Genomic DNA, 111,336 nt, shown 5'->3' with positions numbered 1-111,336 from the left:
TCCGATCAGAGAGGTGACCAATGTCGTTCAGCGTCTTCCCGGATGCGTCACTCGGTCCCCTGAGCCTCGGCCCCCAGCAGATCAGCGCGCCGCTGGACTTCCCGGAACTGGCGGGCGGAACCCCGCCGACGGTCTACCTGCGGATCGTGATGCTGGGCCCAGGCTGCCGGCCACCCGATGCGGGACAAGGACCCACCTTCCAGCTGCGGGCCGGCACGGGAGACCCCGTCGAGCCGGCCTTGGACGGCGACGCGCTCTTCGTCTACGACAACCCCCAGGGGAACCCTCCACCAGTCGCCCAGGCGCAGCTCTTCCTCCAGCCCGAGAACGTCTACGCGATCAACATCACCGTCTACACTCCCGGCAGCAGTTGGCAGCTGCGCATCGGGAACAAGGACGACACCGAACGAACGTTCACCTGGGTCGTCGCCGACAATGAGGCGGACTCGGCCAGGCCGTGGCTGAACCTCCCGCAGGTGCTCAACTTCGACGGCGACGTTGGAACCGTGGTGACCCGGTCGCTGGACGTGCCCAATCTGGGCACCGGAAAACTGACGATATCTCTGGGCGGGCTCGACGACCCCAGGTTCAGTATCCAGTTCCCACCGGCCGATATCGTCCCCAACCACTGCGGGAAAATGACCATCGCGTTCCACTCACCGGATTCGGAGGGCCGCACCGCGGGACTCTACACGGCGAACAGCAATGACGCGCAGGCGACGGAATCCGCCCATCACAACAACCTCATCCACCTGCAGGCGAAAACGACACGACCGGATCAGCCTTTGCCCGACGTCAGTCCGTGCCGGGTGTGCCACCCGAATCGCTGCCCGGACTTCGTAGGCCATTCGGGCGGGGACCTGCACGCGAAATGCGAGAGAAGCGTGTGCCAGCACATCTGGGCCTCCCACCTGCAATACTGACACTTCAGTGGAGGCCGGGCGCCGCCGAAGCGACCCGCCCTGGCTTCACTCTTCGCGATATGGCCTATCTCGGTCGAACTGGAGGCTGAGCCGAACTGGGACGTCCAGCGCGTCCCATATCTCGTCCTCCCGATAAATGCGGCCGGCCTCCAGGTAGCTGGGCGCCGGCGCCAGGGGGACGAAGAGGTCCCTGCCGGCGTCGGGCGAGGCGAGCCACAAGATGACCGCGCAGAGCGCCGGAATCCTCAGCATGTGGAGTTCGTAGTCATCCGCCTGGATCTCGGCGTTCTCGGAGAGGTCCGCGAGGGTCCGCGTCGTTGACTGCACGAATGGTCCCATGTTGACCTGCTGCAGCCCGGCGGGCCGCCCGTCGGCGTCGGCGGAGACCTCACTGCTCGCCAGCACACGTGAACCCCGCCCCGCCAGGTATCGCCAGCCGGTGACCGCCGAGTCGCCGAGCGGTCGGCGCGCGGCGAGGTCGTCCAGCCGGACGTGGTGCACCGTGTGCGGCATCAGAAGTTCCAGCTCATCCGCCCGCAGTGCCATCAGGTCCGCGGCCTCCAGATCCCGGGCGGACCTCGCCAGGTGCTGGAGGCCCGTCAACGCTATCTGCTCTGAATTCTCTGGCGGCGACGCGTAGTTAATGGCCATTGACTTGCCTACTCCGATGATGGGCAACGTGAATGGGAGGGGTGTGTGGTGGTCATCTTCGACAGGTCGGCCAGCGGGCATCCCCGCGCTGGATTCGTCACGTCGTATAGTATGTGCGAGTCCATTGTCCTGAACCTTGGTATGACACGTGAAAGGTGTCGTAGGGGATGAAGGACTGGCCGTAGAACGGGTCTTCGATGTAGAGGTATCTTTCCAGGACGTACGGGTCCACGCTGATGACGATATCGGCGTAGCCGCTTATCAGGGGACTGTGCCCGCCGCCGCCACTCCAAGCGATGGCTGTGACTATCGGCCGCCTTGCGGCGATTTCGTTTTCCAGTAGGGACGCCGAACCGCTGTCCTCGATCTGACCGCTGTGACCCACCCGTTTTAGGGCAAGATACTCAGATCCGGGCTGGTTGCAGGCGGGGGTGGGGCCGAGATCGTCCCGGCAGCAGCTGTCGTCTGAGGAGTAGCCGAATTCGTCGTCTATGACAAGGCACTGCAGCCATACGCTTGCCGGCTCATAGTAATGCGACACGCTCACCGCCGTCGCCACCCAGCACCAATTGGTTTGCTGTTGGTGCTCCATGGAGAACGGAAAACTATCCCCTGCCATAAGCCCTGCCCACCTTCGGCTGACGGTGCAAGTGTTCTGCGGCGTGCTCATCAGGCCGCCGAGCGCCGTTCGTCGGTCGGCTGCTGAGCGGTCACCCCGCCATCGCTCGCAACCCACCGGAAGGCGACATGATGTTCGGGCGGATTTCGCGAAAGAACCGGAACGGGGTCGCCATGCCGCCCGCTTTGAATCGCTCGCGGCCTTCAGATGCAATGTGCGGCGGGTGTCGAAGCGGGACCGATACGACCGTCTGATATGGCCGGTGCCGGGGTGCCCTTGGGGCCCATATACCCCAGAAATTTGGGCTGCACACTGGTGCGGGAGATCCTGCCCGGGCGCGCTGGAAGGGGGCTCGTGGCCGTCGGGTCCGTGCGGCGTCACATTCGGGACTTCAGGACGGCGATCTCGGGCCACGGGTCGAAGCCGTGCTCGCGCAGCCAGCGGACCACCGTCAGACTTCGGAACGACCACCACCCGTGGATCACGTCGAGGTCGACGTCGCCGCCGTAGCCGGCGAGGACGTCGGCAAGGCGTTCTTCGTGACCGAGCGTCAGGATGGCGAGGTCGAACAGGGCGTCGTCCTGACCCGCCTCGGACCAGTCGATGACGCCGGTGACCTCGTCGCCCTCGACGAACACGTGGGTGACCTGGAAGTCGCCGTGCGCGAAGACCGGCGTCCACGGCCGGAGCGCGGCCTCGGCGACCCGGCGGTTGCGCGTGACCACGTCAGCGGAGAGGACGCCGTTCGCGACGATCCACTCGCACTCGCGGTCGAGACGCGATGCGAGCTCGTCCAGGCTCCGCCCAGGCCAAGGCGGCAGCGGCGCGTCGTGCAGCCTCCGTGCGGCGGCGCCCGCCGCGGCCCACGCGGCGGACGACGCGGTCGACGGCTCACCGAGACGGCCGAGTGCCGTCCCGGGGAGGGCGGCGAGCGCGAGCACGGGCGGCTTGCGCCACAGGACGTCCGGAGTCGGGATCGGCGCCATGGCCATCGCCTCGACCTCGACGTCGGTGCGCGTCTGATCTCCGTCGACCTTCAGGAACACGTCCCCGACACGAAGCGTCGCGCGCTCGTTGTGGGCGACGACGACCTTGACCTCGTCCATGCCGACCATCTTGAGTGACGAGCACCGGCACCGCGACGGGATTATCGCGTGCGACGACGTGGCCGCCACCCGCGATGCCCGGCGGCCTCGTGTGCTCTCTCTCCTAAGCTGGACCGTCCAGTCCAATGAGTGAGGTGCCGTGGAGAAGAAGCTGACGGCGAAGGGCATGGCCACCCGGAACCGGATCATCGCCGGTGCGGCCGAGGTGGTGCGGGAGACCGGTGTCTCGTTGGTCACCCTGGACGACGTCATGGCGCACACCAGGGCGAGCAAGAGCCAGCTGTTCCACTACTTCCCCAAGGGGAAGGACGAGCTGCTCCTCGCGATCGCCCAGCACGAGGCCGACCAGGTCCTGGAGGACCAGAAGCCCTATCTCGGCCAACTCGACTCGTGGGACGCGTGGCGGAAGTGGCGTGACCTCGTGATCGAACGCTACGAGAAACAGGGGGACCGCTGCCCGCTCGGCTCACTGTTCCTGCACGTCGGACGCGCTACCCCGGGCGCGCGCGCCATCGTCGTGGAGATGCTGCGGCAGTGGCAGGAGAGCCTCGCCGTCGGCATCCGGTCCATGCAGGCCGCGGGCCTTCTGCCCGAAGACGTCGACGTCGAGCGCAGGTCGGCCGCGCTGCTGACCTCCATCCAGGGCGGCGTGGCGATCCTCCAGGCGACCGGCCAGTCGGCCCACCTCCGCGCCGCACTCGACCAGAGCATCGAGGACCTTCGCCGCAGCGCCGTCGCCCAGCCCTAAGTTTGGACTTGCTAGTCCATTTTTCCCTTCGCATAGTGGCATCCGCCCGCACCGATTCCGGTCCGGGCGGCATCGAAGGAGACTCAGATGAGTGGACGGCTTGAGGGCAAGCGCGCGCTGGTCACCGGCTCGACCAGCAACATCGGACGCGCCGTCGCGGAGGAGTTCGCCGCCGAGGGCGCACACGTGATCGTCTCCGGCCGCAACGCCGAACGTGGCGCCGAGGTGGTGGACGGCATCCGCGCCCGCGGCGGACGCGCCGACTTCGTCCAGGCAGACCTGGACGGAACCGCTGACGCCTCGAACGCCCTCGCACGCGAGGCGGCGTCCATCCTGGGTGGCGGCATCGACATCCTGGTCAACAACGCGGGCATCTATCCCGCCGACAGCACGGCGGCCACCGACGAGAAGACCTTCGACCGGGTCTACGCCGTCAACGTGAAGGCCCCGTTCTTCCTGACCGCCGCCGTGGCCCCGGCCATGGCCGAGGCGGGCAGCGGAGCGATCATCAACCTGGGCTCGTGGATCTCTCGCCTGGGCCTGCCCGTCGGCGCGGTCTACAGCTCCAGCAAGGGCGCGATGGAGACCCTCACCCGGGCCTGGGCCGCCGAGTTCGGCCCCCAGGGCGTCCGCGTGAACGCGATCTCTCCAGGCGTGGTCATGGACGCGACCGCGGACGCCGCGGACAGGGCGGCACCCATGATGAAGGGCACCCCGGCGGGACGAATGGGCGAACCGGTGGCCATCGCCCACGCCGCCGTCTATCTGGCGAGCGATGAGTCCGCGTTCGTCCACGGCATCGTCCTGGACGTGGACGGCGGCCGAACCACGGCCGCCGTCATCGCCGCCTGACCAAGTCCCCAAGCCCCGGAACCGGCCTCGTGTCTGCGGGGCCGCCGGGATCATCCGATGCCGGGTTCTGTCCACTGGGCGTGATCGAGATGTCGGTTGATCTCGGTAGGTTTCTGGCATGAGTCTTGTGGAACTGAGCGAGGCCGAGGCCGCCGAGCTGGCCGCCGAGTTGAGCGGGATCATCGTCGACTACCCCTCGGGGGACCCGCGCTTGACGCTCCAGCAGTGCGCCGACCGGCTCGCGGCGGACCCGGGCGGTCCCGAGCGCGATGGGCTCGTCCTCATTTTGTACGCCACGTCCTGGTACGCGATATCGGGACGGATCGGCGCGTCCTCACTCCTCCGGGACATGGCATCGTCGCTGCGTGCCGCGCTGGCGACGCTCGACACCGATGCCTGCGACGGCGACCATCCGCACGCCGAGCGCGACAGCTGGGAACTGGAGGCGATCGCGACCCTCGGGGCCCAGCTGCTCACGGAGCAAGGCCGCCGCTTCTCCGAGTCCGACGAGTCCGATGAGGACGACGAGGATGACGAGGATGACGAGTACGACGAGGATGAGCTTCCCGTGGAGGCGTGGCGCTGTCCGAAGGTCCTCGCAGCGCTCGCGGCGGAGGCCGTCGAGAACCTGTCGGAGGCTCTGCGGAAGATGGGCGGCGAAGGGATCCTCGACGGTCTCGACGAGCGGTACGTCGGCCCGGACGGACGCGTCGACGTTCTCCTCCTCGTCCGCACGGCGCACGACAGGCTGCGGAGCCATGACGCGTCGGCCGCAGCCGGGCTGTGGGCCGCCCGCCGGATCGTCTCGGACGGGGCGGACGCCCAGCAGGACCGCCTCGGCACCCTGCTCGCCCTCGGCCTCTGCGTCTCGGTCTGGTACGAGGGTCTCGTCGACCCCTACCTGCCCGCGATGGAGGCCGCGATCGCCACCATCGACCTCGCGTCCGGCGAGGCGCCCTGCCCGCACGGCGACACACCCCACCCGTGGTCGGCCATCCAGCAGCGTGACCGCCTGGCCGCCATCACCGCCCTCTTCGACCCCGAGGCCACGTCCGCCGAGACGCTCGCGCTCTGGGACTGCCCCCGCAACCTCGCCGACCTGGCGCGCGAATGCCTCGCGGACTTCAAGGACTGGCGCACCATGCGCCAGTACGACTGACGCGTCGGCTCCTGGATGAGCTCATCTGGCGGCCCGTCCACCTTCTGGACGCCACGCCGCACGACCCCGGCCACGCCCGAGGACGGTCGAGTTCGCGGGCGTCGACCTTTGATGTGGTCTGCTAGCGTCACGCATTTTGGACACTGACAGATGGGCCATCGTGGTGATCACCAATCCGGAAGTCGTGAACGCGCTCCGGCAGCTCGACCGACCGATGCGCATGATCGTGACGGGCGGCGGGACCGGCGGGCACACCTACCCCGCGCTGACCGCCGTCCGCACGCTTCAGGCCGAACTGCGGTCCGTGGGAGCCCCGCCCGCCGAGGTGCTGTGGGTCGGCAAGGCCGACAGCCTGGAGGAGCGCGTCGCGCGCGGCGACGGCATCGGGTTCACGGCGGTGGCGACGGGGAAGATCCGCCGGAGCGCCAACCCGCTGCGCATGCTGTCGGCGCAGAACATCAAGGACATGTTCCGCGTGCCGCTGGGCGTGTTCCAGGCGTGGTCGGCCGTGGGGCGCTTCCGTCCGGACGTCGTGCTCGCCACCGGCGGCTACGTGGCCGTCCCGGTCGGGCTGGCGACGTCGCTGCGGCGGCGTCCGATGGTCGTGCACGAGCAGACCGTCCGGCTGGGGCTGACCAACCGGACGCTCGCCCGCCGCGCGACGCGGATGGCGGTGTCGTCGGAGTCGACGCTGCCGCTGCTGCCCGAGTCCGTCCGCGAGAGCGCGGTCGTGACCGGCAACCCCGTCCGGCCGGAGGTCCTGGCGGGGCAGGCGGAGAAGGCCGCGGCGTCGCTCGGCGTGGACACCCGGTTCCCCACCGTCTACGTGACGGGCGGCGCGCAGGGCTCGCAGCAGATCAACAACCTCGTCGTGGACGTCCTGCCCTGGCTCCTGGAGCGCGCCACCGTGCTGCACCAGTGTGGCCCGGACAACGAGGGCGCGATCCGGCAGGCCACCGCGAACCTGCCGCCCGCGCTCGCCGGCCGGTACCGCCTGGCCGGGTACGTCGGGCCGGAGCTCCCGGACGTGCTCGCGCTCGCCGACGTCGTGATCGCGCGGAGCGGCGCGGGCACCATCGCCGAGCTCACCGCCCTCGGGAAGCCGTCGGTGCTGGTCCCGCTGGCCAGCTCGGCGGGCGGGGAGCAGGCGCACAACGCGCGGTACCTGGAGCAGTCCGGCGCGGCGGTCGCGCTCATCGACGAGGTCACGCCCCGGCGCCTCGCCGACGCCGTCGGCCCCCTGCTGGCCGACCCGGCCCGGCGCACCGACATGGCGCACCGGGCCCGCGCGCTCGGCCGTCCCGACGCCGCCGCCCGCCTGGTCGACGTCGTCCTGGCAACGGCGCTGACCTGACCGGCCCGGCCGGCGCCCGCTCGCGCGGCGAGCTGAGATCAGGCCGCGGCGGTTTCGCTCTCCTTGAGTAGTTCGTCGAGGACGTTGAGGGCGCGCCAGGCCTTGGTCATGCCGAAGAGGGCGGAGAAACGCACCACGGCTCGCACGTCTTCCGGGGTGGCGCCGGCTCCGAGGGCGCGGCCCACATGGGTGTGGAAGCTCTCGCTCAAGGTCTGGAAGAGGACGTCGACGGTCATGGTCGCGAATGCGCGTTCGCGCACGCTGAGCATCTGCATGCCGGCGCGCATTCGTGACTGGAGGGTCATGTAGTCGGCGAAGCCCTCGTCCAGGCGGCGGACGGTCTGGAGCAGCGCTTCGGGGAGCGGGCTTCCCGTGCCGTCGGCGTTGACCGCGTGGCCCGCGCCCGTCGGGACCACGCCGAGGTCCCCCTCGATCGCGACGAGCCGTTCGAGCGCCACCGCAGCGGCCGGGTAGCCGCTGTCGTAGGAGATGAAGCGGAGGAGTTCCCGCAGGTCGTCGGGGGAGAGGCCGTGCTTGTAGGCCATCCTCACGTGCTGCTCGAACGGCGTCCCGAGGGTCTGCTGGCAGACGTCCGCGACGAGGCACAGCAGGGTCTTCTCGCGTGCGGACAGCTCGGGGAGCCCGTCCCAGAGCGCGCGGTCGGTGGCGTCGTGCATCTCGGCGAACACGGAGTCCCGGGTCTGGAGGTCCATCGGTCGTCCTTCCTAAGTGAACACCTGTAGTGCTACGACTGTAGGGCAACGGGCGTGCCCCTACAATGTCCGACCATGGACACGACCTCCGCGCCCCGGGGCCGCAACCCGCGCGGCCAGGGCGCGCGGCTGAAAGAGGACATCGTCGCGGCGACCCTCCGCCTGCTGGACGAGCTGGGCGACGACCAGGCACTGTCCCTCCGCGCGGTCGCACGCGAGCTCCGCATCGCGGCGACCTCGGTCTACATCCACTTCGCCGACCGCGACGAACTCGTCCTCGCAACACTCGAACGCGCCCACCACGACCTCATGCAAGCCGTCGACGAGGCGGAGGCGGAGCAGACCGACCCGGCGGGGAAGTTGCGCGCCCGCGCCCTGTTCCTCGGCCGGTGGGTATGGGAGCACCCCGGCCTCTACAAGGTGATGCATGAGAGCACGCTCAACCAGCGCGAATCGATGGAGTTCAAGCAGGTCCTGGCCGAGCGCACCACCGCGGCCGTCCAGCGCTGCATGGACGCCGGGCTGGCGCCGTCCGACGACGCCGCGGCGGTCTCGCTGGACCTGAGGACGGCCGTTCACGGCGCCGTATCCATGCGCATCAACCAGCCGGACGCCCCTTGGCCCCCGTTCGAGACCCAGGTCAACCGCTTCCTCGCCAAACTGGTCGGCGTCACCCTGCGTTAGAGGAGAACCCCGGCGCCACGCGCCACCTGCCGTTTCGCCGGCGAGGCATGAAGCACCGGCCTGGCCGCCCGGGAGCGTGGAATACCGTCGCCCGCCCGGCGCGGCCGGGTGGGCACCGTGAGGGGTCACTCCACGTCGTCTTCGCCGTCCCCGTGGGCGGCCGGTGACGCGATGGCGTGCCGGGCGTTGCTGCTTGAGGCGAAGCTCCTCCTCGGGACCTTGGCGCAGGTGGCCCGCTCGTGCTTCAGCCAGTCGGGGTTCTCGGCCTTCAAGGCCTCGACCTCGGTAGTGGTGAGGGGGCCGTGACGCCGCCTCAAACCAGGCCGGACGCGGTTGGGGGCTGATGGAGGGTCATGCGGCCGTAGGCCCCGGTGAACGGTCACCGGGGCCTGATCTGATCGTGGGTCAGGTGAGGGTGAAGGCGAGCGGACCGGCCAGCGGGTCGTAGCCGTCGTTGTAGAAGAGCCAGGCGGCGTAGTCGCCCGGCCCGGGCAGCCTGCCGGTGTCCAGCGAGGTGCTGCCGTTGATGTAAGGCGTGTACGCCCAGACGAAGGAATCCTGCGGCGGACGCGTCGCGGCGGCGGGGTAGAGGCCGATCCAGTTCTTGTCGCTGAGCTTGCTCGACGGGACGGAGTAGCGCAGCGTCAGGGCCGTGCCCCGGGCCACGGTGGACCAGTCGGTGGTCAGGGTGCCCCTCACCACCGGCACGGGGGGCGTCCTCGGGGCCGGAACGTTGAGACCGGGCGTGTGGTAGTAGGGAGGGAGGGCGGTGAGCCCGGCCGCCACTTGGGCATAGGTGCCGACGATCCTGGCGCCGCTGCCCCAGTTGTAGACCATCGCGGTTTCATTCTTGATGAACAGGGTCTCTTCATTCGACTGGTCCGGTGATTTGAACATCACGGCCTGGTCGAAGTCGCTGTTCATTGTCGAGGGCACATTAACCCAGTTCCATCGGGGAAAGCCGGCCAGGGGGCCCTTGTAGGAACAGCCGCCCGTGGAGCCCCACTTGATGACCGCGCACTGGTTCCCCTTGAACAGCATGGTGCTGCCGTCCGGCAGTCCCATGACGGCGTTGAGGTCGCTGCGGAACCCGTCCGGGATGTGGCGCCCGAAGTCCGGCATCTCGGTGATCAGCCCCTGGTAGCGGGGCATGCCGCCCCACTGCCAGTCCAGGCACTGATCCATGTGGAGGAGGACCGTCCGCCGGGTGCCCGGGGTGATCCGGACGTCGAACGCCGCGTCGGTGTGGCTGGCGAACGGCTCGGGTATCCCGGTGAGCTGCTTGTCGTAGGCGTCCACCAGTCGCCCATCCGAGATCAGCTTCTCCGTGTTGATCCTCGCGACCTTGTCGGCCTGTAGGAACATCGCCTCCCATGGATCGACCTGCCCCGGAATGATCGCGGTGTAATCTGTGGTGCCCGCCCGTACGAACGCCATTCCTGCTCCTCCCAGTCGGGCCCTGGTAGGCCCATACGCCGCTGACGTTAAGAGCTAACGATCGGCGCTCACAATGAGCAAAAAATGTTTGGTTGGGCCGAAACAAACCGGGTGGACGGCTCTTTTCCATTGCGGACGCCCCTTAGGTCTCGGGTCCACACTCGGCCACGATCGTCACGATCCGCTCCGCCCCCTCTCCCTCGCCGCGAAGCCGCAGGTCCGGGTCGAAGCGCCCAAACCTCGAGTCGGCCGTGGGGGAGATCGCGTTCGCTTCTGTCACCCTCATCCCCCCAGTCCCGCAAGAAGGCCATCGCAAACATCGTCGTCGCGCGACCTCATGCGGCCATCACCAGCGCGGCGGCGGCGAACATGAAGCCGCACGTGGCAGCCGGAAAGTCGCGTTCGCCGTACCTCCCGCGATGAGTTGCGGCGTGCCGCCCTCTATGTCAGGGCCATACGCCACGAGTCAGCGCCAGCGGGGCGAGGGAGAAGAGGTGTGATGCGGATATGTAAGGCCCGAAGCTGGCTTATGATCATGACGTCGCCGGTGGGTGGCTACTGCTTCGGGAGGGCGGCATGACTGCGGACATCGTCAGGACGTGGGTCGCGGGCTGGGCGGTGTCACGGCGCACGCCCCCGCCGGTCGTGAAGCCCTGGGGTTACTACATCGAGGTCGGCGACAATCCCGCAGAGGTCGGGCGACACGTCCTCCCGGTGGCGGACGAGGCGCTGGTGCGCAGCGCGGCCGTCTCGGTGGCGACGCCCCGGACCTGGATGAAGATGCCCGCCGAGCCCGAGGAAGTAGAGCCCTGGATGACGCCGGGGTGGGTCGTGGCATGGGAGGAGACCGGCCACCTGATGGCCATCGACCTCACGGCCACGCACCCGGCCGCTCCCGATGGCTACACGGCGGCCACCGAGACCATCGGCGATGTCGTCCATGTTCGTGTCCTGGACGCGGCGGGCGAACAGGCGGCCAAGGGCCAGATGGCGCTCCTCGGGGAAGCCGTCGTGGTGGACCGGGTCCTGACCGAGGAGGCGCATCGGCGCCGCGGGCTGGGCGCGTTCGTGATGCGCACGCTCGCCGACCAGGCCGTTGAGCTGGGCGCGACCCTGGGCGTCCTCGGCGCGACAGACCCCGGACGCGCGCTGTACGAGACCCTGGGCTGGAAGAAGCACTCCACACTGGCGGAGTGCATCTACCAGCCCTGACGCAAGGCAGGCGGGCCATGGCCCCGCCCCGTCCACGGATGTGAGCGCCGGGGGAAAACACAGAGCGGGCCGGGCACGTGGGCGTGCCCAGCGACCTGATCTCCAGTGGCCGGGTCGCGGGTGGCGTGCAGGGACCAGGCGGCCTTCCGCAGGTATTTCAGGACGCAGATCGGGTCGATGACGATGCGGGTGTCCACGGTGCAGCATGCGGCTTCGGTACGGGGGAGTCGAGCCGGTCGCGGGCTCCACCGATGAGTACGAGTCTCGGCTGTGGTCGGTGTTCACTGAAGAACTCGGGTGGAGATGAGTAGGCGTACTCATGTCCGGTTCTTTCTGGGGACCTAGGGTTCGAGCACGTGAGCCCTACCTGAGCCGCAGGAGCGCTGATGCGCGACATCGAACACCAGACTCGGCCAGCTTCGTCCAGTGGGTCTGTCGCCGCCGAGAACGGACTGGTGGGTGTGATCGTTCATGCCGTCTTCCTGGTGGTCCTCTGTGCCCCCTTCCTCCTGTTCGTCGGCAACTTCAGTGATGAGCCACTGTCCCCTGAGGCGCTGCACGCGGCACACTGGTGCGACGTTGCTGCTCTGGGCTGTGTTGTGGTGGCGGCACTGCTGGCGGGGATCGCGGTCATGGTCGGCTTGCGGCTTCGTCTGGGGTACTGGGCCGCGTTGATCATCGAAATCGTCCTCGGATCGGTCGGCATCGCAGCAACGCTGCTCTACAGCGCCACCGTCGTCGTGGCCCCACTGTCGACGGTGATCTCCTGCGCTGTCTGCGTCTGCTTCTATTTCCCGCTCACCCACTCCAGGCGCCACCGCTGACGGGATTCTCGCTGGTGCGGTGTCCACGACCGTGCCGACGCCATCTCAGACGAGGTGACGTTGGCGGACACCGCACAAGTGGGCCGGTGATGGAAGGGCCACCTGGAAGCAGGCTGTGGAGGGCAGTGCTGCAGCAGGCATCAGTCTTGGCCGCTCCAGCGCAAGTAGGTGCTGGGCTTCTCACCCTTCAGGTGCGTTCGGGAACTTTCGGCGCAGGAGGTTGAGCTGGGTGTGGAGGTCGTCCCAGGGGAAGGCGCCCTCGCCTGGTTCGGTGGTGTCGGAGTCGGGCGCGGGGAGCCGGACGGGGTCGAGGACGACGGTGACGCCCCAGGCGCGGAGTTCGGCGATGCTGCGTTCGAAGGCGGGATGGCGGGCCAGGGCGACGTTGGTCCAGGGGACGGCGACGATCGGACGGCCCAGGCCGACGGCCTCGTTGAGCAGGCCCAGGGCGAGGGTGTCGCTGATGCCCTGCGCCCATTTGTTGATCGTGTTGAAGGTGGCCGGGACGACGGCGAACGCGTCGGCGGGCGGGAGGACGTCGGGTTCCTCGGGACGCTTGTAGTCGGAGCGGACCGGGTAGCCGGTGAGGTCGCGCAGCTCGTCGCTCGCGATGAACTTCGTCCCGGACGGGGTGGCGATCACGCAGACCCTCCAGCCGTCCGCTCGAAGCCGGGGGACGAGGCCCGCGATGTCGGCGGCGGGACGTCCGCCACATGTGATCAGGTACAGCACCGGTCCGTCGGGCACGAGTTCTCCGTTTTTCAGCTGCGAGTGTTACGCCCAGCCTGCCACGTGCGCGAACGAGGCGATCAGGCGGATTCGGCTATCGCGCGGGTGGGAGCACCTCGCCTTCGTCGCAGAAGAGCTCGGCCTCGACCTTGCGTGGTTGCGGGTCCTTGCCGGTGAGTTCCGCGTAGACGTGGACGGGGAAGGCGTACTTGTCCCCTCCATTGGGATCCGGCCACACTCCCTTCTTCCCGTAGGTGACGAAGGTGAGGCGGAGCTTTCGCTGATCGTGTCCGTAGGACAGGCAGGCGAACCAGTTGGGGTCAGCGTTCTCGTCCTGGCGAATCTCGGCCTGGACAGGCCCTTGGAGCGGCGCGGAGAAATGGTCGATGAGCCATCTCGCGCCCGCTTCGCCGTCGGCCAGCCGGCGATGAGTCGTCAGATCCACGTCGAACTCGGCGAGCTGGGCCGCGTCACGCTGACGCAGCCGGACGATGACGTCGGAAACCCTTTCCCGCAGCCTGGAGTCGCCGCTGCCGGTGAAGGTCACTCCCGCGGCCAGGCGGTGGGGTGCGTGTCGCTCTTTCGGCCACCACGCGACCGCGGCTGCTGTGACCGCGAGTAGAAGGGCTCCGGCCAACACGAGAATCGAGCGCATCGGTGTCACCCTTGGATGTCAGCGAATCCGGCTGGCGGGCAGTCGATCGCAGTGGGCGAGGGGGTTTGTCGGCCTTTGGCCAGGTTCGACGGCGCCAGTACATCACTGCCCGACTTCCAGTGAGAAGAAGCTCGGCTTCCATGAGGACGCGTTTCCACTTGAGGACGACTGTGCTCATAGTCGTGTCGGCGCCTGGCCGGAGGTGGGGCCAAGGGTGGTGAAGAGGGCGTTCAGGGCGGCTGGGTAGGCGTGTTCTGAGGGGGCGGCGAAGCCGACGAGGAGTCCTTGGGGGCGGCCGTCGGGATTGTGGTGGAGCTCGGAGAGGCCGCGGATTCCCACTCCGGATGCCTTGCAGCGGTCCAGGATCTCGGCTTCGGACAGGCCGTCGTCCGGGAGGGTGAGCAGGCTGTGCAGGCCGGCGGGGACTCCGCGGACGGCGAGGCCGGGGACCGCGGTGACACGGTCGAGCAGGACGGCGCGGCGACGGCGGTAGCGCAGGCGGGCGGCGCGGATGTGGCGGTCGTAGGCGTGGCCGGCGATGAGGTCGGCCAGGACCAGCTGGCTGAGGGTCTCGGTGTACAGGTCGGCGTCCTGCTTGGCCCGGACGACCTCCGGCACGAGGTGGGGAGGCAGGACCATCCACGCCAGGCGGAGCGCCGGGCCGAGTGTTTTGGAAGCCGTTCCGCAGTAGACGACGTGGTCGGGGGCGATGCCTTGCAGGGCTCCGACGGGTTGGCGTTCGTAGCGGAACTCGCCGTCGTAGTCGTCCTCGACGATCACGCCGCCCGTGGACCGCGCCCATGCGCACACGGCCTGGCGGCGGACGGGGTGGAGCGGCACACCGGTCGGGTACTGGTGCGAGGGTGTGAGGAACACGGCCCCGGCGCCGGGTGGTAGCAGGTCCACGCGAGCGCCCTGTTCGTCGACCGATAGCGGCGTGGTCGAGATCCCACCGCGCTGGACGGCCCGCCGGAAGATGTTGTGACCGGGGTCCTCCACGGCGGCGGACGTCGCTCCAGCGGCGGCCAGCACGCCGCTGAGCAGGCGAACTCCCTGGTAATAGCCGGACGTGATCACTATCCGGCCGGGTGTGGCGACGACGCCGCGGGTGCGGCCGAGGTAGTCGGCGAGGGCCTGGCGAAGCTCGATCCGCCCTTGGGGGTCACCGGCCGCGAAGACCTCTGGACGGGCGCCGGTCAGCACCCGCCGTGTCGCCGCGAGCCAGGCGCTGGTGGGGAAGGCGGTGAGGTCGGGGCGTCCGGGCCGCAGGTCGTGGCGGGGACGCGTCGGGCCCGGCGCGGACGGCTCGGCCTCCGGCGTCCGCGATGCCGACCCGGCCACGGTGGTGCCCGATCCCGGCCGGGTGGTCAGGAACCCTTCCTCGGTCAGCTGGTCATAGGCAGCCGTGACGGTGCCCCGGGAGAGGCCGAGGTCCTGCGCCAGCCCTCGCGTGGACGGCAGGAGCGTCCCGGCGGGCAGGCGTCCGTCCTGGATCGCCGCGCGCAGGGCGGCCTCCAGACCCGCCCGCCGCCGCCGCCCCGTGACCCCAAGGTCGAGATGCAGGTCGAGCCCGGAACCGGACCAAGAACGTGTCATGCGACTGGATCTTAATTATGGTCCAGTCGCCTTCTAATGTCAGGATCCGGACATACCGCCGAACGAAGGAACCACCGCGTTGATCGTGATCGCCCATGTCAGCGACGTCCATCTCGACACTGGTGAACGCGCCACCGAGCGCACCCGGGCCGTCATGACCTACCTCGAGGATCTTCCCCACGACCTGGACGCCGTCCTGGTCACCGGGGACATCGCCGACCACGGCCGTCCGGGGGAGTACGAACTGGCCCGCGAGCTGCTCGCATCGAGGCATCCCGTCATGGTCTGCCCCGGCAACCACGACGACCGCGCCGCCTTCCGGGAGTTCCTGCTGCGGGAGCCGGCCTCGAAGGCGCCGGTCAACCAGGTTCGCCACGTCGGCGGTGCCGTGATCGCGCTCTGCGACTCCTCGATCCCGGGCATGGACGAGGGGCTGCTGGAGGAGGAGACCCTCGCCTGGCTGACCCGGGTGCTGGCGGAGACCCCGGACACGACGCCCGTCCTCGTCGGGTTCCACCACCCGCCGAGCCTGCTGCACGAGCCCTTCATCGACGGCCTCCGCCAGTTCCACACCGAACGGCTCGAGGCCCTCGCCGACCGCCACCCCAACCTGGTGGCCTTCCTGAGCGGGCACGCGCACACCGCGACGGCCACCACCTTCGCCGGACGACCGTTGCTGGCCGCGCCCGGAGTCGTCTCCACGCTCCGCCTCCCTTGGGAACACCGCTCCCACCCCGGGGACTACGTCTTCCTCGACCAGCCACCCGCGCTCGCGTTCCACATCCTGGACGACACGGGACGGCTCACCACCCACTACCGGTCCGTCCTCGGCTGAACGATCCGGAGCCCCGCATGTCCCGCAAACTGGTGATCTTCGACAACGACGGAGTGCTCGTCGACAGCGAGCGCATCTCGCAGGGCGTCCTGTCCGCCTACCTGACCGAACTGGGCTACCCGACGACGCTCGAGGAGTCCGTCCAGCGCTTCCTCGGCAACGCCGCGCGCAACGTCCACGAGGTGGTCGCGGACCGCTACGGCGGCAGCCTGCCTGACGACTTCACCGAGCGCTGGCACGAGCGCGTCTTCGCCGCCTTCCGGCAGGACCTCACCACCACCCCGGGCGCCGTGGACCTCCTCGTCGAACTAGGCCGGCGCGGTATCCCGTACTGCCTGGCCTCATCCTCCGACCACGCCTGGATCGACCTCACCCTCGACAAGACCGGCCTGCGCGCCCACCTTCGTCCCGAGGTCGTCTTCAGCGCCCAGGACGTGGGCGGCGTGGGCAAACCCGCACCCGACCTCTTCCTGCACGCCGCGGCCTCGTTCGGCGTCCACCCCCGGGACTGCCTGGTCGTCGAGGACAGTCCCAACGGAGTCCTGGCCGCTCGCGCCGCGGGCATGGACGTCCTCGGCTACACCGCCCTGACGCCCGCCGAAAGCCTCCGCGCCGCTGGTGCGACGCACCTGATCAGCGACCTGTCCGAGGTCATGGACCACCAGTGATCCCCCTCCGCTGTGCTCGCGGGAAAACCCTTCGGCGGGCGGACGTTGCGGCGCCTAGCCTGCTCGCCATGGAATCCAGCGGTGCGAGCGAGTTGGTCCGGACGGGCTACAACGCCCTGTCACACCACTACCGCGCCGACGACGATCCGGCGGAGGAGTACGACGGCTGGCTCGATGGCCTGCATGAACGCCTTCCCGAGCACGCCGACGTCCTGGACCTCGGTTGCGGATGCGGTCTTCCGGCCGCCCGCCGCCTCACCGCCGCCGGGCATCGCGTGACCGGCGTGGACATCAGCGACGTCCAGATCGAACGAGCCCGCCGCCTGGTCCCGGGCGCCACCTTCACCCGGGCGGACGCCACCCGGCTGAGCCTGCCGCCGAACTCGCTCGACGCCGTCGTCTGCCTGTACGCCCTCATCCACATGCCACTCGACCGGCAACCAGCGCTACTGCAGAACATCGCCCGATGGCTGCGTCCGGGAGGCTGGCTCCTCGCCACCACCGGCCAGAACGCCTGGACGGGCACCGCCGACAACTGGCTCGGCGGCCCCGCGCCGATGTGGTGGAGCCAGGCCGACGCCGCCACCTACCGAGCCTGGCTCCAACAAAGCGGCCTGGAAATCATCACCCAGGAGTTCGTGCCCGAGGACGACACCGGCCACGCCCTCTTCTGGGCCCGCCGCCCCGACACCACCGAACGCCCGGTCAGCCCGCAGCGGCGTTGAGGAGGATCTCCGACAGTTCTCGCGGCTGGGAGAACATCGGCCAGTGGCCGGTGTCCATCTCAACGAGCCGCCACCGATCGCTGGTCAGAAGATCGACGACGTCGGGGGACGGCTCGGGGTCCTCCAAGGTGCACTTGACGTAGGTCGCCGGGAGATCGCCGAGGGGCTGTTCCAGCACGGCGGGTTCGATCAGCGAGTCTCCTGGATGCGCCGTCGAATCACGGATGATCCGTGCGATCTGCTCCTCGGTGAGCCCCTGGCCCTCGAAGTGCGTCGCCGGCGCCGGCGGCCAGAACCCTCCGTTCTCGGCAATGGACGCCTTCACCATCGTCCCGCCGTCCGGCCATAGCGCGACGAACGGCTCCCCATCAGCCGGGACGCTCGAGTCCACGAAGACCACACGCGTCAAACGGTCGCCGATCCGCTCGGCGGCTTGCCCGACCGGGATGCCCGAATAGCTGTGCCCGACCAGGACGACGTTCCGCAGATCCCGGCGTTCGACCTCGTCGACGATGTCCTGGACGTGAGTCTGCTGCCCGGCCTGTACGCCCTGCTTCTCGGCAAGGCCGGACAACGTCAGCGGGTGGACGGCGTGACCGGCCGCACGCAGATACGGCACCACCTCGTCCCAGGCCCACGCCCCGAGCCGCGCACCAGCAACCAGTACAAAGTTCGCCATGCCCGCACCGTAGCGAAGCGGTGCTGCTGCAGTGCCGAGCCGCTATGCCCGGTGCGCGTGTCACTTCGCAATCAGGCCAGTCGCAGCTGCGATCCCGCTCAGGGTCTGGCGCAGGGCCGTCGCCTGCTCGGCGCGCCTGGCGCTCCCTTGGCCTGCTCCTCACATTGAACGGCGCGGTTCAGATCGGCGACGCGGCATGCCGAGGTGCTCGTACCGGCACGGCGACGACACTCGATCCTTATGGACGCTGATCGAGAATTTCCTTGATCACGGTGTTGAAGCCCTGCGGGGGACGGCCGAGGAGGTCGGCGACGTCGTTCGTCGCTCGGTCGTAGCGGTTCTCGCCATGGAGCCTGGCCATGGTGGCGATGTGCTCGAACACGTGGTCCGGTAGGCCTTGGTCCTTGAGGTCGTGCTCCGACCACTCGTCGTAGGGCACATCGACGTACGTCACCTCGCGTCCCAGGGCGGCGGAGAACTCGGCCGCGATGGCCGTCATGTCGCGGGATCGGGCTCCGGTCAGTTCGTGGACGCGCCGGACATCGGGGACCGGGGCGAGGAGGAGTGTCGCGATGACCTCGGCCACGTCGGCGGCGGCGATCGGTGAGGTCCGGGCCGAGCCGAAGGGGAGGCGGATCGTGTCGTCCCGCCGGATCGAGGCGGCCGCGACCTTCGTGAAGAGCGGATTCTCCATGAACACCGTGGGCCGGACGTGGACGACCGGCGCCCCCGACCAGTCGAGGACGCGTTCGGCCAGGTAGTGAAGCCGCTGCTGCCGGGACTCGGTGTCGCTGATGAGATCCATCTGGGAGACGGTCATCTGCGAGATGCTCACCAGCGACTCCAGGCCGGCGCTTTCCCGGGCGGCGGCCGCCACGGTGGTGGCGGCCTCCAGGTACGCGGGCGACACGCTCATGCCGAAGTAGGCCCGAGGGCAGCCGTCCAGTGCCTTGACCACGTCCGCGCCACGGGTGAGGTCGCCGACCAGTACCTCCACGCCGCCCATCGTCCGCAGGCCCGAGGCGCGTTCATCGTCGTGGTGCACGAGAGCCCTGACAGGCACACCCTGTGCCCGCAACCGCTCCAGGACCCGCCGTCCGACCCCGCCGACGCCGCCGCCCGCGCCGGTGACAAGGACAGGGTCAACGGGCACAGCGATCACCTCCTTCAACACGGCTCCTTCCCCCCGGCTCACATCGAAACCGTCCTTGGGGGCCTCGCGGGGGAATGCTCAGCGTGATGTCCGGAATCCGCCAGAAATGTGCACTGGCCCAGGTCAGCCTGGCGGCCCGGTGACCCAGTGATCGATTTCCTGCGGTTCGCGACCCGGCGACACCACGAACGCGCCGAACGCCTCGCGCAGGGGTGGGGGTTGGCCTGGGGGACGAAACGGGCGGGTGAGCGTGGTCGGGGTGGACGAGTTCAGAAGCGGGCCGGCTGGCTACGGTAGGGCGGATGATGAGGGTCGATGTGCTCGGGAAGCGGCTGCGGGAGCGGCTGCCGGGGTTGGCGGAGGAGAACGGGGTGCCGGGGGTGGCCGTGGCCATCGGCGCCGGCGGGGAGCTGGTCGAGGAGGCGGCCGGGGTCCTGAGCGCCACGACCGGCGTGGAGGCGACGGTCGACTCGGTGTTCCAGATCGGGTCGATCACGAAGGTGCTGACGGCGACCCTCGTGATGCAGCTGGTCGGGGAGGGTGCGATCGATCCCGACGCCCGGGTGGGGACCTATCTTCCTGGGTTCCGGGCGGGGTTCCCGGACATCACCGTCCGGCAGTTGATGTGCCACACGTCGGGGTTCGAGGGGGACGTCTTCACCGACACCGGCAAGGGGGATGACTGCCTGGCCCTGTACGTGGACCTGCTGGCCGACGTTCCGCAGCTCTTCGAGCCGGGCGAGATGTTCTCCTACAACAACGCGGGTTACTGCGTGCTGGGACGGATCGTCGAGGTCGTGCGGGGCAAGCCGTTCGACGCGTGCATGAGGGATCACCTGTTCGGGCCGTTCGGCATGACGCACGCGGCGAACGATCCGTACGAGGCGATCCTGCATCGTGCGGCGGTGGGGCATCTCGGGGGGAAGCCGAGCCCGGTGTGGGCGATGGCGCGGTCGAACGCGCCGGCGGGGTCGATGCTCGCCATGACGCCGAGGGATCTGGTCGCCTTCGCCAGGGCGCACCTCGCCGACGCGAACCTGCGAGCCATGCGGGAACCGCAGGTCACGCTGCCGGACATCGGGTGGGGGACGGCGTGGGGGCTGGGCTGGGAGCTCTATGACCTGCCGGGCGGGCCGGTGTTCGGGCATGACGGGAACACGATCGGGCAGTCGGCGATCCTGCGGGTGGATCCCGGCCGCGACGTGGTCCTGGCGATCCTCACCAACGGGGGGAACCCGAAGCCGTTGATGAAGGAGATCAGCGGCTGGGTGCTGGAACCGCCGGACGAGCCGGCTCCCGATCCGGCGGCTCGCGTGGACGTGCGGCGCCATGCCGGCACCTACGTGTCGGACACGAGCGAGACCACGGTCAGCGAGGACGACGCGGGGCGGCTGTGGCTCGACCGGGTTCCGCTGGGGATCGCGGCGGAGGTCGGAGACGAGCCGTTCCGGACGGAGCTCGTCGGATGGCGGGGCGACTCGCTCCTGCCCGTCGCGCCTGGACACGGGCCCGTGGCGTTTCTGGGGGATGACGGAGAAGGAAGGGCCCTCTACCTGCACACGGGGCGGGCGGACGTTCGTGCAGGCGGACGAATCCAGGGCTGAACATTCGCCGGACCGGACGAACACCGGCAGTGGTGGGCCCCCCACTATCGTCCAATGGATTCGCAGAAGAATCTGATCGTCCGCGGCCTGTCCGTGGAGATCAGGCGTGGTGACAGGCTTGTCCGCCCTGTCGCGGACGTCACCCTTGAACTGGGTCGCGGGGAGACCCTCGGGATCGTGGGGGAGACCGGGTCCGGCAAGTCCATGACCGGCCTGGCGATCATGGGGATGCTGCCGGCCGGCGGCCGGGTGACCGGCGGTTCGATCGAGCTCGGCGGCCGGGACCTGCTCGCGATGGACCCTCGGCGGTACCGGGGCGGCGAGATCGCGATGATCTTCCAGGACTCGCTGACCTCGCTGAATCCGACCAAGAAGATCGTCGAACAGGTGGCGGAGCCCGTCCGGCTGCACCGGGGGGAGTCCCGGCGGGCCGCGCGGGAACGGGCCCGGGAGATGCTGGCGCGGGTCGGCGTCCAGCGGGACGACTACCCGCACCAGCTCTCCGGCGGGCAGCGCCAGCGGGTGATGATCGCGATGGCGCTGGTCTGCGAGCCCGAGGTCGTCATCGCCGACGAGCCCACCACGGCCCTCGACGTCACGGTCCAGGCCGAGATCCTGGACCTCCTCGACGAGCTGAGGGCGCAGCGCGGCATGTCGATGATCCTCATCACGCATGACATGGGGGTGATCGCGCAGCGGGCGGACCGTGTCGGGGTGATGTACGCCGGACGGGTGGCCGAGTCCGCGCCCACGGCGGAGATCTTCGAGCGGACGCGGCACCGGTACACGCGGGCCCTGCTGTCGTCGATCCCGACGCTCGGGCAGGACAAGGACAAGGAGCTGTTCAGCATCCCGGGCGCCCCGCCCGATCTGGCGCGACCCGAGCCGGGCTGCCCGTTCGCGCCCCGCTGCGACGCCGCGTCCGACAAGTGCCGCGAGGAGTTGCCGCCGTTCAACGGGACCCACGCCTGCTGGCACCCGGTCGACGGCCCGGTCACGTCCGCGGGACGCGGGAGGTTCACGCTGAGCGAGCCGGGAGGGACGCTTCTGCGCGTCGTCGACCTGGTCCGCGAGCACCCGGCCGGACGACGGACCGTCAAGGCGGTTTCCGGCATCAGCTTCGAGGTGGCGGCGGGGGAGACGTTCGGCCTGGTCGGCGAGTCGGGGTGCGGCAAGTCGAGCCTGGGCCGCCTGCTCGTCGGCCTCGACCGGCCGGACAGCGGCGAGGTCGTCATCGGCGGTGAGAAGGTCACCCGCCCGCGCCCGGCCGTCCAGATGATGTTCCAGGACTGCAGCGCCGCCCTCGACCCGAGGATGCGGATCGAGCGGATCCTCCGCGAACCCCTGGCGATCCACGGCATCGGCGACCGGCAGGAGCGGGTGCGCAGGCTCCTCGACGACGTCGGCCTTCCCGAGAGCGTCCTCGACCGGTACCCGTACGAACTGTCCGGCGGCCAGCGCCAGCGCGTCGGCCTGGCCCGCGCGCTCGCCCTGGACCCGCAGGTGCTGGTCGCCGACGAACCGGTCAGCGCCCTGGACGTCTCCATCCGCTCCCAGGTCCTCAACCTGATGCGCCGGGTCCAGGCCGAACGCGGGCTCAGCGGCGTCGTCATCTCGCACGATCTCGCGGTCGTGCGGTACCTCGCCGACCGGGTCGGCGTCATGTACCTCGGCAAGCTCGTCGAGACCGGCACGACCGACGAGGTGTTCGGAGCCGCGGCCCACCCCTACACCGCGGGCCTGCTGGCCGCCGTCCCGGAAGGGGAGAGGACGGGGACGCCGGTGCGCGGCGAACCGCCCAGCCCCGTCGACCCGCCCAGCGGCTGCCGCTTCCGCACCCGATGCGCCCTGGCCACCGAGGAGTGCGCCAGGACCGAGCCCCCGATGACGCCGATCGACGGCACTCACCGGGTGGCCTGCCACTACCCGTTGCGAGAGGGCCGGAATGGCTAAGTATGTTCTCCACCGCCTGGCGGTCTCGGCTCTCGTCATGCTCGGGATCTCCGCGGTCGTGTACTTCATGCTGCACCTGGTCTCGGAGAGTCCCGGCCGGATCGTCCTCGGCCAGCGGGTGTCGCCCGAGGCGGTCGCGGCCTTCAACCACCAGCACGGGTTCGACCGGCCGGTGGTCGTGCAGTACCTCGACTACCTGAAGCAGCTGCTCCACGGGGATCTCGGCCGGTCCTACAAGCTGAACGAGAACGTCTCCACGCTGATCGCGCAGAACGCCGGCCGGAGCGCGATGCTGTCGCTGGCCGGGCTCGTCCTCGCGCTGGCCATCGCGGTCCCGCTCGGCATCCTCCAGGCCGTCCGGCGCAACGGCCTGCTCGACCGGGCGGCCACGGCCGTCTCCTACATGCTGTACGCGACGCCGTCGTTCCTGCTCGGGCTCGTCCTGATCGCGGTGTTCAGCCAGCAGGCGGGCCTCTTCCCGGCCGAGGCGTCCCAGTCGCACTCGCCCTGGGCGGTCTTCACCGATCCGCGGGGGATGACCCTGCCCGTGATCACGCTGGCCGCGGGAAGCGTCGCCGTCTTCGCGCAGCATCAGCGCTCCTCGGCACTGGACCAGCTCGGCCAGGACTACATCCGGGTCGCGCGGGCCAAGGGCCTGCGGGAACGGCAGATCCTGACCCGCCACCTGCTCCGGAACGCCTGCATGCCGCTGATCACGCTGGTCGGGACCCTGGTCCCGACGGTGCTCGCCGGGAACGTCATCGTCGAATCGCTCTTCAACTACCCGGGCCTCGGCCTGCTGTTCCTGAACAGCCTGCAACGCGAGGACTATCCGCTGCTCCTCGCCTACACCCTGATGGGCGGCTTCCTGACCGTGGCCGGCAACTTCCTCGCCGACGTCATGGTCGCCGCCGCCGATCGCCGAATCGAGGTGGGGAAATGAGGCGGCATCCGCTCGCGCTCGCCGGTGGCCTGCTCCTGCTGCTCGTGGTGGGGTTCTGCGTCCTCGGCCCACTGCTCCATCCGACCAACCAGACCGACGTCGACATCGTCAACGCGGCTCTGCCGCCGGGTGGAGACCATCCGCTCGGCACCGACACCAACGGATTCGACGTGCTCGGCCGGCTGATGGCCGGCGGCCGGGTGTCGCTGGAGATCAGCCTGCTGGCCGCGCTCGTCGCGACCACGCTCGGCACCCTCTACGGCGCGGTCGCCGGGCTCGCCGGGGGAGTGGTCGACGGGTTCATGATGCGGCTGGTCGACGTGATGCTGTCGATCCCGTTCCTGTTCTTCGTGCTGATCCTCTCCGCCCGGTTCCACGCCGACGCGTTGTCGCTGAGCCTGGTCATCGGCGGTTTCTCCTGGCTGCTGTCGGCCCGGCTGGTCCGCGGTGAGGTGCTGACGCTCCGGGTGCGGGAGTACGTTCTGGCGGCCAAGGTCATGGGCGCCTCGCGACGGCGGGTCATCCTCACCCACCTGATCCCCAACGCGCTCGGCGTGATCATCGTGACCGTCACCTTCCAGGTGGCCGACGCGATCATCGTCGTCTCCGCGCTCGGCTTCCTGGGCTTCGGACTGACCTATCCCACCGCGGACTGGGGCAGCCAGCTCGCCAGCGGCGTCACCTACATCTCCGCCGACTACTGGTGGCTGGTCTATCCGGTCGGCGCCTGCATCATCCTCACGGTCCTCGCCCTCAACCTGCTCGCCGACGCCCTCCGGGACGCGATCGGGCGCCCCACCTCAGCAAGGAGCTAGCGCCATGCGCGCACGCAACTCGATCCTCCTCGCCGCCCTGCTCACCGCGACGCTCACCGTGACGGCGTGCGGCGGCGGCGGTGGGACGGCCAAGACCATCGTCTCGGCGCCCCCGAAGCAGACCGGCACGCCGAAGGACGGCGGCACGGCCGTGGTGGCGCTGACCCCCGGTCTCAGCCCGAACTTCATCTACCCCTACCCGCCCGCCTCGGCGAACGGCACCGTGATCGCCCGCGGCCAGCTGTGGCGTTCGCTGTACCGGCCGAGCGGCGAGGGAAGCCAGATCGTCGACCCCGCGCTGAGCCTGGCCGAACAGCCCGTCTACAGCGCGGACCGCAGGACCGTGACGATCAAGATGAAGGACTACAAGTGGTCCACGGGCAAGCCCGTCACGGCCGATGACGTCGTCTTCTCCCTCGACCTGCTCAAGGCCGCGCTGGCCGAGAGCCCGGCCAACTGGAGCTTCTACACCCCCGGCCAGTTCCCGGACGGCGTGGCCGCGGAGGCGACCAGGCCGGACACCCTGACGCTCACCCTGAAGACCGCGTACAACCCGTCCTACCTGCTGTCCATGCTGGCGCTGCTGTACGTCATGCCGTCCCAGGAGTGGAACATCGCCAAGGACGGCGGCCCGCACCTGGACTACACCCAGCCGAAGAACGCCAAGGCGATCTACGCCTATCTCACCAAGCAGTCCAGCCGTCAGCAGACGTTCGCCACCAACCCCCTCTGGCAGGTCGTCAACGGGCCGTACAAGCTGAAGAGCTTCGACCCGACGACCGGTTCGTTCTCCCTGGCCGCGAACAAGGCCTACAGCGGGCCGGGCGAGAAGCGCCTCGACCAGGTGGACTTCAAGGCGTTCACCTCGGCCGCCGCGGTGCTCAACCAGCTCAAGGCGGGCAACCTCACCGTCGGCACGCTGGACTCCACGTTCATCCAGCAGGCCGGCGCGCTCAAGGCCAAGGGCTACACCGTCTACGGCAGCCCCGCCCCGGCCCGCCTCGACGCGCTCACCATCAACTTCAAGCACACCGTCGGCGGTTTCGACAAGGTCATCGCGCAGCCGTACGTCCGGCAGGCGCTCCAGCGGGTGATCGACCAGAAGGGATACATCGCCAGCCGCGGCATCTACAACGGCGCCGGGGCGGAGAACCACACCACTGCGGGAGCCGACTCGCCCTACCCGCCGTCCTTCGGTGACAAGGCGCCCTATCCCTACGACCCGGCGGCGGCCGCCAAGCTTCTCACCGACCACGGCTGGAAGGTCGTGCCCGGTGGAACGACCACGTGCGAGCAGCCCTCCCTCTGCGGGGCCGGGATCAAGCAGGGGCAGACGATCGGCTTCACGATCGCGTCGGCCAACACGCCCGGCTACGTCGGCGCCCGCGACATCGCGTTCGTCTCGGCGGCCAAGAAGCTGGGGATCGAGGCGAAGATCGTGACCAAGTCGCTCAACTACATGTACGAGAACTACGGCAACTCCTTCGCCCCCGCCAAGGCCAACGAATGGGCGATGCAGGACAACGGGCCGCTCTACCTCGCTGTCGGCTACCCCAGCAGCAACACGGTGTTCAACACCGACGGCAGTTTCAACCTCGGCTCCTACGCCAGCCCGGCGACCGACAAGCTGATCAACGCCTCGACGTTCGGCGCGGACCCGAAGGCCCTGTCCGCCGAGGCCACCGCGCTCGCCCAGGACCTGCCCGTGCTGTTCTTCCCGACCCCGAACACACTGGTCGTCTGGAAGAACACGCTGTCCGGCCCCGCCTCGTCGTTCAAGGCCCTGCTGAGCTACCTGTACGCGCCGGAGCAATGGTACTTCCACGACTGATCACCGAGTTGCCCGGCGACGTCCGGGTGGTGGCGCTCGGTGAGGGCGCCCACAACATCACCGAGTTCTACGAGCTCAAGGACCAGATCCTCCGGTATCTGGTCGAGGAGCACGGGTTCACGGCGTTCGTCATGGAGTCCGGGTTCGCCGAGGGGCTGGGCGTCGACGCCTGGCTCCGGGGCGGCCCGGGGAACGTGGCGGGCGCGGCGGACGTGGAGGACGTGGCCCGCGACGGCATCACCTACCGCTTCGGAGAGTGCGCGCCGATGCGGCGGCAACTGGAGTGGATGCGGACGGCCGGAGTCGGCTTCTACGGGATGGACCTGCCGGGGTCGTCCACCTCGCCGGGGCCCGCCGTCCGGGTGATCGCCGAGCGGATGCCGGGCTGGGACCTGCGGGACCTGGCCCGGCGGAGCGACCTGGGCGGCCGGACGGAGGCGGCGGTGCGTTTCGCCGCCCTGCCGTCCGCCGAGCGGGACGAGCTGCTGACGGACCTGCGTGCCCTGACCCGCAGGGCTGCGGGCTCGCAGGACGGCGTGGTGGTGCGTGCCGCGGCGTCGCTGGAGGCGTTCCTTGACGAGCTGGAGCCGGTCCGCGACGCGGATCCGTATCCGCGGGACGCCTTCATGGCCGACACCGTGCGCTGGGTCCTGGAACGCGAGGAACGCATCGTGGTCAGCGCGCACAACGGGCACGTCCAGCGGACGCCCCTGGACGGGCGTCCGATGATGGGCGCCCTCCTGGACGCGGCGCTCGGGCCCGCGATGGCCGTCGTCGGGATGACCTACGGCTCCGGACCGGTGATCCGCTTCGTCGAGCGCTCGGCGCGGCCGTTCGACTGCGACGTCCTCCTCGAGGAGCGGGAGCCGAGCGGGCCCGCCGATCCCGCTGATCCCGGTGAGGGCTTCGACGCGCTCGTCCATCTCGACCACGCCACCCTGATCCCAGGAACGTTCGAACGGCTCCGCGCCGAGTTCGAGGAGTACCGATGAAGTACCCGCCCACCCGGACCGTCGAGATCGTCACGGACGTCGCCGGGATCGCGGTGCCCGACCCCTACCGCTGGCTGGAGGAGGAGACACCCGAGGTCCGGGAGTGGCAGCGGGAGCAGCGGGACCTGGCCACGTCCGTGATCTTCGACGGGGTGGACCGGGAGGCCGTCCGGGAGCTGGTACTGGCCTTCGACACCGGGGCCCGGCCGGATCTGCCCAGGTACGCGGCAGACCAGTGGTTCCGAGCGTCCGGGAAGGACCTGGTCGTCTCCGGCACCCCGTACGGGGCCGGCCGGCGGATCGCCTCGCTGGGGGAGGGCGTGCCGTCCTGGCTGGCGCCCTCGCCGGACGGGAGCGTCCTGGCCGTCGGCGTCTGCGACGACGGCAGCGAGCACAACACGATCCGGCTCATCGAGACGGCCACGGGCCGGGAACTCGACGGCGCTCCGACCCAGGTCCTGCACAGCGCGTGGGTCGGCGGCGTGTCCTGGCTGCCCGACGGCAGTGGGTTCTACTTCTTCGCGCTCACCGGACCGCCGGAGGAGTTCCGGCAGGCGGTCTTCCTGCACCGGCTGGGCGCCGGCACCACGCTGGAACCCGTCCCGGTGGGGACCTCCCGGGAGTACACGCTGGTCCAGGCGAGCGACCGATGGGAGGTCGCCGCGCACCGGGTGGGCGCCCCTTTCCCGATCGCGGTCCGGCGCACCGGTGAGGCGTGGCGTCCGTTCGTCGCCGACTGCCCGGGAATGATCGCCGGTCACATCGTCGGCGACCGCTACGTGGCGGTCACCGACGTGGACGCCCCGCGCGGCCGTGTCGTGGCGATCTCGCTGGACGACCCGTCGGACTGGACCGAGCTCGTCCCCGAGGGCGACACGGTCCTGCGCTCCCTGACACCGGTCGGCGACCACCTGTACCTCAGCGAGTTCGACGCGACCTTCGCGCGCGTCCGCATCCTCGACCGAGCCGGTGCGATCGTCGGCGAGGTACCGATGCCGGGACGGGGAGCGCTGTCCTCCCCGTTCTTCCCGCTGACCGCCCTGGCCGTGGGAAACCCCGCCACGTCCTTTGTCTTCGCCTTCTCCACCCCGACCACCTCGTGGGCCGTCTATGCCCACCGTCCCGGCGCCCCGCTCGAGACCCTCGTGCCTCCTGCGGTGACCCTGGACGCAACGGTCGAGGTGGGCGAGGCGGTCGCTTCCGACGGCGTCCCGATCCCGTATCACGTGATCGCCCGCCGCGACGATCCGCCGGGGCAGGACGGACGGCCCGTGCTCATCTCCGCGTACGGGGCCGCCGGGGTGCCGTTGCTGCCGTCCTACCAGGCCGATCTGGCGGCCTTCGTCGCGGCGGGCGGCACCGTCGTCCAGGCGTACCTGAGGGGTGGCGGGGAGTTCGGGCGGGACTGGTGGATGGCCGCGCACAAGGAGAGGAAGCAGGTCCGGGATTCCGACCTCGTCGCGGTCGCCGAGCATCTCATCGGCACGGGGCTGGCGGCCGCCGGCGGGCTCGCGCTCACCGGAGGGTCGGATGGCGGGCTGATGTGCGGCGTCGCCGTGACGACGCGGCCGGACCTGTGGCGGGCGGTGCTGCCGCGCGCGCCACTGCTCGACCTGATCGGCGGAACACGTGACCCCTACCTGGAGTTCGTCCTCCGCAAGGCGTGGGGCGACCCCGACGATCCCGCCGACGTCCTGCGCTTCCTGAGGTCGTCGCCGTACGAGCTGGTCCGGGACGGCGAGTTCCCCGCCGTGTACGTCCAGGCGGGGGCGAACGATCCGCGGTGCCGTCCCTGGCACGCGCGCAAGTTCGCCGCGCGGCTCCAGGCGGCCCAGCGGGGCGACGCGCCGATCCTGGTGCACGTCTTCGAGGACGCCGGGCACGGCGCGGCGACCGGTCACGACGTGGCGGTCGAGCAGGACACCGAGTGGCTGGCGTTCCTGATCAGGAGTTCCGGCCTGCGGATCTGATGGACATCAGGCGCAGCTGGATCATCGTGCTCAGCCGGGCGTCCGGGTCGCCGAGGTCGATCCCGCCGACCTTGGCCGCCCGGCGCAGCCGGTAGCGGAACGTGTTGGGGTGCACGAACATCGCCGTGGACGCCAGCGCGACGTCGCCGAACGCGTCCAGCCACGCCCGCAGCGTCTCCATGAGGTTCGCCTGGTGCTCCCGGTCGTAGGCGGCGATCCGGGCGACGGGCCCGCTGGGCAGGTCGGCCTGCGGGATCAGGTCGGACAGCTCCAGCAGCAGCGCCTCGATGTGGACCTCGTCCAGCAGCGCCACCTGCTGGTCCAGGACCCCCGCCCGCAGGACGCGCAGGGCCTGCTCGGCGCTGGAGCGGGAGCGGGTGAGCGCCGAGCCGTCCCTGGCGATTCTGCCCACCCCGATCAGGGGACGCAGGCGGGAGCCGACCCGGGCCAGGAACTCGTGGGCGATCAGGGTCGCGCGTTCCTCGGCGCCGTCGCGGGTCAGGGGCAGGACGCCGTACGCGACGTCGCCGATCAGGCCGGTCACCGAGCGCGGGTGCGCCGCGGTGAGGTGCATGGCGAAGGCGTCGGCGAGCCGCTTGCGCTCCGCGCCGATCTGGGCGGGGGCCTCCGCCGCGGCGGGCGCGACGGTGAGCGCCATGACGATCGCGGGCTCGTCCCGGAGGCCGAGACGGCGGGCGGCCTCGCGGCTCTCCGGCCCGTTGCCGAGGGCCGCGCTCAGCAGTTCCGCGCGCAGGCGGCGCTCCTTGTCGGCGTCGGCGCGCTGCCACACCAGGTGCATGGCGACGAGCTTGGACGCCTCGTAGAGCAGCCCGCTCCGCTCCTCGTCGAGCGGCTCGGGGACGACCACCCAGATCGTGCCGAGGATCTCGTCGCCCGCCCGCACGGCGATCGCCGCGCGGGGCAGCTCACCGGACTCCGGCAGCGGCGCCACGAAGACCGGGCGGTCGCTGCGGTAGATCGCCTGGAAGACGCCGCGCTCCTCCAGGATCCGCGTGAAGTGGACGGGGACCTGGCGGCTGAGGATCGTCTGGACGCGGGACGGGTCGGCCTCGTCCTGGCGGCTGGAGAACGCCAGCAGCCGGGAGTTGCGATCCTCGACGGTGACGGGCGCGTCGAGCAGGGCCGCGATCGCGTTCGCGACGGCGAACAGGTCACCGGAGCGGGCCTGGCTCGCGGCGCCGTAGGGATCGCTCTCGGCGGTCAGCGCGCGGAGCATCCCGGCCAGATGGCTCCATGAGGCGCCGCGCGCGAACGCCAGGACGGTCACCCCCGACTTCTCAGCCGCCGCGAGGAGTTCCGGGTCGGGAGTGACCGGCGCGCGGACGACCAGCCCGAGGGCCCCGCGCTCGCCCACCCGGGTGACGAACCGCGCCAGGTCCTCGTGCAGGCCGACGCCCAGGACCAGGGCGTCCGCCGGCAACTCGGGCTCGTCGAGCGGGTCGTAGATGACGACGCCGCCGATCTCCTTCTGCGACAGGTCACCGCAGACCACCTCCAGGAGGGTCGAGCCGAACTCCTCCAGGACGCGGACCAGGCCGGTCACCGGGTGGGGCATGCGCCCGGAGCCGGTGCGACTCCGGTGCGTGGTCGTGCGTTCACCATGGCGAGATCATGCCATAAGTATCGTCTGATATGTCCGAATCAACGCTGTGAAGGCCGAATCCATGTCGTTTCGGCGGTCACAGCGTCCAGGAGCCCGCGATCGGGGCTGACGCCCAGGCCCGGACCGGTCGGCACCTTCAGGTGGCCGTCCTCGAGCCGGAACGGCTCGGTGATGTCGGTCGTGTAGTACCGGTCGGACGCCGAGGTGTCGCCGGGGAACCGGAAGCCGGGCAGCGCCGCGAGCGCGACGTTCGCGGCCCTGCCGAGGCCCGTCTCCAGCATGCCGCCGCACCAGACGGGGACGTCGTGGTCCGCGCAGACGTCGTGGATGCGCTTGGACTCCAGGTAGCCGCCGACACGGCCGGGCTTGATGTTCACGATCGCGCAGGCGCCCAGGGCGATCGCGGTGGCCGCCGCGCGGGCGTCGACGATCGACTCGTCCAGGCAGATCGGGGTCCTGAGCCGTTTCGCCAGCTCCGCGTGGCCGAGGAGGTCGTCCTCGGCCAGCGGCTGCTCCAGCATGGTCAGGCCGAAGTCGTCGAGCCCGGCCAGATGATCGGCCTGGTCGATGAGGTAGGCGGCGTTGGCGTCCACCTGGAGGGGGATGTCGCCGAAGCGCTCGCGGACGGCCCTGACCGGCTCGAGGTCCCAGCCCGGTTCGATCTTGAGCTTGATCCGCCGGTAGCCCTCCTCCAGATGGCCCCCGACGACGTCCAGGAGCTGGGGGATCGTGTCGGTGATGCCCACCGAGACCCCGCACGGGACCTCCGTCCTGGTCGCGCCGAGTGCCTGGCTCAGCGGCTCACCGCGGCCCCGCAGTTCGGCGTCCAGGACGGCGGTCTCCAGGGCGGCCTTGGCCATGCGGTGGCCCTTGAACGCCGCCAGCGCGGGGCCCACCTCGTCCGCGCCGCGCACGTCCTCGACCGCCGGGGCCAGGTAGCGGGTCAACACGTCGACGGCGGCGTGGGTGTACTCGGAGGAGTACAGGGGCGCGGGGCCCGCACCGCACTCTCCCCAGCCCTCGGCCTCGTCGGTCACGACGCGCACCAGCACCGCCTCGCGGACGGTCTCGGTGCCGAAGCTCGTGCGGAAGGGGGCGACGAGCGGCATCCGGATCGTGCGGAGCTCCACTCCTGCGATCTTCATGCTCTCTCCACGATGTATCCGGCGGTGCGGTCGAATCCGATGATCTTGCAGTCGTCGTCGTCCAGAAGGCCGCCGAGGACCTCCCGGACGGCCATGCGCCACGCCGAGGCCAGCGCGGGATGGTGTTCGCGCAGAGCCTCGATGTCGTCGGGGACGGCGACCGTGACGACCTTCGCCTCGGTCGGGCGTCGCATCAGCGGCGCGCCGTCCGGGCCCATGGCGAGCAGCGCGGCCCCGGAGACCGTCGCCGTCCGCGGTCCGCCCGTGCAGGCGGCCTCGACGTCCGGGGACGACAGGCGCCAGCGGGCGAACAACCGGTCGGTGGGGTCGGTCCGGTTGACGTCGTCGTCCATCGGGCCGTAGAAGTCCGGCAGGTACTCGGTCGCCTCGGCGCCCAGTTTGACCAGGTTGAAGTGGGCGTTGCGGCGGATCAGCGGGTCGAAGGTCCACCAGATCTCGCGGGCGCCGTGTTCCAGCGCCCAGGCACGCTGATGGACTTTCAGGGCGAAGCCGATGTTCCGCCCCTGGGCCCGTGCCAGGACGCCGGCGATGTGGCTGTGCAAGGCCTCGCGGGGCGGTGGGGCGAAGAAGCCGAAACAGGCGCCGATCAGCTCGTCGCCCTCCCAGGCCCCGCTCACGTAGCCGCCCGCCTTCGCCAGCGCGCGCAGGAAGTCGGCCGTCACGGGCGAGCCGGTCGCGCCGGTCCGCCAGATCCGTTCGTACAGGCGGCGAACGGCTTCCAGCTCGCCGATCTCCTCGAGGAGACGGATGTCCACTTCAGTCACGGCAGGGATGGTTCCAGACGGCCGCTTCGGGGAGCTGGTCCGGACGAACAGAACGAAAGTCCCGATTTCGTTCGAGGAGACAAGCCAGCAGACCGGTCAGCAGATCGGTGCGCCCGGGAAGCTCGGCGACGAGGACGTGCTCGTCGGCGGCATGGGCGCCGCCGCCCACCGCGCCCAGGCCGTCCAGCGTCGGGACGCCGACCCCTGCGGTCAGGTTGCCGTCGGACGCTCCGCCGACCGCCGTCGCGGGGAGCGGCCGGCCCGCGATCCGGCAGGCCAGTGCGAAGAGGTCCCGCGAGGACCCGGCCTGAAGCGGCGGACGGTTCGGGCCGCCCGACACCTCGACCACCGCGCCGTCGAGGCGGGGACGCAGGGCCTGCATCGCGGAGTGGACGCGCCGCTGCTCGTCCTCCGTCCAGACCCTGACGTCCACCTCGAAGACGGCCTCCGCCGGGACGGTGTTGACCGTGGTGCCCGCCCTGAGCGTCGTCGGCGTCACGGTCGTCCCCCCATCGCCCAGCGCGGCCACGGCGACGAGCTGGTGGGCCGCCTCCAAGGCGGCGTTCACCCCCTTCTCGGGGTCGAGCCCGGCGTGGGAGGCCCGCCCGGTCACGCGCACCTCGTAGCGGGACACGCCCTTGCGCTCGGTCTTCAGCGCCCCGCCGGGACCGGCCGCCTCCAGCACGAGCACGGCCTCGCACCGGCGCGCCTCGTCCTCGATCAGCCTCCGCGAGGTGGGGGAGCCGGGCTCCTCGTCGCCGGTGACCAGCAGGGTCACGCCCGACCTGTCGTCCAGCGCGGCGATCGCGTGGAACGCCATCGCTAGTCCCGCCTTCATGTCGAAGCAGCCCGGCCCGCGCATCACGCCGTTCCGGACCTCGAACGGATGCGCTTCGAGGGACCCGATCGGCCACACCGTGTCATGGTGGCCGAGCACCAGCACCCGGGGCCGTCCGCCGAACCGCCACCGCAGATGCGTCCGGCCCTCGATGACGATCCGCTCCGCCTCGGCCCCCAGCCGTTCGGCCCCGACCTCCGCGACCACCTCGGCGCTCCGGGCGACCGCCGCCAGGTCCTCGGACGGGGACTCGCACGACACGAGCCGCTCGATATCGCTGATCAACGCTGCTTTCATCTCGCCAGGGTCCCGAACGCGCGGACGGGGAGACCTGTCGTCCCCGACGACATCGACACCCTCCGTTCGGTCGTCCCGACGAACGGACCATTCGTCCGATGCGCCTGAGGGCCGGGCCGCCCGACCGCGTTCATCGAGGCCGACGAACACGGCCGCGATGATTCGTCACCGCCCCCCAACGGGACGGCGCGGGAAATGCCTAGCGTTTCCCGCCATGAAAGCGCTCATGAAGACGAAGCCGGGTCCGGGGCTGGAGATGGTCGAGGTCCCGGCGCCGGAGCCGGGGCCGGGGGAGGTCCTGATCAGAGTCCTCCGTACCGGGATCTGCGGGACGGACCTGCACATCGACGCCTGGGACGCGTGGGCGGAGCGCACCGTCCGGACGCCGCTGGTGGTCGGGCACGAGTTCGCCGGGACCATCGTCGCGACCGGGGCGGGCGTCAGGGGCCTGACGGAGGGCGAACTGGTCAGCGGCGAGGGCCACCTGGTCTGCGGGAGCTGCCGCAACTGCCGGGCGGGTCGGCGCCACCTGTGCATCCGGACGGCCGGGCTCGGCGTCGAGACCGACGGCGCGTTCGCCGAGTACGTCGTCCTGCCCGAGTCCAACGTGTGGGCGCACCGGCATCCGGTCGACCCGGACGTGGCCGCGGTGTTCGACCCGTTCGGGAACGCCGTGCACACCGCGCTCGCGTTCCCCGTCCTCAACGAGGACGTCCTCATCACCGGGGCCGGGCCGATCGGGATGATGGCCGTCGCGATCGTCCGGCACGCGGGCGCCCGCAACATCGTCGTCACCGACGTGAGCGACGACCGCCTCGACCTCGCGCGCAAGCTCGGCGCGACCGTCGCCCTGAACGTCACGCGCGGGACGCTCGCCGAGGTCGAGGACGAGCTGGGCATGGTGGAGGGCTTCGACGTCGGCCTGGAGATGTCGGGTCGCGCCGACGCCCTGCGCGACATGATCGCCCACATGGGGCCGGGCGGCCGGATCGCCGCGCTCGGCCTGCCCACGGGCGACGTCCCCGTCGACATGGCCACCGTCGTCACGCGGATGCTGACCCTGCGCGGCATCTACGGCCGCGAGATGTTCGAGACCTGGTACGCCATGTCGGTGCTGCTGCAGAACGGCCTCGACATCGCGCCCGTCATCACCCACCGCTTCGGCCACGACCAGCACGAGGAGGCCTTCGCGACGGCCCGTTCCGGCCTCTGCGGCAAGGTCGTCATCGACTGGACCACCCCCGAGACCGCCTGACCAGGAGCCACCATGTACGAACGTTCCCGCGGCCCTTTCATCGACGAACTCGATGCCATCCGCGCCGCCGGCCTGGCCAAGGACGAACGCGTCCTCGCCAGCCCGCAGTCGGCGCGCATCCGCGTCGGCGACGCCGAGGTCGTCAACTTCTGCTCCAACAACTACCTGGACCTCGCGGGCCACCCCGAGGTGATCGCCGCCGCGAAGCGGGCGCTGGACGAGTGGGGCTTCGGCATGGCCTCGGTCCGCTTCATCTGCGGCACCCAGGCGCCGCACCGCGAACTGGAGTCGCGGCTGTCGGAGTTCCTCGGCTCCGAGGACACGATCCTCTACAGCTCCTGCTTCGACGCCAACGGCGGCGTCTTCGAGGCCCTCCTGTCCGATGCCGACGCGGTCGTCTCCGACGAGCTCAACCACGCCAGCATCATCGACGGGATCCGCCTGTCCAAGGCGGCCCGGCACCGCTACCGCAACCGCGACCTGGCCGATCTCGAACGCGCCCTCGACAGCGCGGCGGGCGCCCGCCACAAGCTGATCGTCACCGACGGCGTCTTCTCCATGGACGGCTCCATCGCCCCGCTCGACGGCATCTGCGACCTCGCCGACCGGCACGGCGCCCTGGTCATGGTCGACGACTCCCACGCCGTCGGGTTCCTCGGCGACGGCGGTCGCGGCACCCCGGCCCTCCACGGCGTCGCCGACCGGGTCGACATCCTCACCGGCACGCTCGGCAAAGCCCTCGGCGGCGCGAGCGGCGGGTACGTCTCCGGCCGCGCGGAGATCATCGAGCTGCTGCGCCAGCGGTCGCGTCCCTACCTGTTCTCCAACTCGCTGGCCCCGTCGATCGTCGGGGCGTCCCTGCGCGTCCTGGACCTGCTGGCCGCCTCGGACGACGCCCGTGCCCGCCTCGCCGCCAACACCGCGCTCTTCCGCGCGGAGATGGAGGCCGCGGGCTTCACGCTGCTGCCGGGCACCCACCCGATCGTGGCCGTCATGTTCGGCGACGCCCCCACGGCTGTCCGGGTCGCCGCGGACCTGCTCGCCCACGGCGTCTACGTCACCGCGTTCTCCTACCCCGTGGTCCCGAAGGGGCAGGCCCGCATCCGAGTCCAACTCTCGGCCGCCCACACCCCCGAAGATGTCCGCCACGCCGTCGCGGCCTTCCGCACGGTGACCGCCTGACAGCACCCCGCCTCCCCTGGGCCGGGGCGTCCGCGAGCGGTGTGCGCAACCCGAACGCGACCGCCGGCGGCCTCCGAGATCGGTCTTGATCATCAAGCGCGGCCGTGGTGCTATTTGCCTGCCATATCGGACACGTCGACTGGCCGATACCGCGCACCACAGAGGAGTTCGATGAGGACCTTTCTCGCTGCCGTCGCCGCTGTGGCGATCACCGGCTCGCTGGCCGCGGCCACCCCGGCTCGGGCCGACGATCTCTCGCTCGCCGACCACCTCGCCAAGACCACGTCCGGGGCCAAGGTCCTCGACCACCTGCGCGTCTTCGAGCGGATCGCCGACCAGGACGGCGGTCAGCGCGCGACGGCCACCCCGGGATTCGAGGCGTCGGCACGTTACGTCACCGACCAGCTCACCGCCGCCGGCTACACGGTGACGAGCCAGACGGTGCCCTATCGGCAGTTCATGTTCGACGCCGAGTCCGGTCAGGAGACCGCGCCGCGCGCCCGGACGATCCGGACGCTGATGCTGGACGGCTCGCCGGTCACGCCCGAGGGCGGCTTCACGGCTCCTCTGGTCTTCACGCCGGTGAAGGCGGACGGCACGAGCGGGTGCGCGGCGGCGGACTACGACGGATTCCCGGTCCAAGGCGCGATCGTGGTCGCCCCGCGCGGCTCCTGCGGGTACGTCAACCAGCAGAAGGTGATCGCCGGGCTGGGCGGCCGCGCGATGCTGCTGTACCTGGCGGAGCCCGACCCCACGAACAACTACCGGCTGCACAACTTCAGCCCGGCGGACTTCACGATCCCCTTCGCGAACATCTCACCCGAGCAGGCCGGGCAGCTGAGCGCCGACGCCGCGGAGCACCCCGTCACCTTCCACCTCGAACTCCGCGGGCACTTCGAGGACAAGACGACCGTCAACCTCTTCGCGGAGACGCGCGGCGGCTCCCCCGACCACGTCGTGATGGCCGGCGCCCATGTGGACAGCGTGCCCGAGGGGCCGGGCATCAACGACAACGTGAGCGGCGTGGCCGCCCTGATGGAGACGGCGAAGCAGCTCGCCCCGTTCCAGAACCGGGTGCGCAACAAGGTGCGGTTCGCCTTCTGGGGGGCGGAAGAGCAGATCGACGTCGGTTCCACCTACTACGTCGAGCACCTGTCGTCCGCCGAGAAGGACGCCATCGACCTCTACGAGAACTTCGAACTGATCGCCTCACCCAACTTCGCCCGCTTCCTCATCGACGGCAACATCCCGCAGGCACCGGCGTCGGCGGCCGTCACGAAGGTGTTCGAGCAGTACTTCACCCGCACCGGCCTGCCGTTCACGACCGAGCCCACGACGCGCATCGGCTCGGACCAGTATCCGTTCGCGATGGCCGGAATCGCGGTCGGCGGGATGGACATGGGCACGCTCGGGGTGAAGACACCTGAGGAGGCCAAGGTGTTCGGCGGCCAGGCGGGGCAGCAGTACGACCACTGCTACCACCAGGCGTGCGACCGGGTGGCCAACCTCAACCTCCGGGCCCTGAACGAGAACGTGCCCGCGATCGCATGGACCATCGGACGCTTCGCCATGGACACCTCGGACGTGAAATAGCGGACCTCCGCGTCGCCGAGGCCACCGGGATTCGGTCGGCCCCGGCGACGCGGAGGCCCGTTTCGTCGCACCGTCGCAGTCCAAGTCGTGTTCGACGAGGTGATCCAGCTGCTCCGGTTCAGCGGTCAGTCGAAGACCATGCGGTGCCCACGGGCCGTGTCCATGTACTCGCGGACCCGGTGGATCAGGCCGTCCCGGAGCTCGAAGACGAAGCAGTAGTCGTTGGCGTAGTGCCTGCCGTTGGCCAGCGTCGCCGTCATGGTCTCCTCCACGGTCACACGGTCTCCATCGGCGTAGAGCCCGTGGAAGGTGACGGTGACGTCGCTGACGAAGAACCGAGGGAAGTCCTCTGAGAGGAAGCGCACGATCGCCTTCCTGCCGACCATGTGGCTGGGCGCCTCAAGCGCGACGGCAGTGGCGTTCCCCGCCGGCGCGAGCCATTCGGCGTCCTCGGTGAAGACCGCTGCGATTCGGTCGGCGTCATGACTGGCGAACGCCTTCCATGCGTCCTGGACAATGCTGCGGCTCTCCTGTGACATGCCGCGACCCTATGCAGGCACAACGGCAGGGGCTGGCAGCTTTCCGACAACACCCCCCGCAGCGCCCTCCGGCCGACCCATGCCGAACGCTGGACGGGCGATGTCTCAGCCAGGCGCTTCCCAGGAGAACTCTCGAAGGCTGCCGAAGATCCCTTCGTGATCGGGCGAGCGTTGTTCGGCCAGCCACGAGTCGGGGGTCGCGCCGCTGCTGAGGCGGATGCCGTCGCCCCAGAAGGGGTCGATGAAGACCCTGTAGGTGTCGGCGAAGGTCATCTCCGCGGCGCGGAAGACGCCGTCCTCCGGGACGGACTGGTCGTTGGTGAACAGACGCATGCCGGTGCAGCGCGCCGAGTCCGACGGAGGCAGGTAGTGCCCACCGACGCTGAGAGCGCCCCACTCATCGTCAGGATCATCGGCGTGGACGATCGCTTCGGTCAGTCGGATGCGCAGGCCTCCACGGCTGGCCACAGAGCTGAACTCGAGCAATCCGGTGTCGGCCCGCAGGTAGACGTCGAAGTCGCTCGGCCGGTAGGTCGGGGGTGAGGTGGTGCGATCGACCCAACCCGGAATCAGCAGATCATCGAAGCTCACCGATTCAAGGAAAGTCAGAACATCACGCCACATGCGCGCACCCTGACCACAGATGGCCTCGGTGTCCGCCCGGTCGCCCCTGGCTGCGTGTTCTCAGCCGTGGGTTCGGAGTTCGAGGAGTTCGGGGGCGAGGATGGTGATGGTGTGGCGGTCGACCTCGATCAGGCCGTCGCGGCGGAGGCGGGAGAGCGTGCGGTTGACCGTCACCCGGGTCACGCCCAGGAGGTCGGCCAGGATCTGCTGCGTGCCTGGCAGGGCGATGGTTCCGCGTGCGTCTGTTGGGGTGCTGTTCAGTAGCCAGGCCGCGAGTCTGGCCTCTGCGGACAGGGTTGCGGTGTCGGTGGCTGATTCCTGGTGACTCCGGGCTTGGCTGGCGAGGACGTGCAGCACGTGCCTGCGCACGGAAGGAACGTCGTCGACCGTGGTCAGGAAACGGTCACGCGGCAGGGTCCGTACCGAGCACGGCGTGAGCGTGGTGAGTGTGGCGGTGTGCCCGTGGCCGTCGATCACGGCGACCTTGTCGAGCGCGCAGGGGCCGTCCCATTCGCCGAAGCGGACGACCCGACCCGAACGCGTCGTCGCGGTGGCGGCCACCCGGCCGCGGAGCAGCAGCACGAGATGCGACGCCGGATCGCCCGCATGACGCAGGACGTGTCCGGCCGGATGGTCGCGTGCGAGCGAAGCGTCCCAGAGGACGCGCAACCGGCCGTCCGACAACCCTGCGAACAGCGGAATCGCGCTCAGTGAGCGCCACACCGCCGCAGTATCAACTGATACAGATCCCGACACCCTCGGAAACCTACCCTCGGGCGCATGCTGATCGTCGAACTGGCCTTCTCGGCCACCCCAGAGCGCCTCGCGGCGCGTCCCGCGCACCGTCTGATCCTCCAGCGGCTCCATGACGAGGGCCGTCTCATCGCCGCAGGCCCGTGGGCGGATGACACAGGTGCGCTCCTTGTCTTCGCCATCGGATGGGAGGAACTGGACCGCCTGCTCGAAGCCGATCCGTACTACAGGGCACCCGGGGTCGAGGTGCTCGGCGTCCGCGAGTGGGCGCCGGTGGTCGGCCAGAACCGGCTGACTCACGAACGAACCTGAGCCCGGGCGGCGGCCGGTCGTCGAGCCCATCGGTCATCGATGGCGCCCGCCACGGGCCGGGGGCTACGCTGCGGCCGACGGCCACCAAACGATCTTCAGCCGCCCGCACGGGCGCGCTGGACGATCACGTGGTGGCCGTCCTCTCGCCCCGCCTCCGGCTGCGGCACACCACCACGGCTGACCGGGGAGCGGGCCGTGGTTCTTCGAGTTCGGTCACCGCGACAGGTGCGCGCCAGCGCTCGCGGTGTCGACGACGCGTTCGGCGAGCAGGATCGCGGCGACCGCCTCCGGGGCCTCGCGCATCGCGTTGTGGACGGTCGGGATGTCGTGGACCTGCCAGTCGGGATCGGCGTCGAGCCGGGCGCGGAGTGCGGCGAACGGCGTCCGGTCCTCCCAGCCCGAGCAGTAGACGAACTCCCGGCGCGGCACCTCGCCGAACGCCCCCGTGAGCCGGATCCTCTGCAGGAGCGAGGCGAGGGGATGAGGACGGCGGCGGGCGTCGCCGTCGCCCGGCGGGCGGACGGCATACCCGAGGCCCGCGGCACCGGCGACGAACGACTGCCGATAGCCCTCGGACGTCGACGACCAGCACGACTCGCCATCGCGCGGGACGTAGCCGTCCAGATGCACCACGCGTGAGACCCGGCCGCCGGCGCGGTCCGCGGCCGCGGCGATCACCATCCCGCCGTAGCTGTGGCCGACCAGCGTCGCGTCGGTGATGTGGGCGTCATCGAGGAGCCGCACCACGTCGTCCGCGTGGGTGTCGAGGTCGGCGGCCGCGACCGTCGCCTCGTCGTCGTCCGGCCGGAGACCGGTCAGGGGCAGGGCGTGGACGGTGTGACCGGCGCGCTCCAGCAGCGGGACCACCTTCTCGAAACACCAGGCACCGTTGTGTTCCTGGCGTCCGACCTCGCCCGCGAGGTTTTGCTCGCCCTGACCGGTCCCCGGAACTACGACGGCACCACGCCCGGCTACACCCGTGCCGCGCGCGCTCGGCTCCTTCACGTCCTCGTCGATGAACTCCGCGAAGCGGACGAACAGCCACTGCACCTACCGCAACCCCAGGACGATCGGCTCCAGGCCATCGCCCGGATGCTGCACGAGACACCGGGGGACAGCGCCACGCTGGCCGAACTCGGGACGAGGATCGGAGCCAGTACCCGCACCCTCAGCCGCCTGTTCCGCAACGAGTTCGGCATGACGTTCTATGAATGGCGCACGCAGCTCCGCGTCTATCACGCGCTCGTGCTCCTCGCCGACGGCCACGACACCACCCGGACCGCCCACGCCTGTGGATGGGCCAACCCCAGCGGCTTCATCGCGGCGTTCACCGACATCATCGGAACCACCCCGGGCCGCTACCGAACCGGCCGCTGACCACCGTCTTCGATGTTTGGCGTGCTGCCCTACCGTTTACGCGGCACGAGTCCGGTCTCGAAGGCGATGATCGCCAGGTGGACGCGGTCCCGGGCCTCGAGCTTGGCGAACAGGCGCGCGACATGGGTCTTCGCCGTCGCCACACTGATCACCAATCGCTCGGCTATCTCGGTGTTCGACAGTCCCTGTCCGACCAGTGCCAGCACCTCGCGCTCCCGGTCGGTGATCCCCGCGATGGGACCTGAGTCCGCGGCGGGCTCGGCCTCTGGTTCGGGGGCCGCGGGGCCGGACGTTCCGGCGAAGTCCGCGATCAGCCGTCGGGTCACGCTCGGCGCGATCAGCGCGTCGCCGGCCGCCACCACGCGGATCGCGTCCAGGATCGCGTTCAGGGCCATGCTCTTGAGCAGGAATCCGCTGGCCCCGGCGCGCAGTGCGCCGTAGACGTACTCGTCGTCGTCGAAGGTCGTCAGCACCAGCACCTTGGGCGGGTCCGGCTCGGCGGTCGCCTGCCGGGTCGCCTCGATCCCGTCCATGCCCGGCATCCGGATGTCCATCACCACGACGTCCGGCCGCAGCTCACGCACCAGGCGCACCGCCTCGCGGCCGTCGCCGGCCTCCCCGGCGACCTCCAGGTCGTCGGTGTCGCCGATCAGGATCCCGAGCCCGACCAGCATCAGCGGCTGGTCGTCGACCAGCAGCACCCGCACGCTCATGCCGGGAGCCTCGCCGCCACGCGGAATCCGCCCTCCGGACGCCGGTCCGCGCTGAACTGGCCGGACAGCAACGTCACCCGCTCGCGCATGCCGAGCAGGCCGAAGCCGCTTCCGCCGGCCGCCGCCGGGGGCCTCGGACGTCCCGGCCCGCCGGGACCGTCGTCCCCGTCGTCCACCACCTCGATCGTCACTCCTTCCGGTTCGTAGCCGACCGCGACCCGGCACGTCCGCGCCCCGGAGTGCCGCACCACGTTCGTCACCGACTCCTGGATGATCCGGAAGGCCGACAGTTCGATCTCCGGCGGCAGCGGACGCTGCTCGCCCTGCCAACTCACGTGGACCCGCACTCCGGCGTCGGCAGTGCGTTTGGCGAGCTGCGGGACGTCGGCCAGGCTGCCGGCCGGCGCCAGCGGGGCGGCCTCCGGCATGGCGTCGTCCGGCTCGGCGCGGCGTAGCGCCCCGAGCATACGCTGCAGCTCGAGCAGCGTCTCCCGGCTGGTGGTCTCGATGCCGGTCAGCGCCTTCCGCGCCTGCTCGGGCCTGGTCTCCACGACCCGCGCCGCCGCTCCCGACAGCACCGTGATGATCCCGATGCTGTGCGCGACGCTGTCGTGCAGTTCGCGGGCGATCCGCAGCCGCTCGGTCACGATGGCGCGGGCCGCGGTCTGCTCTTGCAGGGCTTTGCGGTATTCACGGCGTTTGCGGTTCACCTGTACGAAGACCCACGCGATCGCGACCGTCAACGGGTACTGCGCGGCCCACTGGGCCGCGTCGACGACGGACTGCCCGGGGACGTGCAGGTCGTTGACGTACGCGGCCGCGACGGCCGGGACGGAGCCGACGGCGGCGACCTTCGGGCGCCGGACGGCGAGGTACACGCCCAAGGCGGTGATCAGGACGAACACGATCGAGGGCCGTGCGCCGAGGATGTCGCCGAGGACCGATTCGCCCAGGAGCGTCGCGAAGACCACCGTCGGCAGACGGCGCACCAGCAGAATTGGAAGGGCGAGCACGACGCACAGCCCCATCGTCTGGAAGTCCCCGAGGCTGGAGAACCGGTACAGGTCGTCGTAGTGCGAGACCATCGACTTGTAGAGCGCCAGCGCGTAGAGGCAGGCGGTGGCCGGCACCACGGCCTGTGATGACATCAGCCAGATCACGGGTCTCGATGTCGAGAGACGCTGGAGAAGCTCTTCCACACGCAGATCGTATTCAGCGGCTTCGGCTCTGCGCGTCGCCCCGGGGATGTACGCGGGGTACACCGCCGGGCCGATGGCCTGGGAACGGTGACATCCCCCGGCCGACGCGACGGACGGCGTTCCGTTCCTAGGTTCAAGGCCATGACGAATGCGCCCTTGATCGATCTTGTCGATACGGCAAAGAAATACGACGACGGCCCACCCGCGCTGGCCGGTGTGACCTTGTCCGTGGTGCCCGGTGATTGCGTGGCGATCCTCGGTCATTCCGGCAGCGGCAAGTCCACCCTGCTGAACCTGATCGCCGGTCTGGACAGGCCCTCCAGCGGCACCGTGACGGTCAACGGCACGCGCGTCGACCGGCTCGGTGAGGCCGGTTCGGCGAAGTACCGCCGGGAGTCCATCGGCATGGTCTTCCAGTTCTTCAACCTCCTCGACGATCTGACCGTCCTGGACAACGTCATGATCCCGGCGCAGCTGGCCGGGATGGGCAAGGGCGAATCCAAGCGCCGGGCCGCCGAGCTGCTCGGCACGCTGGGCATCGAGCGGCAGGCCAAGGCCTATCCGCAGCGGCTGTCGGGGGGGCAGCGGCAGCGGGTGGCGGTGGCCAGGGCCCTGATGAACAAGCCGGCGCTGCTGCTGGCCGACGAGCCCACCGGCGCGCTCGACTCGAGCTCGGCCGCCGACGTGCGCCAACTGCTGCTGGACCTGAACAGCGAGGGTCAGACCATCCTGCTGGTGACCCACGACGTGCAGCTGGCCGCGAGCACCGCGCGTCGCACGATCGAGTTGGTGGACGGTGCGGTCGAGCGGGACGTCGTCAACAGCGGCCGCAGTGCCGGCCTGGCCACCTACTCGTCGCTGCCCCGTCCGGCGGGAGCGGTCGAATGACGCTGCGCAAGCCTCCGCTGCCCCGGCGCCTCTTCGAAGCCGGATTCCACGCCATGGCCCGTCCGCTGCCGGCGGTGAGCCGGTGAGTGCCCTCGGTAAGGTCGTACGCTCCGGCGTGGGACGACGTCGGGTCCAGACCCTCGTCATGGCCCTGACAACGCTCACCGCGGTGACGTCGTCAGTACTCTCACTCGGTCTGCTGACCGTCGTGCAGGCCCCGTTCGAGCACGCTTTCAGTACTCGGAACGGGGCGCACCTGGCGGTCCAGTTCAACGGCTCGAAGGTCACGGCCGCGCAGGCCGCCGCCACCGCGCACGCCGCCGGCGTCACCGAGGCCGGCGGTCCGCACCCGATCGCCGCCGCCCTGGACACGACCATCGGAACCGACTGCCCCAAGCAGGCCTGGGCCGGTCACGACAACGGTCCGCTCACCGTCACCACCCGGCCCGACCTGGGCAGCACCTCCGGGATGGACCAGTTGGCGCTGACCCGGGGGCGCTGGCCGACGGGCCCAGGCGAGATCGCCCTGCCGTCGCAGCACTATGCCGTCGACTGCTTCGGCTCTTCGGTGGTGTTCTCCTCCCTGCAGGGCAAACCGTCGTTCAAGGTCGTCGGCTTCGCCAATTCGGTGACCAGCAGCGCGACCGCCTTCGCCACCGCCGACGGCTTCGCGCGGCTCACCGCCGCCGGGGCCAAATCCGACAGGCAGATGCTCTACCGGTTCGCCAAGGCCGGGACCGACGCCGACATCGCCACCGACAAGCAGGCGGTGGCCGCCGCCGCGCCACCCGGCACGGTCGAGGCCGGACAGTCGTACCTGACCTCGGAATGGCAGGTGAGCGGCAACGCCAAGGCCTACGTGCCGTTCCTGGTCGCCTTCGGGATCTTCGGGCTGATCCTGTCGGTGCTGATCATCTCGATCGTGGTCAGCGGGGCCGTGGCCGCGGGGATCCGGCGCATCGGGATTCTGAAGTCGTTGGGCTTCACCCCCTCGCAGGTGGTCCGCGCCTACACCGCGCAGGCCATGATCCCGGCGACAGTCGGCGTGGTGCTCGGCACGGTCTTCGGCAACCTCCTGGCCGTGCCGATCCTGGACGAGGCCACCAAGCAGCTCGGCGCGCCCAGTGCCACGATTCCGTTGTGGGTCAGCGCCGTGGTGGCGCTGGGCACCCTGCTGGTCGTGGGCGTCACGGCTTCGATCCCGGCACTGCGGGCCGGCCGCATGCCGGCGGTCCAGGCCCTGCTGGTCGGCCGCACCCCCAAGGCCGGGCGCGGTCGGACGGCGCAGCGTCTGGCCTCGCGGCTGCCGCTGCCCCGGGCCATGTCGCTGGGACTGGCACAGCCCTTCGCGAAGCCGGCCCGGGCCGTACTGGTCGGGGCGGCGGTGCTGCTCGGCGCGGTGACCCTCACCTTCGCGGTGGGGCTGGAGGCCGGGTTCAGCAAGTACCTGCAAGTCAACACCGCAGGCTTCAACCACGCGTCGGCGTACGTGATACCTACGGCCGACGTAGGCAAGTCCTTGGGTCGCTACGGCCCCAACGACCCGCGCCACCAGTACCTGGACGCCCCCAGGGTGGCCGCCGCGCTCGCCAAGACCCCGGGCACGAAGGCCGCGTTCGGCTGGGGTGACAGCGGTGCGACCATGGTCGGCGCGCCGCCCGGCGGCGAAACGCCGAAGGTGTTCACGGTCAGCGGCGACTTCTCCTGGACGGGCCTGCAGCTGGTGTCCGGCCGCTGGTACTCGGCGCCCGGCGAGGCCGTCGTCGGCGACAAGCTGGCCATGACGGTGGGGATCCACGTAGGTGACAACGTCACCGTGATGCAGCGGAACAAGCGAACGTCACTGAAGGTCGTCGGCGTCGAGTTCGACACCAATCTGGGCGACTACACGGTCATGACGGATGCGGCCACCTTCAGCGCCGCCGGTCTGACCCCGCGCATCGACATGTTCAACGTCGATCTGGCCTCGAACGTCAAGGCATCGGACTGGTCCAAGTCGGCCGCCGCCGCGCTGACCCCGCTGAACGCCTCGGTCGAGCCGAGCTCGGGCGGGACCAACCTCGTGGTGGTCATCATGGGCGCCCTGGTGGCCACGCTCACGCTGATGCTGATCGCGGTCGCCGCGCTCGGGGTGCTGAACACCGTGGTGCAGGAGACCCGGGAGCGGGTCCATGACCTGGGGATCTTCAAGGCCCTCGGGATGACACCCAAGCAGACCATCGCGATGGTCCTGACCTCGGTGACGTTCACCGGCCTGATCGCCGGGCTGATCGGGGTACCGATCGGGGTCGCGGTGGAGAAGGCGACAATGACCCGGATGGGGCACGCGATCGGCCGCCACCTGCCGCCGAGCGTGACCCACACCTACAGCGCCGGGTTGCTCCTCCCCCTGCTGGCCGGCGGGATCGTGATCGCCCTGCTCGGGGCGCTGCTGCCGGCCGTCTGGGCGGCACGCTCCCGAACCGCCACCGCGCTGCGGACCGAGTAGAAGCCGCCGGTCGCCGCCGTAAGAGCGGTGCTGGGCACTGCACGGCGCAGCAAGAACGGAACGCCGACCTCCCCCGGTCGATACCCCCGGGAGGTCGGCATTCCGGCAGGAGAGCCGATGCGCCGGGCCCTAAGATCACCGTGGCCGGGGCTTCCGGCCGGTACCGGTTCGCTCAGGAGCATCGCGATGCAGTCGACATCGGGTTTCGCCGACCCTTACGACCCCACGGCCGAGGAGGTCGTCCGGTGGGCCTATGACCCGGACGCCTACGCGCCGACGCAGGACTTCGACCTCATGCTCGACAGCGTGGACGTCTCCCGAGTGCTCCCGGGCCTGGTGGCCGATCCGGAATGCCCCAAGCGAGGTTTCTTCCTCGGGGCGCTCTACGTCATCTCCGGCGACGCCGTGCGTTCCAAGTACAGCCTCAAGACGCGCGAGCATCTCAAATCGCTGCTGCGGCTGGCGGACGAGTTGGACGAGCCGGTGACCGCGACCTGGGCGCGCCGGACCCGAGCGCTGATGGCGAATCCGGAGACGTTCGAGTACGACCTGTGGTGCGACGGCGGCCTCGCACGCCGACCCTACGACGACCCCGCCTGACCTTGGTCAGGGAACAACGGGCCGTCACTCGGCCCAGGGGTTCTTCCGGATGATCTCGACGAAGTCCTCGCGCTGGTAGCCGGGCATGAAGTGCGCGAGGACGTCGGCGTTCACGTTGCCGAACGTGGTCTCCGGACGGCGGACGTTGCCCTCGGTGAACGCCGCGAGGATCCGGTTCTTGAAGTCGGGGCGCGGGTGCGCGGCGGTCACGGACTCACGCTGGGCGTCGGTGATGTCGTGGTACCAGATGCCGAGCACGTCCGTCTCGACCCCGGCGGTCACGAGCGCGACCTCAGGCACCATGAACTCGGGCACGCCGGGCGTGGTGTGGAGGGCGATGCCGGTCCACACCGCGGTCGCGCGGTCGGCCTCGACGCCGCGGTCGGTGAGGAAGTCGCGGGCGGCGTTCGCCCCGTCGACCTCGAAGCGCAGCGCCGAGTCGTGGTAGGCGTCGGTGAGGCCGAGGTCGTGGAACATCGCCCCGGCGTACAGCAGCTCAAGATCGACGTCGAGTCCACGCCGCTGCCCCATGAGCGCTCCGAAGAGGAACACCCGGCGCGAGTGGTCGTAGAGCAGGTCGCTCTCCTGGTCACGGACGTACTCGGTGATCTCGCGCACGAGGGCGGTGTCGGGAATCGTGATCCCCGCGATGGTCTCGGCCATGTTCGCCTCCTTCCGGCTGGGCTCGTCGGATGAGCCCCTCTTCAGAGTCTCGCCGGGCGTGACCCTGGGGAGGGGTGTCTAGATTGACAATGACCCCACAGATTTGGACATCATTGGGGCATGGACCTTCATCAGGTCGTGTTCCTCGTGTTCGAGGGCGTGAAGCACCTCGACGTCGCGGGGCCCGCCGAGGTGTTCGCGGAGGCCTCCCAGCCCGGTTCGGGGTATGAGCTCAGCTATGTCTCTCCTTCCGGGGGCCCGGTCGGAACGTCGATCGGAGCCCGGATCGAGGTGGGCCGCGCCGCCCAGGAGGTCACGCACGCCGACACGGTGATCATCCCTGGAGGCGACGCGCTGCCGACCGCTCCCGTGGACGCGGAGCTGCGCGCGGCGACCTCGCACCTGGTGGACGTCGCGGACCGGGTCGCCTCGGTGTGCACGGGGGCGTTCCTTCTCGCGTCCGTCGGCGCGCTGGACGGCCGGCGGGTCACGACGCACTGGGCGCACGCGGCGCTGCTCGCGCGGATCTGTCCCACGGCCGAGGTGATCCCGGACGCGCTGTTCGTGCGGGACGGCGCGTTCCACACGTCCGCCGGAGTCTCGTCGGGGATCGACCTCGCGCTCTCACTCATCGAGGCCGACCAGGGCCCCGACCCGGCCCGGGACGTCGCGCGGCAACTCGTCGTCTACATGCGCCGTCCCGGCGGGCAGTCGCAGTTCTCCGCGATGCTGGACGTGTCGCCGGGCACCCAGGCCGGAGTCAGACGTGTGCTGGAAGCGGTGTCGGCTAAGCCGGAGGCCCCGCACGGGATGGCCGACCTCGCCGCGATCGCGGGTGTGAGCCCCCGGCACCTCGCACGCCTCTTCCAGGCCGAGATCGGAATGTCTCCGGTCAAGTTCGTGGAGCAGGTCCGCCTGGAGACGGCGAAGACGCTGCTTCTGCGGGGAGAGTCCGTCGCCGTCACCGCCCAGCGAGCAGGCTTCCAGAACCCGGAGACGATGCGCCGCGTGTTCGTGACCAGCCTCGGAATGCCCCCGAGCGTCTACCGGCAGCGATTCACCACAACGAACCGAGCCGACTAAGAACTCCGCCCCCACCGTTTCCTTTTCGTGGCTCCGCAACGGAGCTTCCGGCCTTCGGCTCCGGCATGACTTCCCCCCTTGTTGTTCATGATCCGGGGGGGTGGTGTCACCGGGCCCGGAGGCATCGACGGACCGCTGATGAGGGGCTTGAGCACCGGCTTCACCCGAACGCGCCGAGGGCAAGAGACACAACGCTGCGCTCATCTGCCTCGCCCGCCGCCGCAGCGACGTCCTGTTCGCGATGCTCCGTGACAAGCAGCCCTACCTACCAGCACGCCGACCAGCTGCTCAGGCCGCCTGACACCACCGCCTGAGAAGATCACTAACATGAGTGAGCTCACCCCAGACCTGGTCACCACCGCCATCCAAAACTGCGGACCAGGTTGGGAGGCAGCGGGCATCCAGTGGCAGCTCATCACCGGGCCCCCCACCGACAAGCCCGCGACCGGGGTGATCTGCGAAAACGCCGACAGCCTCGCCCAGCTCACCGTCTGGGCCAGCGGAGAAGCCGAACTCGATCTCGGTCATCCCACCACCGATGCCACGACGGGCATCCACTACGACCTCGCCACCCTGGAAGACCTGAACGCTTGCCTCGACAAACTCACAGAGCTACTCAGCAAGCACCCCACTGCTTGACGAAAGCTATAGGGACCCCACCGAGGAGTTGCGCGCGCCGACGGATCAGGTCCGGACGGGCGTACTGTGCGAGGACGGGCGGGGAGATGCGCGATCGGAGGTCCGGGTGATGGCTCGGCGTTCACGGCTTTCTCCGTGCGGCGATGTCAGCCCGACCGACTGGGTGGTCGCCGGCGTCGGGCCGTTCGGATCCGGGGTGGGCGGTCTGGTGCCGCACGGTTTCGAGGCGTACGCGCGGATCCTGCACCCGGCCTACGCGGCCGACAGGAGCCCGGTGACCTGGGCACAGGTGGCTGCGTGGACGGGCGGGGTGGTGCATCCGCGGGTGCAGTTCCAGTCGCTGGCCGGGCCCGTGCCGCGTACGGCCGTCGCACGGCCGTGGGTGGAGGAGCCCGACCCGGGGTCGCTGGCTCCGGAGCTGTTGGCGGCGCTGTGCGAAATCCTCACCAGGCACACCAAGTCGGCCGGTCGCTGCTGGTTCTGCGTCTGGGACGGGTACGGGCCGTCCTCGGAGGGGGCGACCGCCACGTTCACGGCGGACGCGAGTGAAGAGTGGGAGCCCGACGTGCTTCCGCCGGAGTTCCCGCCGGAAATAGTCGAAGGCCCTCGAGTGGAGTTGCCGGAACGCGCATATCTCCTGCTCGAGGGCCCTCTTGACGCCGCCGGGGAACTCGCGATGCCGCTCTTTCCGCAGTCACCCAACCTGTTCTGGCCCGATGACCGGGCGTGGTGCGTCACGACGGAAACGGATCTGGACTCCACCTACCTCGGGGGGCCCGCGGCGCTCATTGCCGAGATACTGGCGGACGAGCGCCTGGAGGCCGTCCAGGTCGATGTGACCGACCCGGTGTGGGCGGACAGCGACGAGGTCAACCGGTAGTTCGGCGTCAGCAGTGGATGGACACCGTCGGGGTCCTCTTCCCAACGGTGATGACGCTCGGGGAGTATCCGGCGGGCGCGTAGAGGGTGGCGACGGCTTCGCCGTGGTACTTGCCGGTCCTGCAGACGAGCGCCGCGTTGCCCTTGGCCGTGCGCGCCCCGGTGCTGCCGAACGCCTTGATCTTGCTTCCGCGGTTGCTGAAGAGGCCGACCTTCCCGCGGATCATGCGGAGCGGCTGGGTGCAGGTCACACCGGTGCGGACGTTGACGGTGCCGTGCACGTGACCGGAGTTGTGCGGGATGCCGCCGTGGTCGCCGATGAACCGGATCTCGCAGTGGATGACCCTGGTGCCGCGGGCCACGGAGCGGGACGAGAAGTCGACTTTGTACTTGACCGGGGCCGCGGCCCCGGCGGGCGTCGCCGCCTCCGCCGTCGCCATGGTGCCGGCGACACCCATGACGGCCACGGCCCCCACCACAGCCAGCTTCCGCCGCAGACCCGCCGCGGAACCCCGACGCTGCTGTCGCATGTGCTACCTCCCGCATTTGTCGAACCAAGATCCCCGAATGAGAAATGCGAGTTTTGCAGCACAAATGAACAGTCGTCAAGAAGTGTCACCCAAGTGCAAGTGGCCACGAGTGGCCATTCCTTCGCAAATGGCGCATATCAGCTTTAGTTGACCCATTTCAGTCTTGGGGGCAGCGATCTACAGGAGTGTGATGGCTGGGTGTCAACCCGCCGACCGGCGGACTGCTCTCTGTGTCGGGCTGATGGGTTCCCCCTGTTGGGGGAGGCTGTGTGGTCGCGTGGGGGAGGTGCGGGGTGGGGCCGTTCGGAGATCGTTTCGGGCATGAGCTTTTCGCTTCAGACGCGAGTGGTCCGCCGGGTGGGCTGGGCCGGGGCGTTGTCGCTGGCGCCTTATGCGACGATCAAGACATATTGGGCATGTGGCGGCCGGGCGGGCATGCCTCCGGAGTGGGAAATGGTCGCCGAGTTCCGCAAGAACGGCGCACCGTCCGCGGTCATCTGGATGGAGCGACACGGCCTGGATTTCACGGCATTGCTGGCGGCGGTGGGCGCCGTTCTGGTCTTGGCACTTGCCTGGGATTGGGGAAGACGGCTGCCCAGCCTGAGCCTGCTGATTCCTGCTTGGTCGGGCGCGGTGTTCTTCGTGCCCTATGGCCTGCTCGCCGCAGTCTTCGCGCTTGCCGGGGGGAGTGCCGACGATGGACCGAGCCTCACACCCTGGATCGCCGTCGCCGGAGTCCTGGCTTTTTGCGGGGTGGGCGGGTCCCTGGGGGTGTGTGCCTGGTCGTACCGCCGACGGACGCACCCCTGACCAGACGCCTCCAAATGAAGAACGCCCCTCGTTCCGCCCGTGATGGGGGAGCGGGGGCGTTTCTGTGTTCGTGACTCAGACGTTCTTGATGATCTGAGTGAGGGTTGCGAGGTTCTCGCGCGTCACGGTGAGGTGGGGGCCCTCAGGGTCCTTGCTGTCGCGGACGCCGACAACGCGAGTGAAGTTGGCGAGTTCGATGCAATTTCCGCCGTTCTCGCCGCTGTAGCTGCTCTTTCTCCAGCAGAGAATGCCATGCTGCATGGTGTGCGGCTCCTTCCTGGGTATGTAGACCAGCGGGTGCCCCCTGTCGATACCCATGCTCTGGGCCGTCCAGGCCCGTCTCGGCAAAAGAAGAACGCCTCTCGTTCCGTCGTACGACGGAACGAGAGGTGTTGCTGTTCTGGTTTTTCAGCTGTCCTTGATGATCTCCGTGAGGGCTGCGAGGCTCTCGCGTGTCATGGTGAGGCGGGGACCTTCGGGGTCCTTGCTGTCGCGGACGCTCACGACGGTCGAGGTGTCAGCGAGCTCGATACAGTTGCCGCCATTGTCGGCGCTGTGGCTGCTCTTTCTCCATTGCGGGGTGCCCTGCTTCATAGCTCCTCATGTGCCTTTCGAATCATGTCGATCGACATGTTCTCTGGGAGTGCTCTGGACTGGAGATGTCTGAGAGTTTCCGACAGGTTGCTGAGGTCGTCGCGGGCATCGGTCGTAATGCCTCGGATCGCGGTATCCATATATGCTACCGCGCTCAGGTCCGGCAGGGTAGCGACGACGAAAGCTCCTCCGGCTCCGACGGGACGGCCTGCGGGCATCACGATCTGGACCGAGATGTTCGGGAGTTCTGCCATGGCGCACAGGTGGGCCAGCTGTTCCTGCATCGTTTCGCGAGTCCCGATGGGGTTCGAGAGAACCGTCGGAGACAACAGCGCTGTGAAGGAGATGGGGAGCGGCTCGGACCTGGTGAGGAGTGATTGCCGGTCGAGCCGGTTCTTGACGGCGTCCTCGCTTGTGAGGAGCTGGCGCGCGTAGGCCTCGGTTTGGAGGAGGCCTGGGACGATCACCGGTTCCCACGTGATGAGCGCCGTGGCTTCGCCCTCGATGGCGGACCAGTCGAGGAACCATGACGGGACCGGGCTTCCGTCTCGGTAGAGGTCCTCCCACAGTTCCAGGAGGGCTCCATTCGCTCTGGTCAGCTCGTCGACGACCGTGGTGAACTCCCGCTTGCAGGGGCGCTTGCCGGTCTCGACCAGGGAGACGAACGAGACGCTTGTGTGTGTTCGCGTGGCTATGGATTCCTGTACCACGCCCGCTTTGGTCCGGTAGCGCTTCATCTGGCTGCCGAACGCTTTGAGGGCGGGCTCCGTCGTGGGCCGCTGGCGGCGAGGGGGCATGAGTGAAGATCCTTTGACTGGGGCGACAACGATCTCTCATGGCTTTCGGCCTTACGACGAATCACGCTAGTCGATTGCCCGTCCACAAAGTCAAGGGATATCACCGAAGTGGCAGAAGAAAAACGTCACGGAGGGAGGGTGGGCGGCTTGTCTGTGCAGATTGCGCCGGATTGTCCGACGCCTCAGGTGGTGATCGGCCGGGACGAACTGGAGGACATCAAGGGCGCGCGTGATTTCCTGGGTGAGGTGCTCAATGGGATCGGCATAGGCGATCGGGATGTCGTTTATGTGGCGAAAACGATCGCGACAGAGCTGATCACGAATGCCGTCAAACACACGCAGACCGCGAGCATTCTCATGCGCGTGTACATCGCGGAGGACGGGCGGCCGACGATCGAGGTCGAGGACGACAGTGACGCGCGTCCCGAGGCCAAGTCCCTCACCCTGGACGGCTTCTCGGGCCGGGGTCTCGCCCTCGTCGAGGGGATGGCCGCGTACTGGGGATGGGCGTTCCGGGACAGTGGCGGCAAGATCGTCTGGGCCGCTCTGGACGTGGTGGTGCCGTGACCGGAGTGGACGGGATCGTCCCGGCGCGGGCCGTCATCCTCGTCGTGCTCCGGCGGATGTTCCCCGCGTGGGACATCCACCTGTGCCGTCGGGGCATTTGGCGCGCTGAGGGACCCATCCTCATCTCGGCCAGCTCGTGCGACGGGTTCGTCCAGGCCCTGGGCGACGCCGATCCCGAGGCGTTCGCGAAGGTCCTCGAAGACCTGCGATTGCCCGCCTAGACAGGGAGGCCGGCGAGGGTCCGCAATCCACACCCGTCCCGCGTCGACCCCGTTGGCCTCCCGCCAGCCCCGTCCGACTCCCTGGTGCACGGGTCATCAGAGACCGGGGAAGCGTGCGCCGGGAGCGGACAGGGAAAGGGCTCCGTTTGGTCGAGCGGAGCCCGAACAGAGAGCCCCCGCGAGACGTCGCGTCCTCGCTGGGGCTCTCGCCTGTCGGAGGTCAGCCGTCCGAGGCGGTGTCCTTGAGGAGGGGGAGGAGGATGCGGAAGGTGGCGCCCTTGCCCGGGGCGGTGATCAGGTCTAGGCGGCCGTTGTGGGCTGTGACCAGGGCCTGGGCTATGGGGAGGCCCAGGCCGGAGCCGCCGGTGGTGCGGTTTCGGGAGTCGTCGGTTCGGTAGAAGCGGTCGAAGACGTGGCGACGTTCTTCCGGGGTGAGGCCGGGGCCCTGGTCGGCGACTTCGAGGACGGCGTGGTCGCCGGTGGTTCCCACGCCGATGCGGACGGGCGTCCCGGGCTGGGTGTGGGCCACGGCGTTGCCGACGAGGTTGGTGACGACCTGGCGGAGGCGGGCCTCGTCCGCCAGCGCGGGGGCGCTGGACGGGCGTCCTCCGGCCGGACCGGTGAGGGAGACCGGACGGGTGGCGTCCAGGGCGCGGACGTCGTGGAGGGCGTCGGCGGCGAGAGTGCGCAGGTCCATGGGGGCCAGGTCGAGATCGAAGGCGGTGCCGTCGTGGGGGTGGTGGGCGGCCTCGTCCATGCGTGCCAGCAGCAGCATGTCCTCGACCAGGTGGGTGAGGCGGGCGGACTCTCCGGCGATGCGGTTCATGGTGCGGTCGATGTCCGCGCGGGTGGGGAGGGCGCCGAGGCGGTAGAGGTCGGTGTAGCCGCGGATGCCGACGAGGGGTGTGCGGAGTTCGTGGCTGGCGTCGGCGAAGAAGCGGCGGGTGCGGGCCTCGGCCTCGGCGCGGTCGCGGAAGGCGGCGTCGATCTCGGCGAGCATCCGGTTCAGGGCGGCGGTGAGGCGGCCGACCTCGGTGCGCGGCCCCGCGAGTTCGGGGACGCGGTGCGAGTAGTCGCCGGACGCGATCGCGGTGGTGGTCTCCTCGATGCGGGTCAGCGGGCGCAGGCCGGAGCGGACGGCGAACCAGCCCGCGGCCGTGAGGACGGCGAGTAGCCCGAGGCCTGCCGTGAGGGAGTAGAAGCCGGTGCGGGCGACCGTCCGCTGGATCTCGTCCAGGGACGTGGCGACCGCGACGCTCCCGGACACGACGCCCTGTTCCTGTGGACCCAGCAGTGACGTGCCGGGGCGGGGGAACGCGACGACGCGCCATTCGTGGTCGCCTTCGAGGGCCTGGACGGTGAAGGGGCGCCCGTTCCTGGCCGTGACGGCGGCCCGGTCGAGCCGGGGGAGTCTCGGGCCGCCGCCTGGGAGGGAGGTTCCGGCGTCGTAGACGCGCTGGACGGAACCCAGGTCGTCCACGAAGGTGATCGTCGTGTCGCCGAGGACGCCCAGTGTCGGGAGGCTCGCCCGGTTCCTGGTGGTGGGCGGCAACGAGACGCGGGCGGCGATCTCCCCGGTGAGGACGAGCCGGTCGTTCAGCCGTCCGTGCAGGTAGCTGCTGATGCCGAAGGTGACGACCGCGCCGGCGGCCAGCAGGCCCACCGCGACCAGCGCGATGGACAGGCAGAGGAGCCGCGTGCGCAGCGACATCCGCCAGAGCGGCCGTCCGCGTGTCACGGCCGTGGTCCCCGCAGGACGTAGCCGACGCCGCGCACGGTGTGGATGAGCTTGGGCTCCTCGGTGTCGACCTTGCGGCGCAGGTAGCTGATGTAGGTGTCGACGATGCTGGGGTCGCCGCCGAAGTCGTAGTCCCAGACGCTCAGCAGGATCTGGCTCTTGGACAGGGTCCGTTCGGCGTTGACCATCAGCAGGTGCAGGAGCCGGAACTCCGTCGGGGACAGCCGGACGGTCCGTCCGGCGCGGGTGACGCGGTGGCCGTCGGGTTCGAGTTCGAGGTCGCCGACGACGAGCCGGGGCGGCGGCTCGCCGCGCGTGCGGCGCAGCACCGCGCGGATCCGCGCGATGAGTTCCTCCAGGTCGAACGGTTTGGTGACGTAGTCGTCGCCGCCGATCTCCAGGCCGTGGATGCGGTCGCGACGGTCCTCGCGCGCGGTGACGAACAGGACGGGAACCTGCCCGCCCATCGCGTCGCGCGGACCGGCGCGCAGCTCCCGGACGACCTCGAAGCCGTCCATGTCCGGGAGCATGACGTCCAGCAGCACCAGGTCGGGCGGACGCGCCGCAGCCAGGTCCAGGGCCTCCCGGCCGGTCGCGGCGGCGTCCACCTCGAAGCCCGCGTAGCGCAGCGCGGTGCGCAGCAGCTCGCGGACGGTCGGTTCGTCGTCCACGACCAGCAGGTGGTCCTTGTGCCTGTCGGCGCGGGACGGCGTTGTCGATGCCGACATGGGTGTTCTGTCCGCCTCGGGTGGTGGTTCGGCCTGTCGAGTAGAGATCATGCCCTGCGGTCGTGGGCGGCAAGCGGGCAGGTCAGGGGGTGTGCGTCGGCCACCGGCCGACCTCCGGCGCCGGTGCTGGGACCGGCTCCGGTCGGGCGATGGGCAGGCGCTCGCCCTCAACGTCCAGATTCGGGACGAACCGGTCGAGCCAGCGCGGCAGCCGCCACGCGCGCTCGCCGAGAAGCGCCAGGACGGCGGGCACGAGCGTCATCCGGACGACGAAGGCGTCGAACAGCACGGCCGCGGCCAGCCCGAACCCGATCGTCTTGATCATCTGGTCGTCCGCGCCGAGGAACGCGGCGAACACCGCGATCATGATCAGCGCGGCGGCGGTGACCACCCGGCCGCCGTGCTCCAGGCCGTGGACGCACGCGTCCAGCGGGGAGCGGCCGCGCACATGGGCCTCGCGCATCCGCGTCACCAGGAACATCTCGTAGTCCATGGCCAGGCCGAACACCACGCCGACCATGAAGATCGGCGTCATGGACATCACCGGGCCCGGGTCGTCCAGGCCCAGGAGGGAGCCGAGCCAGCCCCACTGGAAGACCGCGACCACCGCGCCGAGTCCCGCGCCGATCGACAGCAGGAACCCGAGGGCCGCCTTCAACGGCACCAGCAGCGACCGGAACACGGCGATGAGCAGCAGGAACGCCAGCCCCACGACCAACGCGAGGTAGGGGAGCAGCGCGTCGCTGAGCTTCTGCGAGACGTCCACGTTCATCGCGGTCGTCCCGGACACCAGGACGCGTGCGTGAGCGTCGCGTGCCAGGTCGGGCGCACGCAGCGCCCGGACGAGGTCGGCGGTGTCGGTGGTTCCGGGCCCGGTCGTGGGCACGACGCTCAGCACGGCCGTGTCGCCGGACGGGTTCAGCCGCGGCTGCCCGACCGACGCGACCCCGTGCATGCCGTGGATCCGGTCGGCGACGCTCTTCGCCGCCGCTCCAGCGCTGCCGCCGCTGCCGCCGTTCGCCTGGACGACCAGGGTGAGCGGCCCGTTCGAGCCGGGCCCGAAACCGTCCGCGACCAGGTCATAGGCGCGCCGCTGCGTGCTGGACGTCGGCTTGGCCTCGTCCCCCGGCAGCCCCAGCTTCAGCGACGCGGCCGGGATGGCGATCACTCCGAGCACCGCGATGCCGAACAGCAGCACCGCGACCGGACGGCGCGTCACGAACCGCGCCCACCGCAGGCCCATCGCCGGACGTGCCGCGGCGTTCTCACCGCGGCGGAGGTGGCGGCGCGGACGGGCCGGGCCGATCCACCGTCCCGCGATGCCCAGCAGCGCCGGCACCAGCGTGATCGCGATCAGCACCGCGAGGACGACCGTCCCGGCGGCGGCCAGCCCCATCTGCGTGAGCACCGGGATCCCGGCCACGCCCAGCCCGGCCAGCGCGATCACGACGGTCAGCCCGGCGAACACGACCGCCGAACCGGCTGTGCCGACCGCGACCGCCGCCGCTTCCTGGCGGTTCCGGCCCTCGGCCAGCTCACTTCGGTACCGCGACACCACGAACAGCGCGTAGTCGATGCCGACCGCCAGCCCGAGCATCGAGGCCAGGGCGGCGGTCGTCGACCCCAGCCCGAGCAGGCTGGACAGCGCCTTGATCGCACTCGTCCCCGCCAGGACGCCCAGCAGCGCCGTGACCAGGGGCAACCCGGCCGCCACCAGCGACCCGAACGTGATGACCAGGACGATCGCCGCGACCAGCAGACCCACGCTCTCCGACGAATGCCCGCCCGCGTGCGTGGACACGGCGTTGCCGCCCGCCTCCACGGCCAGCCGATCCGAACGGGCGTGATCGACCGTGTCGAGGAGCGCGGTGCGGGACGCGTCCTCCATCTCCGAGGACGAGACCTTGTAGGAGACCTGCGCGAACGCGGTCGAGCCGTCCCGGCTCACCGATCCCGTCCTGAACGGGTCGGTGACGCGGGCGACCTGCGGGGCGTGGCCGAGCGCGCGGACGGTGTCCTCGACGTCCTTCCGCGCCTGCGCGTCGGTCACCTTGCCGTTCTCGGCCTTGAACACGACCCGCGCGGTCGCGCCGTCCGCCTTGAGTTCGGGAAAGCGCTGGTCGAGCAGGTCAAAGGCGCGCTGCGCCTCGGTGCCCGGCATGGAGAAGTCGGTCGGCGGCGCGGCGGGAGCGCGGGCGGCCAGCACACCGGCCGCGACCAGCAGGCCCATCCAGAGCACCGCCATGAACCAGCGGCGCCGGAACGAGAACCGTCCCAACGCGTACAACAGAGTCGCCACAGACAGGGCTCCAGTCAGATCACGGTCACGGGAACGCCGAACGGCGGTCCCTCCGACCGCGCTCGACCGCCCGAGAGTGCCAACCGAGCCTGACCGGTTCCGGTGCGTTTCTGTGAGTTCTCTGAGAGCCGGAACGCCCCTACCGGACCAACAGTGGCCAACCCACGGCCACCGACCCCCCGATCACAGGCAACTCACAGGAGTCCCGCTCCCCGTGACGCCTGGTTGGGAGGGTTGGCGGAGCCGGATCCGTTGTCGTTCGTCGCTGCCAGAACGGTGTCGGCGTGCCGGTAGGCCCACTGCCCGAGCGTGTAGATCGGGATCAGCAGATCCCGGCCAGGTTCGGTGAGCTCGTACTCCACCCGTGGTGGCGCCTCGGCGTAACGATGCCGCTCCACCAGGCCGTACTGCTGCAGTCGGCGTAGCGTCTGGGTGAGGACCTTCTGGCTGATTCCGCCGACCTCCTCCCGCAGCCGGCCAGGGCGCATCGGTCCGTCCCGCAGTGCCCACACCACGACCGGCACCCACGCGCTGGCGAACATGTCCACGGCCAGCCGTGCCGGGCAATCGGCCACGTAGTCGCCGTACGGCTCGAAGATCTCCTCGATGGTCGCGTCCACGCGATCAGTCTCCCCAACCCGATACGCACCTTCGGGTGCCTATCGCCTCTCCTACCGTGCTGTCCAAGCTAAACGATCACAAGGCGAGCAGGAGAACCGCGTGAACCCCGACATGAACGCAACCGCGATGAAGGCCCTGGCCGCTACGCGGTATGGGCCGATCGACACCGTGTCCATCATCGATGTGCCCCGGCCGACCCCCGGGCCGGGCCAGGTGTTGGTGCGGGTGGCGGCGGCCGGGCTGAATGTGCTGGACGTCAAGCTGGCGACCGGTGTGATGAAGGACGTCATGCCGGTCGAGCACCCGTTCGTCCTCGGCGTGGACGCCGCGGGGACGGTCGAGGCGGTCGGCGAGGGGGTGACCCGCTTCGCCCCCGGTGACCAAGTGGTCGCGTTGACCTACCCGGTCGGTGCGATCGCCGAGTACACCCTGGTCCACGACGGGCCGACGATCACGCCACGCCCCCATGACCTCCCGGTCGAGACGGCCGCCGCGCTGCCGACCCCGCTGCTGATGGCCGCCGCGCTCACCACCGTCGAATTGGCGGCAGGCCAGAACGTGCTGCTGGTCGGCGGCGATGGCGCGGTCGCATCGCTCTTGCTCCAGATGCTGGCCGACACCGGCGCACGCACCATCGCGACCGCCAAGCCTGAGCACATGTCCCGAGTCGCCGCGATGGCCTCCGATGTCATCGACTACACCGACATCGATCCGGTCAAACAGACCCTTCAGCTGGTCCCAGGAGGGGTCGACGTGGTCATCGACCTGGTCAACGCCGGTCCCGGCCTGGCGGCCACCGCGGCAGCGGCCCGCGACGGCGGTCTGGTGATCTCCCCGCTCGGCGGCCCGCCGAGCTTCGACCGCGGCGTCACCGCCACCTACCTGGGTGTCGAACAAGGCCTCGATCGGTTCGCCGAACTCGTCGACAGAGTCGCCTCAGGCGGGTTGACCGTCCGCGTCACCAGCCACCCCTTCACCCAAGCCCGCCGCACCTTTGTCGACTTCGCCGCAGGCCGGACCCAAGGCAGCCGGACGGTACTGACCTTCTAACGCCGGCCTCCGGCAGGTCCACGGGGCAGGCTCTGGGGCGGTCTGGCTCCGCGACCCCGTGGTGTGACGGCTCCACCGGTTCGAACACCAGCGGTTTGCTCAACGTCTGGCGCACTGCCAGCGCGGCCTCAAGGAGCTCATGAGGACGCAGGCCGGCCGAGCCGCCCACACCGTCCTTGAGAGTGTCGGCCAACCCCGTGTTCTGACCCGCACGAAACCTGACCTGGTACGGCTGCGCGGACCCAAGGTCCGCGCAGCCGAACTCGACACGGTCCTGTAGGACCGTCAACGACCATCCGAAGCGGGTGTTACGGGCGGATGCCGAAGGGGCCTAGCTCGTCGTGGTCGATGCGCAGTGACTCGACCAGGGCCATGGCGTTGTCGACGGTGAAGACGTCGGCGGCGGCGAGGACGCCGGTGTACTTGGCGGTGACGGGTGCGGCGGCCGTCGTGGCGACGGCGTCGAGGTACGCCTTGAAGATGGCCCAGGAGTTCCCGGTCGGCCCGTACTTCTGGTAGTAGGGGGTGGGGTCGACCGAGGTGATGGCGGCGCGGGTGCTGGCCAGGAGGTCGTCGATGTACTGCTTTTCCAGGGCGCCGTCGGCGCGGACGCCGAGACGCCCGAGGTGGCCGCCGACGAGGGTCCGCCAGGGGTACCCCATGGCGATGTCGTGGGCCTTGATCCAGGCGGGGATGTCCTGGGAGGCGGCGAGGCCCTTGAAGGGGACCCAGCCGGGGAAGAGCACGTCGACGACCATGAGCGTGGCGTAGTCGGGCGCGTGGACGAAGATGTTGTCCGGGGAGTGGTTCGGGCCGTGATGGGCGAGCTTCAGGTGCTCGCCGCCGACCCGCAGGACGTGGTGGTCGTCGAAGGTCTCCGTGGGCGCCGGCCGGTTGGGGTCGGCGGCGATGCGCAGCAGGCGGCGGGTCTCGGTGTGGGCGATGCGCACCACGTCCTTGCCGAACAGGGACGCGGCCCCGATGTGGTCGGCGTGGGAGTGGGAGTACACCAGGTGCGTGACCTTGCCGGGCCTGCCGTTGGCACGGGTCACCTGCTGGACGGCCCGTAGCAGGTTGTGCCCGAAGGTGGGCGGGGCGTCGACGAGCACGACGCCGTCCCGCGTGGTGAGGAACATGGCCTGGTAGTAGGAGTCGGTGACCCAGTACAGGTTGCCCTCGATGTGACCGACGAAGTAGCCGTCGGCGTTGAGCGCGGGCCCGACCGAAGTGGAAGGGACCGGCGCGTAGTCCGGAAGGCCGGGCGAGGGGGCCGCGGTAGCGGTGCCCGAGAAGCCGCCGAGCAGCGAGGCGGCGGTGGGAACCGCGGCGGCGGCCGACGCGCTCCTCAAGAACGTGCGGCGGTTGGTCTTGTCCGTCTCTGTGGGCTCAGTCGTCATGCGTTGTCCTTGTGAGGATGGGGCATGGGGGTGCTGCGGGTGGCGATCGCTGTCGTCAGGAGGGACGAAGTTCGACGACGACGCGATAGCTGGCAGGCTCTGAGGTGATGTGAAGGCCCGGATCGTCGAACATGCGCTTCAGCGAGGCATGCCACTCGGGGTTGCCGGTGGCTTGGTCGAGCGCGGTGCCCGAGGTCCATTCGGCGACGTGGACGAACCGCGCCTCCGGGGCGTCGGCGAGCGGTCTGTGCAGGCGGGAGCGGAGGAAGCCGGACTGGGCCGACATGATCCGGGCGTTCTCCTGGTACACCTCGACGAAGTGGTCGGCTTCGTCCGCCGGGACGGTGTAGCTCTTGATCACGGTTACCGGCCCGTCAACGCCGGCCTTCGAATCCAAGGATCGACTCACGCCCATAGAAGACCGAGCACACCTCGAATCTGTGACACCAGCCGGAGGCCCGGTTTCGATGAGCTGCTGGCCCGTGGCGAGGTCGTGGGCGTTTGCCTAGGGTGTAGTGGTCGGTCGCGGATGATCTCATCGAGCAATGGCCTGGACGGTGGCGCACATGTCCTCTGCTGAGAACAAGTCCCCGGGTGACGGGAACAGTAGGGCGCTGAAGCAGCTCAAGCACGCCTTCGCTTATTCTCTTGCCGGGCTCGTGGTATCGATTTCTCTGCTGATTTATATGCTCATGACCCGACCGAACAACAAGGGCATCAATGGTGTGGTCGACGTCGTGGCGCTCATGGTGGTCTCTGCCGGCCTGACGATTGCCTGCGGCTGGGGGACGCGGCGCCTCCGGCGCTGATCGCGGATGGTCGGAGTCCGGCTCGCGTTTCCCCTGGTCATGCCCACGTGGCCTTGTCGGCTTCCTGGCCTGACCCTTGTCGGACGCACTCCCGGCAGCGCAGGGAGCCGGGTGGCTCTCGCCGGGGCGGGTGACGCCTGGACGCGGCGGCGGGCCGGGACGTCATAGGAACCGCCTATGGCCCCTGCTGTCTTTTGGTCTTTGCTCCTCGTTCTTTCTCGGACGTACCGTGAAGCAGGTCGACGCGCTGTTCGCGTGATTTCTTCGAATTTGCGCCTTGTGTGCGTCGACTCATCTTCCGTCGAGTAGACGAATACGCGATCGAAAAGGACCGGTGGCATGACCACGAGCAAGAACGGATCGGGAACGCGGGAACTCGAGGGGAAGCGGGCCCTGGTCACGGGCGGGTCGCGTGGGATCGGCGCGGCCGTCGTGCGCGAGCTGCTGGACGCGGGCGCCGAGGTGCTCACGACCGCCAGGTCGGCGACGTCCACGCTGCCGGACGGGGCCGAGTTCGTGAAGGCCGACGTGCGGACGCGCGCCGGCGCGGAGGAGATCGCGGCGGCCGCGCGGGACGCGTTCGGCGGCGTGGACATCATCGTCCACAACGCGGGCGGGGGACAGCCGCACAAGGACGGCTCGTCCATCCCCGACGACGCGTGGCAGGACGCGCTGGACCTGAACTTCCTCGCGTCCGTCCGGCTGGACGCGCTGCTCACGCCCGGGATGCGGGAGCGGCGCGACGGGAGGATCGTGCACGTCTCGTCGGCCGCCGTCCTCACCCCGATGGGGCCGTTCCTGCACTACACGGCGGCGAAGGCCGCGCTGGAGAACTACAGCCGAGGGCTTGCCCAGGAGCTGGCGCCGTTCGGGATCCGCGTCAACGTCGTGAGCCCCGGCCGGGTCACCACCCCCGGCGGCGAGGAGACGCGCGAGCGGTGGGCGAACATGACCGCCGCGTCGATGCCGGACCAGACGGCCGCCACCGCGGTCGGCGCCAAGGACACCACGCCGCTCGGACGTGACGGCCTGCCGGACGACATCGCCCAGGCGGTCCTGTACATGGTGTCCGACCGGGCGAGCTGGCTGACCGGAACCAATCTCCACCTGGACGGCGGCGAATTCCCCCGAGGCTGACGCCGCTTCGGGAACGCCGTCTCCGCCCGTCAGAGAACCGGTGTCATCGGGCCGCCCAGGTCTCTTCGCACAGGAACTCGCGTAGGGCCATCTCCGCCGGGCCCGCGTCGTGCCGGACGACGGCGAGGACGGGCTGGGACACGGCCGGGGACACCGGGCGGACGAGGTGCTCGTGACCTTGCGGCACCGCCGACGCTGGGACGAGCGTCACCCCCAGTCCGTGGGCGGCCCAGCGGACGGCCGTCGCAGTCTGGGACACGCGGGCGGCCGTGGCCGGGGCCAGGCCGTTCTCGCGCAGCACGTTCACCAGCACCGCGTCGAGCGCGCTGTCGCGGTCGAACCGCACCCACGGCTCGCCCTCCAGCTCGCGCAGCTCGACGCGGTCGGCGGCGAGGAGCCAGTGCCCGGCGCCCAGCACCACGACGAACTCCTCGTCGCCGAGGTGGTGGGCGTCGGCGGGCGACCGGTCGCACGCCGCCATCAGAGCGAGGTCGAGGACGCCCTTGCGGCAGAGCCGTTCCAGCTCGGCCGAACTGGGCTCCTCGAAGACGGTGACCTCCAGGCGCGGGTAGCGGTGGCGTAGCGCGGCCAGCGCGCCCGGCAACTGCCGCGTGCCGAAGCCCATCTGCGCGGCGACGACCAGCTCGCCCACCAGCTCGTCGGCACCGGCCCGCGCGGTCGCCCGCGCCCGGCGCGACGCCTCGACCGCGACCTCCGCCTCCCGCAGGAACGCGCGACCGAGCACGGTCGGCACGAGTCCGGTCGGCGTGCGGGCGAACAGTTTCACGCCGAGCTCTTGCTCCAGGGCGCGGATCTGCTGGGACACCGATGGCTGGGCGACGCGCAGCAGCTCCGCCGCCGCGGTCACCGAGCCCTCCTCTGCAACGGCCAAGGCGTACTCGAACTGACGCAGACTCATGTGTTCAGTCTCCTCACGCGTCCTCAGAAGGTGTGCGCGACCCAGAGGTCCCCGTGATCCTGGACGCGATGGCAGGGGCCTCCCGTTCGAGCCACGCCTCGGCGCGCGGCATGCGTTCACCAAGGTCACCCTGCCGCCACAGGCGCCGGAACACCGGATCCGCTTCGGCGGCCGCACGGGCGGTCAGATGGAAGCGGTGAACCATCCGCCTGGCAAGGGGCACCAGGTCACGGCGCTGTTGCCCGGTCATTCCATAGGCGTCGGCGAACACCGCCACGCGGTGGGGAATGTCGACCTCGGCGAGCGCGGGTGTCCGGTCCTGAGGATGGATCAAGGGCGCCCACCAATAGAGCGCGTTCGCGATGTCGTACACGCGCGTGGTCGGACGGGCGAGGTCGAAGTCGATGAGGGCGGCGGGGAGCCCGTCGCGGAAGACCACGTTCCCGGGGCAGTAGTCCCGGTGACTGACCAGCTCTTCGCCACCGTCGACGAACGGGATGCCGTCCGTCCCGGGCGGCGTCCACCAGACGGCGTCGCGTGGAGGCGTCCAGCCCTGCGCGGCCTCGTGGAGGCGGCGGATGAGCCGAGCCAGGGCGGCGAGGACGTCCTCGCCCATCGCCTCCGGCGGAAGCGGGGGATGGGGGACGTCGCCAGGCACGAAGCTCAGGACTTCCCGCCCCTGCTCGTCGGTCCCCATGGGCTCGGGAGCCTCGACGAAACCGGCCTGGCGAAGGTGGGCGAGGTAGGCGTGAATGGTCGAGGTGAAGGGCCTGATCGGACGGCGGACGGTGTTCCCGACGCGGAGGACGAAAGGAGTCACCCCCTCCCCGAAGAGCATCTCCTCGTCCGTGGTCGACGGATCATCGGTCATGGCCTCACGCCCCTTCTCCGATGGCGTGGGCTGCGTCCTTCGGATGGGTCAGGTGCGGGTGGTGGCCTGCGCCGACGAGCACCGAGACGGTCGCGTTCGGGAGCGCGTCCAGGACGGCCTGGCCCTCCGGGGTGAGCGGGTCTTCGGAGCCGTGGACGACGTGCACGTGTCCCGGATAGCGGCGCAGTCGGGCACAGAGGTCGGCCCGCCAGTTCTGTGACGCTGCCTTGGCCAGGAGCCGGGCGGTGGTGGCGGCGGTGCCGCGATGGAGGTCGGCCGCGCTCGAAGCCAGCGCGCCCGCATGGGTCGTGTCGCCGGTGAGGCGCTGGGCGAGCCGTTCCGGAGTCACCCGGCTCAGGTACAGGTGGGTGAGGGGTTTCCACTGGGTCGGACGTGCCTGGAGGAAGAACGGGGAGACGAGGGTCAGGCGGTCTACGGGGTGGGCGGACGCCGCCTCGAGCGCGGCAGCCGCGCCGATGGAGTGGCCCACCAGGTGGCGGACACCAGGCGCGAGGGCGGCCAGCCAGGCGGGCCAGTCATCGGGATCGCCCGTGCTCATGCCGAGTCCGGGCAGGTCGACGGCGCGGGCCCGGCCCAGCTCCGTGACGACCGGCGCCCAGGTGTCGGCGTTGATCGGGAGGCCTGGGAGGACGACCGTGGGGGCGTCCGGCTCACCCAGTTCGAACGTCCGGACGCCGTTCGGTGTGGTGAAGCGACGGACGCCGTCGGGCGCGTCGCCGAAACGATGTGCCGCCAGATGGTCCGCCCAGCGGCGGATCGTTGTGCCGGCGTCCGGCATGTTCAGGCCGTGCTGAGCGGCGAAGGTGCGTGCCGACTCGGTGGGGTAGCGGTCGCTCGCCAGGAACGTCAGGGTTTCGGGGTCGGCCTTGGTGAGCCGCTGGGGGAGCCGCTTCACCAGGGACACGGGAACCCGTGCGCGCGGCGCACGAACCCCGTAGTGGTCGGCGATGAGCGAGACCAGGTCGGGGAGGGCGGGGGTGTCGTCGTCCAGAAGCCAGTACGAGGTGTGCTCGGCGGTCTCGTCCGTCGGGACGAGCGTCATGAACCGGGCGAGATGGTCGACCGCGACCACCGGGACGAACGTCGAGGCGTTGCCGGGGACGGCCATGAGCGTCCCCTGCCAAAGGTCCTTCAGTGTGGTCGCGAGGCCGATGTACTGGTCGGATTCGCCGGTGGCGCTGTCGCCGACCACCGCGGACGGGTTGACGACCGTCCACGGGACGCCGAGCCGGTCGGCCTCGGTCTGGAGCACCACATCCGCCTCGACCTTGGACGCCTCGTAGGCGCCCAGCGTCCGGTACGCGGCGCGCCGCTGCTCCTCGCCCCACGTCGACGCGGACTGCCCGCCCACCCGGTAGCCCGAGACGTGCACGAGACGGCGCAGGTCCGGCAGGCGGGACGCGAGCGCGACGATCGCGCGGACGCTGTCCACGTTCGCGCGGCGGGCCTCGTCCTCCGTCATTCCGAAGCGGAAGGCCGCCGCGCAGTTGTAGATCTCGGTGACGCCGTCGCAGTCGTCCGGCCCGACCAGGGACGGGTCGGAGAAGTCGACGCGCACGTCGTCCGGGGCGTCGGCCTGCCCGTGGTCGGCCAGCCATGCGGCGAGCCTCCGGAAGGACGACTCGCTCCGGGTGGCCGTGGTGACCCGAACGCCCGTCCGCCCGAGTTCGAGGACGAGGCGGCGTCCGATGAAGCCGGTCGCGCCGAACACCAGCGCGTGCCGTTCCGTCGCGGTCATGACGCGTCCACCAGGCGGGCGAGGGCGTCGGCGGCGTTCCGCAGCGGTTCGACGGATCGCTGGGCGCGCGACACGATCAGCGCGCCCTCGATCATGCTGACCAGGGCCGTCGCCAACGACCGGGCCTCGGCGTCCGGCCGTCCGTGCGCGGCGAGGTACGCGGCGACCGGCGTGATCCACGAGTCGAAGGCGTTCGCGCAGGCGGTCCGCAGCCGGTCGTTGTGCGCGCCCATCTCCAGCGCCACGACCGAGACCGGGCAGCCCAGCTGGAAGTCGCTGTCGGCGAGCATCCGCGCCAGCACGTCGATCACGTTCCGGAGGACCTCGCCCGGCGGCGCCGTCTCCAGTACCGCGTCGGTGAGCAGCGACGCGAACCGCTCGGCGGCGAGCTCGACGGCCTTCTCCCCGAGGGCCTCCTTCCCCTCGGGGAAGTGGAAGTACAGCGACCCCTTGGGCGCGCCCGCGTGCTCGGTCACCGTGGTCAGCCCGGTGCCGCTGTAACCGCGCCGCTGGACGAGCTCCAGCATCGACTCCACCAGCCGCGCGCTGGTCTGAGCCCCCTTGTTTCCAGCCATGGCGAAATAATAGACCGGTCTACATATTTTTGTTGACTCTTGATCACTTCAAGAGTTGTCGCTATAAAGAGACCGTGCATGACGAGACATCTGAGGACAGGTTCTTCCGCGAGGTCGGCGGCACCTGCGCGGAGCTGAGGCAGGCGTTCGCCCGGCATGTGGGGATGAGCGCGCACCGCGTGCAGCTGCTCGTCCGGCTGCGGCGGCAGGGCGAGACCAGCCACAGCGACCTGCGGCAGGCGCTGGGCATCGACGGTGCGTCCATCACGCGCCTGGTCAAGGAGCTGGAGGGGGAGGGGCTGGCGCGGCGCCGCCTCGACCCGTCCGACAACCGGTACACGCTGGCCGCGTTGACGCAGGATGGCGAGCGCGCCGCCGCCGACCTGGAGCGATCGCACCAGGTGTATCAGGAGCGCCTGCTGGACGGCCTTTCCGCGCAGGAGCAGGAGGCCGTGCTGAGCGCCCTGCGGCACATCCGGACGAACATCACCGAGCAGGAGAAGCCATGAGCAACGACGTGCGGACGGTCGCCGAGGCGATGTACACGGCGTTCAACACGCATGACCACCAGGCCGCCCACGACATCTTCACGGCGGACTTCTACAGCCACCCGATGAACGCGACCGGTCCGGACAGCGTCGCCCAGCGCTGGCAGCAGATGCACAAGGCCTTCCCTGAGCTCAAGGTCACGGTCGAGGACATGGTCGTCGAAGGAAACACCGCCGCCGTCCGCACGAGCGTCCACGGCATCCCCGGCCAGTCGCCCACGATGATGGAGATCTTCCGCATCCGCGACGGACGCATCGCCGAGCTGTGGGGCCTGTCCTCCATGCAGCGCTGAACGGCCGCGATCCACGAGTTCGACATCGCGCGGAGAGGCGATCGTCGACCCTGACCTGTCTTGGCGACGCGTCCGCCGCAGCAGCGCGAAGCACCCCTTTCGGTGACCCGCGAAGGTCGCGAAAGGGGTGCGGACGCGCAGGGCGTCACCTGCCGGACGGTCTGATCAGGCGTCGAGGAGGGCGATGCGGATGTCCTTCACGCCGCTGCTGCGGCGGATCTGGGTGATCATCTTCTGTTCGGTGCCGTCCAGGTGGTAGTCGACGGTGTAGGAGTAGGGCCCGCTGGCCTGCGAACCGGTGATCTTGAGGCGCAGGGTTCCGCCGCCCGAGCAGTGGTAGAACAGCGTCCCGCCCAGGGTGTATCCGTACCAGCCGTTGTTGTCGCTCCAGTAGGTGTAGGTGCCGATGAACGAGCCGCACCCGGATTGGCGCGTGATGTCGACGGCGGTGGCGGACGCGGCGACCGTCGTGGTGGCCAAACACGCCATTGCCACCGAGGCCACCAGGGCCGCCTTGAGTATCGTTCTCATGAATAGTGACCTCGGATCGCGTGGGGTTTTCATTCCTGGCTAGTAAGCGTAGGCAGAGTAGACCCAGCCGCCATCCATCAGCTTGTACCACTTGTTGCCGGAGCTGTTGATGCAGTACACCGAGACCACATCTCCCCAGGTGTAGTCGATGACCTTGGACGCTGCATAGTCATCGGCGTGGACCGGAGCGGGGCCGCCGTTCTTGGAGAAGTGCATGTACGGAAAGCTCGGGAGCCCGGTGCAGGTGTCCGCGTGGGCGGTTCCGGCGGGCACGGTGACGGCGGCGGCGACAGCACTGACGGCGACCATCGTTCGAACGAACTTTCTCACTGCGTCCTCCTCTTTCGGTGTGCGGATGACCCTGAATCGCCGCGCGGCATTTCGTGGGTCGAGTTCGTGCCCAAGACTGCGGGCGGCCCGGGCGGACGGCCAGGGTTCGCGGTGGTCGACCTTGGTCCGTCTTGGTCCGTTCCGGTGGCGTCGCAGGTGAGGCGGCTGAACACCCACGAGCCCGGCGTCGTCGCTTATCCTGCGGTCGGGTCAGTGATCACCGAGCGGCTTTCAGGAGTCACCGCATGCACGATCAGGCTCTGCCTCCCGAATGTCCCGATCCCCGGCATGCGAGGAACGCCGCGGAGTTCGTCGCCACGATGCGCCAGTTAAGGGCATGGTCAGGCGCCACTTTCCGGCAGTTGGAGCGTCGGTCAGGCCTCCAGGGCACTCCCTTGCCGCACAGCACCCTGGTCACGGCGTTGCGACGCGAGAAGCTCCCTCGGGAAGAACTCCTCATCGCATTCGTCCGGGCCTGTGACTGCCCTGCGGAATACGTCGACGTATGGGTGAGCGTCCGGCGCAGGCTGGCCATGCAACAAGCTCAGGGCATGGCCTCGCGCCCGGAGCCTTCCGCCCCATCTCCAGAACGGTCCCCTGCGATTCCGCCGCCATCTCCACCTGCGGTTCCGCAGTTGTCCCGACCCGCGGCTTCGCCGTCGTCCCCACCTGCGGCGGCGAGCAGTGCGGTGCGGTCGCGCCGGGTCGCCTGGCCGACGCTCGCGGCATTCGCGCTGCTGCCGCTCGGAATCGTCACCGTGCTCACCGCCGACAGCGCTCCAAAGCCGCACGCCATTTCGCCGCCGCAGGACCAGACCGCGACGGCTTCCGTGCTCCACGAGTCGGGAGGAGCGGTTCGCATCCGGTCGGTCAAAACCGACGGTTGCCTGTCGGCGCGGCGGCATGTCGACGGCCGGATCTTCCCAATGCCCTGCGCCAACGCGTTCCCGGCGCGCACCGTCCTACCCCAGTCGGACGGCACCTTTGTCATCGGGACCCGGCACCCCGACCTCGGCTCGGGTTGCATGGGCATCCGCCAACTGGAACCACGCGGCGAAGTCGACGACGACTTCTGCGGAACCAAGGGCGGAAATACAGCCGACCGTTTCTGGCTCGTCCACTCGACGGTGCGCCCGAACGCCTACCGACTCCAGCTCGCGCACACTGAGCTCTGCATTCAGACCGCGTCACGCGCTGGGGTGGCGGTCTTCCTTCTTACCTGCGACCCCGCAGATCCCGCGCAAGCCTTCATCATCGAGCCCGACACCCGCCCAGGTCTGTAGGAACACCACGAGCCTGATCGGCCGTCGGCTGGGCGGGGCGTGGCCGCGGTGCGCGAACGCGGCGAACGTGCCGTTCGGGAGCCTGCCGCCTCTCGGCCTGTCCGCGAGCGCTGCTGGTCAGCGCCCTATCTGTACTCGTGAGTCCAGCTTTGTAGACCCATGAGTTGCTCATGGCTTCGCGAGTCCATTAACTTGGACTCATGAGTTCAACTAGCGCCATGTTCTGAAGGGCATCCGCATGTCAGCGATCGTGATCACCGGTGGAACCGACGGGATGGGCAAGGCCCTGGCCCGCACCTACCTCGACCGTGGCGACACCGTCGTCATCGTCGGCCGCGACCCCGCCAAGGCGGCCACGCTTCCGGGCGCCCACTTCATCCAGGCCGACCTGAGCCTGGTCGCCGAGAACCGGCGCGTCATCAAGGAGATCAACGAGCGCTACCCCGCCGTGCACGCGCTCGTGCTGTGCGCCCGGTACTTCCGCTCCACCCGGTTCGTCACGGCCGAGGGCTTCGAGAGCGCCTTCGCGCTGGAGTACCTCAGCCGGTTCCTGCTCAGCCACGGCCTGGACCAGCCGCGCGTCATCGTCAACGTCGCCGGGCCGATGCCCGGCCCGCCCATCGGCCGCATCCACTGGAACGACCTCATGCTCGAACGCGGCTACGACGGCGTCGCCGCCCAGATGCAGGCCGGCCGCGCCAACAACCTGCTCGGCGTCTCCTTCGCGTCCCAGCACGCCGCGGGCCCCACCCGCTACGTCCTGGTCAACCCCGGCCCCGTCTCGACCAGCTTCGCCGGCGAGTACGACCCGGCGACGGCCGCCCACGTCGCGGGGCTCAAGCGGCAGGGCGCCCCCGTTGGAGAAGGCATCAAGCCGATCATCTCCCGCATCGATGCCCCGCCTGCCGAACCGCTCAGCGCCTTCACGCCGACCGGCCGGATCAGCCTGGACAACCCCTCCTTCGTCCCCGGCGACGCCGCTCGCCTGGACGACCTGACCCGCCGCCTGCTGCGGTCCCAGGAGAAGTGAACCCATGCCCCAGACATGGATCGCGGCGTTCAGATCCGCTCCCGTCAGCCCGGACGAGCCGCCGCTCGTCCACCCCTCCCGCGGCTTCGAGGACCAGACGTTCCGCCAGATCGTCAGGGTCCGCGACGGTGGCGACCGCCTGCGCGTGCGGCTCAGCAACCTGTACGGCAAGGAACCGCTCACCATCGCCCGCACCCGCGTCGCGCTCCACGCCGCCGGATCCGCGATCGTCCCCTGTACCGACACCCAGGTCACCTTTGGCGGCGGTGCCCCCGATGTGACCATCGAGGTGGGGAACGAGGCCGTGAGTGACCCGGTCGAGTTCGCCACGGCCGGCGAGACCGATCTGGTCGTCAGCACCTACCAGGCGACGCCGTGCGGACCCGCCACCTTCCACCCGTTCGCCTTGCAGACCGCCTACGTCGCTGCCGGCGACGCCACCTCCCAGCCTGAACTGACCCACCCGGAAGAGAGCGAATCCCGCTTCCATCTCACCGGGATCGACGTGCTGTCGTCCCCCGGCCACCGTGTCGTGGCCGCCTTCGGTGACTCGCTGACCGACGGCGTGGGCACCACGGCCGGGGCCGGCCTGCGCTACACCGACCAACTGGCCCGCCGCACCGCCGCCGCGAACATGTCCGTGGTCAACCTCGGCATCGCCGGAAACCGGCTGCTCACCGACGTCTTCGGGGAGAGCGGAACCGCTCGCTTCGAGCGCGACGTGCTCACCGCACCAGGAGTGACCCACCTCATTGTTCAGTTCGGGCTCAACGACATCTGCCTTCCTGGAATGCTGGGGACCTCTCCGGTGTCCGCGAACGAGCTCATCGACGGATACACGGCCATCGCCGAACACGCGCGGCGCCACGGCCTGACGGCGGTCATCGCGACCATCACTCCGTTCGGCGGCGCCGAAGCGATCAGCTCCGGATTCGACACCCCCGAGAACGAGGAGCTCCGCCGGCACGTCAACGAGTGGATCCGCACCAGCGGAGAGTTCCACGCGGTCGCCGACCTCGACCAGGCCTTGCGTGCCCCCGCCGCACCGGCCACCCTCGCACCCGCCTACGACAGCGGCGACCACATGCATCCCAACGACGCTGGAGCGCAGGTCATGGCCGACGCGATCGCGGACGCACTCCTGCCGCTCACCTGACGAAGCGCCACGATCGAACGATCGTGAGCACCGGCGATGACCTGATCAGGCGGTGCCGGGTGGGCGGTGTGCCGGTGACCGGCCCCGGCGTGTGTTGAGCCGGGGCCGGTCAGCGGGGATTTCGTTAGAGCCAGGCGGTCAGGCGGTCGAGGAAGGTCGTCGCCACCGGAGGACGCGGCTCCGCCAGGACGGCCAGGTGGAAGACGTGCGACATGCCGTCGTAGACGTCCAAGGTGACGTCGACGCCCGCTTTGGCCGCCGCTTCGGCGTAGCGACGGGAGTCGTCCAGCAGGCCCTCGTTGCCGCCGGCCACGATGAGCATGCGCGGCAGGCCGGTCAGGTCGCCGTGGATGGGCGACTGGGGCGCCTGGTCGTTCGGAAGCCCGCCCAGGTACTGGCCGAGGATGTGCTCGAGGATCTCCCGCGTGAGGCCGTCCGGGCCCGCGGGCGCGTCGATCGACGGGCTCGTCGCCGTGAAGTCGGTGACCGGGGAGGCCACGACCACCGCGCCCGGCAGGGGGATGCCCTCGGCGCGCAGGGTGGGCAGCGCTTCCAGGATGAGCGTCGCGCCCGACGACTCGCCGAACAGGACCGTCCGCTCGGCGGGGACGCCCTCGGCGAGCATCGCGCGGTAGGCGCTGACCAGCTCGTCGTGCGCGACCGGGAAGGTGTGCTCGGGCGCGAGCGAGTAGTCCAGGCCGAACGCCGGACGGCCCGCCGTCTTGGAGAGGTCGTACGCCAGGAGCTGCTCGAACTCGGGCATCCGCCTCTCGAAGCCGCCGCCGTGCACGTACAGGACGACGCCCGCCTCCCGCACCGGACGGTGCGACGCGTCCACCCACCGGCCCGGCGCGGGCAGCGTGAACGGCTCGGCGGTGTCGGCGTCGGACGGCAGAGGCGGCAGGTTCGCGAACACGCCCGCGAGGGCGGCGGCCACGGTGTCGTAGGTGTCGGGGCCGGTGATGCGGTTGGTCGTCAAGCAGTTCTCCTTCGTCTGCAGGGTGTTCCAGAGAGGGCTGAGCCCTCGTTCGTCCAGGCGGTCGAGGAGGTCGTCCTCGGGCAGGTTCACGTGGGTCGTGCGGACGGGGTACAGCGCGATGACCGGGATGATCCGGGTCGTCTTGCGCTGGTACTCGGCCCAGCCGGGGTCGGACGCGACGGCGCGCGCCCAGACCTCGTCGCGGTCGGCCCCTTCGAGGACGACCGCGTCGGCCTCCATCGTGAACGGGCCGGTCGCGACGGTGAGGCGCGGGTTGGCGCGCAGGTTGTGGAACCAGGCCGGGTGTCGCGGGGCACCCGCGGCGGACGCGATCACGAGCAGCCGGTCCGGGTCGGGGAGGACGCCGGCGGGGGTGGTGTGCGGACGGCCGGTGCGCGCGCCCGTCGTGGTGAGCAGGACCAGATTCGCGCCCTCGAACATGCCGCCCACGCGCCCGTGATGGGTGCGGAACTCGTCGATGACCTGCTTCTGGAAGTCCACGATCGGTGTGGTCAAGACACTCCTTGCTGATGGTTCGCATGGCGAAGTGAAAGGTGGAGGGCACGCCCGTCCGGCCGAAGGCGCGGGGCGAGTGGGGCAACGGCGGGGTGGGCGAGCCCGGGTGATCTTGCGCGCGCTCGGTTCACGGCGTCCGGACGGGGCACGAAGGCGGCGCGAAGCGCTCAGGCGTGGGTGCGAAAGCGCTCGGGCGCGGGTGCGCGGGCGCTTTGGCGGGGGCGCGTGAGCGCTCGGTGCCGGGGTAGGTGCCTAGAAGGACGTCGCGAACGGCGTCGGCGCGATGCGGTTAGGCGAGGTCCATGCGGTAGACGGCCACCTGCATCATCCCCTTCGGGGTCTCCTTGGTGCTCGCGTACTCGTCCGCGGCCTGGCCCGCCGTCCTCCGTCGGGGCTCCCTTGCGCACGCCACGCGGCACCGGCGCCCATTCAACGCAAGATCACCAGGGGGCGTCAAGCGGCGGTGGCGGGAGCGACCCAGATCACTTCTTGGTACCCCCGGGGGTATATGTGCTACGTTGAGGGCGTTGGGATACCCCCGGGGGTAAAAAGGTGACCGCAAGGAGGCGGGATCGTGTTCTTCGTCGAGACCCTTGAGCTGGAGGGCCTGGGCAACCGCAGCTACCTGGCCGGCGGGCCGCGTGCCGCGGTGGTCGTGGACCCGCCGCGCGACATCGACCAGGTGATCGCGGCGGCGGCCCGGCGCGGGGTGCGGGTCGCCTACGTCGCCGAGACGCACGTCCACAACGACTACGTCACCGGCGGCCTCGATCTGGCCCGCATCGCCGGAGCCGGATACCTGGTGCCCGCCGCCGCGGACGTCGCCTACGCGCGGATCCCGGTCGCCGACGGCGACACGGTGGAGCTGGACGAGGGCCTGGTGCTGCGCGCCGTCGCCACGCCCGGCCACACCCCGCACCACACCTCCTACGTCCTGGAGGAGGACGGACGGGCCGTCGCGGCCTTCACCGGCGGCTCGCTGCTGATCGGCTCCGTCGGACGCCCCGACCTGGTCGAGCCGCGCCTGACCGAGCAGCTGGCCCGGGCGCAGTACGCGTCCGTCCGGCGGCTGGCCGACGAGCTGGCCGACGAGGTCACCGTCCTGCCCACGCACGGCTTCGGCAGCTTCTGCTCGTCCTCGCAGGCCGAGGGCGACACGACGACCATCGGCCTGGAGCGCGCCCGGAACGCGGCGCTGACCAAGGACGTCGACACCTTCGTCGCCGAGATGCTCGCCGGGCTGGACGACATCCCCGCCTACTACGCCCACATGGGCCCGGTGAACGCCGCGGGCCCGGCCCCGGTGGACCTCACGCCCGTGCGCCGAGCCGACGCCGCGGAGATCGCCGCGCGTCTGGCGGCGGGGGAGTGGGTCGTCGACCTGCGCAACCGCGTCGCCTTCGCCGCGGGCCACGTCGCCGGATCGTTCAACTTCGAGGGCGACGGCAAGCTCGCCACCTACCTCGCCTGGCTGATCCCGTGGGGCCGTCCCGTCACGCTGCTCGGCGAGAACGCCGAGCAGATCGCGGACGCCCAGCGCGAGCTGGCCCGGGTCGGCATCGACCGTCCGGCCGCCGCCGCGACCGGCGGACCGGCCGACTGGATCGTCGACGGCGACAAGCCGCGGTCCTTCGCCCGCGCCACCTTCGCCGACCTCGCCGCCGCGCTGCGCGACGGCGGGCAGCGGCCGGTCGTCCTGGACGTCCGCCGCGACTCCGAGCGGGAACTCGGCTTCGTCGAGGGCTCGGTGCACATCCCCATCCACGAGCTGCGCCGCCGCACGGACGAGATCCCGGCGGGCGAGGTCTGGGTGCACTGCGCGGGCGGGCTGCGGGCCGCGACGGCCGCGTCCCTGCTGGACGCCGCGGGCCGCCAGGTCGTGGCCGTCGACGACGGCTTCGACTCCGCCGTGGACGCCGGGCTCACCGTCACCCCGGCCGACGGCCTTCGCTGACCAGAGACAGGAGGACAACACCATGATCTTCGGAAACCTTTTCGGCTCCTCGGGCGGAAGCCGGATCTCCGCCAAGCAGGCGCAGCAGCGCGTCGCGGACGGCCAGGCCGTCCTCGTCGACGTGCGTGAGGCGGTCGAGTGGAACGCGGGGCACGCGCCCGGCGCCGTGCACGTGCCGCTCAGCCGCCTCGCCGGCGGGGGCCAGCTGCCCGCCTCCGCGCGGAACAAGCCGGTCGTGCTCATCTGTCGCTCGGGCAACCGGTCCCGGCAGGCCGCCCAGATCCTCACCGGCCGCGGCGTCGACGCCGTCGACGTGACGGGCGGCATGTCCGCCTGGGCACGTGAGGGATTCCCGGTCACCGGCCCCGGCGGGCGACCCGGCATGGTGGCATGACCACTCTGATCCTGGCCCTGGGCTGCGGAGCCGTCGCGGGGCTGGTGCTGGGCGCGCTCGGCGCGGGGGGCAGCATGCTCACCGTGCCCGCGCTGGTCTACCTGCTCGGGTTCACCCCGTCGGACGCCACCACCGCCAGCCTCGTCATCGTCGCCGTGACCTCGATCACCGCCCTCGTCACGCACGCCCGCGCGGGCAACGTGCGCTGGAAGGCGGGGACGCTGTTCGCGGTGGCCGGGATCGTCCCCGCCGCGGTGGCGGGGCTCGCGGCGGCACGCCTGCCGCAGGCCGTCCTCACCGCCGCCTTCGCGCTGGTCGCGGGATTCGCGGCCGTCCGCATGCTCCGCGCGACCTCCGCACCCGAGCCCGAGCCCGAGCCCGAGCCTGCGCCTGCGCTGGCGCTGGCGCTGGCGCCCGAGCGTGCGCTCGTATCCGTGTCCGCGTCCAGCGGCGAGGGTGCAGGCGGAAACGAGGATGGCGGGACGTCCGAGGCGCGCACCGGTACGGTCGCCGCCTCGGGCGGGACGCCGGAGGCGCACCCGGGCAAGGCCGCCGCCACCGGCGCCGGGCTGGGCGCGCTGACCGGGCTGCTCGGCGTCGGCGGCGGGTTCCTCGCCGTCCCCGCGCTGGTCACCCGGCTCGCCTTCCCCATGAAGGCGGCGATCGGCACGAGCCTGCTGGTCATCGCGGTGAACGCGCTGGCGTCCCTGACCATGCGCGGCGCGGCCGCGTCCTCCCTCGACTGGGCGACGATCGTCCCCTTCGCCGCGGCCGCGATCCTCGCCGCCCGGGACGGACGGCGCGTCGCGTCCCGGCTCTCCGGACGGCTCCTGCAGCGCGGCTTCGCGTTCATGCTCCTGGCGGTCGCGGGCGTGATGCTCGTCGACGCCCTCTTCTGACCCTCGTGCCGCCGTTCCGCCGCGTTCGGCGGCACCGCTGTTTCCAACCCCCCTTGTCGGAATACCCCTGCCCGTATCCTACGGTTGGCCCGACACCCCGGAAAGAAAGAGATCTCCACACCATGGCCATCACGCCCATCACTCCCGAGCAGGCCCAGACCCGCTTCTCCGAGTGGACCGTCGTCGACGTCCGCACCCCCGGCGAGTTCGCCTCCGGGCACCTGCCGGGCGCCCACAACGTCCCGCTGGACAGCCTCGACAAGGCGCTCGACGCGCTCAAGGCCGCCGCCGCGCGCGGCCCGCTGCTGGTCGTGTGCGCGTCCGGGGCCCGGTCCGGCCAGGCGTGCGAGCGGCTGTCGGCGCTCGGCATCGAGGTGGCCACCCTTTCCGGCGGCACCCAGGCGTGGGCCGAGGGCGGACGCGACGTCAACAAGCCGGGCCAGGGCCGCGAGATCTGGGCGATGGACCGCCAGGTCCGGTTCACGGCCGGTTCCCTCGTGCTGGCCGGGGCCGTCGCGGGCGCGTTCTGGAAGCCGGCCCTCATCGTGTCCGGCGGTGTCGCCGCGGGGCTGGTCTACTCGGCCGTCTCGAACAGCTGCGCCATGGCCGCGATGCTCTCCAAGCTCCCGTTCAACCGTCCCCGCACGGGTGACCTCGACGCCACCCTCGCCGCCCTCAAGGGCTGACGAACCCGGGAACGCGTAAGGGCGGCGGCGCGGGGAGCCGGAGAACGGCACCCGCGCCGCCGCCCTTCGTGTTCCGGACGGCGTCCGGTTCCTACGCCTCGGCCGCGGCGACGGCCGGGGTCGCCTTCGGCGCGGGCTTCCGGGTCTCGACGCCGAACACGGCCACCGCGATGACCGCGAGGGCGAGCGGGATGACGCCGAGCAGCGCGGTGAGCCCGATGGACGGCGCGGCGATGCCCGCGACCAGCATGATCGTCACCAGGACGCCGCCGAGCTTGCCGACGCCGGCCGACAGGCCCGAGCCGCGCGAGCGGATCCGGGTCGGGTAGATCTCGGAGCTGTAGGCGGCCAGGATGGACGCGATGACGCTCGTCCCGACGATCGGCCCGGCGAGCAGCACGTACAGCCAGTCGCGGTGCTTGGCCAGGTCGTCCCCGGCGAAGGTCAGCACCCCGAGCGCGACGGCGACCAGGGCCGTGAACAGGATGATCGTCTTCTTCGCGCTCCACAGCCCGTAGAGGGCGGCGGCGAGGAAGACCAGCGGCAGGCCGAGCAGGGCGGAGTCGCGCAGCGCCTTGTCCGCGGTGGCCTGGGCGAGCCCGAGCTTCTGCAGGTTGGACGGGATCCACAGCTGGAAGCCGTAGGTGACCAGGCCGATGCCGAGGCCGAGCACGACGACCGCGGAGGTGAGGCCGGCGAACGGCGGGCGGAACAGCCGTCCGAACCCGCCGTGCCCGTCCGCTCCGTCCTCGGTCTCCGGCTCCGGCTCGGTGGCCTCGACCAGGGACGCGCCGTAGCGGGCCATGACGGCGCGGGCCTCCTCCTCGCGTCCGTGCGAGAGCAGGAAGCGCGGCGACTCGGGGATCCAGTGGTTCAGCAGGATCAGCGTCACGCCGGTCGGCATGCCCGCCAGCCACAGGATGCGCCACGAGTAGGTCGGGACGAGCGAGGCCGACATCCAGCTGGTGACGACGTAGGCGAGCGCGAGCGTGCCGCCGATGAGCACCATCAGCCAGCCGCGGTGCCGTCCGGGGATCGTCTCGGCGAGCAGCGAGAACGTGATCGGCAGCATGCCGCCGGCGCCCGCGCCCATCAGGAAGCACATGGCCAGGTTCCAGCCGAAGGACGGCATGGCGCCGCACGTCGCCGTGGTCACGAACAGGACCCCGGCGAACAGGATGGACGCGCGGCGTCCGATGCGGTCGCCCAGCCAGCCCCACAGGAACGAACCCACCGCGGTGCCGGTGAGCCCGAAGAACGGCAGCAGCGCCACGGGCAGGTGGCCGTGCGGGTTGAGGGCCGACTTCAGCCCGTACTCCTTGGCCACGCCCGGCGCGGTGAACCCGAGCGAGATCGGCTTCATGGCGTCGATGGTGACGGCCGCGGTCAGGACGAGGATCAGCGCGATGTGCGCCGGGCGCAGCTTGGAGTCGCCCTCGGCGCGGACGCGCAGCTCCGGGGGCGGGGCGTTCTTCAGGAAGTCGCGCGGGACCAGGCCGTAGCCGACGGCCACCAGCCCGAGCACGATCAGGACCATCCCGATCATCATCGGGGTGTCCATCGGCATTCCGGCCAGGTGGTAGTGCATGTCCTTGGCGTCGAGGTACATCGGCAGGTGCAGGAGCACACCCGCGACGCAGGCGACGAAACCGCCCCAGAAGAAGAGCGGGTGAGCATAGGCAGTGCTGCCGCTCGAAGAGCGTGCGCGCATGGCGTGTGGTCGTCCTTCCGGACTAGGGGGAATGGCCAGATGCGGGGTGCGAACCTGAGGTGGTGCGAACCTGCGATGCCGCTGGTGCAGGCGGTGATACGGAGATCGGACGCGCGATCAGGGTTCTCGGTTCGACTCGAATCTGAACGTTCTGGACACGCCGATCCGCGCGACCGTTCCCGGGGCCAGCGGCACCGGGGTGTCGGCGGCGATCCGCTCGAAGTCGGCCGCGTGGGGAAGCTTCACCGCGGTGCCGTTGACCGATCCCAGGTCGACCAGGCGCACCTGCCAGCCGTCCAAGGAGATCAGGGTGTGCCGCCGGGAGATCGAGCCGTCGTCGTCGGTCAGCCGCATCGGCATCGCGCGCTTCTCGGCGACCTCGGGCGCGTGCCGCGGCTCGCGTCCGATGAGCAGGTCCGCGACCAGCGGGACGGTCTGCCCGTCGTCGACGAGCAGCACGCCGAGCGGCGGCCGCGGCCCCTTGAAGGGCGCGAGCGTCGCCTGCATCATCGAGATCCCGCAGACCGCGCAGTAGCGCGCCCGGGGATCGTTGAAGTGGTGGTTCTTGCAGTTCACGCCCAGCACATGCGGCGGCTCGAGCACGGAACGCCCCGACGACGAACCCGACCCTGGCTTCGCGGCGGGCGCGGCGGAAGGAGACGCCGAGGGGGAGACCGAGAGGCCCGCGCCGCCCTGCATACCCGGCGAGCTCGCGCGGGGGGAGGTGGGGGATTTCGGGCGGGCGGCGGCCCCGGCTCCCGCGACCGGGATCCCGAGCCCGGGCCCGGGCGACGCGGACGGCGACGGCGACGCCGACGGCGCGATCTTGTGCTCGATGCGCGTCCGAGGCGGCTCCGCGGACGACTCCACACGCGTCGCGTCCTGCCGGATCGCTTCCGGACGCTTCGGCTCGGAACGCTTCGGCTCAGGAAGGTTCGGGCGCGCGGCGGACGCGGGCATCGGCAACACGCCCGCCACCCGGCGTCCTGTCTGCGTGATCTGACGCAACCCGCCGCCGTGCACGACGCCCGAGGACAGCCGTAGACGCGGATCGACCTCCCCGGCGCCGGGCAGGACGAGGTCCAGCCGCGCTATCGGTCCGGAGACGGTCCGTTCCGTCCAGTCGTATGAGGCGGTGCCGTCGATCCTCGTCTCCCGGCCGTCGGAGGTGAGGACGCGGGCCTCGGCGCCTCCGCCGACGAGCACCGCGACGCCGCCGTCGGGCGCGGGACCGGCGGCGGCGCAGGCCAGCGGGCCGCTGTCGCCGTCGTCCGCCGTCGACAGCACGCGGATGACCCGCCCGACCAGCTCGCGGCCGCCCTCGCCCGCGGCGGCCGCGTCGGCCAGGGCCGCGAGCAGCCGGTCGACGAAGACCGCCGGGGCCGCCGGGCCGGGACGCGCGCACACCAGCGACAGGTCCCCTTCGCGTGCGACCAGGCCGTCGCCGGGCAGCGGCCGGACGACGGGCTTGGGCGGGACGTCGTCCCGGGGTGGCGCCGTCACAGCAGCCGTCCGCCGCGGAGCCTCCACTGCACGAACGGGACGCGCATCGGTCCGTTGGAGATCAGCCACACGCCGATCCACACGAACACGAACATCGTCACGAACGTGGACACGGCGACCTTGCCGCCGATGCCGGGCACCACGCCGGCGCGCAGCAGCAGGAACATCACCAGCCCCTCGGGCAGGATCGTGACCAGCCCGAACAGCGTCGGCCAGTCCTTGTCCCAGCGGAACTGCATGAGCAGGTGGTACAGCAGCTCCCAGACGATGCCGACGACCGCCACCGCGAGCAGCATGATGTACGCGGTCTTGTAGGTCGCGGCCAGGCTGCCGCCTCCGGTGCCGGGAAGCACCGGGACGATCAGCGCGGTCAGCACCACGCCGACGGTGCCGAGCATGAACAGCCGGGTCTGGATCCGGCCGGCGAGAGTGGGGGTCACCTTCGCACTACTCCCTCTAGATCGAGCGGTTCAGGGCCCACTTCAGCCATTGGTTCGTCGACCGCACCGGGCCGAGCCGCTTGACGAACCCGCGCTTGGCGAGGTCGGCGGCGATGTCCAGCGCGGCGGTCTGCATGCCCATGAAGCTGTCCACGGCGAGGAAGTGGTTCCCGCCGGTGGCGGCGCCGGTCGCGTACAGCGCGCCGTCGCCGCTCGCGGTGCCGAGCACCTCGAAGTTCGTCCCGACGGCGAGCCGCCCGGCGCCGTTGCGCTGCGCGCCGCCGTTGCGGAGCAGGTCGTCCAGCACGCGGTGCTCGGCCATGTCGGCCTCGAGGCCGGTGCAGTCGATGACGAAGTCGGAGACGATCTGGTTGCGGGCGCCGTTGTCGCTGCGGGTGTGGCTGAGCAGGCGCCCGTCCCTGGTGGGTTCGACCTTCTCGACGATCGCCTGGATCGGGTGGTACCAGCCGCCCTGCCTGCCCCGTCCCAGCTGTCCCTGCCAGCGCCGCAGCCGCGGGGTGGTGGTGCCGCCGACGGCCTTGGAGAGCTGCTTGCGCTTCTCGGCGTCCGCGTTCCGGTACTGCGCCTTGAGCTGGCCGCCGAACGCCGACTTGGGGAAGGTGAACGCCTGGTAGGACCAGCCGTCGCCGCCCTTGCGCCGCATGAACACGCCCGGCCCGTGCGCCCCCGTCACGTACGTGCGGAAGATGTGCACGATCTGCGTCTGCAGCCCGAGCCGTTCCTTGTCGTCGATGAGCCGCTGCAGGACGCGCGAGGCGACGATCCCGGCGCCGCGCACCACGACCAGGCCCGGCCGCGCCTTGAGGAACTCGTACACGTGCTCGTGCGGTTCATAGGCGTTGACCACGCGGTGGTAGTCGTTGTAGGTCTCGCGGAACTCCTGCAGGTCGGGCAGGTACTTCAGGCCCGGGTAGCCGACCGCGAGGTGCACGTACCGGGAGCGGATCGCGATCCGCTTGGTGGGCGTCGTCCCGGCGGGCGGGGTGACGAGCGTGAAGTACCCGCCGCCCGCGCGGCGGCGCACCATGCGCACCTGCCCCTGGGCCAGCATGTTCCAGTACCCGATGCGCTCGGCCTCCTTGCGCACCGTCGCGAACACCGTCCCGGCGCGCGGGGCGAAGAAGTCGGCCATCAGCGGCTCGACCAGGACCTGCCACATGAGCGCGGGCGACTTGTCCTGCCACGCCTCGCTCATCGCGTACGAGGGGAAGCCCCACAGGTTGTCGGGACGCGCCCCCGCGTCGGAGCGGATCCGCTCATGCACGGGAATCTGCGACACGCGGGTCAGGTACTCCCAGTTCTGCCACGGCGTCTCGCTGTTGGAGACCACCCGGATCGCCGAGGCGGGCGCCCCCTGGACACGCAGGACGTCCGCCAGGATGAACGAGCCGAGCCCGCCTCCCACCGACACGAACGGCGCGTCGTAGATCGGTATGCCCGCCCCGCCCACCGTCTGGTCGTACCAGACCGGCGATCCGATCAGCTGCGGCGTCAGGTCGCCGTGGGCATGAGCAGTCGACACGTGGTTGTCCCTCGGCAATCCGTCATTCTGGAATATCGCGACATTTTATACAGAACTTATGCCGCCTAAGGGTCAATCCGAAGCTTCGCCCGAGGGTCCGGTGAACCTCCGCGACAGCGTCCGTCCCGATGGCGCTCGGCGCACCTCGTCCGGTCGACATCTTCGACGAAGCGAACCGCCCGCCCGTTCACCACGGACACGTCTTTCTCACCGTCGACCGATGGATGAGTACCTCGCCGACCTCATTCACCGTCCCGCCGACGCTCCCCGTCCTCGCATCACGAGGGCGGGAGCCGGAGCTGGAACACGACGCGGTCGACCGCCGGTCCGTCGTAGTCGGCGACGGGCCCGGCGACGCTGAAGCCCATCGCGGTGTGGAAGGCGATGGAACCATGGTTCTGCGGTGAGGTGATCGCCCTGACCTCCGTGCGCCCCCCGGCCGCGGCCAGCTCGAAGAACTCCTGGTAGAGGCGGCGGGCCAGACCGCTGCCCCGGAGGCGGGGGTCGACGCCGACGAAGTGGATGTAGGCGGCGTCGGGCATCGACGGCGACAGCAGTCCGACGAGGAACCCCGCCAGGCCCTCGTCGTCCTCGGCGACCAGGCTGGTGCGGTGGAAGTGGTCCAGGAACAGGCGGGGCAGGACCGATCGGATCGGCCGTCCCCACCAGTCGTCCACCACGCTGATGATGCGGTCGTGGTCCTCTGGTTCGGCCGGTCGCAGGCGCACGCTCTCGTTCATGATCACGAATCGTCCCGGCAGAGCCCGCCCGCTGTCCAGCGCGTTCGGTGATTCGCGCAGGCCGAAGGGCTGAGGGCCACTGCCACGCAGGGAGGGCATCGACCGGGCGGCGGCCCTCCCGGCGCGCGCCCTACGCCCCAGGACGTAGCGCGAGAGTCGCCCGCCGTACGACGCGCCCCCGCCCGCCGACCGGAAACCCTGACGGCCTGGCGCTGACGCCGCTCACGCGCCGCACGGCCGTCCGGCCAACCCCCGTGGCCCGCGTGATCCGAGCGCTCCAGCCCGGCATGCACGCGGTCGGCGCCTACGGCGAGCACCTCCTGACCGGGAATCCGCCGCGCGGTGAGGTGCGGAAGCTGTTCTTCCCTCCGGCGGTGTCGCTGACCTTGCTCACCCTCGCCACCACCTTGTCCGTCTACAAACCCTGGGGACGGTTCCGCCGCACCTCCAACCGCTGACCCGGTGAGGTCAGTCGTCGCTCGGGAATCTGGCGTCGCCGGCGCGGCGGCGGTCGGCGATCTCGACGAGCTTGGCGATCTGCCCGGCGGGCACGGGGATGCCGGGGGTCTCGAACGTCCAGCGCAGGAACTCCTCGACGTTCATCGCGGGGACGTCGCCGAGGTAGGGGAGGACGTAGGCGGGCGTGTCCGGTTCGCTGCGCCAGCTTTCGGCGAGTGAGCCCATGTCCACCGCGTCGTACCCGAGCACGTCCAGCAAGTGGACGGCCTCCGCCTTGGCGTCCGCGTCGTCGCCGGCGATGGGCAGCGCGCTGCGGTCCGGCGTGTCCGTGGGACGGGCCAGGGTGACGATCTGGTGCGGGGTGATCGAGTTGAACGCCTTGACCACCCGGGAACCCGTGAGGCGCCGCTGCAGCAGAGCGCTGGAGGTCAACTCCGCGTCGTCCAGCTCGGCCAGGTGACCGTCCCGCTCGGGGTAGTAGTTCGCGGTGTCCAGCACCGTCTTGCCGGTCAGGGCCTCAACAGGAAGGTGTTCGAAGGCCGTCAGCGGCACGGCCGCCACCACGAGGTCGGCAGCGCGTGCCGCCTCCGCGGCGGTGGCGGCACGAGCGCCCTCGCCGAGCTCGGCGACGAGGTCGGCGAGCGTCTCCGGACCGCGCGAGTTGCTGAGGACGACCTCCAGCCCGGCCGCGAGGGCCAGCCGCGCCACCGAGGCGCCGATCATTCCGCTGCCGATGAGTCCGAGCGTCTGGGACACGCCTGTCTCCGTTCGAAGAAGTGTCGTGGAGAGCCGGACGCACGTCGGCGTCCGCGCTCACCCGACAGCCTGCGGCGGCCTCGACCACCGAGCCAGGCCCGTGTCCCGCGTACTCACGCCGTGATCACCCGACGGCCGTCCCGACGTAGACTTTCCGCGTGGACGACCGGACCGAGCTGAGCGAGTTCCTCAAGTCACGCCGGGCCCGGCTGCGGCCGCAGGACGTCGGGCTGCGCGACCACGGCCGGGTACGCCGGGTCGCGGGACTGCGGCGCGAGGAGCTGGCCCTGGTGGCGGGCGTCAGCATCGCCCACTACACCCGTCTCGAGCAGGGCAGGGGCGACAGCGTCTCGGACGAGATCCTGGACGCCGTCGGCACGGCGCTCCGCCTGGACACCGACGAGCGGGCCTACCTGCATCAGATCGCGCGTCCCCCGCGGCGCTGCGCGGAGGCCGCCGCATCGCCGGACGTGCCCGCGAGCTTCCACTACCTGCTGGAGTCGTTCGTGATGACGCCCGCGCTGGTGGTCGGGCGGCACGGCCAGATCCTCGGCTGGAACCGGCTCGCCGTGGCGGTGTTCGGCGACTTCCCCACGCTGCCGGAGGACCGGCGCACGCTCTCGCACCTGCTGTTCACAGAGCCGTCCTCGCGCGAGCTGTACGGCACGGGCTGGGAGGACGCGGCACGCGAGCTGGTCGCGCAGCTGCGCGTCCTGTTCGGGGTGTACCGCGGGGACGCCGCGTTCGTGGCGCACATCGCCCGGATGCGGGAGCTGAGCGCGGACTTCGCGCGGCTGTGGGACGAGCGTCCGGTCGCCCGCGCCCAATCCCGGGTGCACGTGCTGCACCATCCGGTCGTCGGCGAGCTGACCCTGCACCGCGAGCTCGTCACGCCGCCCGAGGAGCCGGCGTGCTCCGGGCTGGACCTGTACGTCGCCGAACCGGGCTCGCCGTCCGAGCAGGCCCTGCGGAGACTCGCGACCCGGTGACGGCCGGCCGCTCAGCGGCCGGGGTTCGATGGGGGGAGGCGCAGGCCGGCCAGGTCCGGCGGGACGGGGCGGTCCGGGGGACGCATGACGGGTGCCAGGTCGTCGTCGACCGCGGTGGCGGGTGCGTCCGCGAGGTGGAAGCGGTTGCGCAGGCGTCCGTAGAAGTCGGTGGGTTCCAGGCGGATCAGGCGTACCGGATCGGGGGCCCGGAAGGCGGCGATCCAGTCGCCGGGGTCGAGGACCGCGCGGAGCTCGCCGTCGATGCTGACGGCCGCGCGTCCGGAGTGGGGGAGGATCCGCACGATGACCGCCTCGTCGGGGGCCGCGACGATGGACCGGTCGAAGGGCATGTGCGGCGCGATCGGGGTGAAGACGACGGCGTCCATGTGCGGGGAGAGCACGGGGCCGCCGGCGGAGAAGCTGTAGGCGGTGGAACCGGTGGGCGTGGCGATGGCGAGGGCGTCGGCCGAGTACGAGGCCAGCAGCCTTCCGGCGAGGTACACGCCCGCGCTGACCTGGTGGTCGCGGGCGAGTTTCTCCACGACGACGTCGTTGAGGGCGTTGACGTCCAGGGCGACCCCCCAGTCCTCGGCCCTGGCGCTCGCCGGGCGGACGTCCGGGGGCGGCAGCGCCGGCACGCGGCCGTAGTGGAGCAGGGACTCCATGTCCGCGGGCATCTGCGGCGGTCGCGACGCGCGCATGGTCAGCGTCATGCGGTCCTCCACCAGGGCGCGGCCCGCGTGGACGGCGTCCAGGGCGGCGCCGGTGGCGTCCGCGGGCACCTCGGTGAGGAACCCGACGCGTCCTCCCGCGTCGACGCCGAGCACGCAGGCGCCGATCTTCACCGCGATGCGGGCGCCGCGCAAGAACGTCCCGTCGCCGCCGAGGGTGACCACCAGGTCCGGGTCCCCGGCCGCGTGCGCCTCCTCGCGTCCCGAGCGGCGCTGGTGGTCCTCGGACCAGACGTCGATCTCGGTGCAGGTGACCCCGTTGGCCCCGCACCAGGCGTGCACCGTGTCGGCGGCGTCCACGGCCGCGCCGCGACCCCGGTGGACGACCAGTCCGATCCGCTGGACGGGCATGCGAAACCTGATCCTCTCCCGCGCCTGCCGGCCTCGCGACCGTCGGCCTCGCGTTCGCCGGGAACGTCCCCCGCCGGATGCCCCGGCGAACGCGCCGACGCCGATTCTTGGGGATCGCTTGATCCCGGAGGCTCGGGTCAGAGGCCGAGGCCGCGGCGTCCGGTGGTGTTGAGGTCGGCCTCCTGGAAGCGGTCGGGCCAGGAGCGCTCGTAGTTCTCGTCCGGGAAGTCGGACGGGCTGGAGCCGGTGGCGAACGCGTCGCGGACGCTCGCGGCGTAGCGCTCGTTGCGCGGGCACCACGGCGCGGCCGGGATGTACATGACGTTGCCCCAGCCCTCCTGGCCGGTGACCGGCGCGACGCTGTGGATCATGTCGCAGTGCCACCAGACCGAGTCCCCGGCGCGGACGTCCGGGATGCCGGTGAGGGCCTTCATGAGCAGCGGGTGCCACCGCTCGCTCGCCGGGAAGACCTGGTTGACGGTGACGCCGCACATGTCGTCCTCGGGGACGTCCGGCAGCAGCGGGCGCAGCAGCAGGTAGGCCATCGCGCCGGGGATCGGGACGGTGTGCAGGACGCCCTGGTCGTGGTCCATGTCCGACAGGGCCGTCCAGCCCTGGAAGGTGCGGAAGGCCGAGCACATGGTGGTGCCGGGGTACTGCGGGCCGTCGGTGCGGTGCGCGGCGTCCCACGGGTCGTACCGCTCGACCGTGCCGTCGAACAGGTGCCGGAAGGCCCGCTGGTAGGCGGAGGTCATCCACAGGTCGAGCGTGCCCGGGTCCAGGTGGGTGCCGAGGCCGCCCGAGTCGGTGCCGGGCGGGCGGCGGCGGATCCGGTCGGGGTAGAGCGAGTCGCGGTCGGGGTCGAACCACTGGACGCCCTCGGACCCGTGCTTCCACCGCGCGTTCAGGAACCCCTGGACGCGTGCCATCCGGTCGCTCTGGCGCGCCTGCATCTGCGCGTGGGACCAGTAGACCGGGTAGATCTCCGGCTTGGACCCGACGCTGCCGAAGAAGTCGTCGCCCGGCCCGCGGTACGCCTCGCGGAAGCCGTTGCGCTCGGTGTAGTCGACGATGTCGCGGTCCCAGGCGAGGGCCTGCTCGCGCGGGAAGTGGCCGCGGACGACCAGGCAGCCGCGCCGCCGCAGCGCCCGGACGGTCGCGTCCGGCACGGTTCCGGCCTCGATGTCGGCGTAGTCGACGACCGGCCAGACCTCCTCGCCCCGCTCGCGCGCCACGGTGATGTCGGCGACCTCGGCCTCCATGGCCCGCTCGACGACGGCGAAGACCTCCTCGACGGTCCGTCCCGAGGCGGCGATCCGGGCCCGCAAAGCCCGCTTGATCTGCCGGATCGCGCCGGGCAGGTCGTCCGGGGTCTCCTCCCAGTGGGGCAGCGGCGGGGGCGCCGGGTCGGCGGGGCTGGGCGCGGCGGCGGGGGTGGTCACTGCGGCGGCCTCCTTCAAGGTAGGACTCCTTACTAGAAAACGGACACTACGCCCGCGAGTCCCTTCCAGGCAAGGCCGCTTACTAGAATCCCCGGTCATGACCGCCTCGAAGCCCACCCTGGACCTGGTCCGGAACGTGACGGACGAGCACGTCCTGCGCGCGCTCATCCGGCACCGGCGGATGACCCGGGCGGAGCTCGCGGCCGAGACGGGCGTCTCCCGGCCGACGGCGGGCGAGAGTGTCCGGCGGCTGGTCGAGGCGGGCCTGGTCGTCGACTCGGGGGAACGCACGCCCGGCGGACGCGGACGCGGCCGGGTCGGCTCCTACTACGCCCTCGCCGACACCACCCGGACGGCCTGGGCGATCAGCATCGCCCCCGAGGCCGTCGTCGCCGAGGCCGTCGACGTCTACGGCGAAACGGTCGGCCGCGCGGCGGAGGGCTCCGGGCCGTCCGCCGCGCCCGACGACGTCGCCGCGGCCCTGCGGGCCGTCGCCGAGCGCCTCGCCGCCGATTCGGGACCCGCCGCGCTCGCCGTGGTGAGCGCCGCGGATCCGGTCGACCGCGCCACCGGACGCCTCGTCCACCTGCCCGACGCGCACTTCCTGATCGGCGAACTCGACCCGCCCGGCGTCCTCGCCGGGCACGTCGCGGGCCCGGTGACCGTGGACAACGACGTCAACTGGGCGGCTCGCGCGGAGCTCGCCGCGAGCCCCGGCGGCGACACCTTCGCCTACCTCTACCTGGGCGAGGGATTGGGCTGCGCGATCGTGAGCGACGGATGCGTCCTGCGCGGCGACCGCGGCCTCGCGGGCGAGGTCTCCCACCTCGTCACCACCGGCCCGGAGGGACGGGCCGTCGCGCTGATCGAGGTCTTCGGCCTGCTCGGCCTGCGGCATCCCGGCTCCACTGCCATCGACCCCGAACGGCTCCTGGAGACGGCGACCGGCTCCGCCACGGTCCGCGCGGCGCTCGCCGAGGCGGTCGGCGGCGCGCTCACCGCCATCGCCTCGCTCATCGACCCCGAGTACATCGTCGTCGGCGGTCCGTGGGGTCAGAACCCGGACATCTTCCACGCCCTCCGGGACGCGACGTCCCGCAACCCCCGCGTCCCGGTCCTGCGCCCGGCGTCGGTCCCGTCCGCGGCGTTCACCGCCCTCCGCGCCGCCGCCCTGACCGGCCTGCGCGACAGCATCGTCACCGCGCCCCGCTGACGCGACGTCCGGCGTCCCGGGACGGCCGGGCGCCCGGTGTCAGCGGCTGCTCCACCGGAAGCGGGTCCAGCCGCCGACGGGTTCGGCGCCGAGGCGGCGGTAGAAGCCCTCGGCCCCCTGGTTGCCGTGCGCGACGTCCCATTCGACGCGTCCGTCCGTGAGGGACCGCAGGGTGTTCAGCAGTTCGCGGCCGAGACCGTAGCGGCGGTGCTCGGGCCTGACGTACAGGTCCTCCAGCCAGATCCCGGAACGGGTCTCCCAGGACGAGAAGGTCGGGTACCAGAGGGCGAGCCCGGCGACCGTGCCGGGGACGTCCGGAGGTGAGGCGACATGGGCCCGGATGACCGGGTCCTCGCCGAACAGCGCGTCGTGGGTGCGCCGCCGGTGCAGCCGCATCAGGTCGACCGCGCCCTCGTGCTCCGCGTGGTCGAGCAGGAGCGCGCAGATCTCCTCGAAGTCGCCGGGCTCGGCGGGACGGACGGGCATGGGTTCTCCAGGAAAGTCAAAGGTCAGAGGGGTTGGTCGGGGGCGCGCTGGAAGGTGGGCGCCCTGCCGTAGGACGCCTTGCGCGAGGCCCGGCGGAGCGTCGTCAGGACGGCCGGCCCGAGGACGACGATGGCGATGGTGTTGGTGATGGCGCGTCCGGTGTCCCAGCCCGCGGTCGAGGTCAGAAGGGTGAACACGGTGAAGCGGCGCAGGTTGTCCCAGACGGGGTCGCCGGGGACGTAGGAGATGTGCCCGTGGTGGTAGGGCACCTCGGCGCCCGTGATGAACGGCCAGAACCACAGGTTCATCAGGAACCCGAACAGGTAGGCCACGACGATGCCGTAGGCGACCAGCATCGCGATCTCGGCCTTGCCGGTGACGCGGCGGGGCAGGAGCCCCGCGCCCATGCCGATCCACGCCGAGCACATCATCTGGAACGGCAGCCACGGCCCGACCCCGGCGGTCAGCAGCGCCGAGGCGAACAGCGAGGTGCAGCCGAGCGCGAACCCGAAGCCCGCGCCGAAGACCCGTCCGGCGAGCACCAGCATGAAGAACACCGTCTCGATGCCCGCGGTGCCCGCGCCGAGCGGCCGGAGCGCGGCGTTGACCGCCGACAGGACGCCGAGCATCGCCAGCGCCTTGGAGTCCATGCCGCCCTCGGTCAGCTCGGCGAGCACCACGATGATGACCACGGGCAGGATGCCGATGAACACGAACGGCGCGTCCGGGGCGTGCTGCATGCTCTCCGGCCGGACGCGGACCAGCAGCGGCCAGACGAACATCATGAGCCCGGCGAGCGAGGCGAGGACGAGCACGACCGCCGCCCTCGGCCCGACCCGGACCGCCTGGTCGGCACGCCCCCACACGCGCCGCTTCCCCTGCGCCTGGGCCTGGTCATCCGGCCGGTCCGTCGAAGCTGTGACCTGTGTGCTCATCGGATGGCCTCCGCGAGGGCGGCGTCGACGTCGGCGACGGTGAGCCAGTCCGGGCCGAGGATCTTGGCGGTCTGCGGCGCGAACGCGGGGGAGCCGCCCAGCACCTCGACGGCTGGACCGTCCGCCACGACCTCGCCCTCGGCCATGACGGCGACCCGGTCGGCGACGGCGGCGACGAACTCCACGTCGTGGGTGGCGACGACGACGGCACGGCCCTCTTCTGCCAGGTTCGCGATCGCCGCCGCGAGCGCGGTCTTGGCGTCGTAGTCGAGGCCGCGGGTCGGCTCGTCCAGCAGCATGACGCGCGGCGAGGCGGTCAGCTGGACGGCCAGCACCAGTGCCAGCCGCTGCCCCTCCGACAGGTCGCGCGGGTGCGCGGCCGGGTCGACGCCGGGCGCGATCCGGTCGAGCAGCGCCCGGCAGGAGCCGGGGGACGCGCCCGACTCGCGGTCGGCGGCGTCGCACTCGTCCGCGACGTGTTCGAGGTACAGCAGGTCGGCGGCCGTCTGCGGGACGAGCCCGACCCGCTTGCGCGCCTCGCCCGCGGTCAGCCGCCGCGGGTCGGCGCCGCCGACGTCCACGGTGCCGCCCTGCCGGGGCCCCGAACCCTGCAGTGCCCACAGCAGCGAGGACTTGCCGGACCCGTTGCGGCCCATCAGCGCGAGCACGGTGCCCGCGCCCAGCGTGAGGTCGACCCCGCGCACCGCGACCGTCGCGCCGTACCGGACGACCACGCCCTTCGCGGTCATCAGCGGCTCGGGCGGCGTCCCTGCGACGGGCCTCGGCCGGGATGGCAGCGCGTCGCGGAGCGGGCGGGCCCGGCGGCGGGCGTCCCGGACCGACAGCGGCAGCGGATCCCAGCCGGCCAGCCGCCCGAGGGCGACGATGGGCGGCCCGATCGGCATGACCCGCAGGACCTCGGACGGAGGCCCGTCCACGACGCCGCCGTCGCCCCGGACGTACAGGACGCGGTCGGCGAACGGGACGACCCGCTCCATCCGGTGCTCGGCCAGGACCACCGTCGTGCCGAGGTCCTGGACGAGCCGCGCGAGGGTCGCCAGCACCTCCTCGGCGGCCGTCGGGTCGAGCGCCGAGGTCGGCTCGTCCAGCACGAGCAGCCGCGGGTGGGTGGTCAGCACCGAGCCGATCGCGACGCGCTGCTGCTGCCCGCCCGACAGCGTCCGCAGCGCACGTCGTCGCAGGTCGGCGATGCCGAGCAGGTCCAGGGTCTCCTCGACGCGGCGGCGCATCACCTGCGGGCGCAGCCCGAGCTGCTCCATGCCGTAGGCGAGCTCCTCCTCGACCGTGTCGGTCACGAACCCCGCCAGGGGGTCCTGCCCGACCATGCCGACCAGGTGCGCGAACTCGCGCGGCGGGCGGGCGTCGGTGGTCTGCCCGCCGACCTCCACGGTGCCCTCCAGGTGGCCGCCGGTGAAGTGCGGGACCAGGCCGTTGAAGGTGCCGAGGAGGGTGGACTTCCCGGCGCCGGTGCGGCCTGTGACCAGGATCAGCTCGCCCTCGCCGACGGTCAGGCCGACGTCGGCGAGCACGGGGTCGGGTTGCCCGTGGTACCAGAAGCTGACGTGCTCCAGACGGATCATGCGTGGGCCTTCTCGACGGCGGGTCGCCGCTCCTCGCCCGCCGCGGGCGCGGGCTCGGCGACGGCGGACCCGGGACGCGGGGTGAGGTGCGCGGGCAGGACGCCGGCCAGGACCCCGAGCAGCGGCGTCCAGGACAGCATCGGCCACGACAGGTCCGACAGCGACGGGTTGAGGTTGGTGGGGTCCACGCTGGACGTCGCGAACAGCGCCGCCGCGACCGCGACGCCGCTGACGGCGACGAGCAGCTCGGCGGGACCCCAGCGGTCGGGGCGGTAGCGGGTCCGCCGGACGCGTCGTCCGGCGAGCCAGAACCCGGCCAGCGCCACCGCCACCCCCGCCGCGAGGACGGGAAACGCCAGGTAGCGCGGCGTCGAGCCGTCGAGCGTGGCGTACACGCCGACGCACAGCCCGCCCAGCCCGGCGATCATCAGCAGGCCGGTGGCGGCGCGGGCGCGCTTCGGCACCGTCCCGGCGCGTCCGTAGCCGCGCACGTCCATCGACGCCGCCAGGTGCAGCGACCGCTCCAGGGCGTCCTCCAGGACGGGGATGACGACCGTGCGCAGCGCGCGGTACCGGCCGCCGCCCATGCCGCCGCGCAGCTTCCGCGCCCGACGCACCCGCAGGACGCTCTCGGCGAGCTGCGGGAACACCGACAGCGCGACGACCACGGCGGTGCCGATCTCGTACAGCGCCGGGGGCATCGCCTTCAGCAGCCGCTTGGGGTTGGCGAGGGCGTTGCCCGCGCCCAGGCAGATCACCATCGTCGCCAGGCGCAGCCCGTCGTACAGGCCGCCGAGCAGCGACTCGGCCGACACGTTCCCGAACAGCCGGATGCCCGCGGCCCACGCGGGCAGCGGGATCTCCGGCAGGTGCAGGACGATCGTCGACCCCTCCGCGCCGCCGAAGACCAGGCGGAACCCGACCCGTCCGGCGACGATCACGGCGCCGAGGACGACGTAGACGCGGAACGCCATCGCCCACGGCGCGTCCGGGCGGCGCGCCACGACGACGTGGCAGACCACCGCGAGGATCGTCAGCAGCAGCCACGGGTTGGTGGTGCGGCTCGCGGCGACTGCGAGGCCCAGCGTCCACACCCACCACGCGGCGGGGTGCAGGTCGCGGGGCAGGAAGTACGCGGACGGCCTGAGGACGGGGAGCGTCATCATGCCTCCCTGGCGCGTCTGCGGCGGCGAGCGATCACCCAGGACGCGACGGCCAGCGCCACGGCGGCTCCTGCGGCGACCCACGGCGCGTAGTCGGCGGCACCGGACTGCTTCTTCAGGACGTCGTGGACGTCCGGCGCGTTCTCACCTCCGGTGAAGGCGACGTTGCGGGCGGGGTCGTCGGCGGTCGAGCCGCCGCGCGGACGAGGCGGAGGGAGCTTCCCGCCGCGCGTCACCGGAGTGTCGCCACCGCCCTGACCGCCTCCCGCGCCGCCTCCGCTACCGGTGCTCCCGTTGGAGCCGCCCGAGTTCGAACCGCCACCGCCCGAGCCGGAGCCGGGGCCGCCGGGCTGCGAGCCCGGGCCGTTCGAGGTGTTCGGCTGGCGCTCGTTCGGGTCGTCGCCGCTCGGCGGCGGTTCGTCGGGCGCGTTGCACGACTGCCCGGCGGTCCCCGGACGAACCGCCGCCACCCGCGGCCTCGGATTGCTGTCGGCGGTCGCGTTCAGCGAGAACGACCAGCCCTCGAACCCGCCCTGGACGAAGTCGCGGTTCTTCACGCCCCACTGGCTGTACTCCCAGGCGCAGTTGTTGCCCGCGTGCCAGTACGACCAGTACCCGGAGGCGGGCGGGGTGTCCACGCACGCCTCCCGGTACCCGGAGTTCCCCTTGATCGGGATCTTCTCCACCGCCGACGGCCGGTTCTCGATCCGGCAGATGAACGCCTCGCCCCAGCGCTGCACGCCCGCGATCTGGAACCCGGCGTTCTTCAGCGCGTCCAGTCCGGTGCCGCGGCCTGTCTGCGGGTCGCAGCGGACGATGGTCGTTCCGCCGAGCGCCTGGAAGTCCACCACGACCGTGACGCCGGTGCCCGAGGTGCAGAAGCCCGGGTGGCCCTTGGACGGGTCGATCGCGTACGCGTCCGGGACGGCCGCCACCGCCGCGACCACGAGAGCGGTCGCGGCGGTGGCGGCGCTGGCCCGGCGCGCCGGGGACGCGCTCACTTGACGGTGAGGTTCGCGGTCGAGGTCGTGGTGCCCGCGGTGCCCGTCGCCTGGATCGTGTAGGTGTAGGTGCCCTTCGCCGTCGGCGTGACCGTCTTGGTGCCGCCGGGCACGGCCAGCGTCCCCGACCACGAGCCGCCCCCGGCCGCGGGCGCCACCGCGCTCGCGGTCAGGCCGGTCGCCTGGTTGGACGTCCAGGTCAGCGTGGTGCTCTCACCCAGGTTGATCGTGCGGTCCAGGTCGTTCACCGACAGGTTGACCGACGGACGGCCCGGCTTGACGGCCGTGTTGCGGGGCGTCACGCGCGGCGCGGGATTGGTGTCGATGCCCCGGTTCAGCGAGAACGACCAGCCCTCGAACCCGCCCGGGACCACGTTGCGGTTCGCCGCGCCGTAGCTGCTGTAGCTCCAGGTGTTCCCGGAACCGTCGGCGTTCCAGTACGACCAGTAGGCCGCTCCGGGCGGGGTGGTGATACACGCCTCCTTGTAGCCGGTGTTCCCGGTGATCGGGATGCTCTCGGTGGGAGAGGGACGCCCGTTGAGCCGGCACACGAACGCCAGGCCCCATTGCGCGGCGCCGGTGACGCTGATCCCGGCGTCCTGGAGGGCCTGGATGCCGGTCCGCTGCGCGCCGGGCGTCGGGTTCGGCGAGCACTTGGTGAGCGTCGGCGCGGCCGTGCCGCCGTTGCCGTTCAGTTCCTGGAAGTCGATGACGACGGTGACGCCGGTGAGGGCGTCGGCGCCGGTGCAGATCCCGTTGTAGGGGGCCACCGCCCGCGGCGCGGCGGCGCGGGCAGGGGCGGCGTGCGCCGCGGGGACGGAGAGGAGCAGCACGGTCAGGCCGGAGGCGGCCGCGATCGCGGATCTCATTGGTGGGGGTTCCTCTTCGGTGATTCGCCGCCCGGTTCGTCGGACGGTGGTGTGGTGGAGTGCGCCGTGGACGGTGCGCCAGGCGGCGGGGACAGGGAGACCGTTGTCGCGGGGGCGGCGACGGAGGCGAGCTCCGACGGCGACTCCGCGGGGGCGAGGAGCGTGGTCGAGGGGGCCGCGGCAGAGGAGCCGCTGCTCCGGGCGCGCCGGGTGCGCTTTCGGCGGGAGAGGAAGTAGACGCCTCCGCCCACGAGGACGGCGGCGAGCGCCGCGCTTCCCGAGGCGAGCAGCCAGGTCGACGTTCGCCAACCGGAACCGGACGTGGCCGGGGACTGGGCCGCGACCTGCTGGACGCTCAGGGCGACGGGGGAGTTCTGAGCCGTCAGCCACGACCGCCCGGAGACGCCGGGAGCGGCGGCGATGCTGGTGGGAACGTCGCTGGCCGTCCCGCCGGGCTTGGCGAAGCCGCCGTCCGGACGCAGCAGCGTCCCGAGGACGCGGACGACACCGTCGGGACTCAGCCCGGCGGCGAGGCGTCCGGTGGCGGCATCGGCGCTGCGCGCCACGTCGACCGTCCCGCCCGCGCCGTGCACGACGCCATCCCCGCCGGACAGGCGGCCGAGGCCGGTGACGGCCCTGACCAGCGCGGACCTCCGGGTCCGCGACCAGGCGGCGGGCGCGGACCCGAGCCTGGCCGCGACCTGGACCGCGGACGCGTCGGCCACACCGGTGACGTCGCCGCGCGGCCCCGCGTTGAGCGAGGCGATCGCGGCGGCGGTCGCCGTCACGTCACCGGTCGCGCACGCGGACGTGCCGAGGACGGCCGGGAACGTGCCGTCCGCGCACTGGCTCTTGAGCAGGACGCTGAGCGGGACGGCCGCGTCGCCGGGGGACGCCCCGGCGGTGGTCGCCAGGACCGCCCACGCCTGCCGCCGCACCGAGGTGTCGGGGCTGCCGTAGGCGCCCGTGTCGACGAAGTGCCCCTGGGCGGTGCGCAGCCGGGCAAGGCCGTCCCGCAGCCCGGCGACCGTGGTCGCCAGGTCCTTGGGCGCGGCGGGCTCGTACTGGAGGAAACGTGCGATGAGCTGCAGCTTCGCGAGCGGCTCAGCATAGGCCGCCGCCGTCTTCTCGTAGGGGACGCCGTAGGCGTACGCCTTCACCGACTCCGGAACCAGGAGGAACCGGGACGCGCGCGTGACGGCCACGGGCTGCTCGCCCAGCGAGCGGAGCGCGAACACGACGTCGGCGGTGGCGTCGTAGTCGACGTAGGTCCGTCCGCCTTCGGTGACCTCGATGTGGTCGCCGTCCACGAGCTTGCCCGCCAGGTACGAGCCGAGCCGTCCGGCCGAGGTCGGAACGGCGGGCTGCGCCTGGCTCTGCGTCGGGGTGACGACGGGCTTGTTCTGCGGGTTGGCCGTCTTCTTGTCACCACCACCACCACCGCCGTTGTTGCTGCTCGGCGGGGGTGCGGGTGACCCGGTCCGGCCGCTGGGCGGCGCGACGGACGGCGGACCGGCTCCGGGCCTGGGCTTGGGCAACGGCAGGTTCCCGCCCGGCTTGGACGGCTGGTTCCCGTTGCCTCCGCCACCGGGCTGCGGCTGGTTCCCGTCGCCTCCACCGGGGGCTTCGCCGTCTCCGTCCCCGCCCGGCGTCGTGCCCTTCACCAGGTTGTAGAAGCCGACCTGGGACAGGCCGAGGGACGCCTGCGCGCCGGCGCGGACCCAGGTGTCGGTGCCGGTGATGCCGCTGTCGCGGGCGCCCTGGTACTGGTCGGGGGTGTAGGCGATCGCGCCGACCTGGTCAGCGAGCCGGTTGCCGGAGTCGGCGGACGTGACCTGCGCGGACTTCAGGTAGGCGGTGCCCTTGTCCACGGCGTCCTTGGCGTCGCCCGCGTCCGCGAGCGCCTGGACGACCAGGCCGGTGCTGTTGGTGTTGGGCGCCTCGGTGCTGACGCCGCCGCCCCAGCCGCCGCCGGCGGACTGGCGTCCCTTCAGCCAGGCGACGGTCTTCGCGATCGGGCCGTCCAGACCGGTCGCGCCGGCCTTGCGCGCCGCCAGCAGCGCCGACAGCGACATCGCGGTCGCGTCGCCGTCGGGCGCGGCCTTGCCGGATGCCCTGTCCTCGTCGCAGGTGGAGAGCCTGGTGTTGTCCGCGGTGTGGTCGAAGAAGATCCGGAAGTAGCCGTCCGAGCACTGCTGGGAGAGCAGGGCGTCGAGGGCGAGCCGGTCGTTCTCACCCGCCCCGGCCAGGCCGATCACGCCGAGCGCCTGGCCGAACATGTTGGAGTTGTTGTAGACCGAGCTCGACAGGTCCGGGTTCTTGGAGTAGTCGCTGACGCGGCCCCTGTCCGGCCCGGTCCGCATGATCGCGCCCTGGACCTCGGCGACCATGTCGTGCCCGCCGAACCTCCGCGGGTCGCGCCCGGCGACCTCGGCGGCGACCAGCACCTTCGCGGCCGCGCCCCCGGTGATGACCGCGTCGTAGCCCGCGTTCGGGACCAGGCCGTCCCAGGTGTAGTAGTCGGTGGCGTGCTTGCCGTCGTCCAGGTACTCGACGATCGGGTCGGCGAGCTTCCCCTCACCAGCCGCGCGCATGGCGAACAGCGCGTCGATCATCAGCCCGTGGTCGGGCAGCGTCCCGCCATTGGGGTTGCGCAGGGTGCCGTCGGCACCGAGCTGGCGCGCCAGCCAGCGCGCGTTGGCCTGCGCGGCCGACGGCTCGCCGGCACGCGCCGTCCCGGCCATGCCGGGGACGGCCACGGTGAACGCGGTGCAGGCTGCGGCGGCCAGCACCCCGATCATCTGTCGTTTCCTGCACCACGTGCGGTCCACGCCCTCGTCCTTTGCTTGAGAAGGAGGAGAGAGCGGTCCCGGATCCGGTGCCGATCGTGCCCGCCCCTGCTTCTCGCGACAGTGGGTCTGACAGATGCCGTCCGCGGATGGACCCGACTCGTCACCAGAGGTGACCTACGGTTGCGCGACAGTGCCGGACTTCGACCGGCTTCCTCTCACAACGGACGGCGGTATTCATTTGTGATCAAACGGGCAGAGCTTAACACCCGCGAAGCCCCCTGAGGACCCCGCCGCCGGAGATTTCGAACCGCCCCTCGTAGACACACTGTCTATTGACATAGACAGTGTGTCTTGAAAAATTGGAGAGCGGGAAGCGCGGACCGAACACGAGAAGAGGAGCGCCATGACGGCCTCACCCGGACGTCCCGACCACGTCGACCTGGCCTTTCGCGGGACGCCGCCCTGGGACATCGGCCGTCCCCAACCCGCCCTCCTCGACCTCGCCGGAAGCGGCGCGCTGACCGGACGCGTCCTCGACGTCGGCTGCGGCACCGGCGAACACACCCTGATGGCCGCCGCCCTCGGCCTGGACGTCACCGGCGTCGACATGGCCGACGCCGCCCTGCGAGCCGCCAAGGCGAAGGCGCGCGAACGGGCGCTCAGGGCCCGCTTCCTGCACTGCGACGTCCAAGCCCTGACCGACCTGGGTGAGGTCTTCGACACCGTCCTGGACTCGCTGGTCTTCCATGCGCTCGACGATGACGTCCGCACCGTCTACCTGGCCGGACTGCGCGCCGTCCTCCGCCCCGGCGGACGCCTGTTCCTGCTCGGCTACAGCGACCGGCAACCAGACCACGTCCGGGTGCCGCACGGCCTGACCCGCGAGCAGATCACCGACCACTTCGCCGACGGCTGGCGCATCGACTCCTTCGACGAAGTCCTCAGCATCGCCAATCCCTACCCCGACGGCGTGGCGGCCTGGCTGGTCGGCCTCACCCGCGTACCGCAGAGTTCCAGCTGACCGGGACGGCGACGGGGCCTCCGAGGATGGGGAGGTCGTCCTGGGTGTCGATGGCGTGGCGGGGGACGGCGAGACGCAGGCCGGGCAGCTCCCGGAGCAGGCTCGTGAGCGCGATCTGGCACTCCAGGGCGGCGAAATCCGAGGCGGGGCAACGGTGGACACCCTTGCCGAAGGAGAGGTGCGGTCCCTCGTCGCGGCGCAGGTCGAGCCGGTCCGGGGCGGTGAACCGCAGCGGATCACGGTTGGCGTCGCGCAGCATGACGCGGATCCAGTCGTGGGGTTCGAGGGTCACCCCGCACACCTCGACGGGCTCGGTCACGTAGCGCGGGGCCGCCTGCCGGTTCGGGGTGATGAAGCGGAGCAGTTCGTCGGTCGCCGCGGGCGCCAGATCCGGGTCGGCGCGCAGGTCGGCGAGCTGCTCGGGATGGTCGAGCAGGACCAGGACGGCCTGGGCGACGAAGCGGGCGGCGGCTTCCATGCCCGCGATCACCAGCTGCCCGAGCGTGGAGGTCAGCTCGTCGTGGCTCAGGCCGTCCGGCCGGCCCTCGGCCCCGACGAGCTCGCTGATCAGGTCGGCGTCCGGACGGCGGCGCTTGGCCTCGACGACCTCGTCGAGCGCCGCGAGCAGCTCGCGATGCTTGGCGGCGTTGACGTCGCGTTCCGGCGAGCCCACCGGGATCGAGGTCACTCCGGCGGTGAACAGGCGGCGGCGCAGGTACGCGCGCCCGAAGTCCGCCGGGAACCCGACCGTCCCGCACAGCACGGCGATGGCGAAGGGGTAGGCGAAGTCCTCCACCAGGTCCGCGGTGCCGCCCGAACGGACGAGGGCGCGGAGCAGCCGGTCGGCCTCGTCCTGGACGAGGCCGCGCAGGGCCTGGGTGCGCCGCAGGGTGAACGCGGGCGTGACCAGGCGCCGCAACCGGGTGTGGTCGGGATCGTCGGTGAACACCATCAGACGGCCCAGCTTGGGCCGCAGGTCCAGGGAGATCCAGGACGCCCGCAGCTGCCCGGGGCGGGCCCACCTGTCCATGTCGTTGCGCAACCGCTCATCGGTGAGCAGCGCCTCGCCGCAGGCGTACCTCGTCACGAGCCACTGCGGTGTCCCGTGGACGTCACCGCCGCGCCGGACCCCATGGGAGTCGTGCATCATTCGGCCGCCTGTCCCGCGAGGGGCGCGCGGCGGACGGGCGTGTCCCCGTCCACGTCGCCGATCCGGACGTGGGCACGGAGCAGGTGCCGTTCGACGCCCGGCGGATACGGCTCCCGCGTGTGCAGCAGCGCCCGGTTGTCCGCGAGGACGATGTCGCCGACCTGCCACTGGTGCGCGTACATGTGCCGGGGATCGTAGAGAGCGTCCCGGATCCGCTGGACGGCCTCGGCGCGGTCGCAGTCGGCGGGCGCCCGATCCAGCGTGGTGCGCGGCGGGTTCAGGATGTGGACGCCCTCGGGAACCGGCTCGCTGAAGCGCAGCGTGGGTTCACCGGTGTGCGGATGCTCCACCACCAGCGGGCAGGTCCGCGACAGCATCTCGTCGTTCAGAGGGCGCTCGTACCGGAAGACGAGCGTCCGCCACAGGGCGACCGTGTCCGGGGCCGTGTTCGCGATCACCCTGGTGGTGTCGCTGAACAGCGTCGCGCCGCCGGACGCGCCGGTGCCGGCGGACTTCAGGCACTGGAAGATCTGGATGTCGGGGGTGTCGGGCTTGTACACGCCGTCCCAGTGGATCGGCATGAAGCCGGTGTCGTGGACGTGGTCGTCCGGTTCGGCCTGTGCCACCACCGACACGATCGGCCGGTCCCCCCACACCACGAGCGGCCCGAGCCCGCGGGCGAACGCCTCGAACCGGTCGGCGGACGGCGCCCCGGCGAAACCGCGCAGCAGGACGAGGTGCTCCCGCAGCAGCAGGTTCGTCAGCCATTCCGGGGGCAGCCCGGCGAGATCGGTCGTGCCGTCCGGCGACAGCCGCACCCCGAACGGCGCCAGCCTGTGCAGCGGACGCCATCGCGCGTCGTCCGGGGACTCGAGCAGGTGGCGCGCGGCCACGCCGAGCAGCGCCTGGAGGTCCCGATGCCAGGGCGCGGTCACGCCCTCGGCGGGCAGCAGGACGTCGATGAGCATCTGCATCCGGTCGCCGAGCGCCTCCTCCAGGGACGGCGGGACGACCGTCCGGGTCGGGGACCAGGGCTGGGCGTCCAGCGACAGGGCGCCACGGAGGTGCCCGGCGATCAGGTCGGCGATGTAGGGGGCCAGGAGCACGCCGTTGCGGTACGACGCGGTGGCGGCCAGCACGCGCGGATCCTCGGTGGGGCCGACCAGAGGCAGGTGGTCGACCGTGTACGGGCGGTGTCCGACGCTGATCGACGCCAGTTCGCGATGGTAGACGCCCGTGTTGAGCTCGTCCCCGACGCTCTGCACCACCGCGAGGACCTCCTCGAGGGCCGGTGCGGTGGAGGTCTCGCCGGGCGGCGTCAGCCGGTTCGTGGCGCCGAGGTAGGCGGCCCCGCCCGCCCGCGGCACCAGGTGCGCGCCGCAGGCGAAGCGGCGCACCGGCGTCCGCACCGTCGCCGGCAGCGCGAACCCGGTGTCGCGCACCGACACGCTCACGCCCTTGCCCGCCAGGAGCTCGGGCAGACCGAGCGACAACCCCGGCGAGGCGTCCGCGAGCGCGCCGGTGCCGGTGCCCGCCGCCAGGACGACCCGATCCGCCTCGTACCGCCCGTGGTCCGCGCACCGGACGATCAGCGGCCCCTCCGAACCGGCCTTCCCCTGTTCCAACGCCACGGCGGTCGTGTCGGTCCACCGGACGTTCTCCCGCGCGGACAGCAGATGCGACAGGGCGTCCAGCAGTTCACCGGTGTCGACGGACGCCTCGTCCGGAAGCCAGAGCGCCGCGTGCGCCAGACAGGTCCGCGCGGGGGACAGGCCGGGAACCTCGGACGGCGGATGCGGCTCCGCGGTCGCGCCGTGGTCGCGCGCGGCCCGCGCGGCCGCCTCCAGCGCCTCGAGGTCACCGGAGCCGTGGGCGGTGGCGACCAGCCATATCCCGCCGGTCAGCGTGACCTCGCGTCCGCTCTCCGCCCGGAGCCGTGTCAGCCGGCCGTCGTAGGCGGCCCGCGCGGCGACCCGGTGCGCGATCTCCGCGGGAGCGGACAGCGGATCGTCCGCGGCGGACGTCTCGCTGAACGGCGCGAGCATCGCACCGGCCGCGGCGGAGGCCTGCCCCGCACGGCATCGCGGCCCCACCAGCAGCACCCGCACCCCGGGTTCGCTCACCGCCCACGCGGTGGACAACCCGATGATCCCGGTGCCGATCACGGCGACATCGAAGACGTCCCTGGTGCCCACGACCGCTCCTTCGGATGATCACCGTCCGTCACGGAAGCTCGCGAGATATATCCCCTGATATCGCAGCGAGTAAGCGATCACGTGCATAGAGTGCCCGTTCCGGGGATGTCGTCCATGCCCTCAGGGGCTGGCGAGTGCGGGGACGGAGGTGGAAGTTCGAGGTCGGCGCGGGCGCGCTCGCCGCCGCCGCGATCGCGTCAGTCCCTGGGACGGCTTGACGCTCCCGGGACGCCGGATCAGACTCGCGCCATGGCCGAACACGACCCGGATGAGCCGAGCTGGGTGGCGCACTGGGACGAGGAGTTCCAGAAGCTTCCGGAGTTCAGGCTCAAGGACTACCTGCGGGTCTTCGAGGCCGTTCACCACCACTACGAGGGCCACCGGATCGACACGTTCGAGTTGAAGAGGTGCTTCTTCGGCATCGACGACACCGGCCGGCTCCAACTCGAACCACCCGACTGGGCGCGCATCGGCGACGTGGGCTGGGACGACCTGGGCGACGCGAACTGGCGGGCCGTCCACGCCTGGAAGAGCCTCAACCGCCAGTACCGCTGTGTCGGCATGGCGTCGGGAAACGTGCAGAACCTCTCCCTGCTCCACTGGCCCCGTCTTCCCCGGCCCGGGCGCCCCATCCGCACGACCGCGATCCACGTGCGCGTCACCCACCGGCACGGCGCCCCCGAGACCATGTTCGCCTTCCCGATCACCCCGGAAGGCCGCTACCGACGCCGCATCCACTTCGAACCGGAGCGTGTCGCCTACGTGCGCCGCTGGGCGGACTCCCTCCCCTGAGACCCGGCGGCGCCGACGCGCCTCAGATCCCCGCAGCGGACGACTACCGAGGACCTCGTCTCCGTCCTGGAAAATGTGGACGATCGCCCAGGGAAGACTGCCCGAGTAGCGCGAGGAGAGCCTTGAACGACCGGCAAGTGACCGACCATGACCAGGACCAGGTCACCCCCGAGGTCCGGGAGCGCATCCAGGCCAGCTTCGACCGCCAGGGATTGATGACCCACCTCGGCGCGCGCCTGACGCACATCGCGCCGGGACGCGTGCACATCGCCCTGCCGTCCCGGCCCGAGGTGACCCAGCAGAACGGCTACGTCCACGGCGGCGCCACCAGCGCCATCGCCGACACCGCGGGCGGCTACGCCGCGTTCACCCTGTTCCCCGACGACACCTCGGTGCTCACCGTCGAATACAAGATCAACCTGCTGGCCCCCGCCGAGACGAGGCGAAGACGACCTGAAGCAGCCCGCGGGCCGAACGTCACGTCCCCTGGCCCTGGACGTCGGCCTGCTCGTCGTCACGAGGTCCCGCGGACTGCTCGTCCTCCTGCGCGGCGAGGCGTGCGCCCCTCACACCTCGCCACATCAGGACCACCGCGACCCCCGCCAGGACGACGGCCAGCGCTCCCAGGATCCAGGCGTCCGGCAGGGCGTCCCCGATGCGCAGTGCCCGCTCCTCCGCGGCGGCCTCGGTGTCCTCGCCGACCAGGCCGGGCAGGACGACACCGCCGTCGTAGTACAGGAAGCTCACGCCGATGGCGACGAAGAGAAGCCCGCCGATCAGCGACGTCGAGTGCGTGCGCAGGCGCCACACGGTGATCGGACGGCCGCGCAGCCAGCGCCGGCGCCCCAGGTCGAGACGGTCCCAGAACAGCGACAGGACGAACAGCGGCGCCGCCATGCCCAGCGCGTACACCGCCAGCATCGTCGCCCCGCGAACGGGCGCGCCTCCCACCGCCGAGATCGTGAGGATCCCGCCGAGCAGCGGCCCCGAGCAGAAGCCCGACAGCCCGTACACGGTGCCGAGCAACCCCACCGACAGGACGGAACCGGCATCGCCCCGCCGTCCGGCGAGCCGTCCGAGCAGCGAGAACCCGAAACCGAGCCCGAGGATCTGGGCGGCGCCGAGGGCGATGACCGTCCACCCGCCGATGCCGATCAGCAGATCCCGGTGCCCGTACAGCAGCCGCCCGGCGGCCGCGCCCGCCGCCCCCAGCGGCACCAGCGTCAGGCACAGCCCGACATAGAAGACGGCGGTGCGGCCGACCAGCCGCGTCCGATCGGTGAAGGAGTAGGCGAAGAACGCCGGGAGCAGAAGCGCACTGCACGGGCTGAGCAGGGTGAGCAGCCCGCCGAGGAACGCCGCGGCGTACCCGACGCCGCTCACCGCCCGCCCTTCGCCTTCGCGATCGCGTCGGCGAACTCCTTGAACGGCTGGGCGCCGAGCAGCGGCTTGCCGTTGATGATGAAGGTCGGCGTGCTCATCGCACCCACCTCGTAACTCTCGTCCCAGTCGTTCTGGACGGCCTCCTTGGTCTCCTCACTGTTCATGTCCCGGCGGAAACGCTCCATGTCCGCGACGCCCGCCTCACGCGCCCACGCCATCAGCTTGTCGTTCGCGAAGTCCCCGGCGTTGCGGCGGTGCGGCTTGGCGTACAGCAGGTCGTGGAACTGCCAGAACCGCCCCTGGAGAGCCGCGGCGTAACCCGCCCGCGCGGCGTTCCGGGACTCGGGACCGAAGACGGGAAAGTTGCGCCACTCGATCCGCAGCACACCCGTGTCGACGTACTCGCGGATCAGCCGCGGCTTGGTCTCGCGAGCGAAGCGCCCGCAGAACGGACACTGGAAGTCGGAGTACTCGATCATCACCACAGGCGCGTCGACCCGTCCGAGCGCGTAGGGATCGCCGTTCTGCCGATGCGGCTGCCCCGGCTTGCCGGACGCGGGCGGAGTCGTCACCGGCGTCGCCGCCGCCTTGGCCTTCGGCGGGGGAGCGGCGGCCTTGGGCTTCGAGTCACCTCCGCTCCGCGCGAAGGCCAGCGCCGCAATGAGCACGGCCGCGACGAGCAGCGCCGCACCCCCGATGATCAGACGGCGAGACGCCGCCTTACCCGCAGAAGACATTCGTCAACACCTCTCGATAGAGGAAAGCAAATGGGGCTGCGGAAACGACGCGCAGCCCGTCCCCGAATCAGCCGCGCGTGGCGACCGGACAGACGACCTCACCGGACAGCCGCCGAACGGCGGCCACGGCCAGCAGCACGACCGACAGCACTCCCACCAAGGGCTGAAGCGGCGCCCACACCGTCAACGCCCCCGAGGATCCGACGACGACGAGCACCAATTTGTTGCACGTCGGGCAGCCGACCGCGAAGAACGACAAGAAACCACCCACCGGCCCGAGACGCCGTGCCGTGCCGGAACGTCCCCCGCCATAGCTGGCGATGACCAGCCCACCGAGCACCGCGGTGGCCGCCAGGATCGGATAGTTCCACCACTGCACGGGCACGGACCGTCCGAACACGGGATTCGGCACCACGTCAGTCGGAATCCCCACCGCCAGCGCGGACCCGACAGCTGCCACCAAAGCCACCGCCCAGCGGCGACCAGACCACAGGCCGAGCGCCCGCCCCGCGAACCCCATCGCAGCCCATGCGGCACTGAACGCCCGTGCGACCGAGCGCAGAAGAAACATTGAAGAAGAACTCCGTTCTGTCAGACCTGCTGGACCGTCGAAGACGGCCGCCTAGATCCGCAGAACGCAAAGCCGCCCCACATCAGGCGGAGCCATCGGTTCGCAGGGGACGCCCGATTCAGGCGCCTTCACGCCCTCGGCCGTGAACCCCGGAGCAGGAACGGGCATGCTCGCGGCAGCCGGAGCGATGACCGACCCCTCAGACAGAGCCTGCTTCCCACACTGCCCCTGCACACCGGCACCAACATCGCCCAAGCCGTCCGCCCAAGCCGATTCATGCTGGACGGGCCCAGCCGGGCAAACCTGAACGACGCCCGAGGCCCCTTCGACCGCAGCGATACTCTTCCCCGCCTGCGTCAGGCATCCGACGGCGAGAAACGAAACCAGGGCGACCAGCGCAAGACGCGCCAAGGACCATGCAGCACTCCGCATGACCCGCGCCCCTTCCCCTCGCCCCGTCTCAGCCCTCACTATAGGCCGCACCCGCCCCCGGGAGATCTGTCGTCCGAGTACGATACGGAGACGCGAGCTGCCCAGGTGCCGAACCCGGTGCTGTGTGAGCATCCGTTCCCTGGCTGGACAGCGCCGAGTGGCCAGAGATGACCCCTGTGCCTGTTCTTCTTCCCTCTGGACTCGTCAACGCGCATCTGGGTCGATGTACTTGAGTCTTTTCGCATAGATCTTGACGATGAGCCAGCGCTTCTCGCTCGACGACTCGGTGCCTGGGAAGAAATAGACGCTGTATTGGTCTCCCAGATATTCCTCGTTGCTTTGGCATATTCGGGCCATCGTCATCATATGCGGGTCCTCTGGCCAGGGGTGTTCCCACCACCCGGTGATGCGGGGGCTCTCGTCCTCGTCGAACACCTCTGGTGAGACGGCTTTGAGGAGACCGTCCACGAATTCAGGGCCGAACCTCTGCGGACCTTCCCGGACCACGTAGACGTGGACGAGTGGGTGGTTGAGCCGGCTGGTCTGCACCGATGAGCGCCCATTGGCCCTCCGTGGCGCAGGATCGGCCCTTCTTCCGCATTCCGGGCATCGGTAGGGGTTGCCGCCGTCCACCCTCGCGTAGTGGGCACGGCAGAAGTAGCCACCGCACTTCGTGCAGCGCACGCCGCGCGCGTTGGCGATCTTGACGTTCTTGTCAAAGGACTTCGTCTGCCCGAAGCTGACCCATCCGGCGGAGCAGCCTGCTGACTCACAGGCGCAGAAGACGGGATCCAGCCGTGGATCCCCGAGAACCCGGGTGGTGAGCTCCCCGTGCCGGTCCCGGAGTGTCCCGAAATAGACGACGCCGGCCGCCAGTTCGAGGGCCTCGGGCGAATCCGGATACACGCTCAGAACGATGAGCAGCGCCTGCAGCGCCTCGCGGTAGCGTTCCGCCGCGAGTAGCTCCCGGGCGTCGGTCAGATTGTCATCGAGCCAGGCTGTCACAGTTCCCCTCAAGGTCCGAGATGGGTGAAGGGCGCCCACAGATCCGGCCGGTCCGGTTTGTTGCTCCGGAGTCGACGGACCGCCGCGTGCAGGGCGTACGGAGCGCGGTCGGCGGTTCCGTCGCCGCCGTCCGCGAGATGCTGGTAGAAGTCGTGTGCCACTTGCGCGGCCGCGGCATCACCAACCGGCCACAATGTTCCGACGATGTGGCGGAACCCCGCAGCCTGGAAGGCTGTACCGAGGTGGATCACCTCATCGAGGTGCCGGGCACCGGCCTGCGCGCTCTCGCAAGCCGAGAGGTAGGCGAGTTCGGCTTCGTCCTGGGTCCGCGCTGAGATCTGCGCCACCGACAGCAGACCGTCGCTGAGCACCAGCCCACTCTGCAGGGGGTTTCGGTGGTCGTTGGCGGCGTGGCAGGCGAAGTGCACCCACGTGACCTTCGGGATCTCTGCCAGGACGTCCCTGACCGAAGCCCGCCCGTCTCGCAACACGGTCGATCCTTCTGGGCTGACGATCGGGTTGCGGGCTTCCTCAGCGACACGGCGGAGGTCCGGCCAGTGCGGAGTGGCCGCCATGGCGACAGTGAGCTGCCTCCGGTCCCTGACGGCCGGACGATGCCGACTTGCCATCAGCGTCCTGATGGTGGGCGCGTAGGAGGACACGGCATAGTCCAACGCGCAGGCGCCGTCGGAAGACCGCGCCGCGTGCAGCGGCATGAGGCTTGCGATCCCGACTGGCACCCACCACAGGCGAGGCGGCGTCGATGCTTGTCCGTTGTAGTCCAAGGCCTCGAAGACGGGCTCGGTCACGCGGTTCCACAACCAGTTCAGCACTTCGGCGATCCGGGTGCGGCGTTCTGCGCCGGAGTGGGCCGTGGAGTATCCCAACTTGTCGATCATCCGACGCGCCTCGGCCCACCAGACTCCGGTGAGCCGCACGACCGTGGTCTCGGCACCGCGCAAGATGACGGCGTCACTGCGAGACGCCCCGAAGTTCAGCATGACCACCACTCCGGTGTCAGCTTCTCCAGGAAGCCCGGAAGAGTCCCTTTCGACGTCAGGCCTTCCGGAGAACGCGATGCCGCGTCCCTGCTCCGCGACATCGAGAGCGGCCGCCGCGTCGTTCAGGTCCAGGTAGGCGGCGATGGCTTGGCTCACCAGCCCCTGCTCGCCGCGTACCCCGTGGATCCGATCCTGCCTCTCCAGGTCAGGCGATGCGACCGTGCCGAGCGCCTCCACAGCGGTTCGGAACATTCCCGCAGCGGTGGCCGTCTCTCCGGCATGCAGGAACACGTTCCCGACTGCGCGCGCCAGCCGGACCCGCGCCCACGGTGGTGCCGTGTCCATCCTCGTGAGCCCTGCCGCGAGCCGCGCGCGGGCCTGAGGAGCGGCGACACCCTGACCACGTTTGGACCGGGACGCGTAGGCCTCTGCGAGGTCGGCCAGGATCGCGGCCCGGTGCGGATCGTCCGGAGGGAGGATCGCCAAGGCGTTCTCGAAGAGGTCCTCCGCCTCCGTGAAGTCCGAGAGCTCACCCGCCTCCGCGAACCGCAGCGCGTACACCGACCCGAGGTCCGCGAAGATCGCGGCGCGCCGCACGTCATTCTCTGGAAGCAGCGCCAGTCCGCGGCTCCCGTACTCAACGGCCTTGTCGAGGTCCGCGAGCGACTGGTCCGGGCTCTCTTCGTACTTGACGCGGTGGTACCCGCAGAGGTTGCCCAGCCGAGGTGCCTCGTCCGCGTGACCGGGCGGCAAGACCGCGATCGACCGTTCGCTGTAGTCGATCGCTGAGATGAGGTCGTCGAGTGCCCGGGTCTTGAGGAAGAGCAGCGCGTGAGCCGTACCGAGATTCCACAGGCGTCCGGCCAGGGCGGGATCATCCGCACGGCATTCGGCCAGCGCCTGTTCAGCGAGGTCCCGTGCCCGGCGCAGGTCGCCTGAGTCGTTGGTGAGTTCGTGCCGTTCCTGGTAGGCGGCGCCGAGGTTGGTCAGGAGCAGTCCACGGCTCGGATGCTCCGACCCGGTGGCGGCCAGAGCCTCCTCGCCGAGATCGATCGCGGTCTGGAGATCGTCGAGCGATCCGACGCGTGCTCCTCGAAGAAAGTATGCATTGGCGAGATAGGAGACCCGGATCGGTCGCTCGGTCGCTCCCTCGGACGTGCCCCTGACCGCGAGGGCCACGCATTCGATCGCGGTGTCAATGTCCGATGGCCTGGCGAAACGAGAATATTTGCTTTGATATGTGAGGCCGAGATTGGTCAGGTACATCGCGTACTGCTCGGAGCCTTGCGGGGTTTCAGCCAGTGAGTCTTTTTCAGTGGTGTCTGGGGGGCTGCTGGTCACAGCATGATCGCGGGCGGCGCGGCGGGCCGGGAACGCAACAAAGCCCCTGGTAGGAC

Annotated in this window: 110 protein-coding genes and 2 pseudogenes; 51 read left to right on the top strand and 61 right to left on the bottom strand. The window is 70.7% G+C overall.

Annotated elements, in window-relative coordinates; all coding sequences use genetic code 11:
* Nucleotides 1-20: 20 nt before the first annotated feature.
* Nucleotides 21-923 carry a hypothetical protein gene (locus AB0L06_RS35275; protein WP_500235514.1) on the top strand — a complete coding sequence of 301 codons (903 nt, stop codon included), beginning with the start codon at nt 21-23 and terminating at the stop codon, nt 921-923.
* Nucleotides 924-968: 45 nt separating this feature from the next.
* Here the strand turns inward: AB0L06_RS35275 and AB0L06_RS35270 are convergent, their stop codons facing one another.
* The 3 genes from AB0L06_RS35270 to AB0L06_RS35260 form a co-directional block, all read right to left on the bottom strand.
* Nucleotides 969-1,601, bottom strand: a complete 633-nt coding sequence (locus AB0L06_RS35270; RefSeq protein WP_500235513.1) for a hypothetical protein — start codon at nt 1,599-1,601, stop codon at nt 969-971.
* A gap of 70 nt (nt 1,602-1,671) precedes the next feature.
* Nucleotides 1,672-2,166, bottom strand: coding sequence for a papain-like cysteine protease family protein (locus tag AB0L06_RS35265; RefSeq protein WP_500235512.1), 495 nt, complete (start codon nt 2,164-2,166; stop codon nt 1,672-1,674).
* A gap of 404 nt (nt 2,167-2,570) precedes the next feature.
* Entirely contained in the window at nt 2,571-3,299 is a 729-nt protein-coding gene (locus tag AB0L06_RS35260) for a phosphotransferase family protein (protein ID WP_500235511.1), read from the bottom strand.
* 139 nt (nt 3,300-3,438) lie between these two features.
* Here AB0L06_RS35260 and AB0L06_RS35255 point away from each other — a divergent pair, with 139 nt between their 5' ends.
* The 4 genes from AB0L06_RS35255 to AB0L06_RS35240 all read left to right on the top strand — a co-directional run bounded on the left by AB0L06_RS35255 (nt 3,439) and on the right by AB0L06_RS35240 (nt 7,412).
* A complete protein-coding gene (locus AB0L06_RS35255) occupies nt 3,439-4,047 on the top strand; it encodes a TetR/AcrR family transcriptional regulator (protein ID WP_500235510.1) in 609 nt (202 codons plus the stop codon).
* Nucleotides 4,048-4,134: 87 nt separating this feature from the next.
* Nucleotides 4,135-4,899: an SDR family NAD(P)-dependent oxidoreductase gene (locus AB0L06_RS35250; RefSeq protein ID WP_500235509.1), complete on the top strand. Its 765-nt coding sequence runs from the start codon at nt 4,135-4,137 to the stop codon at nt 4,897-4,899.
* A gap of 118 nt (nt 4,900-5,017) precedes the next feature.
* Entirely contained in the window at nt 5,018-6,058 is a 1,041-nt protein-coding gene (locus tag AB0L06_RS35245) for a hypothetical protein (RefSeq protein WP_500235508.1), read from the top strand.
* A 214-nt stretch (nt 6,059-6,272) separates the two neighbouring features.
* On the top strand, nt 6,273-7,412 hold the full coding sequence (locus AB0L06_RS35240; protein WP_500235593.1) for a UDP-N-acetylglucosamine--N-acetylmuramyl-(pentapeptide) pyrophosphoryl-undecaprenol N-acetylglucosamine transferase: 1,140 nt from the start codon (nt 6,273-6,275) through the stop codon (nt 7,410-7,412).
* A 38-nt stretch (nt 7,413-7,450) separates the two neighbouring features.
* On the opposite strand, the gene AB0L06_RS35235 is transcribed toward AB0L06_RS35240, so the two are convergent.
* Nucleotides 7,451-8,125 (bottom strand): carboxymuconolactone decarboxylase family protein, encoded by a 675-nt coding sequence (locus AB0L06_RS35235; protein ID WP_500235507.1) that lies wholly within the window; start codon nt 8,123-8,125, stop codon nt 7,451-7,453.
* A gap of 75 nt (nt 8,126-8,200) precedes the next feature.
* Here AB0L06_RS35235 and AB0L06_RS35230 point away from each other — a divergent pair, with 75 nt between their 5' ends.
* Complete coding sequence (locus AB0L06_RS35230) at nt 8,201-8,809, top strand: TetR/AcrR family transcriptional regulator (protein ID WP_500235506.1); 609 nt, start codon at nt 8,201-8,203, stop codon at nt 8,807-8,809.
* 125 nt (nt 8,810-8,934) lie between these two features.
* Here AB0L06_RS35230 and AB0L06_RS35225 read toward each other — a convergent pair whose 3' ends face one another.
* Nucleotides 8,935-9,081 carry a hypothetical protein gene (locus tag AB0L06_RS35225; protein WP_500235505.1) on the bottom strand — a complete coding sequence of 49 codons (147 nt, stop codon included), beginning with the start codon at nt 9,079-9,081 and terminating at the stop codon, nt 8,935-8,937.
* A 133-nt stretch (nt 9,082-9,214) separates the two neighbouring features.
* Complete coding sequence (locus tag AB0L06_RS35220; protein WP_500235504.1) at nt 9,215-10,246, bottom strand: hypothetical protein; 1,032 nt, start codon at nt 10,244-10,246, stop codon at nt 9,215-9,217.
* Between the two features lie 576 nt (nt 10,247-10,822).
* On the opposite strand from AB0L06_RS35220, the gene AB0L06_RS35215 reads away from it, so the two are divergent.
* The gene (locus AB0L06_RS35215) at nt 10,823-11,458 is read left to right on the top strand and encodes a GNAT family N-acetyltransferase (RefSeq protein WP_500235503.1); all 636 of its coding nucleotides are present in this window, start codon (nt 10,823-10,825) and stop codon (nt 11,456-11,458) included.
* Nucleotides 11,459-11,844: 386 nt separating this feature from the next.
* Entirely contained in the window at nt 11,845-12,282 is a 438-nt protein-coding gene (locus AB0L06_RS35210; RefSeq protein ID WP_500235502.1) for a hypothetical protein, read from the top strand.
* 180 nt (nt 12,283-12,462) lie between these two features.
* Here AB0L06_RS35210 and AB0L06_RS35205 read toward each other — a convergent pair whose 3' ends face one another.
* The 3 genes from AB0L06_RS35205 to pdxR form a co-directional block, all read right to left on the bottom strand.
* Nucleotides 12,463-13,029, bottom strand: coding sequence for a flavoprotein (locus AB0L06_RS35205; protein WP_500235501.1), 567 nt, complete (start codon nt 13,027-13,029; stop codon nt 12,463-12,465).
* Nucleotides 13,030-13,105: 76 nt separating this feature from the next.
* Nucleotides 13,106-13,666 carry a hypothetical protein gene (locus tag AB0L06_RS35200; protein ID WP_500235500.1) on the bottom strand — a complete coding sequence of 187 codons (561 nt, stop codon included), beginning with the start codon at nt 13,664-13,666 and terminating at the stop codon, nt 13,106-13,108.
* 174 nt (nt 13,667-13,840) lie between these two features.
* Nucleotides 13,841-15,262 (bottom strand): MocR-like pyridoxine biosynthesis transcription factor PdxR, encoded by a 1,422-nt coding sequence (gene pdxR, locus AB0L06_RS35195; RefSeq protein WP_500235499.1) that lies wholly within the window; start codon nt 15,260-15,262, stop codon nt 13,841-13,843.
* Nucleotides 15,263-15,347: 85 nt separating this feature from the next.
* Between pdxR and AB0L06_RS35190 the strand changes: the two genes are divergently transcribed.
* The 3 genes from AB0L06_RS35190 to AB0L06_RS35180 all read left to right on the top strand — a co-directional run bounded on the left by AB0L06_RS35190 (nt 15,348) and on the right by AB0L06_RS35180 (nt 17,490).
* Complete coding sequence (locus tag AB0L06_RS35190) at nt 15,348-16,097, top strand: metallophosphoesterase (RefSeq protein WP_500235592.1); 750 nt, start codon at nt 15,348-15,350, stop codon at nt 16,095-16,097.
* Between the two features lie 17 nt (nt 16,098-16,114).
* On the top strand, nt 16,115-16,765 hold the full coding sequence (locus AB0L06_RS35185; RefSeq protein ID WP_500235498.1) for an HAD family hydrolase: 651 nt from the start codon (nt 16,115-16,117) through the stop codon (nt 16,763-16,765).
* A gap of 68 nt (nt 16,766-16,833) precedes the next feature.
* Nucleotides 16,834-17,490, top strand: a complete 657-nt coding sequence (locus AB0L06_RS35180; RefSeq protein ID WP_500235497.1) for a class I SAM-dependent methyltransferase — start codon at nt 16,834-16,836, stop codon at nt 17,488-17,490.
* Here the strand turns inward: AB0L06_RS35180 and AB0L06_RS35175 are convergent.
* Both AB0L06_RS35175 and AB0L06_RS35170 read right to left on the bottom strand, forming a co-directional pair.
* Nucleotides 17,471-18,169 carry an alpha/beta fold hydrolase gene (locus AB0L06_RS35175; protein ID WP_500235496.1) on the bottom strand — a complete coding sequence of 233 codons (699 nt, stop codon included), beginning with the start codon at nt 18,167-18,169 and terminating at the stop codon, nt 17,471-17,473. The two genes, AB0L06_RS35180 and AB0L06_RS35175, sit on opposite strands and share 20 nt — an antisense overlap.
* A gap of 238 nt (nt 18,170-18,407) precedes the next feature.
* A complete protein-coding gene (locus AB0L06_RS35170; RefSeq protein WP_500235495.1) occupies nt 18,408-19,322 on the bottom strand; it encodes an NAD(P)H-binding protein in 915 nt (304 codons plus the stop codon).
* A 302-nt stretch (nt 19,323-19,624) separates the two neighbouring features.
* On the opposite strand from AB0L06_RS35170, the gene AB0L06_RS35165 reads away from it, so the two are divergent.
* Genes AB0L06_RS35165 through AB0L06_RS35135 form a run of 7 tightly spaced genes read left to right on the top strand, consistent with a single transcriptional unit; the run spans nt 19,625 to nt 29,430 of the window.
* Entirely contained in the window at nt 19,625-20,926 is a 1,302-nt protein-coding gene (locus AB0L06_RS35165; protein WP_500235494.1) for a serine hydrolase domain-containing protein, read from the top strand.
* Nucleotides 20,927-20,980: 54 nt separating this feature from the next.
* Nucleotides 20,981-22,879 (top strand): dipeptide ABC transporter ATP-binding protein, encoded by a 1,899-nt coding sequence (locus AB0L06_RS35160; RefSeq protein ID WP_500235493.1) that lies wholly within the window; start codon nt 20,981-20,983, stop codon nt 22,877-22,879.
* Complete coding sequence (locus AB0L06_RS35155) at nt 22,872-23,822, top strand: ABC transporter permease (RefSeq protein WP_500235492.1); 951 nt, start codon at nt 22,872-22,874, stop codon at nt 23,820-23,822. Before AB0L06_RS35160 ends, AB0L06_RS35155 begins: the two co-directional genes overlap by 8 nt.
* Nucleotides 23,819-24,637, top strand: a complete 819-nt coding sequence (locus AB0L06_RS35150; RefSeq protein ID WP_500235491.1) for an ABC transporter permease — start codon at nt 23,819-23,821, stop codon at nt 24,635-24,637. The genes AB0L06_RS35155 and AB0L06_RS35150 overlap by 4 nt, the downstream gene beginning before the upstream one ends.
* Before the next feature lie 4 nt (nt 24,638-24,641).
* A complete protein-coding gene (locus tag AB0L06_RS35145) occupies nt 24,642-26,468 on the top strand; it encodes an ABC transporter substrate-binding protein (RefSeq protein ID WP_500235490.1) in 1,827 nt (608 codons plus the stop codon).
* On the top strand, nt 26,450-27,460 hold the full coding sequence (locus AB0L06_RS35140) for an erythromycin esterase family protein (RefSeq protein WP_500235489.1): 1,011 nt from the start codon (nt 26,450-26,452) through the stop codon (nt 27,458-27,460). Before AB0L06_RS35145 ends, AB0L06_RS35140 begins: the two co-directional genes overlap by 19 nt.
* Entirely contained in the window at nt 27,457-29,430 is a 1,974-nt protein-coding gene (locus AB0L06_RS35135; protein WP_500235487.1) for a prolyl oligopeptidase family serine peptidase, read from the top strand. The genes AB0L06_RS35140 and AB0L06_RS35135 overlap by 4 nt, the downstream gene beginning before the upstream one ends.
* Here AB0L06_RS35135 and AB0L06_RS35130 read toward each other — a convergent pair.
* From AB0L06_RS35130 to AB0L06_RS35115, 4 genes are all read right to left on the bottom strand, one after another.
* Nucleotides 29,405-31,006, bottom strand: coding sequence for a PucR family transcriptional regulator (locus AB0L06_RS35130; protein WP_500235486.1), 1,602 nt, complete (start codon nt 31,004-31,006; stop codon nt 29,405-29,407). The two genes, AB0L06_RS35135 and AB0L06_RS35130, sit on opposite strands and share 26 nt — an antisense overlap.
* An 86-nt stretch (nt 31,007-31,092) precedes the next feature.
* Entirely contained in the window at nt 31,093-32,199 is a 1,107-nt protein-coding gene (gene menC, locus AB0L06_RS35125; protein ID WP_500235485.1) for an o-succinylbenzoate synthase, read from the bottom strand.
* The gene (locus tag AB0L06_RS35120; RefSeq protein ID WP_500235484.1) at nt 32,196-32,984 is read right to left on the bottom strand and encodes a GNAT family N-acetyltransferase; all 789 of its coding nucleotides are present in this window, start codon (nt 32,982-32,984) and stop codon (nt 32,196-32,198) included. Before AB0L06_RS35120 ends, menC begins: the two co-directional genes overlap by 4 nt.
* Nucleotides 32,977-34,119, bottom strand: a complete 1,143-nt coding sequence (locus tag AB0L06_RS35115; RefSeq protein WP_500235483.1) for a M20 family metallopeptidase — start codon at nt 34,117-34,119, stop codon at nt 32,977-32,979. The genes AB0L06_RS35120 and AB0L06_RS35115 overlap by 8 nt, the downstream gene beginning before the upstream one ends.
* Before the next feature lie 214 nt (nt 34,120-34,333).
* Between AB0L06_RS35115 and tdh the strand changes: the two genes are divergently transcribed.
* From tdh to AB0L06_RS35100, 3 genes are all read left to right on the top strand, one after another.
* Nucleotides 34,334-35,374, top strand: coding sequence for an L-threonine 3-dehydrogenase (tdh, locus tag AB0L06_RS35110; RefSeq protein WP_500235482.1), 1,041 nt, complete (start codon nt 34,334-34,336; stop codon nt 35,372-35,374).
* Between the two features lie 12 nt (nt 35,375-35,386).
* Entirely contained in the window at nt 35,387-36,556 is a 1,170-nt protein-coding gene (locus tag AB0L06_RS35105; protein ID WP_500235481.1) for a glycine C-acetyltransferase, read from the top strand.
* Nucleotides 36,557-36,727: 171 nt separating this feature from the next.
* Nucleotides 36,728-38,149: a M20/M25/M40 family metallo-hydrolase gene (locus tag AB0L06_RS35100; RefSeq protein ID WP_500235480.1), complete on the top strand. Its 1,422-nt coding sequence runs from the start codon at nt 36,728-36,730 to the stop codon at nt 38,147-38,149.
* Nucleotides 38,150-38,274: 125 nt separating this feature from the next.
* Here AB0L06_RS35100 and AB0L06_RS35095 read toward each other — a convergent pair whose 3' ends face one another.
* The 3 genes from AB0L06_RS35095 to AB0L06_RS35085 form a co-directional block, all read right to left on the bottom strand.
* The gene (locus AB0L06_RS35095) at nt 38,275-38,688 is read right to left on the bottom strand and encodes a nuclear transport factor 2 family protein (RefSeq protein ID WP_500235479.1); all 414 of its coding nucleotides are present in this window, start codon (nt 38,686-38,688) and stop codon (nt 38,275-38,277) included.
* A 105-nt stretch (nt 38,689-38,793) separates the two neighbouring features.
* Nucleotides 38,794-39,312, bottom strand: coding sequence for a hypothetical protein (locus AB0L06_RS35090; protein ID WP_500235478.1), 519 nt, complete (start codon nt 39,310-39,312; stop codon nt 38,794-38,796).
* Between the two features lie 60 nt (nt 39,313-39,372).
* Nucleotides 39,373-40,035 carry a Crp/Fnr family transcriptional regulator gene (locus AB0L06_RS35085; RefSeq protein ID WP_500235477.1) on the bottom strand — a complete coding sequence of 221 codons (663 nt, stop codon included), beginning with the start codon at nt 40,033-40,035 and terminating at the stop codon, nt 39,373-39,375.
* 57 nt (nt 40,036-40,092) lie between these two features.
* Between AB0L06_RS35085 and AB0L06_RS35080 the strand changes: the two genes are divergently transcribed.
* Complete coding sequence (locus AB0L06_RS35080) at nt 40,093-40,377, top strand: YciI family protein (RefSeq protein ID WP_500235476.1); 285 nt, start codon at nt 40,093-40,095, stop codon at nt 40,375-40,377.
* Nucleotides 40,378-40,590: 213 nt separating this feature from the next.
* Here the strand turns inward: AB0L06_RS35080 and AB0L06_RS35075 are convergent, their stop codons facing one another.
* Nucleotides 40,591-41,382, bottom strand: a complete 792-nt coding sequence (locus tag AB0L06_RS35075) for an alpha/beta fold hydrolase (RefSeq protein ID WP_500235591.1) — start codon at nt 41,380-41,382, stop codon at nt 40,591-40,593.
* A gap of 87 nt (nt 41,383-41,469) precedes the next feature.
* Here AB0L06_RS35075 and AB0L06_RS35070 point away from each other — a divergent pair, with 87 nt between their 5' ends.
* Nucleotides 41,470-41,754: a helix-turn-helix transcriptional regulator gene (locus AB0L06_RS35070; protein ID WP_500235475.1), complete on the top strand. Its 285-nt coding sequence runs from the start codon at nt 41,470-41,472 to the stop codon at nt 41,752-41,754.
* Between the two features lie 29 nt (nt 41,755-41,783).
* On the opposite strand, the gene AB0L06_RS35065 is transcribed toward AB0L06_RS35070, so the two are convergent.
* Together AB0L06_RS35065 and AB0L06_RS35060 are read right to left on the bottom strand one after the other, a co-directional pair.
* A complete protein-coding gene (locus tag AB0L06_RS35065) occupies nt 41,784-42,467 on the bottom strand; it encodes a response regulator (protein ID WP_500235474.1) in 684 nt (227 codons plus the stop codon).
* Nucleotides 42,464-43,615: a sensor histidine kinase gene (locus tag AB0L06_RS35060; protein ID WP_500235473.1), complete on the bottom strand. Its 1,152-nt coding sequence runs from the start codon at nt 43,613-43,615 to the stop codon at nt 42,464-42,466. Before AB0L06_RS35060 ends, AB0L06_RS35065 begins: the two co-directional genes overlap by 4 nt.
* Before the next feature lie 192 nt (nt 43,616-43,807).
* Between AB0L06_RS35060 and AB0L06_RS35055 the strand changes: the two genes are divergently transcribed.
* From AB0L06_RS35055 to AB0L06_RS35045, 3 genes are all read left to right on the top strand, one after another.
* Nucleotides 43,808-44,554 carry an ABC transporter ATP-binding protein gene (locus AB0L06_RS35055; RefSeq protein ID WP_500235472.1) on the top strand — a complete coding sequence of 249 codons (747 nt, stop codon included), beginning with the start codon at nt 43,808-43,810 and terminating at the stop codon, nt 44,552-44,554.
* Nucleotides 44,555-44,723: 169 nt separating this feature from the next.
* Nucleotides 44,724-47,042, top strand: a complete 2,319-nt coding sequence (locus AB0L06_RS35050) for an ABC transporter permease (RefSeq protein ID WP_500235471.1) — start codon at nt 44,724-44,726, stop codon at nt 47,040-47,042.
* A gap of 186 nt (nt 47,043-47,228) precedes the next feature.
* Nucleotides 47,229-47,642 (top strand): hypothetical protein, encoded by a 414-nt coding sequence (locus tag AB0L06_RS35045; protein ID WP_500235470.1) that lies wholly within the window; start codon nt 47,229-47,231, stop codon nt 47,640-47,642.
* A 24-nt stretch (nt 47,643-47,666) separates the two neighbouring features.
* On the opposite strand, the gene AB0L06_RS35040 is transcribed toward AB0L06_RS35045, so the two are convergent.
* Entirely contained in the window at nt 47,667-48,305 is a 639-nt protein-coding gene (locus AB0L06_RS35040; protein WP_500235469.1) for an HD domain-containing protein, read from the bottom strand.
* A 120-nt stretch (nt 48,306-48,425) separates the two neighbouring features.
* Here AB0L06_RS35040 and AB0L06_RS35035 point away from each other — a divergent pair, with 120 nt between their 5' ends.
* The 4 genes and pseudogenes from AB0L06_RS35035 to AB0L06_RS35020 all read left to right on the top strand — a co-directional run bounded on the left by AB0L06_RS35035 (nt 48,426) and on the right by AB0L06_RS35020 (nt 50,907).
* Nucleotides 48,426-49,388 (top strand): GlxA family transcriptional regulator, encoded by a 963-nt coding sequence (locus AB0L06_RS35035; RefSeq protein WP_500235468.1) that lies wholly within the window; start codon nt 48,426-48,428, stop codon nt 49,386-49,388.
* Between the two features lie 172 nt (nt 49,389-49,560).
* Nucleotides 49,561-49,689, top strand: a pseudogene (locus AB0L06_RS35030) (IS110 family transposase); the annotation flags it as partial.
* A 26-nt stretch (nt 49,690-49,715) separates the two neighbouring features.
* The gene (locus tag AB0L06_RS35025) at nt 49,716-50,027 is read left to right on the top strand and encodes an immunity protein TriTu family protein (RefSeq protein WP_500235467.1); all 312 of its coding nucleotides are present in this window, start codon (nt 49,716-49,718) and stop codon (nt 50,025-50,027) included.
* 109 nt (nt 50,028-50,136) lie between these two features.
* A complete protein-coding gene (locus AB0L06_RS35020; RefSeq protein WP_500235466.1) occupies nt 50,137-50,907 on the top strand; it encodes a hypothetical protein in 771 nt (256 codons plus the stop codon).
* A 7-nt stretch (nt 50,908-50,914) separates the two neighbouring features.
* On the opposite strand, the gene AB0L06_RS35015 is transcribed toward AB0L06_RS35020, so the two are convergent.
* Nucleotides 50,915-51,436: a hypothetical protein gene (locus AB0L06_RS35015; protein WP_500235465.1), complete on the bottom strand. Its 522-nt coding sequence runs from the start codon at nt 51,434-51,436 to the stop codon at nt 50,915-50,917.
* A gap of 321 nt (nt 51,437-51,757) precedes the next feature.
* Between AB0L06_RS35015 and AB0L06_RS35010 the strand changes: the two genes are divergently transcribed.
* On the top strand, nt 51,758-52,246 hold the full coding sequence (locus AB0L06_RS35010; RefSeq protein WP_500235464.1) for a hypothetical protein: 489 nt from the start codon (nt 51,758-51,760) through the stop codon (nt 52,244-52,246).
* Nucleotides 52,247-52,321: 75 nt separating this feature from the next.
* Here the strand turns inward: AB0L06_RS35010 and AB0L06_RS35005 are convergent, their stop codons facing one another.
* From AB0L06_RS35005 to AB0L06_RS34995, 3 genes are all read right to left on the bottom strand, one after another.
* On the bottom strand, nt 52,322-52,507 hold the full coding sequence (locus AB0L06_RS35005; protein ID WP_500235463.1) for a DUF397 domain-containing protein: 186 nt from the start codon (nt 52,505-52,507) through the stop codon (nt 52,322-52,324).
* 147 nt (nt 52,508-52,654) lie between these two features.
* Nucleotides 52,655-52,840, bottom strand: a complete 186-nt coding sequence (locus tag AB0L06_RS35000; RefSeq protein WP_500235462.1) for a DUF397 domain-containing protein — start codon at nt 52,838-52,840, stop codon at nt 52,655-52,657.
* Nucleotides 52,837-53,637 (bottom strand): helix-turn-helix domain-containing protein, encoded by an 801-nt coding sequence (locus AB0L06_RS34995; RefSeq protein ID WP_500235461.1) that lies wholly within the window; start codon nt 53,635-53,637, stop codon nt 52,837-52,839. Before AB0L06_RS34995 ends, AB0L06_RS35000 begins: the two co-directional genes overlap by 4 nt.
* A gap of 153 nt (nt 53,638-53,790) precedes the next feature.
* Between AB0L06_RS34995 and AB0L06_RS34990 the strand changes: the two genes are divergently transcribed.
* Together AB0L06_RS34990 and AB0L06_RS34985 are read left to right on the top strand one after the other, a co-directional pair.
* Nucleotides 53,791-54,204 (top strand): ATP-binding protein, encoded by a 414-nt coding sequence (locus AB0L06_RS34990; protein WP_500235590.1) that lies wholly within the window; start codon nt 53,791-53,793, stop codon nt 54,202-54,204.
* Nucleotides 54,201-54,425: a hypothetical protein gene (locus AB0L06_RS34985; protein WP_500235460.1), complete on the top strand. Its 225-nt coding sequence runs from the start codon at nt 54,201-54,203 to the stop codon at nt 54,423-54,425. The genes AB0L06_RS34990 and AB0L06_RS34985 overlap by 4 nt, the downstream gene beginning before the upstream one ends.
* Before the next feature lie 220 nt (nt 54,426-54,645).
* Here the strand turns inward: AB0L06_RS34985 and AB0L06_RS34980 are convergent, their stop codons facing one another.
* The 4 genes from AB0L06_RS34980 to AB0L06_RS34965 form a co-directional block, all read right to left on the bottom strand.
* Nucleotides 54,646-56,163, bottom strand: a complete 1,518-nt coding sequence (locus tag AB0L06_RS34980; RefSeq protein WP_500235459.1) for a sensor histidine kinase — start codon at nt 56,161-56,163, stop codon at nt 54,646-54,648.
* The gene (locus AB0L06_RS34975; protein WP_500235458.1) at nt 56,160-56,891 is read right to left on the bottom strand and encodes a response regulator transcription factor; all 732 of its coding nucleotides are present in this window, start codon (nt 56,889-56,891) and stop codon (nt 56,160-56,162) included. The genes AB0L06_RS34980 and AB0L06_RS34975 overlap by 4 nt, the downstream gene beginning before the upstream one ends.
* A gap of 82 nt (nt 56,892-56,973) precedes the next feature.
* Complete coding sequence (locus AB0L06_RS34970; protein ID WP_500235457.1) at nt 56,974-59,190, bottom strand: MMPL family transporter; 2,217 nt, start codon at nt 59,188-59,190, stop codon at nt 56,974-56,976.
* Nucleotides 59,191-59,384: 194 nt separating this feature from the next.
* Entirely contained in the window at nt 59,385-59,810 is a 426-nt protein-coding gene (locus AB0L06_RS34965; RefSeq protein WP_500235455.1) for a winged helix-turn-helix transcriptional regulator, read from the bottom strand.
* On the opposite strand from AB0L06_RS34965, the gene AB0L06_RS34960 reads away from it, so the two are divergent.
* The gene (locus tag AB0L06_RS34960) at nt 59,797-60,861 is read left to right on the top strand and encodes an NADP-dependent oxidoreductase (RefSeq protein ID WP_500235454.1); all 1,065 of its coding nucleotides are present in this window, start codon (nt 59,797-59,799) and stop codon (nt 60,859-60,861) included. The two genes, AB0L06_RS34965 and AB0L06_RS34960, sit on opposite strands and share 14 nt — an antisense overlap.
* 308 nt (nt 60,862-61,169) lie before the next feature.
* Here the strand turns inward: AB0L06_RS34960 and AB0L06_RS34955 are convergent, their stop codons facing one another.
* Nucleotides 61,170-62,258: an MBL fold metallo-hydrolase gene (locus tag AB0L06_RS34955; RefSeq protein WP_500235453.1), complete on the bottom strand. Its 1,089-nt coding sequence runs from the start codon at nt 62,256-62,258 to the stop codon at nt 61,170-61,172.
* Nucleotides 62,259-62,313: 55 nt separating this feature from the next.
* Entirely contained in the window at nt 62,314-62,619 is a 306-nt protein-coding gene (locus AB0L06_RS34950; protein ID WP_500235452.1) for an antibiotic biosynthesis monooxygenase family protein, read from the bottom strand.
* A gap of 184 nt (nt 62,620-62,803) precedes the next feature.
* Here AB0L06_RS34950 and AB0L06_RS34945 point away from each other — a divergent pair, with 184 nt between their 5' ends.
* Both AB0L06_RS34945 and AB0L06_RS34940 read left to right on the top strand, forming a co-directional pair.
* Nucleotides 62,804-63,067 carry a hypothetical protein gene (locus tag AB0L06_RS34945; protein WP_500235451.1) on the top strand — a complete coding sequence of 88 codons (264 nt, stop codon included), beginning with the start codon at nt 62,804-62,806 and terminating at the stop codon, nt 63,065-63,067.
* 339 nt (nt 63,068-63,406) lie between these two features.
* Nucleotides 63,407-64,204: an oxidoreductase gene (locus AB0L06_RS34940; protein ID WP_500235450.1), complete on the top strand. Its 798-nt coding sequence runs from the start codon at nt 63,407-63,409 to the stop codon at nt 64,202-64,204.
* A gap of 43 nt (nt 64,205-64,247) precedes the next feature.
* On the opposite strand, the gene AB0L06_RS34935 is transcribed toward AB0L06_RS34940, so the two are convergent.
* From AB0L06_RS34935 to AB0L06_RS34920, 4 genes are read right to left on the bottom strand one after another with little or no spacing between them, the layout of a single operon-like run.
* Nucleotides 64,248-65,123: a LysR family transcriptional regulator gene (locus AB0L06_RS34935; RefSeq protein ID WP_500235449.1), complete on the bottom strand. Its 876-nt coding sequence runs from the start codon at nt 65,121-65,123 to the stop codon at nt 64,248-64,250.
* A 13-nt stretch (nt 65,124-65,136) separates the two neighbouring features.
* Nucleotides 65,137-65,994 (bottom strand): phosphotransferase enzyme family protein, encoded by an 858-nt coding sequence (locus tag AB0L06_RS34930; RefSeq protein WP_500235448.1) that lies wholly within the window; start codon nt 65,992-65,994, stop codon nt 65,137-65,139.
* 4 nt (nt 65,995-65,998) lie between these two features.
* Complete coding sequence (locus tag AB0L06_RS34925) at nt 65,999-67,753, bottom strand: alpha/beta fold hydrolase (protein ID WP_500235447.1); 1,755 nt, start codon at nt 67,751-67,753, stop codon at nt 65,999-66,001.
* Entirely contained in the window at nt 67,750-68,328 is a 579-nt protein-coding gene (locus AB0L06_RS34920) for a TetR/AcrR family transcriptional regulator (RefSeq protein ID WP_500235446.1), read from the bottom strand. Before AB0L06_RS34920 ends, AB0L06_RS34925 begins: the two co-directional genes overlap by 4 nt.
* A gap of 74 nt (nt 68,329-68,402) precedes the next feature.
* Here AB0L06_RS34920 and AB0L06_RS34915 point away from each other — a divergent pair, with 74 nt between their 5' ends.
* Together AB0L06_RS34915 and AB0L06_RS34910 are read left to right on the top strand one after the other, a co-directional pair.
* A complete protein-coding gene (locus AB0L06_RS34915; RefSeq protein ID WP_500235445.1) occupies nt 68,403-68,837 on the top strand; it encodes a MarR family winged helix-turn-helix transcriptional regulator in 435 nt (144 codons plus the stop codon).
* Nucleotides 68,834-69,169, top strand: a complete 336-nt coding sequence (locus AB0L06_RS34910; protein WP_500235444.1) for an ester cyclase — start codon at nt 68,834-68,836, stop codon at nt 69,167-69,169. The genes AB0L06_RS34915 and AB0L06_RS34910 overlap by 4 nt, the downstream gene beginning before the upstream one ends.
* A 165-nt stretch (nt 69,170-69,334) precedes the next feature.
* On the opposite strand, the gene AB0L06_RS34905 is transcribed toward AB0L06_RS34910, so the two are convergent.
* Complete coding sequence (locus tag AB0L06_RS34905; protein WP_500235443.1) at nt 69,335-69,700, bottom strand: hypothetical protein; 366 nt, start codon at nt 69,698-69,700, stop codon at nt 69,335-69,337.
* Nucleotides 69,701-69,739: 39 nt separating this feature from the next.
* Nucleotides 69,740-70,030 carry a hypothetical protein gene (locus AB0L06_RS34900; RefSeq protein WP_500235442.1) on the bottom strand — a complete coding sequence of 97 codons (291 nt, stop codon included), beginning with the start codon at nt 70,028-70,030 and terminating at the stop codon, nt 69,740-69,742.
* Between the two features lie 689 nt (nt 70,031-70,719).
* Between AB0L06_RS34900 and AB0L06_RS34895 the strand changes: the two genes are divergently transcribed.
* From AB0L06_RS34895 to AB0L06_RS34885, 3 genes are all read left to right on the top strand, one after another.
* The gene (locus tag AB0L06_RS34895) at nt 70,720-71,313 is read left to right on the top strand and encodes a hypothetical protein (RefSeq protein ID WP_500235441.1); all 594 of its coding nucleotides are present in this window, start codon (nt 70,720-70,722) and stop codon (nt 71,311-71,313) included.
* 238 nt (nt 71,314-71,551) lie between these two features.
* Nucleotides 71,552-72,343 (top strand): SDR family NAD(P)-dependent oxidoreductase, encoded by a 792-nt coding sequence (locus AB0L06_RS34890; RefSeq protein WP_500235440.1) that lies wholly within the window; start codon nt 71,552-71,554, stop codon nt 72,341-72,343.
* 4 nt (nt 72,344-72,347) lie between these two features.
* Complete coding sequence (locus AB0L06_RS34885; protein WP_500235439.1) at nt 72,348-73,499, top strand: GDSL-type esterase/lipase family protein; 1,152 nt, start codon at nt 72,348-72,350, stop codon at nt 73,497-73,499.
* Nucleotides 73,500-73,623: 124 nt separating this feature from the next.
* Here AB0L06_RS34885 and AB0L06_RS34880 read toward each other — a convergent pair whose 3' ends face one another.
* Nucleotides 73,624-74,994, bottom strand: a complete 1,371-nt coding sequence (locus AB0L06_RS34880; protein ID WP_500235438.1) for a nitroreductase/quinone reductase family protein — start codon at nt 74,992-74,994, stop codon at nt 73,624-73,626.
* Between the two features lie 574 nt (nt 74,995-75,568).
* On the opposite strand from AB0L06_RS34880, the gene AB0L06_RS34875 reads away from it, so the two are divergent.
* From AB0L06_RS34875 to AB0L06_RS34860, 4 genes are all read left to right on the top strand, one after another.
* Nucleotides 75,569-76,948 carry an MBL fold metallo-hydrolase gene (locus tag AB0L06_RS34875; RefSeq protein ID WP_500235437.1) on the top strand — a complete coding sequence of 460 codons (1,380 nt, stop codon included), beginning with the start codon at nt 75,569-75,571 and terminating at the stop codon, nt 76,946-76,948.
* A gap of 22 nt (nt 76,949-76,970) precedes the next feature.
* The gene (locus AB0L06_RS34870; RefSeq protein WP_500235436.1) at nt 76,971-77,342 is read left to right on the top strand and encodes a rhodanese-like domain-containing protein; all 372 of its coding nucleotides are present in this window, start codon (nt 76,971-76,973) and stop codon (nt 77,340-77,342) included.
* Nucleotides 77,339-78,241 (top strand): sulfite exporter TauE/SafE family protein, encoded by a 903-nt coding sequence (locus AB0L06_RS34865; protein ID WP_500235435.1) that lies wholly within the window; start codon nt 77,339-77,341, stop codon nt 78,239-78,241. The genes AB0L06_RS34870 and AB0L06_RS34865 overlap by 4 nt, the downstream gene beginning before the upstream one ends.
* A gap of 122 nt (nt 78,242-78,363) precedes the next feature.
* Nucleotides 78,364-78,927 (top strand): rhodanese-like domain-containing protein, encoded by a 564-nt coding sequence (locus AB0L06_RS34860; RefSeq protein ID WP_500235434.1) that lies wholly within the window; start codon nt 78,364-78,366, stop codon nt 78,925-78,927.
* Between the two features lie 91 nt (nt 78,928-79,018).
* Here the strand turns inward: AB0L06_RS34860 and AB0L06_RS34855 are convergent, their stop codons facing one another.
* The 5 genes from AB0L06_RS34855 to AB0L06_RS34835 all read right to left on the bottom strand — a co-directional run bounded on the left by AB0L06_RS34855 (nt 79,019) and on the right by AB0L06_RS34835 (nt 84,864).
* Entirely contained in the window at nt 79,019-80,638 is a 1,620-nt protein-coding gene (locus tag AB0L06_RS34855; protein ID WP_500235433.1) for an MFS transporter, read from the bottom strand.
* Nucleotides 80,639-80,755: 117 nt separating this feature from the next.
* Nucleotides 80,756-82,141 (bottom strand): FHA domain-containing protein, encoded by a 1,386-nt coding sequence (locus tag AB0L06_RS34850; protein WP_500235432.1) that lies wholly within the window; start codon nt 82,139-82,141, stop codon nt 80,756-80,758.
* Nucleotides 82,138-82,581, bottom strand: a complete 444-nt coding sequence (locus tag AB0L06_RS34845) for a hypothetical protein (RefSeq protein ID WP_500235431.1) — start codon at nt 82,579-82,581, stop codon at nt 82,138-82,140. Before AB0L06_RS34845 ends, AB0L06_RS34850 begins: the two co-directional genes overlap by 4 nt.
* Nucleotides 82,582-82,597: 16 nt before the next feature.
* Entirely contained in the window at nt 82,598-84,124 is a 1,527-nt protein-coding gene (locus tag AB0L06_RS34840) for a hypothetical protein (protein ID WP_500235430.1), read from the bottom strand.
* 278 nt (nt 84,125-84,402) lie between these two features.
* Nucleotides 84,403-84,864, bottom strand: coding sequence for a GNAT family N-acetyltransferase (locus tag AB0L06_RS34835; protein WP_500235429.1), 462 nt, complete (start codon nt 84,862-84,864; stop codon nt 84,403-84,405).
* Between the two features lie 263 nt (nt 84,865-85,127).
* Here AB0L06_RS34835 and AB0L06_RS34830 point away from each other — a divergent pair, with 263 nt between their 5' ends.
* Nucleotides 85,128-85,322, top strand: a complete 195-nt coding sequence (locus AB0L06_RS34830) for a hypothetical protein (protein ID WP_500235428.1) — start codon at nt 85,128-85,130, stop codon at nt 85,320-85,322.
* A 10-nt stretch (nt 85,323-85,332) separates the two neighbouring features.
* Here AB0L06_RS34830 and AB0L06_RS34825 read toward each other — a convergent pair whose 3' ends face one another.
* Nucleotides 85,333-86,079, bottom strand: coding sequence for an NADPH-dependent F420 reductase (locus AB0L06_RS34825; protein WP_500235427.1), 747 nt, complete (start codon nt 86,077-86,079; stop codon nt 85,333-85,335).
* A gap of 158 nt (nt 86,080-86,237) precedes the next feature.
* On the opposite strand from AB0L06_RS34825, the gene AB0L06_RS34820 reads away from it, so the two are divergent.
* Nucleotides 86,238-87,068, top strand: coding sequence for a helix-turn-helix domain-containing protein (locus AB0L06_RS34820; protein ID WP_500235426.1), 831 nt, complete (start codon nt 86,238-86,240; stop codon nt 87,066-87,068).
* Between the two features lie 11 nt (nt 87,069-87,079).
* Here the strand turns inward: AB0L06_RS34820 and AB0L06_RS34815 are convergent, their stop codons facing one another.
* Both AB0L06_RS34815 and AB0L06_RS34810 read right to left on the bottom strand, forming a co-directional pair.
* Nucleotides 87,080-88,150, bottom strand: coding sequence for an NAD(+)/NADH kinase (locus AB0L06_RS34815; RefSeq protein ID WP_500235425.1), 1,071 nt, complete (start codon nt 88,148-88,150; stop codon nt 87,080-87,082).
* Between the two features lie 137 nt (nt 88,151-88,287).
* A complete protein-coding gene (locus AB0L06_RS34810; RefSeq protein WP_500235424.1) occupies nt 88,288-89,592 on the bottom strand; it encodes a DUF1479 domain-containing protein in 1,305 nt (434 codons plus the stop codon).
* A gap of 97 nt (nt 89,593-89,689) precedes the next feature.
* On the opposite strand from AB0L06_RS34810, the gene AB0L06_RS34805 reads away from it, so the two are divergent.
* Nucleotides 89,690-90,805, top strand: coding sequence for an ROK family transcriptional regulator (locus tag AB0L06_RS34805; RefSeq protein ID WP_500235423.1), 1,116 nt, complete (start codon nt 89,690-89,692; stop codon nt 90,803-90,805).
* Between the two features lie 39 nt (nt 90,806-90,844).
* On the opposite strand, the gene AB0L06_RS34800 is transcribed toward AB0L06_RS34805, so the two are convergent.
* Genes AB0L06_RS34800 through AB0L06_RS34770 form a run of 7 tightly spaced genes read right to left on the bottom strand, consistent with a single transcriptional unit; the run spans nt 90,845 to nt 99,661 of the window.
* A complete protein-coding gene (locus AB0L06_RS34800; RefSeq protein ID WP_500235422.1) occupies nt 90,845-91,291 on the bottom strand; it encodes a GNAT family N-acetyltransferase in 447 nt (148 codons plus the stop codon).
* Between the two features lie 23 nt (nt 91,292-91,314).
* Nucleotides 91,315-92,226 carry an ECF transporter S component gene (locus AB0L06_RS34795; RefSeq protein ID WP_500235421.1) on the bottom strand — a complete coding sequence of 304 codons (912 nt, stop codon included), beginning with the start codon at nt 92,224-92,226 and terminating at the stop codon, nt 91,315-91,317.
* The gene (locus AB0L06_RS34790; protein ID WP_500235420.1) at nt 92,223-93,827 is read right to left on the bottom strand and encodes an ABC transporter ATP-binding protein; all 1,605 of its coding nucleotides are present in this window, start codon (nt 93,825-93,827) and stop codon (nt 92,223-92,225) included. The genes AB0L06_RS34795 and AB0L06_RS34790 overlap by 4 nt, the downstream gene beginning before the upstream one ends.
* Nucleotides 93,824-94,990 carry an energy-coupling factor transporter transmembrane component T gene (locus AB0L06_RS34785; protein ID WP_500235419.1) on the bottom strand — a complete coding sequence of 389 codons (1,167 nt, stop codon included), beginning with the start codon at nt 94,988-94,990 and terminating at the stop codon, nt 93,824-93,826. The genes AB0L06_RS34790 and AB0L06_RS34785 overlap by 4 nt, the downstream gene beginning before the upstream one ends.
* Nucleotides 94,990-95,991 (bottom strand): ABC transporter substrate-binding protein, encoded by a 1,002-nt coding sequence (locus AB0L06_RS34780; RefSeq protein ID WP_500235417.1) that lies wholly within the window; start codon nt 95,989-95,991, stop codon nt 94,990-94,992. The genes AB0L06_RS34785 and AB0L06_RS34780 overlap by 1 nt, the downstream gene beginning before the upstream one ends.
* On the bottom strand, nt 95,988-96,860 hold the full coding sequence (locus AB0L06_RS34775; RefSeq protein WP_500235416.1) for an SCO2322-related protein: 873 nt from the start codon (nt 96,858-96,860) through the stop codon (nt 95,988-95,990). Before AB0L06_RS34775 ends, AB0L06_RS34780 begins: the two co-directional genes overlap by 4 nt.
* Nucleotides 96,857-99,661: a hypothetical protein gene (locus AB0L06_RS34770; RefSeq protein ID WP_500235414.1), complete on the bottom strand. Its 2,805-nt coding sequence runs from the start codon at nt 99,659-99,661 to the stop codon at nt 96,857-96,859. Before AB0L06_RS34770 ends, AB0L06_RS34775 begins: the two co-directional genes overlap by 4 nt.
* 394 nt (nt 99,662-100,055) lie before the next feature.
* Here AB0L06_RS34770 and AB0L06_RS34765 point away from each other — a divergent pair, with 394 nt between their 5' ends.
* Nucleotides 100,056-100,673: a class I SAM-dependent methyltransferase gene (locus AB0L06_RS34765; RefSeq protein ID WP_500235413.1), complete on the top strand. Its 618-nt coding sequence runs from the start codon at nt 100,056-100,058 to the stop codon at nt 100,671-100,673.
* On the opposite strand, the gene AB0L06_RS34760 is transcribed toward AB0L06_RS34765, so the two are convergent.
* Together AB0L06_RS34760 and AB0L06_RS34755 are read right to left on the bottom strand one after the other, a co-directional pair.
* Nucleotides 100,645-101,823, bottom strand: a complete 1,179-nt coding sequence (locus AB0L06_RS34760) for a cytochrome P450 (protein ID WP_500235412.1) — start codon at nt 101,821-101,823, stop codon at nt 100,645-100,647. The two genes, AB0L06_RS34765 and AB0L06_RS34760, sit on opposite strands and share 29 nt — an antisense overlap.
* Nucleotides 101,820-104,018: an FAD-dependent oxidoreductase gene (locus AB0L06_RS34755; RefSeq protein WP_500235411.1), complete on the bottom strand. Its 2,199-nt coding sequence runs from the start codon at nt 104,016-104,018 to the stop codon at nt 101,820-101,822. The genes AB0L06_RS34760 and AB0L06_RS34755 overlap by 4 nt, the downstream gene beginning before the upstream one ends.
* Nucleotides 104,019-104,267: 249 nt before the next feature.
* Here AB0L06_RS34755 and AB0L06_RS34750 point away from each other — a divergent pair, with 249 nt between their 5' ends.
* Nucleotides 104,268-104,810: a hypothetical protein gene (locus tag AB0L06_RS34750; protein ID WP_500235410.1), complete on the top strand. Its 543-nt coding sequence runs from the start codon at nt 104,268-104,270 to the stop codon at nt 104,808-104,810.
* 215 nt (nt 104,811-105,025) lie between these two features.
* Nucleotides 105,026-105,241: pseudogene (locus AB0L06_RS34745) on the top strand (PaaI family thioesterase); the annotation flags it as partial.
* A gap of 46 nt (nt 105,242-105,287) precedes the next feature.
* Here the strand turns inward: AB0L06_RS34745 and AB0L06_RS34740 are convergent.
* From AB0L06_RS34740 to AB0L06_RS34720, 5 genes are all read right to left on the bottom strand, one after another.
* Nucleotides 105,288-106,193, bottom strand: a complete 906-nt coding sequence (locus AB0L06_RS34740) for a cytochrome c biogenesis CcdA family protein (RefSeq protein ID WP_500235409.1) — start codon at nt 106,191-106,193, stop codon at nt 105,288-105,290.
* Entirely contained in the window at nt 106,190-106,930 is a 741-nt protein-coding gene (locus tag AB0L06_RS34735; RefSeq protein ID WP_500235408.1) for a DsbA family protein, read from the bottom strand. The genes AB0L06_RS34740 and AB0L06_RS34735 overlap by 4 nt, the downstream gene beginning before the upstream one ends.
* A gap of 67 nt (nt 106,931-106,997) precedes the next feature.
* A complete protein-coding gene (locus AB0L06_RS34730) occupies nt 106,998-107,501 on the bottom strand; it encodes a hypothetical protein (protein WP_500235407.1) in 504 nt (167 codons plus the stop codon).
* A gap of 636 nt (nt 107,502-108,137) precedes the next feature.
* Nucleotides 108,138-108,938, bottom strand: a complete 801-nt coding sequence (locus tag AB0L06_RS34725) for an RING finger protein (protein WP_500235406.1) — start codon at nt 108,936-108,938, stop codon at nt 108,138-108,140.
* Nucleotides 108,939-108,946: 8 nt separating this feature from the next.
* Nucleotides 108,947-111,336: CHAT domain-containing protein (locus AB0L06_RS34720; protein ID WP_500235405.1), on the bottom strand; the 2,390-nt coding region annotated here is incomplete at its 5' end.

It is taken from the genome of Spirillospora sp. NPDC052269 (genome assembly GCF_040679435.1).
GTDB lineage: Bacteria > Actinomycetota > Actinomycetes > Streptosporangiales > Streptosporangiaceae > Spirillospora.
The sequence above is the reverse complement of the archived record's forward strand: the minus strand, read 5'-3'. Positions and strand labels throughout refer to the sequence as shown.

Bases quoted from the DNA above. Each gene is read 5' to 3' on its own strand.
- AB0L06_RS35275 (WP_500235514.1), top strand. From the start codon at position 21: ATGTCGTTCAGCGTCTTCCCGGATGCGTCACTCGGTCCCCTGAGCCTC.
- AB0L06_RS35265 (WP_500235512.1), bottom strand. From the start codon at position 2,166: ATGGAGCACCAACAGCAAACCAATTGGTGCTGGGTGGCGACGGCGGTG.
- AB0L06_RS35260 (WP_500235511.1), bottom strand. From the start codon at position 3,299: ATGGACGAGGTCAAGGTCGTCGTCGCCCACAACGAGCGCGCGACGCTT.
- AB0L06_RS35250 (WP_500235509.1), top strand. From the start codon at position 4,135: ATGAGTGGACGGCTTGAGGGCAAGCGCGCGCTGGTCACCGGCTCGACC.
- AB0L06_RS35245 (WP_500235508.1), top strand. From the start codon at position 5,018: ATGAGTCTTGTGGAACTGAGCGAGGCCGAGGCCGCCGAGCTGGCCGCC.
- AB0L06_RS35240 (WP_500235593.1), top strand. From the start codon at position 6,273: ATGCGCATGATCGTGACGGGCGGCGGGACCGGCGGGCACACCTACCCC.
- AB0L06_RS35235 (WP_500235507.1), bottom strand. From the start codon at position 8,125: ATGGACCTCCAGACCCGGGACTCCGTGTTCGCCGAGATGCACGACGCC.
- AB0L06_RS35230 (WP_500235506.1), top strand. From the start codon at position 8,201: ATGGACACGACCTCCGCGCCCCGGGGCCGCAACCCGCGCGGCCAGGGC.
- AB0L06_RS35220 (WP_500235504.1), bottom strand. From the start codon at position 10,246: ATGGCGTTCGTACGGGCGGGCACCACAGATTACACCGCGATCATTCCG.
- AB0L06_RS35215 (WP_500235503.1), top strand. From the start codon at position 10,823: ATGACTGCGGACATCGTCAGGACGTGGGTCGCGGGCTGGGCGGTGTCA.
- AB0L06_RS35210 (WP_500235502.1), top strand. From the start codon at position 11,845: ATGCGCGACATCGAACACCAGACTCGGCCAGCTTCGTCCAGTGGGTCT.
- AB0L06_RS35200 (WP_500235500.1), bottom strand. From the start codon at position 13,666: ATGCGCTCGATTCTCGTGTTGGCCGGAGCCCTTCTACTCGCGGTCACA.
- pdxR (WP_500235499.1), bottom strand. From the start codon at position 15,262: ATGACACGTTCTTGGTCCGGTTCCGGGCTCGACCTGCATCTCGACCTT.
- AB0L06_RS35185 (WP_500235498.1), top strand. From the start codon at position 16,115: ATGTCCCGCAAACTGGTGATCTTCGACAACGACGGAGTGCTCGTCGAC.
- AB0L06_RS35180 (WP_500235497.1), top strand. From the start codon at position 16,834: ATGGAATCCAGCGGTGCGAGCGAGTTGGTCCGGACGGGCTACAACGCC.
- AB0L06_RS35175 (WP_500235496.1), bottom strand. From the start codon at position 18,169: ATGGCGAACTTTGTACTGGTTGCTGGTGCGCGGCTCGGGGCGTGGGCC.
- AB0L06_RS35165 (WP_500235494.1), top strand. From the start codon at position 19,625: ATGATGAGGGTCGATGTGCTCGGGAAGCGGCTGCGGGAGCGGCTGCCG.
- AB0L06_RS35160 (WP_500235493.1), top strand. From the start codon at position 20,981: ATGGATTCGCAGAAGAATCTGATCGTCCGCGGCCTGTCCGTGGAGATC.
- AB0L06_RS35155 (WP_500235492.1), top strand. From the start codon at position 22,872: ATGGCTAAGTATGTTCTCCACCGCCTGGCGGTCTCGGCTCTCGTCATG.
- AB0L06_RS35150 (WP_500235491.1), top strand. From the start codon at position 23,819: ATGAGGCGGCATCCGCTCGCGCTCGCCGGTGGCCTGCTCCTGCTGCTC.
- AB0L06_RS35145 (WP_500235490.1), top strand. From the start codon at position 24,642: ATGCGCGCACGCAACTCGATCCTCCTCGCCGCCCTGCTCACCGCGACG.
- AB0L06_RS35140 (WP_500235489.1), top strand. From the start codon at position 26,450: ATGGTACTTCCACGACTGATCACCGAGTTGCCCGGCGACGTCCGGGTG.
- AB0L06_RS35135 (WP_500235487.1), top strand. From the start codon at position 27,457: ATGAAGTACCCGCCCACCCGGACCGTCGAGATCGTCACGGACGTCGCC.
- AB0L06_RS35130 (WP_500235486.1), bottom strand. From the start codon at position 31,006: ATGCCCCACCCGGTGACCGGCCTGGTCCGCGTCCTGGAGGAGTTCGGC.
- menC (WP_500235485.1), bottom strand. From the start codon at position 32,199: ATGAAGATCGCAGGAGTGGAGCTCCGCACGATCCGGATGCCGCTCGTC.
- AB0L06_RS35115 (WP_500235483.1), bottom strand. From the start codon at position 34,119: ATGAAAGCAGCGTTGATCAGCGATATCGAGCGGCTCGTGTCGTGCGAG.
- tdh (WP_500235482.1), top strand. From the start codon at position 34,334: ATGAAAGCGCTCATGAAGACGAAGCCGGGTCCGGGGCTGGAGATGGTC.
- AB0L06_RS35105 (WP_500235481.1), top strand. From the start codon at position 35,387: ATGTACGAACGTTCCCGCGGCCCTTTCATCGACGAACTCGATGCCATC.
- AB0L06_RS35100 (WP_500235480.1), top strand. From the start codon at position 36,728: ATGAGGACCTTTCTCGCTGCCGTCGCCGCTGTGGCGATCACCGGCTCG.
- AB0L06_RS35095 (WP_500235479.1), bottom strand. From the start codon at position 38,688: ATGTCACAGGAGAGCCGCAGCATTGTCCAGGACGCATGGAAGGCGTTC.
- AB0L06_RS35090 (WP_500235478.1), bottom strand. From the start codon at position 39,312: ATGTGGCGTGATGTTCTGACTTTCCTTGAATCGGTGAGCTTCGATGAT.
- AB0L06_RS35080 (WP_500235476.1), top strand. From the start codon at position 40,093: ATGCTGATCGTCGAACTGGCCTTCTCGGCCACCCCAGAGCGCCTCGCG.
- AB0L06_RS35070 (WP_500235475.1), top strand. From the start codon at position 41,470: ATGCTGCACGAGACACCGGGGGACAGCGCCACGCTGGCCGAACTCGGG.
- AB0L06_RS35065 (WP_500235474.1), bottom strand. From the start codon at position 42,467: ATGAGCGTGCGGGTGCTGCTGGTCGACGACCAGCCGCTGATGCTGGTC.
- AB0L06_RS35060 (WP_500235473.1), bottom strand. From the start codon at position 43,615: ATGTCATCACAGGCCGTGGTGCCGGCCACCGCCTGCCTCTACGCGCTG.
- AB0L06_RS35055 (WP_500235472.1), top strand. From the start codon at position 43,808: ATGACGAATGCGCCCTTGATCGATCTTGTCGATACGGCAAAGAAATAC.
- AB0L06_RS35045 (WP_500235470.1), top strand. From the start codon at position 47,229: ATGCAGTCGACATCGGGTTTCGCCGACCCTTACGACCCCACGGCCGAG.
- AB0L06_RS35040 (WP_500235469.1), bottom strand. From the start codon at position 48,305: ATGGCCGAGACCATCGCGGGGATCACGATTCCCGACACCGCCCTCGTG.
- AB0L06_RS35035 (WP_500235468.1), top strand. From the start codon at position 48,426: ATGGACCTTCATCAGGTCGTGTTCCTCGTGTTCGAGGGCGTGAAGCAC.
- AB0L06_RS35025 (WP_500235467.1), top strand. From the start codon at position 49,716: ATGAGTGAGCTCACCCCAGACCTGGTCACCACCGCCATCCAAAACTGC.
- AB0L06_RS35020 (WP_500235466.1), top strand. From the start codon at position 50,137: ATGGCTCGGCGTTCACGGCTTTCTCCGTGCGGCGATGTCAGCCCGACC.
- AB0L06_RS35015 (WP_500235465.1), bottom strand. From the start codon at position 51,436: ATGCGACAGCAGCGTCGGGGTTCCGCGGCGGGTCTGCGGCGGAAGCTG.
- AB0L06_RS35010 (WP_500235464.1), top strand. From the start codon at position 51,758: ATGAGCTTTTCGCTTCAGACGCGAGTGGTCCGCCGGGTGGGCTGGGCC.
- AB0L06_RS35005 (WP_500235463.1), bottom strand. From the start codon at position 52,507: ATGCAGCATGGCATTCTCTGCTGGAGAAAGAGCAGCTACAGCGGCGAG.
- AB0L06_RS35000 (WP_500235462.1), bottom strand. From the start codon at position 52,840: ATGAAGCAGGGCACCCCGCAATGGAGAAAGAGCAGCCACAGCGCCGAC.
- AB0L06_RS34995 (WP_500235461.1), bottom strand. From the start codon at position 53,637: ATGCCCCCTCGCCGCCAGCGGCCCACGACGGAGCCCGCCCTCAAAGCG.
- AB0L06_RS34975 (WP_500235458.1), bottom strand. From the start codon at position 56,891: ATGTCGGCATCGACAACGCCGTCCCGCGCCGACAGGCACAAGGACCAC.
- AB0L06_RS34960 (WP_500235454.1), top strand. From the start codon at position 59,797: ATGGTCGCGTCCACGCGATCAGTCTCCCCAACCCGATACGCACCTTCG.
- AB0L06_RS34955 (WP_500235453.1), bottom strand. From the start codon at position 62,258: ATGACGACTGAGCCCACAGAGACGGACAAGACCAACCGCCGCACGTTC.
- AB0L06_RS34945 (WP_500235451.1), top strand. From the start codon at position 62,804: ATGGCCTGGACGGTGGCGCACATGTCCTCTGCTGAGAACAAGTCCCCG.
- AB0L06_RS34940 (WP_500235450.1), top strand. From the start codon at position 63,407: ATGACCACGAGCAAGAACGGATCGGGAACGCGGGAACTCGAGGGGAAG.
- AB0L06_RS34935 (WP_500235449.1), bottom strand. From the start codon at position 65,123: ATGAGTCTGCGTCAGTTCGAGTACGCCTTGGCCGTTGCAGAGGAGGGC.
- AB0L06_RS34930 (WP_500235448.1), bottom strand. From the start codon at position 65,994: ATGACCGATGATCCGTCGACCACGGACGAGGAGATGCTCTTCGGGGAG.
- AB0L06_RS34925 (WP_500235447.1), bottom strand. From the start codon at position 67,753: ATGACCGCGACGGAACGGCACGCGCTGGTGTTCGGCGCGACCGGCTTC.
- AB0L06_RS34920 (WP_500235446.1), bottom strand. From the start codon at position 68,328: ATGGCTGGAAACAAGGGGGCTCAGACCAGCGCGCGGCTGGTGGAGTCG.
- AB0L06_RS34910 (WP_500235444.1), top strand. From the start codon at position 68,834: ATGAGCAACGACGTGCGGACGGTCGCCGAGGCGATGTACACGGCGTTC.
- AB0L06_RS34905 (WP_500235443.1), bottom strand. From the start codon at position 69,700: ATGAGAACGATACTCAAGGCGGCCCTGGTGGCCTCGGTGGCAATGGCG.
- AB0L06_RS34890 (WP_500235440.1), top strand. From the start codon at position 71,552: ATGTCAGCGATCGTGATCACCGGTGGAACCGACGGGATGGGCAAGGCC.
- AB0L06_RS34885 (WP_500235439.1), top strand. From the start codon at position 72,348: ATGCCCCAGACATGGATCGCGGCGTTCAGATCCGCTCCCGTCAGCCCG.
- AB0L06_RS34870 (WP_500235436.1), top strand. From the start codon at position 76,971: ATGATCTTCGGAAACCTTTTCGGCTCCTCGGGCGGAAGCCGGATCTCC.
- AB0L06_RS34865 (WP_500235435.1), top strand. From the start codon at position 77,339: ATGACCACTCTGATCCTGGCCCTGGGCTGCGGAGCCGTCGCGGGGCTG.
- AB0L06_RS34860 (WP_500235434.1), top strand. From the start codon at position 78,364: ATGGCCATCACGCCCATCACTCCCGAGCAGGCCCAGACCCGCTTCTCC.
- AB0L06_RS34855 (WP_500235433.1), bottom strand. From the start codon at position 80,638: ATGCGCGCACGCTCTTCGAGCGGCAGCACTGCCTATGCTCACCCGCTC.
- AB0L06_RS34835 (WP_500235429.1), bottom strand. From the start codon at position 84,864: ATGAACGAGAGCGTGCGCCTGCGACCGGCCGAACCAGAGGACCACGAC.
- AB0L06_RS34815 (WP_500235425.1), bottom strand. From the start codon at position 88,150: ATGCCCGTCCAGCGGATCGGACTGGTCGTCCACCGGGGTCGCGGCGCG.
- AB0L06_RS34805 (WP_500235423.1), top strand. From the start codon at position 89,690: ATGACCGCCTCGAAGCCCACCCTGGACCTGGTCCGGAACGTGACGGAC.
- AB0L06_RS34800 (WP_500235422.1), bottom strand. From the start codon at position 91,291: ATGCCCGTCCGTCCCGCCGAGCCCGGCGACTTCGAGGAGATCTGCGCG.
- AB0L06_RS34795 (WP_500235421.1), bottom strand. From the start codon at position 92,226: ATGAGCACACAGGTCACAGCTTCGACGGACCGGCCGGATGACCAGGCC.
- AB0L06_RS34790 (WP_500235420.1), bottom strand. From the start codon at position 93,827: ATGATCCGTCTGGAGCACGTCAGCTTCTGGTACCACGGGCAACCCGAC.
- AB0L06_RS34785 (WP_500235419.1), bottom strand. From the start codon at position 94,990: ATGACGCTCCCCGTCCTCAGGCCGTCCGCGTACTTCCTGCCCCGCGAC.
- AB0L06_RS34775 (WP_500235416.1), bottom strand. From the start codon at position 96,860: ATGAGATCCGCGATCGCGGCCGCCTCCGGCCTGACCGTGCTGCTCCTC.
- AB0L06_RS34770 (WP_500235414.1), bottom strand. From the start codon at position 99,661: ATGATCGGGGTGCTGGCCGCCGCAGCCTGCACCGCGTTCACCGTGGCC.
- AB0L06_RS34765 (WP_500235413.1), top strand. From the start codon at position 100,056: ATGACGGCCTCACCCGGACGTCCCGACCACGTCGACCTGGCCTTTCGC.
- AB0L06_RS34760 (WP_500235412.1), bottom strand. From the start codon at position 101,823: ATGATGCACGACTCCCATGGGGTCCGGCGCGGCGGTGACGTCCACGGG.
- AB0L06_RS34750 (WP_500235410.1), top strand. From the start codon at position 104,268: ATGGCCGAACACGACCCGGATGAGCCGAGCTGGGTGGCGCACTGGGAC.
- AB0L06_RS34735 (WP_500235408.1), bottom strand. From the start codon at position 106,930: ATGTCTTCTGCGGGTAAGGCGGCGTCTCGCCGTCTGATCATCGGGGGT.
- AB0L06_RS34730 (WP_500235407.1), bottom strand. From the start codon at position 107,501: ATGTTTCTTCTGCGCTCGGTCGCACGGGCGTTCAGTGCCGCATGGGCT.